Raw genomic sequence first — 115,343 nt, 5'->3', positions numbered from 1 at the left:
ATGAAAGAAGCATCATCTGAAGCTAAGAACGAAACTGTTTTTGCAATTTCAGCAGATTGGCCAAAACGTTTTAATAAAATCTTTTCTCCTAAAACAGTTCCAAAACCTTCTACCTCTTCTTTTTGCAAACCTAATTTCCCATACAACGGAGTTTCAACTGGTCCAGGAGAAACAGCATTTACTCTAATTTTTCTTGGAGCTAATTCGGTTGCAAATACTTTGTTTAATGATAAAACTGCCACTTTACTTGCTGCGTAAACACTTGAATTTGGCATTCCAACGTGAGCATTTATAGAAGTATTAAAGATAATCGAACCACCATCATTTAAAATCGGTAATACTTTTTGAACGGTAAAATAAACTCCTTTTACGTTCACATTCATAATACTGTCATAATGTTCCTCTGAAGCTGAGTCAACTGGAGCGAAAGCGGCAATTCCAGCATTCAAAAATAGAATATCTACTTTTCCGAATTTTGCTTTTACTTCTTCAACTAAATTATCAATTGATTTTAAGTCTGATTGATCTGCCACAATTCCAGTAACGTTCAATTCTGTTTCTGCTTTTGCTAAAGCTTCTTTGTTTCTACCTGTCACGATTACTTTAGCGCCTTTTGCTACTAAATCTGCTGCAGCTGCATATCCAATTCCACTGTTTCCACCTGTTACGATTGCAACTTTGTTTTCTAAATTTTTCATTTTATTTACTATTTAAGTTATTGATTATTCAATTATTATGGTACAAAGATATAATAACGGAACGATCGTTCCGTTATTATTAATGTTAATTTTTAGTTAAAATAAAAAACTCCATCTCGAAAGCCCTTAATTATAAGGAAAACAACTATTTAACCATAGAGGAAAGAAATCGAAAAATGTCGTACATTCTTAATTTATCCTTAATTTTGCATTAAAAAATAACTCAGATGGATATTCAATTTTTTAAAGAAAGTCCTTTTACCACTATAATTTCATTTCAAAAGCTAATCGAATCCTTCGAAGAAATTGCTTTGTCTGATGTTGATTACAGATCAGATTATGCAAAAGCGATTTTGAAGCAGATTGATTTGATTCCTGAATTAAGAACAGGAATTACTGATTATTCTCTTATAAAAGAAAATGAGCCTTTAATCAAAAACATATTAGCCGATTTATTCCCGACTGCATTAACACAAAACGAAATAAAAGCGGTTACCATTCCATTTCAAAACATCTCCTTTAATTATACAGAACGTTTTAAAAAGATTCTGAAAAATGCAGGAGACGAGTTTTATATGGAAATTCGTGATTTTAGTGAACATCAATTCTATATCAATAATTGTTGTTTGATTTTAAGTTATTATTACAATCAACATATCGATTTTAATCAGCCTTTTTTCTATGATATTCCAGATGAAAATGGTGTAGAAAGACATTATCGTATTTTATACAATGCTGATTTCATGGAAATTATTCCAACAGAAAACGTTGTTCCTTTAACTCAAGAAGACATTGACCAACTTATTGACAACTACAATGATATTGATTTGTGGAAATCTAAATTTCCAAAAGGAAGTTGGATTTTAAAAGGTTTTGGAATTGTTTCTTTGTTTGATGCAACAACAGAAAGTGCTATTTCTACCTTAAAAAGTAATTTACTAAAGCCTGGAGCAACAACTGCGACGTCTGGCGAAGAAATTTCTAATATTTTTCAATCTATTTTTAATCTTGCGGATTTAAAGGTCGGTTTTATTATCTATAATCCAGAAGAAGAAAAATTTCTCAGACCTGAAAAATACGATACACAACTTAGAAGTTTTTTACTTTCTACCGAACAGGAAGTAGATTGTAAAAATGCTTTCTTTGGTTGCTCTTTTGAAAATTTATTGGACAAGAACGAACCTTTTGTAATTTCTAATGTCAAAAAATTCACAGAAGAATCAACAAATAAAAGATTGGGCGAGCATTTGTTAAAGCAAAATATTCAAAGTTGCATTTTTGCTCCAGTCATCAAAGACGATCATTTATTAGGAGTTGTAGAATTAGTTTCTGAAAATCCGAGAGATTTAAATAGTGTAAATGCTACAAAACTTGATTTGGTTCTGCCGTATTTAACCGATACAATTGATCGTTATAATACCGACATGCAGCATCAAGTTGAAGCGATTATTCAGCGAGAATACACTACAATTCACCCGAGCGTATATTGGAAGTTTAAAAAGGAATCACAGAATTATTTTCAAAATCTGAATCATACCAAAGATTATATTTTTAAAGAAATTGTTTTTAAAAATGTATTTCCATTGTATGGACAAATTGATATTAAAAGTTCATCAGAACATAGAAATGAAACGGTAAAAATTGATTTAAAAAGTCAATTGACAGCGCTTTTGGAAATCTTTGACAATCAGAAACCAAACTCTAATCTCGTTCTTTTGGAACAAAGAAAATTTGAATTGGAATCGTTAAGAGATGAATTGGATTTTCCTTTAAAAGCAGATACTGAACAGCACATTCAACGTTATATTGAAGAAGAAATCCATCCAATATTAAAGAATACAAAAGGAAATGCAAAAGATGAAAAATTAGCAGAATTGTATTTCGAAAAATTGGATGAGAAAACAGGAATGTTTTATCACGAAAGAAAGAAATTCGACAATGCGATGTCCATTATCAATAAAAGACTCGCAACTGTTTTAGATAAAAAACAAATTGAAGCGCAGCAGATTTATCCGCATTATTACGAGCGTTTTAAAACCGATGGTGTAGAACACAATTTGTATATCGGAGCTTCAATTTCACCAACTAAACCGTTCGACATTATGTACTTGCATAATCTTCGTTTGTGGCAATTGCAGACTTTATGCGAAATGGAATTGGAACATCATGAACTTAAAGAATCACTTCCTTATGAATTGGATGTTACTTCTTTAATTTTAGTTTTCAGTTCTCCGCTTTCTATTCGTTTTAGAATGGATGAAAAACGTTTTGATGTTGATGGAACTTACAATGCAAGATACGAAGTCGTTAAGAAACGAATTGACAAATCGAACATTAAAGGAACAAACGAAAGAATTACCGAAAAAGAGAAAATTACAATTGTATATTCTCAAAATAGTGAAGAAGCAGAATATTTAAAATACATTAAATATCTTCAACACAAGAAAATCTTGGAACCTGCCATAGAACAATTTGAAGTAGAAGATCTTCAAGGTGTTTCTGGTCTGCGAGCGATTCGAGTTAAAGTAATTAATAATACTTCAAATTCGGGTACAAAAAAAATAACCTATCAAGATTTATTAGACGAGCTCAACTAAAAGTTGAGCTTTTTTTTGCGCAATTTTTTTAACACATAGAAACATAGATTAAAAAAACTATAAAAGGCACTTCATTTTTTTTGAAAAAACATAGCTTTGTCTCACTTATACAATTGCAAAAAGCTTTGTCGAAGTTTAAAACTTCGACAAAGCTTTTAGATTTTGAGCTATGTGTGAGAAACTAGTTTCTTTCTTTATTCTTTTACGAAATGCAAAATTCTATGTTTCTATGTGTTAAGAAATTAAATTGATTTAAAAGCAATTATAAATGAAATTACGGTGATTATCAATCCGAACATGAAAAAGTTGTACGCAATTCTCAGTAAATTATATTTTCGTTGCAAAACCAATCCCAGATAATACAAATCTTTAATCATTGTTGAATACAGATAATCTCTGTCTTTCATCATTTCGTTCATTGCCCAATCGTAATCTTCAAGAGGCATTTTATAGAAATTTCCGAAAAACATCAAATTGACCTTTTTGGCTTCGACATCATCTCGTGTAAAAAATCCAGAAGTTACTTTTGGTCTAGTCGAAAGAATTGCAAAAATAATTGTAATTACGCTCGACATCAGCATGATAAATGTCGGAACAACCAAGTGAGCATTTTTCGGACTATCCAATTTTGGAATAATAGACGATAAAGCAATCGAAATAATAATTGCGTTTACAGACAATAAAATATTGGCTTTACTATCAGCAATACCACTTAAACGAGTATGATTTCCAAGTGTTACACGAAACAAAGTATCAATTCCACGATCTGGTTTTTCTGCTTTGTCTTTCTTTTTATTTTCTTCTTCAAGTGCAGCTGCAGCTTTCAATTCTTGTTTATTGATTTTTTTCTGAATTAATAGTAGATTTTTTTCTTTCAAAGGTTGCCATTTTCTCAAAGCGTAATCGGTGTAGAATCTATGTTTGTTCATTAAAAAATTCAAGTTTTCTCTCGTCCATTCCGAATTAGAGAAACTTACAATTCCGGTATTTTTTAGTTCCAAACGTAATAATTCACAAGTTGTTGCATATTCTTCACCCATTAAATGTGCATAATCTGCATCTCTAATAATTTTTTCTAAATGCGTTCTTGGTACATATTCTTTAACTGTTGCCAGAATTAAGCTCGAAACAAGAGCAATAAAATCTTCCGATTTTCCTTTTTCTCTTAAAAAATCAGCTGCAATTTTTGTACTTGCTTTTTCATGGTTTTCATATCCTTCAACATATCCTGTATCATGAAACCATGCTGCAACCAGAAGTGCCTCTTTATCATAACCTTCTACATCTTCTTTTTTACAGAGTTCTTTTACCGCTGTAACTACTGTGAAAGTATGGTTAAAATTATGATAAGAATATAGATTAGAAAGTTTATCTTTGAGTAAATTACCGACAAAATCCTCGGATTGTTCTATTAGATTCATAAAGAATATTTTTATACCACTAAATTATGAAATTGTTTTTGGATAATCATTTTATTGCAAAAATTAAAACGGGAACTATTGCTTTAGCTATACTTTTTCTTGTTTATTCTTGTGCAACACACAAGCCCCAATACGGAAAAAATGTAAGTTCGATTGAGAATGAAAACGCAACTGACTCTATAAAAGTTGATCACACTTTTTATCTGGTCGGAGATGCTGGAAATGCTGACGAAACTCAAGCACAACAAACTCTAGAACTTTTACATCAAAGACTAAAAAAAGCCAGTAAAAAATCTACGTTACTTTTCTTAGGAGATAATATTTATCCTAAAGGTTTTCCTGCTGATAAAAATGCTGAAGATAGAGGACTAGCGGATACAAAACTGAAAAATCAATTAAAACTGGCAGACGGCTATAAAGGAAAAACGATTTTTATTCCTGGAAATCACGATTGGTACAGCGGCATTAAAGGTCTTGAGCGTCAGGCCGATTTTGTAACCAAACATTTAAATGATAAAAAAGCTTTTTTACCAAGAAAATCTTGTCCAATAGAAGATGTCAAAATTGATAGTATCACAACGTTAATCACGGTTGATAGTGAATGGTTTCTTGAAAATTGGGACGATCACCCAACAATCAACGATAATTGTGAGATTAAAAGCAGGGAAGCTTTCTTTGAAGAACTGGAAGGACTTTTAAACAAAAATCAGGAAAAAACAGTTATTCTGGCAATTCATCATCCTTTATTAAGCAATGGAACTCACGGCGGACAATTTTCGTTAGAGAAACAATTATTTCCGTTAGAAAAGAAAATTCCTCTTCCGATAATTGGTTCTTTTATCAATTTATTGAGAAAAACATCTGGTGTAAGTCCGCAGGATATTCAGAATAAACAATACACTATTTATGCTAAGCGAATTAAAACGCTTTTGCAAAAGCAGAAAAATGTCATTGTCGTTTCTGGACATGATCATAATCTACAGTACATCAGCAATGAGAATATTCAGCAGATTATCAGTGGCGCAGGCTCTAAATCTGAAGCAGCAAGAGCTGTAAACGAAAATGACTTTTCATACGGAGGAAATGGTTATGCGACTTTAACTTTATTTAAAAGCGGTGATGCTAAAGTTTCATTCTATGTAAATGAAAACAATAAAGAGAAACTTCTTTTTGAACGTGAAATTATAAAAGCCAAAGAAATTAACTGGGCATCTGATATTCCGAATAAATTTCCATCAAAAATTACAACTTCTATCTATTCACCAAAAATGACAGATAAAAGCTGGCTTCATAGTTTTTTATTCGGTAAACATTACCGAAAATATTACAGCATGCCAATTGAAGCTACTGTAGCTACTATTGACACTTTAAAAGGTGGTTTAACTCCAATTCGCGGAGGTGGCGGACATCAATCTGTTTCTTTAAGAATGTCTGATCCAAAAGGTCGCGAATTTGTAATGCGTGGTATGAAAAAAAGTGCAACTGTCTTTTTACAATCTGTTGCATTTAAAGATCAATATGTTGTGAATGATTTTGAAGATACGTATGCTGAAAGTTTCTTGTTTGACTTTTATACTACTTCTCACCCATATGCACCGTATGCAATCGACGGTATGTCTAACAAAATTGGATTGTTGCATACCAATCCGATTTTATATTACATTCCGAAACAAAATGGTTTAGGCGAATTTAATGCGGGATTTGGAGATCAATTGTATATGATTGAGGAAAGACCTGCTGACAATCATTTAGATGGAAAAAACTTTGGTAATCCAAGTAATATTATTGGTACAGACGATGTGATGCTTAATCTTCATAAAGACGAAAAATACTCGATTGACGAAAAAGAATATATAAAAGCCCGTTTGTTTGATATCTTAATTGGAGATTGGGACAGACATAGTGATCAATGGCGCTGGGCCGAATTTAAAAAGGACGGAAAAGTAATTTACAAACCTATTCCGCGCGACAGAGATCAGGCTTTTGTAAAATACGATGGTGCTTTGCTTTCTATTTTAATGAATATTCCAGCATTGCGCCACATGAGAACTTTTAAAGATAAAATTAGCAATGTAAAATGGCTGAGCAGAGAACCTTATCCGCAAGATTTGGCTTTCTTAAAAACAGCAGATCAAAAAGACTGGATTGAGCAAGCAAAATATATTCAGGACAATTTATCGGACAGTGATATTGAAAAGTCTTTTAAGAACATGCCAAAAGAAGTTCAAGATGAAACGGTTGATGAAATTATTCGAAAATTAAAAAACCGAAAAAAAGAACTTCAAAAGTATGCTGCTATTTATGCTGACGTTTTAAGCCGAACGGTAATGATTGCTGGAACAGACAAAAAAGACAAATTTGTTCTGAATCATAATGCGAAAAAGAGCATTGAAATTCAGGTTTTCAGAGCAAAAAAAGAAGGTGACGAATTACAATATACCAAAACGGTTACCGATGCAAAAACCAAAAATTTATGGATTTATGGTTTAGATGATGATGATATTTTTGAAGTAAAAGGGAATCAGAAATCTAGAATTAAAGTTCGTTTAATTGGTGGTCAGAATAACGATACTTACAATATCGAAAATGGCAAAAAAGTTATTGTTTACGATTTTAAATCAAAACAAAATACTTATAATTTAGATTCTAAAACCCAGACGCAGTTAACAGATGATTACGATGTTAACACGTATAATTATGAAAGACCTAAGTACAATGTTATTTCTGGTCTTCCTAACATTGGTTTTAATCCTGACGACGGTGTAAAATTAGGAATCAATTTAAATTACACAGTAAATAATTTTAAGCAAAATCCATATACACAGAGACATATTTTTAATGCTTTCTACTATTTTGCTACAGGAGGTTTAGAATTTAATTATGCTGCTCATTTCCCAGGTTTACTTGGAAGATGGGTTATTGATGTTGAATCACTTTATACGACTCCTAACTTCGCCATGAATTATTTTGGTTATGGAAATGAATCAAAATATGAAAATGATGATGATTTAGATTATAATCGTGTTCGTATTAGAAAATTCAATGCTTCGGGCGCCATTAGACACGTTGGAAGATATGGAAGTGAATTTAGCATTCAGCCAATTTTCCAGAGAATGAATGTCGAAAATACTGAAAATAGATATATTAATATTCCTGGAGTTGTAAATCCAGATATATTTGATGCCGAAAATTTTGGAAGCTTAAAAGTAAAATATGTTTTCAAAAATTCAGATTTTGCTGCAAAACCAACTTTAGGGATGTATTTTATGCTTGCTGGAACTTGGACAGCAAATTTGGATGAAACCAGTAAAAACTTCCCAACTCTTGAAAGTATTTTAGGCTTTACGCATCGAATTGATAAAGAAGGGAAATTGGTTTTGGCAACTTATCTTAAAGGAAAAACAATTCTAAACAATAATTATGCATTCTACCAAGGTGCTTCTTTGGGAGGTGATACTGATTTGCGTGGTTTTAGAAACGAAAGATTTTTAGGAAATTCGTATTTCTCTCAAAGTTCTGATTTACGTCTAAGTCTTGGCAGAATTAGAAAAACAATTGCTCCGTTTACTTATGGAATTCTTGGTGGTTTCGACTATGGAAGAATATGGCTTGATGGCGAAAATTCAAGAAAATGGCACCACGATTATGGTGGCGGACTTTGGCTAAATGCTGTAAATGTTCTAACTGCCAGAATCTCCTATTTTAAATCTCCTGAAGAAATTGGAAGGGTGATTTTTGGAGCGGCATATAGTTTTTAAAAAGATGCTAAGTTGCTAAGCTACTAAGATGCTAAGTTTTTTAGCCACGAATTCACGAATTTTAAATTAAATAATTCGTGAATTCGTGGCTAACTTTTTTAATTGCACAAATAAAGAATTCGTGGAAATTTGTGTAATTCGTGGCTATCTTTTCTGCTTAGAAACTTAGTAGCTTAGCATCTTAGAATCTCCAACTAAAGCTTAAATTCATAAACCTTTCCTCCTATTTTATTTGTTTTTTCGTCGGCGATCAGTAAAGTGTTGTTGTCTTTAAAAACAATCGCTTCTTTTTGAGAAAAGTGATTTAAGTTTATTTCGGTTTGAGTGCCTTTGTGGAATAAGTCTCCTTTAAAATCTTTAAATAGCAGCACTTTATCATGACTTAATAAAGCTACTTTTTTTCCATCAGGACTTATTGAAGCGCTCGTCAGGACGCAATGATTGTAATTGTTACATGTTTTGAATTCTCCAATTTTTAATGCTTTTTGAGTTCCGGCAGCATTTTTTATTTTGTAGATAAAAACAGTTCCATCAAAACCTTTGCTTCTGTTTTTTGTAAAAAGATAAAAGTAACCGTTCATTTCGAAGAAACTTTCAACATCAAAAAACATTTCTTTTTTCTTTGGAGGAAATTCTTTTTGTTCTGGATAAGAAAATGAGATTTTATATTCGGCTTTAGCCAAATCATTATTCAGTTGATTTTTGGCCACTTTATAAATACATAAATCTCTTCTCTCGTTATCATTGTTTCCAAAATCACCAATGTAAATATTCCCTGTTTTATCTTTCGTGATGTCTTCCCAATCTACATTTGTCGCATTCGACAGCGTAATTGTTTTGGCCAGCTTCCCTTTTGAATCAATGGCATAAATTGCATTTTTGTTTCCGCTGTCTTCTAAAGTGTAAAGCAAATTGTTTTCAGGAAAATAGGTTATTCCTGAAACTTCTTTTAATTTCTTCGGAAGTGAATAAAGCTCCTTTAAATCAGAACCCGATTGTTTCTGGCAAGCTAATAAAACTATAGAAACGGCAACTAAGAAAATTTTGTTCATAGATTGTTTTTTTTTAAACCATATAAGTCATGTAAGTAAATTTAAAAAGTTTTCCTTAAATAATCTTATATGCCTTATATGGTGAAAGCGTTTTTTAAACTAGGTTTGTGTTTTTAAAATTACGGGTAATAAACTCAAATGCCGCGTGCATAATATGTCCCATTGATTTAGCATTTTTAAACTTCATATCATTTGTGTATCGATACAATTCCATTTTCAGTTGATTTAGATGTTCTTCTGTTGAAATGGTATCATGACACATGATATTCAAAAGTTTTTTAATTCTGTTTTCAGCCGAATGGATACGTTTGGCCAGAATTGCCCTTTCTTCATCTTTATACTGAATAATAGAACGTTCTTCCAGTTTTTCTTTTATGAGTTTAATCATCGGGAAATTTTCCTTAAAAAACTGCGGACGATACACTTTAAAATTGCCTTCGTAACATTGCTGGTCAAAATCGATTGGGCGGATTTTATACACTACTTGATCAAAATCGTGAATTGGGACAATTACATAATTATAAGCTCTCATATCTCCTAAAAGACGAATCATACAACGTTCGTTGAATTTCACAAACTCTTTCGCAATCTGCGCTTTTTCCATTTCAGAACAACTTTCTAACAAAGTATCCATAAAAACATCGCCCGGAATTCCGATAATATGTTCTTCGATCAAAGTATCATTATAAACCAAAAAATTGATTTTATCTGGAGATAAAATATCTTCCAGTTCTAATCCGTAAATTCGGGATGCATCGGCTTTTTTGATATAAAAGTGAACGTAATTATCATTCAGAATATTTCGAACTTTGATTCTGAACGGTTTTGAATTTCCAAAAGTACAATAATCAATGGCATCAATATTTAGAAATTGGATAATCTCGCTGTTACCATCAGAATGCAAAAGAGAATAAATTCTTTTTAGATTTAAATCGATTTCATTTCTTTCAAATTCGCTGTAATAAACCCGAATCCAAAGAGTATCATTATCATGTTTATCGTAAACATTTATAGATCCAGAAAAACGAAGCAAGTCATCATAAAACACGGAAACTTTAGAAATACGTTCGTATCGTTCCAAATAACTTAAAAGTGGTTGTGTTAAAGGATAAGAAGGTTTTTTTAAAACCATTAAAGGCTCGCTCATTTTAAATATCTTTATTACAAATTTACGCCAATACGATTTAATGTTAGAAATTAAAGTAACAAAAATCAAATTGATTCGTCATACTTAAAACTAAAACCAGAAAAATTTGGAAACCATATTAACCATTGAGAATCTAAACAAAAGATACGGCCGGATTCAGGCTTTAAAAAATGTATCTTTCAGTATACAAAAAGGTCGAGTTTATGGCATTCTTGGCCCAAACGGCAGCGGAAAATCGACAACATTAGGAATTGTACTAAATGTTGTAAACAAATCCTCTGGTAATTATCGCTGGTTTGATGGCAAATTAGAAACACATGAAGCTTTAAAAAAAGTTGGTGCTATTATAGAAAGACCAAATTTTTACCCTTATATGACAGCTGAGCAAAACCTGAAACTGGTTTGTAAAATTAAAAACATAAATTACGCTAAGGTCAGTGAAAAGTTAGAATTGGTAGGTTTAAGCGAAAGAAAAGACAGCAAATTCAGTACTTTTTCTTTAGGAATGAAACAACGTCTCGCTATTGCATCTGCACTTTTGAATGATCCTGAAATCTTAATTTTAGACGAACCTACCAACGGATTAGATCCGCAGGGAATTCATCAGATTAGAGATATTATTAAAAAAATTGCTTCGCAGGGAACTACAATTTTGCTGGCTTCTCATTTACTGGATGAAGTTGAAAAAGTATGTTCTGAGGTCATTGTTTTAAGAAAAGGAGAAGTTTTATATTCTGGTTCTGTAAACGGAATGTCTGCAAATGAAGGTTTCTTTGAAATTTCTTCGAATGATAACAACGCTCTAAAATCAGTTTTAAGTATTCATGATGCTGTTGAAGAAATTAAAGAAGAAGATGGAAAGATTTTGGTTTATTTAAAATCAGACTTATCAGCATCAGATTTAAACCAATTTTTATTTTCTAAAAATATTGTTTTAGATCATTTGGTAAAACGTAAAAATAGTCTGGAAGCTCAATTTTTAGAATTAACCCAAAACACCAATCCAAAAAACAACTAAGCCATGAAAAGACTTATCTCTATAGAATTGCAAAAAATCTGGATGAATAAAGCCAGTCGTATTTTAACTTTAACCTATTTTATTTTACTGTCTTTTATTGCGCTTATTGCCTCCATTAAATTTGATATTGGTCCTTTCAAACTTCATTTTGCCGAAATGGGAATATTTAACTTTCCTTTTATTTGGCATTTCAACACTTATGTTGCTGCTATACTTAAATTTTTCCTTGCCATTGTAATTGTTTCTATGATGGCTAATGAATATAGTTATGGAACTTTAAAACAAAATTTGATAGACGGTTTAAGTAAAAAAGAATTTATTCTATCTAAGTTTTTGACAGTTGTATTGTTTGCACTTCTATCAACGGTTTTTGTATTTGTAATGAGTCTTATCTTAGGATTATTCTTTTCTTCATACACTGAAATTGGCATTATATGTACTGACTTGGATTATCTTTTAGCTTTTTTTGTAAAACTAACAGGCTTCTTTTCATTATGCTTGTTTTTAGGAATTTTTGTAAAAAGATCGGCATTTGCTTTAGGTTTTCTTTTAGTTTGGACTATCATTGAAAGCTTTATAAGAGGCTATCTAGCATTTGAAATTTTCCCTGATAGCGACACAGACGAAAAAATCACACAGTTTTTACCTTTGGAATCTATGTCGAATCTGATTGTTAATCCTGCTCCCAGATTGTCTGTAATTAAAAACATTGGTTCTCAAATTGGAATCCAAACAGACATAGATTACAGCGTTAGTTACACTGCGATTTTAATTGTTTTAACGTGGACATTCCTGTTTGTTTATTTTTCTTACAAACTATTAAAAAATAGAGATTTATAGTATATTTGTTATACTATGATTTATTTTAAAAGGCTTTTCATTCTATTATCTGTAAGTTACGCATCAATAAGCGTTAATGCACAAGTTATTACAATTAACGATCAAAGAACACCACAGGAGCTTATTGAAGATGTTCTAATTAGTACTTCGTGTGCTGTGGGTTCAAACGCAACTGGAAAAGGTGACAATTTTAGACCTGGAAAACAGAGCTTTGCCTATTTTAACAGAAATGGAAGCAATTTTCCTTTTGAAGAAGGAATAGTATTGGCAACATCAACAGCGCAAAGTGCTGTTGGGCCTTTTGTAAGTGAATTAACTAGTAGTGACAGTCCAAATTGGCTAGGAGACAGCGACCTTGATCAGGCTGTAGGAACCCAATCTGTTAATGCAACTGTTCTGGAATTTGATTTTATTGCTTCGGCAAATTCATTAAGTTTTAATTATCTTTTTGCTTCAAATGAGTATCAATATGGTTATCCTTGTTTATATTCTGATGGTTTTGCTTTTTTGATCAAAGAAGCAGGAACTTCGGATCCTTATACAAATTTGGCAGTCATCCCTAATACTACTACAGCTGTTTCATCTGTAAATATCCATCCTCAAATTCAAGCTGGTACAGTGCCTGGAGGTCTTCCTTACACAGGTTGTAATGCTTCCAATCCTGCTTATTTCTATGGTTATAACACTAACAACAGCCCTGTAAATTATGCGGGACAAACTGTTGTTATGACCGCTCAGTCTAATGTAATTGCTGGAAGAAAATACCACGTAAAATTGGTAATTGCTGATGATCAAAATAGAAACCTGGAATCGGCTATATTTCTTGAGGCAGGTAGTTTTGCTTCAAAAATTATATTGGGCGAAGATCGTACAATTGCCGCAAACAATCCAGCTTGTTTTGGAGAAGAAATCCAGTTAAACAGTAATTTATCTTCTTCTGAATATACTTTCAGATGGTTTAAAAAAGATAATCCTACTGTAATCTTAAGTACCAATTCGACTTATACTGTTGTAGATGCTGGAACATATATTGTAGAAGCTACTGTTATCGGCGGCACTTGTCAATCATCTGGCGAAATAAAAATTGATTATGCTTCTGAAATTCTTTCTTCAAATACTTCTCTTTTACAATGTGATGATAATAATGACGGAATTTCCATTTTTAATTTGACAAAAGCTGATAATATTGTAAAAAACAATGCTGCAAATATTACTACTGAAGGTTATTATCTAACTTTAGGAAATGCTAAAACCAAAACCAATAAAATAACTACACCTGACCATTATATCAATACTGCAAATAATCAAATTGTATATGCTCGTTTAGAAAATCAATTTGGTTGTTTTACAACTGCTGAAGTAACTTTGCAAATTGCAACAACTTCTATTACCGATACTACTCCAACAACTACTTGTGATGGAGATGAAAATCAAGATGGTTTATATCAATTTAATCTGAATGATGAAGTTACACCCAAAATTACTACTGGTCTTCCTAATGGATTAACTGTTCATTATTTTTTAACAGCAAATGACGCTCTGACAGAAACAAATGTATTACCTACTATATTTCAAAATACAATTCCATACAACCAAACTATTTATGCAAGAGTTGTAAACGGTCCGGATTGTTATGATGTTGTACCAGTTCCTCTAGTTGTAAACACTTTTGATCCGCCAAACTTTGAAGACGAATCAGAATATCTATGTAAAAACAGCACTATAACTTTATCGGTCGCAACTGGATTTAGCAGTTATTTATGGAGCACTGGAGAAATGACAAATTCTATTGTTATTACTGCATCGGGAGATTATTCAGTAACCGTACAAGATGCAAATGGATGTAAAAAAACCAAAAACTTTAAAGTAATTTCATCTGAACCTGCGGTACTTACAAATGCTGTTGTTAAAGATTTTTCTGGAAACGACAATTCTATTTTGCTAGAATATACAGGAACAGGAAATTATGAATTTTCATTAGATGGAGTTGTTTTTCAGGATAATCCTTTATTTACAAATGTCACTAGCGGAACATACAATGCTGTCGCAAGAGATAAAAATGGCTGCGGCTTATCTAATGTTTTCTTAGTTTATGTTTTAGATTATCCGAGATTTTTTACTCCAAATGGTGATGGATACAATGATTTATGGGTTATTAAAAATTCTGACTTACTTCCAGATTACACCATAAGTATTTTTGACCGTTATGGAAAGCTGCTAAAACAAATGACCCAAAATAGTATGGGTTGGACTGGAACTTTCAACGGTCAGCAATTACCTTCAGATGATTATTGGTTTACTTTAATTTTTACAGATGGAAGAAAAGTAAGAGGTCACTTTAGTTTAAAACGATAATATCTTTCTACAATATTTCGATTGAAGTTTAAATAGGCAAAACTTGAAAAAATTTCTAACACTTCAAATATTTAAGAAGAAAAGAAAATTAAACTTAAAAGTAAAGTAAAATAATCCTATTTTTGGTTTTAGACGATTCTTATCTGTAACAGCCGTTTAAAAAGCCAATGAAAAAAATAGTACTCTTTCTTTTTTTTCTATTTTGTGCTCTAAATTGTTTCTCACAATTTAGCAAAACGCATTATATACCTCCACTTATCTCTGTAGCAGGATTTGCAGAAGACCAATATTTATATATTTCGACCCCTAGCCTCACGGACGTAAATTTTAAAATTATAGCCAATGGAGGGAATGTCGTAAATGGGACTGTAAACAACAATAATCCTTATCGTTTTTACATTGCAACAGGTCTTGACACACAATTGTTCACACCACTTTCTAAAACTGGAATTGTATCGAATCGCGGATATATTATTGAAGCGGAAGACTTAATTTATGTAAGCGCACGAGTTAATGCAGGAAAAAATGATAAAGTATTCAATCAGGGAGGAGGATTAGTATCTAAAGGAAACAGTGCTCTTGGTACCATTTTTAGATTAGGTGCAATGTTAAATCCTCTTTACGATGAAACTTTGTTAAATTTTGCCTCCATAATGGCTACAGAAAATGGAACAAAAATTACGATCTCGAATATTCAAAATGACGCGAAACTTTTAGACGGAACACTTGTTTCGGGACCAATAACAGTTACTCTAAATAAAAATGAATCTTACGTACTGGCTTTAAAAAACTATAATGATGGCCAGCCAGTTTCAAATAGCTCTAAAATGATTGGGGCATTAGTCACCTCAGACAAATCAGTTGTAGTTAATTCAGGATCATTTGGAGGAAGCAACAGTACTCTAACACAACCTATGCGAAATGGAGTTTCTCCAGTAGGAAGGGATGTTGGTTTTGACCAAATTGTTTCTTTAGAAAAAACAGGAAAAGAATACATTTTCATACAAGGTCTTGGCACAGATGAACTAGAACGTGTTTTATTGGTCGCACATTACGACAATACAGAAGTTTTTCTTAATGGTTCCTCAGTTTCATACAAAACACTGAATAGCGGAGAATACATAGCACTTGATGGAAGTAATTTTAGTAATGGAAGTTTATATGTAAAGACATCAGCAAATGTTTTTGCCTATCAGAGTATTGGAGGAACAACAAATCCTGCCAATCAAAATTTGTTTTTTGTTCCTCCAATAAATTGTGCAACACCAAATACAGTCGACAACATTCCTCAGATTCAATCTATTGGAAATAGTACTTTTAACGGATTTCTGAATATTGTAACGGAGAAAGGAGCTTCAGTTTTATTAAATAATACGCCTGTCGAAATTGCCCCTTTAGAAATTCAGGGAACAACTGAGTTTGTACGTTATACAATACCTGATTTATCTGGAAATATAGCCGTTAAATCTACTAAACAAATATACGTTTCTTACTTTGGAACCAATGGTTACGCCACATACGGAGGATATTATTCTGGTTTTGATTTAAAACCAGAAATTGTTAGCAGTAAAATTACACTTGAAAATTCTTCCTGTATTCCGAATGTATCTTTAAAAATAAATACGCTTTCTTCTTATGATACTTTTCAGTGGTACAAAGATGATGTTCTTATTCTAGGAGAAACTAGAAACAATTATAGTCCTTCACAACCTGGTTTTTATCAGGTAAGAGGTAGTATTTCTGGTTGCGTTACCAATATTTTCTCAGACAAAATTCCGGTGAGCGAATGTCCAATTAATCTTGATAACGATCTGGTCAACGACAATATAGACATTGATTATGATAACGACGGAATAACAAACTGTGCTGAATCTTATGGAGATCAGGTTGTAAATCTTTCAAATGTAAATTCAGGTTTAGTCAAAGTTGGAACTTACAATAATTCTTTTTCTGCAAGGATTAGCAATTCTGCACTTTCTGCTCCCACTCCATTTTTAGGAAAAGCAGATGGCAGTTTTGTGACCGAAGTTATACCTGGAAAAACTTCTTCTGTGAGTTATAACGTAAACTTTGCAAAACCAATAAATCTTCGTTTAGAATATAATGCTGCCGCTAATACAGATGAATTATTAAATCCAGATTCTGAGTACATTATTAATTCTGATGTCAATAAAACTTTTACAGTTCTAAATCCTGACAATCAGTTATTAATCGACACCAATTATGACGGAATATATGAAAGTGGGGTTACCGAATTCTCTTCTTTCGAAATCCGTTTTCGACTAAATGGAAATGTTCCTTTAGCCGCTGGATCTGGTACTTTCAAATTTCAGTCTTATCAAACACAATCTTTTAAAATTACTCATAAAAATCTTTCTGATACTGCTGGAAACAAATCAAGCTTTAAACTTGTTGCCACTTGTGTTCCAAAAGATACAGATGGCGATGGAATTCCGGATCAGTTAGACTTAGATTCAGATAATGATGGAATTCCGGATTTAATTGAAGCACAATTAAAACCAAACCCCTTATCGAATATTGATGCTAATTTAGACGGTTTGGATGATATGTTTGTTTTAGGAGCCACTCCTTTAGACACTGATAATGATGGCGTTCCAAATTATCTTGATTTAGATAGTGATAATGACGGAATATACGATTTGACCGAATCTGGAAGTAATGCTTCCGACATTAATCAAGATGGAATAATTGACTCATCAGATTTCGGAATCAACGGCTTATCAGATTCTTTAGAAACAAGTCCTGATAGTGGTGTTTTAAAATATACGGTTTTAGATTCGGATAATGATGACATAAAAAACTACACTGAAATTGACAGTGATGATGATGGTTGTAATGATGTTATTGAAGCCGGATTTACTGATCCGAATTTTGATGGTCAATTGGGAGATATTCCAATCATTGTAAATTCTTTCGGAGTTGTAACCAGCAGAACTGATGGTTATACTACTCCAAATGGCAATTATATTATTGCAACCCCAATTTTCATTACCAAACAACCCGAAAATCAAACTGTTTGTGAATTGGAAAAAGCAACTTTCGTAGTTGAATCGAATGCTGAAAGTTTTCAATGGCAATTCTCTAGCGATGGTGGAACTATTTGGAATGCATTGCCAGAAAATGCTGTTTATTCCGGAACTAAGACTACAGCTTTAACTATTCAAAAAACAAGCAATAGCATGAATGGCAACCAATATCGTGTATTATTAAACAGAAACAATAATGCTTGTGGATTAACTTCTGCCAATTCTGTAAGTTTAACTATTTTTACTCTGCCTGTTTTAAATTCACCAGTTACAATCGTTCAATGTGATGACGATACTGATGGTATTTCTTATTTTAATCTTACCGAAAAAAACAATTTTGTTTCGACGAATTCAACAAACGAGACTTTCTCTTACTACACAACTTTAAATGGCGCCAACACAAAAGATGCTGCTACATTAATTTCAAATCCACTTGCTTTTTTCAGTGGAAATAAAAGTATTTGGACTAGAGTTGAAAATGCAAACGGATGTTTTTCAGTTGCGCAATTAAATCTGATTGTTTCAACAACACAAATTGATCCTTCTTTTAAACGAAATTTTGCTGTTTGCGATGATTTTATAGAAAATATAAGCAGTGACACAGACGGAATTGCTGCCTTTGACTTTAGCAGAATTTCTACCGAAATTGAAACAATGCTTCCTTTATCAGGTTCAAATTATTCTATAAAATATTATACTAATGAAGCAGATGCTTTATCAGAAACGAATGCAATTACAAATCCATCCAATTACAGAAATACAACTCCAACGCAACAAAATATTTGGGTGCGAGTAGACAGCAATCTGGACAATGCATGCTTTGGGCTTGGACCATTTATTAGTCTAAAAGTAAATCCAAGACCCGATATTGATATTAACAGTGATAAAAGCGCTGACGAATTAGTTTGCTCAAATCTACCTTCATTTTTTGTTAAACTGGATGCCGGAATTGGAAACATCCCTGCGAATACCTACACCTATATCTGGTCAAAAGATGGAAATATAATTCCGGGAGAAATTAGTGAAGCATTAGAAGTTAATGAAGAAGGGAAATATACAGTAGAAGTTTTTAGTAAAGAAGAGAACAGTTGTAGCAGAACCAGAACTATTACTGTAACTGCTTCAGATATTGCCCATCTTAATTCTGTTTCTATCTCAGACTTATCAGATTTCAACACTGTCGAAGTAAATGTTTCTGGAACTGGAGATTATGAATATAGTATTGATGATTCAAATGGTCCCTTTCAAGACTCAAATCTTCTTGAAAATATTCGTCCCGGAATACATGAACTTTATGTGAATGATAAAAATAACTGTGGGAAAATTTCAAAAACAATTGCTGTACTTGGAATTCCTAAATTTTTCACTCCAAATAATGATGGTCACAATGATTATTGGAATATTCAGGGAGCAAATGAAACTTTAAATTCTGGTGCAAAAATTCTTATTTTTGATCGATTTGGTAAATTAATCAAGCAAATTACCGCTACAAGTAATGGTTGGGACGGAACTTATACGGGAAGTCCAATGCCAGCAGATGATTATTGGTACACTATAAAATTGGAAGACGGACGAGAAGTAAAAGGTCATTTTAGTTTGAAAAGATAAGCTTTAAAAAATTCCAATTTTTAAATTCCAAATTCCAATCTCTGAAAAACATAATTTCATTTTAATAAAAAAAGAATCCCAAACTCCTTAATTGGAATTTGGGATTTTTTATATTGAAAGTTAAAACTAATTAGATTTTATATCTTTTTCTATCAGTTTCACTTAAGTAAATCTTTCTTAAACGAAGAGATTTTGGAGTAACTTCAACATACTCATCTTTTTGGATGTACTCTAAAGCTTCCTCTAATGAGAATTTGATAGCTGGAATAATTCTAGCTTTATCATCAGCTCCAGAAGAACGTACGTTAGAAAGTTTTTTCGTTTTAGTAACGTTAACAGTCATATCGTCGCTACGAGTGTTTTCTCCAATAACCTGACCTTCATAGATATCCTCGTTAGGATCAACGAAGAATTTACCACGATCTTGTAATTTATCGATAGAGTAAGGAATTGCTTTTCCGTTTTCCATAGAGATTAATGAACCGTTGTTACGTCCAGGAATTTCTCCTTTGTATGGTTCGTATCCGATGAAACGGTGCGCCATAATAGCTTCACCAGCAGTAGCAGTAAGCAATTGATTTCTTAAACCGATAATTCCACGAGATGGAATGTTGAATTTAATAATCATACGCTCCCCTTTACCTTCCATAGAAAGCATTTCACCTTTACGGATAGTTACGAACTCAACCGCTCTACCTGAAAGGTTTTCTGGTAAGTCGATAGTTAATTCCTCAATTGGCTCACATTTCACACCATCAACTTCTTTGATGATAACTTGTGGCTGACCAATTTGAAGCTCATACCCTTCTCTTCTCATTGTTTCAATAAGAACAGATAAGTGAAGTACACCACGACCAAAAACCATGAATTTATCAGCAGAATCAGTTTCTCCAACTTTCATCGCTAAGTTTTTCTCCAACTCTTTCGTTAATCTTTCACGGATGTGTCTAGAAGTAACGAATTTACCTTCTTTACCAAAGAAAGGTGAATCGTTAATTGTAAACAACATACTCATTGTTGGCTCATCGATAGCGATAGTTTGTAAAGCTTCTGGGTTTTCGAAGTCAGCGATAGTATCACCAATTTCAAAACCTTCAATACCTACAACAGCACAAATATCTCCAGCAACAACTTCTTCAACTTTTCTACGGCCTAAACCTTCGAAAGTATGTAATTCTTTAATTCTTGATTTGATTACTTTTCCATCTCTTTTTACCAAAGAAATTGGCATTCCTTCTTTTAAAGTACCTCTTTCAAGACGTCCGATAGCGATACGACCTGTAAAAGAAGAGAAATCTAAAGATGTAATCAACATTTGAGGAGTACCTTCAGAAACTTTAGGAGCAGGAACATTAGCAATAACCATATCTAATAATGGTTCAATGTTTTCTGTTTGGTTTTTCCAGTCGTCAGACATCCAGTTATTTTTTGCAGAACCGTAAACAGCTGGGAAATCCAATTGCTCTTCAGTAGCACCTAATTCAAACATTAAGTCGAAAACTTTTTCGTGTACTTCTTCAGGAGTACAGTTTTCTTTATCTACTTTATTGATAACCACGCAAGGCTTTAATCCTAAATCGATCGCTTTTTGCAAAACGAAACGAGTTTGAGGCATTGGTCCCTCGAAAGCATCAACTAGCAAACATACACCATCGGCCATGTTTAATACACGTTCTACTTCACCTCCAAAATCCGCGTGGCCAGGAGTGTCAATAATATTGATTTTTGTTCCTTTGTATTGAACAGAAACGTTTTTAGAAGTAATAGTAATACCTCTCTCACGCTCTAAATCATTATTATCTAGGATTAAATCACCTGTGTTCTCGTTTTCACGAAATAACTGACAGTGATACATAATTTTATCAACCAAAGTGGTTTTACCGTGATCGACGTGGGCAATAATTGCAATGTTTCTAATAGATTCCATCTGTGATTTTTAATGGGCGCAAAGGTACACTTTATTTTCTAAAAAAAAATGTTTCTGTCATAGTTTGCGTATATACAATCAATTAGTTAATATAAAACAGCAAAATATAGGGCTCAAAATGATCTTAACATACGTTTAGTTATAGTTAAATTAACTATATTTGAAGTGATGAAAAGTAAAACTCTCCAAATTACTCTTATTTATACAATCATCTCGATAATTATGGCGGTCTTATGTCATAAGTTATTCACAACCTACTTTTCTCCTTCAGAATATCCAAATTTGTCATTAATTAAAGACATTATATTCATTCTGACTACGGTTTTGGTTTTCAGTTTTATACTTTCAAAAAACGAAAAAAGAAGCATTACAATTTTTGAAAAGTTAAACAAAATCAACGAAGAAATAAAAGAATCTAACGAGAAATACGACATAGTGGCAAAAGCTACCAGCGATACTATCTGGGATTGGAAAATACAAGAGGACAGTATTAACTGGAACAAAGGTATTGAAGGTGTTTTTGGTTACAACCGTGAAGAAGTTGGAAAAACTTCTAAATGGTGGTTTGACAAGATTCACCCGGAAGACAGTATCCGAATGTCAATAAAATTATACTCTTTTATTGAACAAAAAACAGAAAAATGGCAGGATCAATACCGATTTAGATGTGCAAACGGAACCTACAAATATGTTTTGGATAGAGGCTTTTTATTAAAAGATGAAAACGGAAGAGCCATAAGAATGATTGGTGCAATTCAAGATATCACAAAACAAAAAGAAGAAGAACAGCGATTAAAACTTTTAGAAACTGTAATTACGCAGTCAAAAGATTCGATTTTAATTACAGAAGCCAATGCTGCTGACGGAAAAATTCCAAAAATAGTTTACGTAAATCCAGCATTTTCTCAAATGTCAGGTTATGAATCCAATGAAATAATAGGAAAATCACCTAACATATTCAAAGGTCCAAAATCGGATTCTGAAGAACTAAAAAAACTTCTGAGAGCCATAAAAAATGAAGAAGAATGCTTAATAGAAACCATAACATATACTAAAAATCAAGAAGAATATTGGGTTCGTTTTTCGATGATTCCGATTTTTAGTAATGAAGGAGTAATTTCACATTGGATCTCCATACAAAGAGACATCACAGACGAGAAAAAATTAGAAACAGAAAAAGAACATTTAATTCGAGAGCTCACGCAAAACAACAAAGATTTAAAGCAATTCTCATACATTACATCGCACAATCTTAGAGCTCCATTATCTAATTTAATTGGTCTTTTAAACTTAATGGAAGATATTTCATTAGAAAACGAAGAACTAGAGGAAATTCTGGCAGGCTTCACCAAGTCAACACATTTACTAAACGAAACCATCAACGATTTAGTAAAAGTTATTATTATCAAAGACAACCCTTCTATGCAAAAAGAAGAGGTTTCCTTAAAAGAAGTTTTTGAAAATGTCTTCAGCCAACTTTCTTTTCAAATAGAGTTGCACAAACCTATAATTAAACTCAAATTTGACAAAGTTCCAGAGCTTATCACAAATAAAGCTTATCTGGAAAGCATTTTACTGAACTTATTAACCAATTCAATTAAATACAAATCAGAAAACAGAAAACTAAAAATATCCATAACAGCGGAAAAAATAGAAAACAAAACGATATTAACTTTCAAAGACAACGGAATTGGAATTGATTTAGAAAGAAACAGAGATAAAGTATTTGGATTATATCAAAGATTCCATAATTATCCAGACAGCAAGGGACTAGGTCTTTATCTAGTAAAATCGCAAGTAGAAACAATGGGAGGAATAATTTCTATAGAAAGCGAAGTCAACAAAGGAACTACATTTACAATAACATTTAAAAATTAATTATTATGCTCGAGCAGATTTTATGCATTGACGATGACCCCATCACATTGATGTTATGCAAGAAAGTAATCTCTAAATCTTCATTTTCTCATGAAGTAATTACAGCTCAAAACGGTGAAGAAGCACTCCATCATTTCAACACCTTAAAATACACAAATGACAAAAACAAAAGAAAACCAGAACTCATTTTTTTAGACCTAAATATGCCAATAATGGGAGGCTGGGAATTTTTAGATCATTTTACTTCTTCAGATTACAATGAATTTAATTCTGCCCCAGTAATTGTTTTATCTTCCACAATAGATCCAGATGATCTGGCTAAGGCGAAAAAATATCCGATTATCATCGATTTTTTATCAAAACCCATTACATTACCAATGTTGGAGTATCTTAAAAAAAAGATAGAACAACAGATCTAAGTACCATATTTCAGAATCTCTATATAGACTGAAAAAGAAAAATCCAAATTCTAACAACTATCAAAGTTTTAGAATTTGGATTTTTTTTGATTTTTTTTCAAAATATTTAAAACAAAAAAAAAAGTCCTCAAACGAGGACTTTTATATTTTTAGCGAATTGTTTTTTAATTACAATTTAGCAACGTGTTTAGTTAATTTAGACTTCAAGTTAGAAGCTTTATTATCATGAATGATATTCTTTTTAGCTAATTTATCAATCATAGAGATTACAGTTGATAATTTTGCAGTCGCATCAGATTTATCAGTAGCTAATCTTAATGCTTTAATAGCATTACGAGTAGTTTTATGCTGATATCTGTTAAGAACTCTTCTTTTTTCGTTACTTCTGATTCTTTTTAATGCTGACTTATGATTTGCCATTTTCTTTAATTTTAGATGTAATAATTATTATAAATACTAGTTAAAAAAGAAAAACCTCCCACAATTATATAAAAACAATCACTTTGGTTTTAACTAATAAAACAAAAACCGAGACACCAATTTTTGTTTTATAAAACTTATTTACAACTAATTTTCGTAGTCTGTAAGGGAATCGAACCCCTGTTACCAGGACGAAAGCCTGGAGTCCTAACCCCTAGACGAACAGACCAGTTTCTTCTAAGTTTTCTTCAATTTAAAAATTGAATTTTGTAGTCCGTGGGGGAATCGAACCCCCCTTACCAGGATGAAAACCTGGCGTCCTAACCGATAGACGAACGGACCAACTTTCCTAATTGGAAATTTTCAATATGTAATATAACTTGTAGTCCGTGGGGGAATCGAACCCCCCTTACCAGGATGAAAACCTGGCGTCCTAACCGATAGACGAACGGACCGCGCTTCTGTATTGCGGATGCAAAGATACATCTATTTTTTAGTTGCGCAACACCTAATGCAAAAAAATATATTTTTTTTTAATACGCCTTAGCAAAAAGCACTCTTTTAGAAGAAGGATTCCCAGTAAACACACAGCTTCCCGCCTCTTCAACAGCATCCAAAGGAATGCAACGAATAGTCGCTTTTGTTAGATCTTTTATTTTTTCTTCAGTAGCAGCAGTTCCATCCCAATGAGCTGAAATAAAACCTCCTTTTCCTTCCAAAACCTCTTTAAACTCCTCAAAACTATTCACTTCTGTAATGTGAGTATTACGATAATCCAATGCTTTCGTAAATAAATCATTTTGAATCTGCTCCAATAAATCATTAACATAATCCACGATTTTTTCTGCAGCAACAACCTCTTTTGACAAATTATCTCGTCTTGCTACTTCAAAAGTTCCATTTTCTAAATCTTTTGGACCAACAGCAATTCTAACAGGCACACCTTTTAATTCCCATTCGGCAAATTTAAATCCAGGCTTTTGTGTCGTTCTGTCATCATATTTTACTGAGATTTTCAATTTTCTCAATTTAGCTGTCAATTCATTAACCGCAGCCGTAATTTGAGCCAATTGTTCATCTGTTTTATGAATTGGAACAATAACTACTTGTATCGGCGCCAAGTTTGGAGGCAAAACTAATCCTTGATCATCAGAATGTGTCATAATAAGAGCTCCCATCAAACGAGTCGAAACTCCCCATGAAGTACCCCAAACATGTTCCTGTTTTCCTTCAGCATTTGCGAACTTAACATCAAAAGCTTTTGCAAAGTTCTGACCTAAGAAATGCGATGTTCCAGCCTGCAAAGCTTTTCCATCCTGCATTAATGCTTCAATACAATATGTTTCATCAGCGCCAGCAAAACGTTCTGTCTCTGTTTTGATTCCTTTCACTACTGGAATTGCCATAAAATTTTCAGCAAAATCAGCGTAAACATTCATCATTTTTTCAGATTCTTCAATAGCTTCTATTTTTGTAGCATGAGCAGTATGCCCTTCCTGCCATAAAAATTCAGCGGTTCTTAAAAACAAACGTGTACGCATTTCCCAACGCACTACATTTGCCCATTGATTAATCAATAACGGCAAATCTCTATAAGACTGCACCCATCCTTTATATGTAGACCAAATAATCGCTTCACTAGTTGGACGAACGATAAGCTCTTCTTCTAGTTTAGCATTTGGATCAACCATTAACTTCCCTGGTCTTTCTTCGTCATTCTTTAATCTGTAATGTGTCACAACAGCACATTCTTTTGCAAATCCTTCAGCATTTGTTTCTTCCGCCTCAAACATGCTCTTCGGCACGAATAATGGAAAATACGCATTTTGATGTCCAGTTTCTTTGAACATACGATCTAACTCAGCTTGCATTTTTTCCCAAATAGCATACCCGTATGGTTTGATCACCATACAGCCTCTAACTCCTGAATTTTCAGCTAGATCCGCCTTAACAACCAGCTCGTTATACCATTTCGAATAATCTTCTGATCTTGTAGTGAGGTTCTTACTCATATTATATAGTTTGGCACAAATTTTGTTTTAAATAATTTTAACTAAATAGTTTGACAAAACTAACTATTTTTGTAATGTGCAACAATAAAAAACACCACAGATATGAAAACTAACATTTCTCTTCGCCGAAACTCTAATCATTTTTACATAATTGGATTATTGAGTTTATTATTAGCGTCGTGTGGTTCTTACCAAAATTCATCTTATTATGAGAATGACGGGGTGTATGGTAATTCATCATCAAACCGCTATGTACAGCAGTCCAATGGCACAAGTAATCAATACACAGATTATTTTAGATCTTTGCAAGATGACAATCAGCCAACTGAAATTTTTACCGACGTTGACAATTATACCAATTACTCAGAAAACGACAGCATCCAAGCCAACTCTGTAGGCTATCCTGCATGGGGAAGCAGCAATTCTGATGTTTCTGTAAATGTTTATACAAATCCTACGTGGTCATTAGGTTTTGGAATGGGCTACCCTTATTACGGATGGGGCTACGGCGGCTACTATGGCTGGGGCTATCCAGGTTACTGGGGTGGCGGATGGGGCTATCCAGGCTACTACTGGGGTGGCGGCTGGGGTTATCCAGGATATTGGGGTGGCGGCTACTACAGCTACAACAACTACAACTATTCTTACGGAAGAAGAGGTTCTGCAGCGTATTATGGAAACAGAAATTATACCAGCAACAGAAACTACACTACAAATAGAAGTTTCACAAACAACAGAAACTACACTACCAACAGAAGTAACGGTTACACCACAAACAGAAATTATACTACAAATAGATCATCTTCTAATGGGTATACCGATTTTAGAAGAAGTTCAAATTCTACCTATAATAGAGGAACAAGCAGCCCAACTTTTACAAATAGAAGAGCCAACACTAATAGTGTAGATTACAGCAACTCTAACAACAGAAGATCGTACAACTATAACAACAGTGGAAACACTAACAGAAGCTATACTCCTAGCAACTCAAACAGAAGTTACACTCCTAGTAGTAACAGTAACTCAAACAGAAGCTACACTCCTAGCAGCCCATCACGTTCTATGAACAATAGTGGTGGAGGCGGAAGCATGAGATCTGGTGGCGGTGGAGGCGGCGGAGGAATGAGATCTGGCGGTGGCGGAGGAAGAAGATAATTTTTCTCTCGGCAAACTAATTCAAACTAAAACTTATCCAAATGAAAAAAATATTTTTCCTACTTATAACAGGACTAACTGTCAGCGCGTCATATTCTCAAGAAGTTTCTGACGGCTTACGTTACGCACAAGACAATTTAACTGGTACCGCCCGATTTAGAGCTATGAGTGGTGCTTTCGGAGCTGTCGGAGGAGATTTATCAGCCTTAAGCGTAAACCCTGCAGGTTCAGCCATTTTCAACTCGAATCAGGTTGGAGTATCCTTCACCAATCAAAACATAAAGAATGACGCTAAATACTTTGAAGGTCAAAATTCTGAGAAAAAAAATTCTTTCACTTTAAATCAAGCAGGCGGAGTTTTTGTTTTCAAAGATCGAAATCCAAACAATGGATGGAACAAAATTGCAATTGGTGCAACTTATGAAAACACAAACAACTTCAACAACAATTATGGAGTATTTGGTACAAACCCAACTCATTCTATAGATGGATATTTCCTCGAATATGCAAACGGAATACCTTTGCAAAATATAGACGGATTAGATTACAGAGATTTACCTTACACTGAACAACAAGCTTATATGGGATACTGGGGACATATTATTGACCCCGTTGCAAACACACCAGGAAACACTCAATACATAAGCAATGTGCCAGACGGAGCTACACCTGGACAAGGAAATTATTACCAGGAAAACGAAGTTTACACAAGAGGCTACAACAGTAAAGTTGGTTTCAACATTGCAACTTCTTACAAAGACAGACTTTATTTGGGAGCTAATTTAAATGTTCATATAACAGACTTTAGACGAACTTCAAGCTTTTATGAAGACAACAATAATCCATTGCAACCTTACGAAACGATTTCAAATTTACGCTTCAACAATGAATTATACACTTACGGAAATGGTTTTTCTTTCCAATTAGGAGCAATTGGCAAAGTAACAGAAGCCTTTAGACTAGGTATTGCTTACGAATCTAATACATGGTATGAACTTTATGATGAAACTTCACAAAGCCTTAGCACTACTAGACAGGAAGCTGGCGGCCAGCCTATAAATGCAAATGTAAATCCAAACGTGGTAAACGTATACGAATCATACACTTTACAAACACCAGCCAAATGGACATTTAGTGCTGCTTATGTTTTTGGAAAATCAGGTTTATTAAGTATTGACTATGCCATAAAAGATTATGGAAATACAAAATTTAAACCTACAAGTGATGCTGGCTTTAGAGATCTTAATAGCGACATCAAGAACACCTTAACCAATACTGGAGAACTTCGTATTGGAGGTGAATATAAAATCAAACAATTAAGCTTAAGAGGTGGATATCGTTTTGAAGGAAGTCCTTACAAAAACGGAAATACTATTGGCGATTTAACTAGTTACTCAGGAGGTTTAGGTTATAATTTTGGAGCCACTAAAGTAGACCTAGCTTACTCTTATGCAGAAAGAAAATCAAATCAAGGATTTTTTGCTAGAGGACTTACAGATCCAGCTAATATTTCTTCAAAGTTAAACAACGTTACCCTTACCCTATTATTTGAATTGTAATTAAGAATAAATAGATGAATGAGAATTTCCGTTTAGTTTTTTACTAAACGGATTTTTTTTTACACGAGAAACAGCATTTTTTCTCTCGAAAACCTTCATAAAAATCATTTAAATAAAACGAAACAAGCGGTGTTTGAATAAAAAAAGTGTAATTTTGCACTCCAATTTATAAAAGTATGAGAACCAAGTCTTTAAAAAAGAACAAAATTAACGTAATCACTCTTGGGTGTTCAAAAAATGTTTATGACAGTGAAGTCCTTATGGGACAGCTGCGTGCAAATGGAAAAGAAGTTGAACATGAAGCTCCTGCAGAAAAAGAAGGAAACATTATTGTAATTAATACTTGTGGTTTTATTGATAATGCAAAAGCAGAATCAGTAAACATGATTTTGGAATATGCCGATAAAAAAGACAGAGGAATTGTCGATAAAGTTTTTGTGACAGGATGTTTATCTGAACGTTACAGACCAGATTTAGAAAAAGAAATCCCTAATGTTGATCAATATTTTGGAACTACCGAACTACCTCAACTATTAAAAGCACTAGGCGCAGATTATAAACATGAATTACTTGGAGAGCGTTTAACTACAACTCCAAAAAATTATGCTTATTTAAAAATTGCCGAAGGTTGCGACAGGCCTTGCAGTTTTTGTGCAATCCCTTTAATGAGAGGTTCTCACGTTTCTCAACCAATTGAAAAATTAGTTAAAGAAGCTCAAGGCTTAGCCAAAAATGGAGTAAAAGAACTAATCTTAATTGCTCAAGATTTAACTTATTACGGACTTGATCTTTATAAAAAAAGAAATCTTGCAGAACTTCTAGAAGAATTAGCAAAAGTAGAAGGAATCGAATGGATTCGTTTGCATTATGCTTACCCAACAGGTTTCCCTATGGATGTTTTGGAATTAATGAAACGTGAACCTAAAATCTGTAATTATATTGACATTCCGTTACAACATATTTCAGATTCTATTTTGAAATCAATGCGTCGTGGTACAACTCAGGCAAAAACCACTCAGTTATTAAAAGATTTCCGTGCTGCAGTACCAGGAATGGCAATTAGAACTACTTTAATTGTTGGTTATCCAGGTGAAACGCAGGAAGATTTTGAAATTTTGAAAGATTTTGTTCAGGAAATGAAATTTGACAGAATGGGATGTTTTGCTTATTCTCATGAGGAAAATACCCATGCTTATTTACTGGAAGACAATGTTCCAGATGATGTAAAACAAGCCAGAGCTAATGAAATTATGGAATTACAATCACAAATTTCATGGGATTTAAATCAGGAAAAAGTTGGCAAAGTCTTTAGATGTATTATTGACAGAAAAGAAGGAGCACATTTTGTTGGACGTACTGAATTTGACAGTCCTGATGTTGATAATGAAGTTTTAATTGATGCTTCTAAACATTATGTAAAAACTGGTGAATTTGTTAATATCAAAATAATAGAAGCAACAGAATTTGATTTATACGGAGAACCTGCTTAAATTTACGCTGAACAATTGTTAATCACAGATAAAAACACTTTTATGAAACCTTTTCAAACTTTATTTATTTTAGTTTTTGGCTTATTCAGCTTTACTGTTTCTGCTCAATATGGCGGATACAATAATGGCTACGGATACGGTAATGGTTATGGCAATGGCTACGGTAGAGGTGGCGGAATGGGAATGGACAGAAGCATGATGGCTGGACAAGGACAAGGCTCACAAAGCAAACCTAAAGAAATTCCTGTCGAAGAAACTGCCAATAAAATTGTCGAACAGATGAGACCAGATGTTAAACTTGATGATTTACAAGCAATTGCTATCACAAACGTTTTGGCAGACAGTTTAAGAGAACAAGGTATTTTATTGAAAAATGAAAGCAGTAATCAAGAACAGAAAATTGAACAAATAAAAGCCCTAAGAGAGAGTACTGATAAAAAAATTGCTGCTTTTCTAAATCCTGATCAGGTTGAGAAATACAAAACCTTCATGGAGAAATTAAAAGAAGGAAAAACAGGAAAAACAAAAAAGAAGAAAAACAAAGATTCTAAAGAGGAATCTAAAGACTTAAAAGAAAATACAGATACGAAAATTGAAGAATAATCGTTTAAACTAATAAACAACGAATTATGACAAAAAAGATTTTTTGTTATCTTATTTTAGCTATTGCTATCAGTGCTTGTTCTACAAATCCTTATAAGCATACTGAAAAAGCATATGATCAACAGCTTAAAACTTTAGAAACTCAGATTACCAGCAAAGAAACACAGACAATTCCAGCTACTAATGTTGTTATTGACACTTCTTACGCACAGCAGTTGAAGATTGTAAAAGATACTTTATCTAAAACAAACTCGACCTATCTGCAAAATGGAATCAATACGGAATGGATTGGAACTGTCAACTTTAATTTAAGAAAACCTAGTTTCGTTATTATTCATCATACCGCTCAGGATTCATTACAACAAACTATAAATACTTTTACCAAAACCAAAACACAGGTTAGCGCTCATTATGTAATTTCTGAGAACGGAAAAGTAGTTCAAATGTTAAATGATTACCTTAGAGCTTGGCATGCTGGAAATTCTACATGGGGAAAAACGACAGATTTAAACTCCTGCTCTATTGGAATTGAATTAGACAATAATGGCTTCAAACCATTTACAGAAGCACAAATTAGCAGTTTAGTCGCTTTGTTGACAAAATTGAAAAAAGATTATAATATTCCAACTCAAAACTTTTTGGGACATGCCGATATTGCACCAGGAAGAAAACAAGATCCAAGTGCTTTATTCCCTTGGAAGACACTTGCTGAAAAAGGTTTTGGAATCTGGCCGGACGAAGTTTTAGAACCTGCTCCATTTGATTTTAAAATTGAGCCTGCGCTTAGAATTATAGGGTATAACACCAAAAATCTAACAGCAGCAATTCAGGCCTTTAAATTACATTACATTCAGACTGATGCAACTTCGGTTCTAGATAGAAAAACAATCGATACTATTTATTCGATTTACAAAAAACAGGTTCAATAGAACCTTATCATTTAAAAAATTAAAAAGCGTTTCTGTATCCAGAAACGCTTTTTTTGCTTTTAAAACAATCAATTTTAAAACCTTTCGATTATTAACTTTCTATTACACACACAACAAATCAACTCATTAAATCAGACGTTCCTACGAACGCATAATTGCAATCAAATTTAACTTTCTACCGACCAAACATTCCTACCGAATGAAAAGCCCTTCTAAGCAAAAACACCTGATAGTTTATCTCATCTAAATCATTTTCAATTTAAAATCTTAAACCCGAAATTCCAACCTGGAACCTCAAACTTGAAACTTGAAACTTCTTAAAAATAAAAAAGCTGCCAAAACATTAGTATGTTTCGACAGCTCCAAAAAAAAAAAAAAAATATCAATCTTTATCTCTAGAAAGAGTATGTTGTAGCAATTAAAGCATAGAAGCTTCCTTTTGTTGGTAATGCATCTTTATCTAAGAATATCTCTTCAGAAGCTGAATCGTATCTTAACTCAGGAATAATTGTAAGTTTTCCAACTTTATAGTTTAAAGAAACTGTATTAGCAAATACACTTGCTCCACTTAATGTCGTTAAACTTGGTGCTGCATCTTTAGCATCAAAATATTCCATTCTGTAAGCCAAAAGCAATGATGGGCTAAATGAATAGTTAGCGTATCCTACTACAGAAAACCACTCACCATCTAAAGTACTATCAAAATCATTTGTAGTTTTAGCATAAGTTGCATTTAAACCAAGTGAAAAACTGTCGCTAATTGTTTTAGAAGCAGTCAAATCAAACTGAGTTTTGTTTTCGTCTGAAACTGGAATTATACTTCCTGGGATTGGATTTGTACTTCCTGTTGTAAAATTCAGGTAAGCACTTCCTGTATCACCAATGTAACCTACTTGTCCAATGAACGTTTTTTGATAAGAACCAGCATCCATAGCTGATTTAAAATCTGTTGGATTGGTTAATCCCAACATCGCAGTGAATTTACCCGAAGTATACTGCGCTTTAACCCCTGTATTAAAGAATGGTCCGTAAGAGAACGCATAAGACATACTGTAGTTTTTATTATCTACAGCATCCAATACTTCATATCCAATATGAGTCCCAAAGCTACCCGCCACTACCTTAAACTCATCAGTCAAATTGTATGTGAAATACAATTGTTTAAGTAAAAATTTTGCACTCGCATCTTTATCAGGCGTTTCATTATATGAAAATTCTGCTGCTCTTTTTCCGAAACCCAAGTCCACAAAGACAGATGCTTTTCCAAAAGTATGACTAGCTTCTATCGATGCCATTCCTAATTCGAATGAATTTTGAGAGTTGGTGAAGCTCGTTAATCCATTCATTTGTTTAGAAAAATCATATTTATAGTACGCATCTGCAGAACCTCCCCATGTTGTTGCTGGAGCGGCTGCCTCTTCTTCTTGGGCAAAGGCAAAAGAACTTGTTAACATCGCGGCTAAAATGTGAAATGCTTTTTTCATGTTTTAAATTGGTTTTTAGTTATTAATTGATTCTGGTTAGTTAATCTTTTATATATCTATGTAATAGTATAAGTCATTTCTAAAACCTCTTATGCGCCTTCAAATCATCATCATTTTCATTAGCGAATTTATTAACTTTTGTATCATCAGAATAATCCAAAACTACTTTTTTGACGTTTTAGACGAAGAATTACGGATTACAAAAATTAAAGTTCCAATAATCATTATTTCATATTTATCTATAATTGTTTTTGAAAATTCAACAACAACAATTCAATACAAAAACACAAAAACACATAGGTGGAAGTAAAAAATACTACAAAAATCTAACAAAAAATATCTAAAACATACTCCAAAACAAAAACTACCCCTTAAAAATTAGGGGTACAAATAAAAATAAAATAAAAACCCAAAAATAGAACCTTTAAAAAAAACAGAACAAACCCTAATCTACAAAAGAAAAAATTCCTACAAAAAAAATCATTCTAAAACAATCTAGACATTCAAAAAACTTAAAACCATTTAAAGCCAAAACGAAATATTTACAACAAAAAAAAAAGCCCGTTCACTATCTGAACGGGCTCTACAAATAAAACGACCTAACTAACCTAACTTACTCTTTATTATACTTTCGAAGATACTCACGAACTTTAATCCCAGATTCTTTTAAATCTTCATCTTTCCATTTTCCTTCCGAATTAGCCGTTTTCTTTAAAATCGAGCAGGTTTCATCTTTATCAGAAACAGACCAAGTAATCCAGCTTATCTTTTTAGCTTCCATCCAATCGATATATTCTTGCCATGCTTTATAATCTAATGGTCCGTCTCCAGAAGCTTCCATTCCAGCGGATTCTGAAACAAAAACCGGCAAACCACTTTTTATTGCAGCATCCGTTCTGTCTCTTAATTCTTTACCATGTGTCGCTGCGTAAAAATGCATTGTGTACATTAGATTACTATAACCCGTTATAGGATCTTCAGCAGGAAGATCAATATCTTGATCCCAATGCGGACATCCGACTAGAATAATATTATTAGGATCGTTTTCTCGAATCACTCTAATTATTTCTTCAGAATAATTTTTCACTTCCCACCAAGTCTCATGATCCGGCTCATTAAACACTTCATATATAATATTAGGATACTTAGCATACTTTTTTGACATCTCTGAAAAAAACTGCTTTGCTTCTTTTAGATTTACATTATGACTGTGCCAATCTATAATGACATATATATCTGATTTTATAGCGCCATTTACAACAGCTTCTACTTTCTCCTTAGCAAATTGCGGATTATTTATATAAGATAGATCACCAAGTTCTACTCCCATTGCAGCACGAACTATATTACAATTAAAATCTTTCTTTAACCAGCTTACTGCTTTTTCATTATAAAATCTTGGCCATAAGCTGTGCCAACCAAAACTTAAACCACGGAGCACAATTGGGTTATTATACTTATCTACAAGTTGAGTTCCCTGTACACTTAACTGTCCATGCTTTTTTACAAATTGTGCTTTTGTAACATTCGTAAATAGCATTAAAGAAAAAATAATATAACAAAGCTTCAATTTCATAATTATCGTTTTTAAGGAATTAATTTTAGAGTAACAACATCGTGTGAAGCAATTGTTGCACTAAACGATTTCTTAGTATTCCCTGCTTCTTTATTTTTCCAAAGATCTTTTATTTTGAATGTTGTTTTAGCGAAATCTGCTTCATATCCAAAATCCGAATCTTTGAAATTATTTTTACTCCAGTCAAAATTGATTTTTTTTGATGTTTCTGTTCTGTTTACAAAACTTACCGCCCAAGCTCCTTCTGAAAGTGGTTTTACCCAAACTTCTACTCCATCTAAAATACTGTATTTGAATCCTTGAATTCCGAGCTTATCCTGATTTACAGATAACAGCTCTTTGTTTGTCAAAATTGCCAGAGTTTCTTTAGACATTTTTCTATAGTCATTTCCAGTAAACAAAGGCGAAGACAACATACACCACATCGCAAAATGTGTTTTATCTTCTGTATTATTCATCTCGTTCCCTACTTCCATCATATCAAAATCATTCCAATGATCTGGACCAGAATATTTACGAATATCTTTTCGCATATCGGCAATTTTCATAAATCCCCATGAAGACCAGTTTTCTGGATGCTTGAACTCGCAGTCAAAACAAGGATAAATATCCCCTGAAATCCTCCAAAGATTTCCAACTGGTTTTCCCCACTCCCATGGTTGATTATCTCCCCATTCGCAAAGACTAAAAACAATCGGCCTTCCTGCAATTTTTAGCGCATTACTCATAGTTGTATAAGCTTCTTTAGCTGTAATTCCTTCAGTATTGCACCAGTCATATTTTAGAAAATCTATTCCTAATTTAGCATAAAATCTAGCATCCTGATATTCATATCCTCGTGTCCCAGGATAACCCGCACAAGTTTTTGTTCCTGCACAATTATACAATCCGAATTTCAAACCTTTACTATGTACATAATCGATTAGTGCTTTCATGCCGTTTGGAAACTTCTGAGGATCAGGAACCAGATCACCATTTTGATCACGTTCATGTGTCATCCATCCATCATCTAACACGATATAATTATATCCTGCAGCCGCTAAACCAGAAGAAACCATTATATCAGCCGTTTCTTTTACTAATTTTTCATCAATATTGGTTGCAAAAGTATTCCACGAGTTCCAGCCCATTGGCGGTGTCATGGCTAGACCATCAAATTTCCCAGCTTGTTGTTGATGCGTATTTCCCTGACTGAAACATATGACAGAAAAACTAAAGGCGAATAGTAAGGCTATTTTTTTCATTTTTAAGTATTTAATAGTATTACGTAAGTACTTTATGATTGTACTTACTAAAGTAAAAAACTCCATATCGAATCCCGAAAATGGAGTTTTTTTTGAATATTTTAATTTACAATAAGGTTTTTAGATCGCACTGTTCCATTTGGATACATGACCTGAACAATATAAACACCTGGTACTAAAGATGCTCCGACGGAACTTCTAAGCGCGTAAGACGTTGAAGTACTTGTTGTAGACAAAGGAAATGTAGTATTTAAAGTCCCACTGGTATTATAAATCCTGCATATTGTCTGACTTCCAAAAGAAGTAACTATTGGCGAAACAATAGTTAAATACCCATTTGAGTATGGATTTGGAGCTACTGTAAAATCATAATTTGTTGCTGGTGTAGAATTATTGGCACAATTCGTCAAATTCAAACTAACAGAATTACTGTAAGATGTAACTGATACTGAATTTGACAAACAACCTGCTTCCGAAACCGTACAGGTAACATCATATAAGAAATAAGGCTGACCATTTAAAGGAAGTTTCAATTCAAATACATTCTTAGACGTTTGCGTAATTATGATACTCGCATCTGCTACTCTAGGCGAAATATAAAAATTAGCATTAGGACTTGGGTTTGGTGTTGGAGCAACATTCAATGTTATGATATGATATTGTGGGGTACAATAATCACTTGTTTTCGTTACTACATAAGAAGGTAATGATGGGGCGGGCGCTGTAATAAAATTAAATATTCCAGTTTCCGCAACCTGTGTTCCACCCAAATAAAATTTTGCCGAAATATTACTTGGAGCATTAATTATATTTCCTGACTTAATAACTACTTTAGAAAGAGTTAACGGATCTGGATTGCCCGAAAAAGTAATCCCAGGATCATTAGAAAGCCATTCTACTGAATCATAAGTTCCCGGCGCAGGCGGATTAATAATCGTGTAATTTGGACCACTAGCAATACAATAAGGATTATTCCCTACAATGGTTTGTGCATTTCCAAAAATACTCACTAGCATAAAAAAAATGCTCATTAAAACTAAATCTCTTTTAATCGTAATCATAGTTGAAAGTTTGTTGTTTTTCATAATAATTATTTTTTTTTGAGGTTAAAAATTTTGCATTATTTTAAAGAAGAGCCCCATAACTATCGAAATGGAGCTCTTCTAAAACTAACTAATATCAAAGCATTCTAATTATTCTTTTAAAGTCAGACCAATATTATCAACATAGAATGTATTTTCTTTACCTTCTCCTTCTGCAGTTGTAGTTCTATTTTGAAATGTAATATTCTGCACACGATCTGTACCTAACAATACTGACCAAGGAAGATAAAACGTTTTCCATTCTGTAGTTACATCAAGTATTGGCGGATTAGTGGTCCAATTTCCATTAAAAATAAAACCAAGTTTTCCTGGTGCTTTAGCCTTAATAGACACACGTATACCCGAGAAAGGAGTTAGTTGATCATACCATCCCCAACTTCCCTCAAGAGATCCCCATGGATCTGTCTTTTTAGCTACGTAAGTTGTACCCTGTTCTGCAGTAGCATCGGTTTCGTAAGTAAAACTACCAGCAGGAGGAAAACCTAATCCGTAGTACGAAACATCATCAAATATTCCGCTTCCAATTACATATGACGATTTTGTTTCTCCTGATATATTAGCCACAGTAAGATATCTTAAATCTGCATTGGCAGGAACTTTTACAACAATTTGTTCTAAGGTAGAAGAAACCACAGTTACTGGAACCGCATCTTTGGTAGCAGTTTTAGCAAGTGTAACAATAGGGTCCAGGAAATACTTTCCTTTAATTGTTATCTCCTGACCTTCTGTTGCATTCACTGGATTAAAACCAGACACAGTAGGTACTGGTGGAGCAATAACAACATCTAGAACCGCTGTCCCGCTTTGTGTAATAACTTTTAATTGATTTGAACCATTAGCATAAGGTGTATTTTCATCTATCTGGATCACAATATCTGTATCTGTAACAAATGTTGGACGGAAATAGCTTTCATAATCGTTAAACGTAATCTTAGTTGCTGTCGAAAAACCTTTACCATGAATTACATAATACATTTTTGGATACACAATTGTAACCGGATTAAATGGTTTAACACTCCCATCTGCTTCGTAACCAGAAGGCGATATAGATTCAATAACAGGAGCACCTCCAACAGACGATGCACTATCATCATTGGAGCATGAACCCAAAAAGATTAAAGATAGCACCAGAGTGAAACATGCTACTATCGAAACAATTTTTATATTTTTCATGTCTTTGTTTTTAAAAATTATTTAAAAGTATACGGTACTACTTCTTTTAGTTTTGGATTCTTAATCAAATCGTCTGCAGGATAAGGTAACAGAAGGTTAGTTGCCGAGATTGAAATATGTTTTTCTTGCTCTCTATTTCCTCTGTTTTGCGCTTCTAATATTGCTTTAGCTTTAGCAAAAGGCAAACGTCCTAAATCAAAATAATAATCTCCTTCACAAGCCAATTCCGCACGTCTTTCTTTAAAAATATCATCAAAAGAAATAACTGTTTTTTCTGGAACACCCGCTCTTCTGCGAACTGCGTTAAAAGAAGCAAGAGCTCTCGGATCTGAAGTACTTCCAGTTTGCGATCCTAAAATAGCCTCTGCATGAATCAAAAGTAATTCTGCATAACGCATCATATAACTATTCATACTGCTTTCTCCATTATACTGTGGATTAAACGGACCTGTAATTGGTAAATTTTCTTTTCCGATTACATATTTTTTTAATCCAGCTCCAGATTTTTGAGCTTCGTATTTAAGTTCAAATGTATAACCCAGAATCAGTTTAGCATTTACTTCAAGTGTCTCAGCATAAGTCAGATTTGGATAATAATCTCCAGGCAACATAAAAGTCTCTATTCTTCTTTTATCATTTTGCTCGTAAACATTTTTGATTAAATCCTGAGATGGCGCTATTTGACCAGAATAAGTAGTTTCTACCAATCTGTTTTCAGGAGCAAATAAGGTATTAGAAAAATTTCCATCAAAATAAGTTCCGTTACCATTCCATTGCCATGAAAAAATAGACTCCTCATTATTATTATTTTTTTGCAACCATAAATCAGCAAAAGATTTTGTTGGTAAAGCTTCTCCTCCTAAAAGCTTAAACTCACCACTATCAATAACTTCCTGAGCCAAAGCTCTTGCCAAATCATATTTTTTCTCATATAAATATACTTTAGCCAAAAATGCTTTTGCAGATCCGCTTGATATATGTGCATTTGACGCATAATCTGAACCTCTATTTTTGGTTCTACAATTCGCGATTGCAAACTTCAAATCGTTTTCAATGAATTTGTAAACATCTTCAACAGGATTACTTGGAATCACAAAATTTAAAGAATAGTCACTATTATTCTCAATAATTGGCACATTACCGTATAATCTAACCAAGAAAAAATAAGAGAAAGCTCTAATGAAATGAGATTCTCCCAAAGCATTATTCAACGCCTCTTTGCTCACATTAGGACCAACATTTATAGGTAAATCATTAATATAAGCATTCGAATTTGCTATAGCACCATAACATGATCTCCAAGCATCTGAAACAAAATTCTGCGAATTGGTAAAACTTAAATCTGTAAATTTTCCAAAATCGTTATAAACATCTGCATACATATTTCCTGAAATTACATCGGTAATTCCGTAAAACGCAGATTTATTCATATTAAACCAAACCAGATGATATAAACCATTCGTTGCATTATCAAGCTTTACATCTGAGTCATAATAATTTCCCATAGTAGGTGTTGCTTCAGCAGGAACATCTAAGAAATCCTGTGAACAAGAAGACGAAAGCAACAACAACATTGTCAAACCAAACGCACTGCTTCTTTTTATTATATTTTTCATATTAATTCGTATTAAAATTCAACATTAAAACCAAAAGTGATTTGTCTCGGAACCGGATAACGACCATTATCTACACCAGACAATAAAGCATCCTGGTTGTAAGAACCTACCTCAGGATCATATCCTGTGTATTTTGTCCAGGTAAATAAATTTTGTCCTGAAGCGTAAATTCTCAATCTTGATAATTTTAATTTAGAAATCATATCAGATGGCAATGAATATCCTAACGTTACATTCTGTACTCTTAAATAAGAACCGTCTTCAATGAAACGTGATGACACAGCATTATTGATGTTATCATAACTTGAAGGTCTAGGCAAACTTCCTCCAGGATTTGAAGCTGAATAAAAATCAGCAGCTTCTGTTAAATAATTCGTTCCTAGAAAACTATTCATTGTACCAGACATACGAGTCAGGTTCATCAATTTGTTTCCTGCAGTTCCTTGAACAAAAATGGATAAGTCAACATTTTTATATTTAAAGTTATTGGTAAATCCGTAAGTGAATTTTGGATTTGGATTTCCAATTACTTTTAAGTCATTCTGATCGATTACACCATCATTATTTACATCTTTATAAATCACATCTCCTTTTTCAAAATTTGGCATCAATGAGTTTGTTCCGTTTTTCAGAACCACTTTATTACCATTGGCATCAGTGTGACCATAATTAGTTAAGTCTTCATCTGTTCTGTAAATACCTACTGCTTCATAACCTACAAACGAACCAATTGGCAAACCTTCCATAGTTCTGGAAACCGTTACTGTATTGTAAGCAAGAGTATTCATTGTTTTCACAATGTTTAATCCAAGCATATTGGTAACTTTATTTTCGTACTTAGTGAAATTCAAACTTGAATTCCATGTGAAGTTATCTGAGAATTTTTCTGTGTAACCAAGTGTAATCTCGATACCTTTATTTTTCATACTTCCAATATTAAAGTACGGAGGATTTAAGCCACCCTCATAATCACCACCTCCAGAAAGGAAATTTGGCAAAGGAACCTGATACAAGAAATTTTTAGAAACTTTTTGATACAAATCTACAGATGCAGTCAGTTTAGAATTAAACATTGTAAAGTCTAAACCTAAGTTAGTCTGATCCTGAGTTTCCCATTTCAATTTTTCATTTTTAGTATTTGATGGTAAATAAGAATTCCCCATTGAACTATTAACTACATGCAAATTAGACTCATACAAGTTATTACCGATCTGATTGTTACCTGTTTGTCCCCATCCTGCTCTTATTTTAATATTATCAACATATTTCTTTGTACTTTCCATAAAAGATTCATTAGAAAGTTTCCATGAACCACTTACAGAGCTAAATACACCCCATTTATTTCCGGTATAAAATTTTGAAGATCCATCTGTTCTGATCGAACCAGCAATTCCATATTTGTCTGCATAATCATAAACAGCTCTACCTAAATAAGAAGCCAAAGTTTGAGTTCCAGCATAAACACCACTAGTTACCGCTTTTGACAAGTCAGATCCAGAAAGCGTTTTGTTGTTATTATCCGTATAACCTTCTGCAGTAATAGAATATCCTTCCCAGTGTGCTCTGTTTGACTCTTGAACAGCCAAAAGTGTAAAATTATGTTTACCGATTGTGTTACGATAAGTAAGCATATTTTTTAAGTTCCAAGAATTTCCAGAAGATGGATTGTAAAATAAATTAGCAAAATTTTTGACCGCATTTCCTAAAGAATACATCGGATCGAATCTTTGTCCTAAGTTATCGTAGATATATCCACCAGCTTCAAAACGATATTCTAAGCCTTTTACGATATCAATATTAGTATAGAAGTTTCCAGAATAATTTTTTCTCACTAAAGTATTAGAACCTAATAATGAAGTTGCAACTGGATTTACAAATGAAGTATTACCTCCTGAAGGTGGCCCTGAAAAAGCTCCCGACAATTCACGCACAGCAACATCTGGAGTTGCCAATAAAGATGTAGCCACAACTCCATTAAATTGACCATTTAGTGTTAATTTTTCATCCGTAATTGCACCACTTACGTTTACTCCTACTTTTATAAATTTATTTACTCTCGCATCAATATTCGATCTAAAGTTGTATCTCTTAAATCCTGATTCAATTACAATACCTTCCTGATTTAAAACACCTCCTGAAATATAATAACTAATTCCTTCTTTCCCACCTGAAAAAGACAACTGATTATTAGTCATTATTCCTGTTTCATAAATAGCATCCTGCCAATCTGTACCTTTTCCTAAAACTTCCGGATGAGCAAATTCTGGACGTTTTGATAACGGATCATAAACATCAGCCAAAGCATTTTGATGTCTTGCATATTCCTGCAAATTCATAGAATGCAATTTCTTAGGCAGATTACTTATAGTATACGAGTTTTCAAAAGAAAGTTTTCCTGTTCCTTTTTTTCCAGATTTTGTCGTAACAATTACAACACCATTTGCACCACGAGAACCATAAATAGCAGTAGCAGAAGCATCTTTTAAAATATCAATAGATTCGATATCATTTGGATTAATAAGTGCCAACGGACTTTGAGTGATATTTCCGTTATTAGAGAAGTTACTATTTCCTTGTGCATTTCTTCCAGATGTTGAAGAGTTTCTCGCATCACCAGAAATTGGCACACCGTCAATTACATACAAAGGTTCGTTAGTTCCTGTTAAAGAAGAAACTCCACGAATCCTAACAGACACGTTACTTCCTGGTTCGCCTGAGTTACTATTTACGACTACCCCCGCGGCTTTTCCTTGCATCATCTGATCAAAAGAAGCCATTTTTAAATTCTCCATATCCTTTGCAGAGATACTTGAAATGGCACTGTTTACGTCTTTTCGTTTTTGAGTACCGTATCCAATTACAACAACATCTTTTAAATCTTCAGCATTTGACTTTAAAATTACATTAATTGTTTTCCTACCGTCTACAGCTACCTTCTGTGTTGTAAACCCAATAAAAGAGAATGATAATGTTGAATTTGAAGGAACATCGATAGAATATTTTCCGTCAAAATCAGTAGAAACCGTTGCTTTAGAACCTGCAACCGACACGTTTGCGCCAGGGATAGACAATCCCTTCTCATCAGATACAGTTCCTGAAACCTTTACCTGAGCCATCATAAAATTACTGGTCAGTAATAAAAATAATATCAAAGGAACAGCTCTGTGGTCAGCCTTCCAATGAATGAGGTTAGTCATTAGTTTTTTCATAATAAATGTTTGGTTAGTTTAAATTCGTTTATTGCTCAACGTAAAAGTAAAAAGGCCTGGTAAATTTTACTTCTAAATTATTTAACAAATCTATAACAGAGAGAATTATCAAATCGATAATATTATATCATTTAATGATAATATTTTTACTATAACCGATTAAAAAAACATATATAAAAATAAAACAATGCAAAAATTGAATTATTCGCAATAACAATCCTCTAAAAGAACCCAAAACATACATAAAAAACAACAAAAACCTTAAATGCAAACGTTTTCGTTAAAAATAATATTTATTCGTGATAAAAAAGTATCACTACAAAATACGTTTCAATCCCGAAAAATCTTCACGATACTGACTAGGTGTACAGTTTTTTGTAGCTTTAAAACTGCGGTTGAAGTTCGCAATATTATTAAAGCCAGATTTAAAAGCAACTTCAGAAACACTCATATCTTTTTCTACCAACCAGCGAGCCGCATAACCAATTCTGATATCATTGATATAATTCACAAACGTCTTTCCAGTTCGTTTTTTAATAAATCGATTGAACGAAATAATCGACATACTGGCAACATTAGCCACATCTTCCAAAGTAATTTTTTCAGCAAAATGTTTCTGAACATATTCGTAAACCAATTTCATTTTATCATAATCATCAAACGTATCATAATCTACAGTATAAGTTGAAAGCAAACGCTGATTTCTAGAATTTGCCAGATCATATAATAAAGAAGTAATTTCCAAAAAATAGTCCATACCATCTAATTTAGAAAGCCTTACAAGCCTTGGAGTCAATTCCTCGGCAGTTTTTTTTGAAAAAAGAATACCATGAATAGATCTGTTAAACATATCTCGAATTGGGTTCATAATACGTCTTGACAACAAAGATTCATGAAACAAATCATTATGAAACTGAATGGTTATTTCGTGAATTTTTTTGCTGGTACATTTATTCAGTTCCCATCCATGATATAAATTGGGACCGATTAAAACCAATTCAACACTATCAATTTCTTCAATATTATCTCCAACAACTCTCTTTACTCCTTTTCCATTCAGAATAAAATTAATTTCAAATTCCGGATGATAATGAACCGGAAAATCAAAGCTGTCTTTTACTCGGTCAAAAACCAAAAAACTATCACTTGCAGCAAGGGGCGCAATTTCTCTATAAAAATTTTTCGTAGTACTCATATTAAAATATTGTATCAGAAAAGGAATGGTTCACTTTTTTGACTGCAATAATATGATATATAATTGATAAAATAATATTAATTAAACGATATTCATACAATTATCTTTGAAAAAATTAATTATCAATTCCTTAAAAAGAGCTTTAATAATAAACATTAATCATTTTTAATTAAATATCTTTTTATAGTTTTAATAATTTTCAATGCGAATCGTTAAAGAATTTTCGAACAGAATTATCAATAGATTTAAAAATCATAAATCATTGTATCTTTAGCATTTAGCAACATTAACAACCAATAATCCAACAATGAAAAAACATTTCATCATACTTTTGACAGCTGTTTTATCTGGTATTTCATGTGAATCACAGAAAAAGACCAGTAATACAAATTTGTCACTTTCAGATCAAAAAGCAACTTTAGAAACAAAAACACTTTATAAAAATCTGAACACTTTATCGCATAAAGGTTTTCTATTTGGACATCAGGATGATTTGGCTTATGGTGTAAAATGGAAATATGAAAACGGGAGAAGTGATATAAAAGACGTTGTTGGCGATTATCCAGCAATCTACGGATGGGATATTGCAGGTTTAGAAAATGATAGTCCAAATAATATTGATGGAGTTCCTTTTGCAAAAATGAAACAATATATTATGGAAGCCAATTCAAGAGGTGGAATTTCGACCATAAGCTGGCATTTTGATAATCCGGCAACAGGAAAAAATGCTTGGGACAATACTCCGAATTCGTTAAAAACTATTCTTCCTGGAGCAGAAAACCACAAGAAATTTACTTCATGGTTAGATAAAGCTGCTGTTTTTTTCTTGTCTTTAAAAGATAAAAACGGAAAAAACATTCCGATTCTATTCAGACCCTTTCATGAACTTACTGGAGGATGGTTTTGGTGGGGAAAAGGCAATTGCACACCAGAAGAATTTAAAACAGCTTGGAAATTCACTTTTGATTATCTTCAGAAAAAAGGAGTTCACAACTTAATATATGTTTACAATACAGGCAGTTTTACAAATGAAGCAGATTACTTAGCCAATTATCCAGGCGATAATTATGCAGATATGTTAAGTTTTGACAGTTATCAAAACAATAATGATCCCGATGGACAAAAATTTATTGGTGAAGTCCAGAATCAGTTTAAAATATTAAATGAAATCAGTGCTAAAAAACACAAATTAATGGCATTGGCAGAAGCAGGTTACGAGGCTGTTCCAGATCCAAAATGGTGGACAGGAACTTTATTAAAAGCAATTGGAGATTACAAAATTTCTTATGTCTTATTATGGAGAAATCATGGCTGGCAGGAAAAAGAACAGAAAATGCATTATTACGTTCCGTTTTCTGGACAGGCAAGCGAAAAAGATTTTATCGATTTTTATAATCTGAATCAGACTATATTTGAAAAAGACATTAAAAAAGCTTTAAAATAACTAAAACTAAAAACTAAAACCTCAAAAAAAATAACCAATGCACGACAAAATTAGCTTAAAAGAAAAAATCGGTTACGGACTTGGAGATGCTGCTTCCTCTATGTTCTGGAAAATTTTCAGTATGTATTTATTGTTTTTTTACACCGATGTTTTCGGATTGGCACCTGCTATAGTTGGAACCATGTTTTTAATTACCCGAATCTGGGATTCCTGTTTTGATCCAATTGTTGGAATTCTGGCTGACAGAACCAAAAGCAAATGGGGAAAATTCAGACCATATTTACTTTGGGTAGCTATACCTTTTGCCATAATCGGAGTTTTAACCTTTTACACACCTGATTTTGACGAAAAAGGAAAAATCATTTATGCTTATGTGACTTACTCATTAATGATGATGATTTATTCTTTAATCAATGTTCCTTATGCGTCTCTTTTAGGCGTAATGTCTTCTGATAGAAAAGAAAGAAACACACTTTCATCTTATCGAATGGTTTTTGCTTTCGGAGGAAGTCTTTTAGCACTTTGGTTGATTGAACCTTTGGTAAATTATTTTGGAGGAAACCTTAATTCTAAAACGGGCTGGCTGGCAACAATCGCCGTTTTCGGATTTATTACCACCATCTTTTTCTGGGCTTGTTTCTTTTTTACCAAAGAAAGAATCAAACCTATCGCAGACGAACAAAACAATTTAAAAGAAGACTTAAAAGATCTTCTAAAAAATAAACCTTGGTGGATTTTACTTGGAGCCGGAATTGGAGCTTTGGTTTTTAACTCTATTCGCGACGGTGCTGCAGTTTATTATTTCAAATATTATGTAAGCAGTGCAATCAAATTTGATTTTTCACTTTTCGGAAGTGATTTTCATATGACACCAACATCAATCTATTTGGTTTTAGGACAAGCAGCCAATATCATCGGAGTTATTATTGCAACACCAATTGCTAATAAAATTGGTAAAAAGAAAACTTTCTTTGGAGCTATGGCTTTAGCGGCAATTTTAAGTCTCATTTTCTATTTGTTTGGGAAAGAAGATATTTACTTAATTCTGATTTTTCAGGTTCTAATCAGTATTTGTGCAGGTTGTATCTTCCCATTGATCTGGTCCATGTATGCCGATAGTGCCGATTATTCTGAATGGAAACAAGGACGTCGTGCTACAGGATTGGTTTTCTCAGCTTCTTCAATGTCACAAAAATTTGGATGGACCATTGGTGGCGCCGGAGCTGGATGGCTTTTAGGTTATTACGGTTTTCAGGCTAATGTTGAACAGACTGCAACAGCTCAAAACGGAATTCAATTAATGTTAAGCATATTGCCTGCAATTGCAGCAGCAATCTCAGTAGCTTTTATAGCATTTTATCCATTATCAGAAGAAAAATTACAAATTATAGAACAGGATTTAAACGAAAAGAGAGATCAAAATCATTAAAAATTACAGATACAGAAATCAATTGATATGACAACAATAACATCTTCGCTGACTTTTCAGGAAAGAAAAACAGCATTAGAAAACGAACATAAAACACTGCTTGAACGTAAAAACAAACCTAAACAAACAGTTGGAAACGGGATTTACGAACGATATGAAAACCCTGTTGTAACAGCAGAACATGCTCCCTTAAACTGGCGTTTTGATTTTAACGAAACAACGAATCCTTTTCTACAAGAAAGAATTGGAATCAATGCCGCTTTTAATGCTGGCGCTATGAAATGGAATGGAAAATATTTACTTGCCGTTCGTGTAGAAGGAATTGACCGAAAATCTTTTTTTGCAATTGCCGAAAGTCCAAACGGAATTGACAATTTCAAATTCTGGGACACACCTTGTGTAATTCCACAAACTGACGAACCAGACACAAATGTGTACGATATGCGTTTAATTCATCACGAAGATGGTTATGTTTATGGCATTTTCTGTACAGAAAGAAAAGATCCAAAAGCACCAAAAGGCGACACGAGTTCAGCAGTTGCCAATGCTGGAATTGTACGTTCTAAAGATTTAATAAACTGGGAAAGACTTCCAGATTTAATTTCAAACACCGGACAACAGCGAAATGTAGTTTTACATCCCGAATTTGTAAACGGAAAATATGCTTTATACACGCGTCCGCAAGATGGTTTTATTGATGTAGGATCTGGTGGCGGAATTGGTTTAGGTTATGTTGAAGACATGAAAAATCCAATTGTAAAAGAAGAAAAAATCATTTTCGGAAAACAATATCATACTATTTATGAGTTAAAAAACGGCCTTGGTCCTGCTCCAATTAAAACCTCAAAAGGTTGGCTGCATCTGGCACATGGAGTTCGTAATACTGCTGCAGGATTGCGTTATACTTTGTATATGTTTATGACTGATTTAAATGATATTGCAAAAGTAACCCACGTTCCAGCAGGTCATTTTATGGGCCCGGAAGGAATTGAAAGAGTTGGTGACGTTTCGAATGTTTTATTTTCTAATGGATGGATTGAAGATGAAGACGGAACAGTTTACGTTTATTACGCTTCATCAGATACACGTATGCACGTTGCAGTTTCATCTGTAGACCAATTGGTCGATTATGTTACCAACACTCCAGCTGATACTTTTGTTTCTGCAGGTTCTGTTCAAACCATTATTAATCAAATCGAAAGAAATAACGCAATTTAAAATATCGTGTCATTACAATTAAAGCTTTTAAAATCGGAATTAACCGCAGAACTTGATTCTATCCTAAAATATTGGTCAGAACGTACTATTGATGATCAAAATGGCGGTTTTGTAGGACAAATCGATTTTAATGATCATCTGATTTCAAATGCAGAAAAAGGTTCGGTTTTAAATGCCCGAATTCTTTGGACGTTCTCTGCCAGTTACACAACCACGAAAAACGAAAACCACAAAATACTGGCAGAAAGAGCATTTGAATTTCTAGCAGCTTCTTTTTATGACACACAATTTGGAGGTCTTTTTTGGAGTATTAATGAGGATAAAACTCCAAAAGACACCAAAAATCAGATTTATGCATTGGCTTTCGCCATTTATGGATTATCTGAATATTATGCAATTTCGCACAACGAAAGAGCATTAGAAATAGCTAAAAATCTATATTCTAAAATTCAAGAACATAGTTACGATACGGTTAATAAAGGTTATTTTGAAGCTTTTACCAGAGATTGGCAGCCAATAGACGATTTGCGTTTAAGTGCAAAAGATGCCAACGAAAAGAAAACGATGAACACTCATCTTCATATTATTGAAGGTTATGTGAATTTATATAAAGTATGGAAAGACGAAAAACTCCTAAAAGACATTCTAGAATTATTAAAAACAATCGAACAGCATTTTATTAATACCGAAACGGGACATTTACGTTTATTTTTTGATGAAAATTGGAAAGAAAAACCAGATGTTATTTCATACGGACATGATATAGAAGCGGCCTGGCTTTTACAACAATGTGCCGAAATTTCAGAAGATCAGACTTTGATTGCCAATTATAAAAAATATGCCATTCAGATTGCCGAAGCCACAAAAGAAGGCTTAGATGCTGATGGTGGTTTGTGGTATGAATTTGATCCAGAAAAAAACGAATTAATTACCGAAAAACATTGGTGGCCACAAGCCGAAGCTTTAATTGGCTTTTACAACGCTTACCAATTAACAGGAAAAGAAGAATATCTGGATATTGTTTTTAAAATCTGGAAATTCACAAAAAAATATATGATAGACCAGCAAAATGGCGAATGGTATTGGGGAGTTTACCAAGACTATTCTATAATGAAAAAAGACAAAGCCGGATTCTGGAAATGCCCCTATCACAATGGAAGAGCTTGTATTGAATTGATACAGCGAATTCAAGATTAATTTTATTCATTTCTAACTCTAATTTTAAAGTCACTATGAAACTTTTTATTCTTTTTAGTTTATTCCTGACATCCATAATTACAGATGCTCAAACCAATCTTATAAAAAATGGAGGTTTTGAATATGACTTAACCAATTGGAACGGACAGGAAAATGGTGCGCTTTCTCCTTATGATAAAAAATCTGGAAAAAACAGCGCTTTGATTAATCAGTATACGGGTGCAGAATGGAGAGCTTTTGATCAAACCGTTTCGCTAGCCAAAAATACGTATGCAGTAGAATGCAGTGCTTGGATGAAAGCAGAAGGAATCGAAAATCAGAAAGAAGAGTATAAAGCTGCTGCCGTAATCATCGAATTTACAAACAGTGCAGATAAACAAGTGGGTACAGAAACAATTGCAAGAGCAAAAGGAACAACTGATTGGGTGAATTACAAAAAAGCAGTAAAAGTTCCTGATGATGCAAAGAAAATAAGAGTAATGCTCGCTTTGGCACAAACGAATGGTACTGTATTTTTTGATGATATAAAAATGACAACATTGTCTGAAGAAGAGTTTTCAAAATTGAATTCTGAAACTAAATAAACCAAAATGAAAAAATCCATTTTTAAAATCGTTTTGTTGAATTTCTGCATTTTAGTTTTAGCAAGTTGTTCTTCAGATAAAGATTCAACCGACGAAGTAATAGTAGATCCGCCGACGCAAAGCGATCCGTTGACCACTCAAAATGTTTTGACTTATATGGTCGATGCCAACGCTACAAAAGAAACTCAGGCTCTTTTTTATAATTTAAAAAGACTTGGTGAAACCAAAACCGCTATTGGACAGCAAGATGCTTTTAACAGTTTTTACCAAGACGCTGGAGGCGACTCTGACATTAAAAAAAATACAGGTTTTGATCCTGCCGTTTTAGGTTCGGATTTCATGTTTATAACCGACAAAAATAACAACGAACAATCGAACAATTGGTTTTATCAACAAGAACTAAAAATTGTCTCGGATGTTAAAGCCGCTTACGCGAAAGGAATAATCAATACTTTCAGCTGGCATTTGAGAGAACCTTACAAAGAAGATTCTTTCTATACAGCCGATATGACTGCAGATCAAAAATCGACTGCTTTTAAAAGTATCCTACCAGGCGGAGCAAACAACGAATGGTACAAAAAGAAACTTGACAAAGTCGCTAGTGTAATTTCGAATTTAAAAGGTTCGAATGGAGAATTGATTCCGATAATCTTTAGACCTTTTCATGAATTTGACGGAAACTGGTTTTGGTGGGGAGCTGATTACTGTACTGCAGACGAATATAAAAAAGCATATCAATTCACAGTCAATTATCTAAAAAACACGAAAGGCGTTCACAACATTTTGTATGCTTTTTCTCCTGATAATTCATACTCAACAATTGAAAATTATTTAACTCGATATCCAGGTGATAAATATGTTGACGTTTTAGGAATGGATAATTATGGTGATTTAAACAGTGGAAATGATGGATATAATAGAGCAAACGCAAAACTAAAAATGTTATCTATTGCTGCCAGAACTAGAGTAAAAATCGCAGCTTTGACTGAGACAGGATATCAGGTTACAGCAACCACACCTCCAATAAACAATTGGTTTTCTACCAATTTATATAATGTTTTACACGACAACAGAGTATTTGATCTTGAATTTAACTGCATAAGTTATGTTTTGTTTTGGAATAATACCAAAGACGGCTATTATGTCCCAAATGGTTCTGTATCAAATGCAAGTGATTTTAAAACATTTGCTTCTAAACCAAAATCGGCATTGTTGAATTCATTGCCGAAAATGTACGAGATGCCGAAATAGATTTTTCGTTTCAGCTTTAAAGTTTCAAGTTGAAATCAAAACCTCTTAAATAACGTAAAGCCCTAGCCCTGATAGAAGTGAAAATCCTTTTGTGCCGGGGTTCGGCACAAAAGATTGTAACGGATAGCAGGATTAAGCTCCTTAAAATACAAATTATGAAAAACAGATTTTTTAAAACTCTTTCGTTAGCCTTAATCTTGACCGCAATTGCATGTAATGCTCAAGAAAAAATTACGGTAAAAGGAAACCAATTTTACAAAGGCGATAAACCTTATTCGTACATCGGAACGAATTATTGGTACGGAAGTATGTTAGCTTCTAAAAAAATAGGAGATCGAAAAAGGCTTTTACGCGAATTGGATGTAATGAAGAAAAACGGAATTGATAATCTTCGTGTTTTGGTTGGTGCAGACGGTGGAAAATATGATTTCACGGTTCGTCCTGCTTTGCAATATGAACAAGGAAAATACGATGAAGATTTGTTGGATGGATTGGATTTCTTGATCAACGAAATGAGCAAACGTAAAATGTATGCTGTTTTATATTTAACCAATAACTGGGAATGGTCTGGCGGTATGTCTCAATATTTGGAATGGAATGGAAAAGGTACGGTTCCGGTTCCTGCTATTCCACCAAATACTTGGCCTCAGTTTATGGCTTATACAGAGCAATTTCACAGCTGTGAACCTTGTATGGAAGCGTTGAATAATCATGTGAAATTTATTGTTGGAAGAACAAACGCATATTCTAAAAAGAAATACAAAGAAGACAACACGATTATGGCTTGGCAGGTTGGAAATGAACCTCGAACTTTTACAACAGAAAACGAAGTTAAATTCACCAAATGGCTCAATAACATTGTGGATTTAATTGATAGTTTAGACAAAAATCATTTAGTTTCTACGGGTTCTGAAGGAAAAAACAGTTCTAACGACAGCATGGAAATCTTTGAAAGAACGCATCAAAATCCGAATATTGATTATTTGACGATGCACATCTGGCCAAAAAACTGGAATTGGTTCAAAGCCGATAATGCCGAAGCTACAATGCCAGCAACAATTGAAAATGCAGGAAAATATATTGACGATCATATTAAAGTAGCCAACAACTTAAAAAGACCGATTATTATTGAAGAATTCGGACTTCCGAGAGAACATGAAAATTTAAATGCAGGAGCGCCTTCTGTTTATCGCGATCAATTTTATAGTTACATTTTCGGGAGAGTGGTTGAAAGCAGCAAAAATGGAGGTCCGCTACAAGCAGCGAATTTCTGGGGTTATGGTGGCGAAGGAAAAGCAATTCACCCTGACGGGAAATGGAATCCCGGAGAGCCTTTAACAACAGATCCTCCACAAGAACCTCAAGGTTTGAATTCGGTTTTTAATGGAGATAAATCGACTTTGGAAATTGTAAAAAAATACAATTTAGAATTGAAGAAAAAATAATTTTTACCCTATAAGTGATATAAGTTCATTTTAGTCAAATTTAATCTGTGCACATCTGCATTAATCTCTTTAAATCTGCGTGAAATTTTTTTTGCGCATAGATTTTTCCACGCAGATTTAAAAAGATTAATGCAGATTAAATTAGATTTTTTATTGAATAAACTTATATCACTTATATGGTTTCAAAAAAAACAGCATGAAAAATACATTTATTCTTTTTTGTTTTCTATTCCTAAATCTTTCTTTTTCACAGAAGAAACAGGATTTCACAGTAACTTCTCCCGATGGAAAAATTGAAGTAAAAATTAATGTGGATGATAAAATTTCTTGGTCGATTTCACATGAAAAAGATTTAATTCTAGCACCTTCAGAAATGTCTTTGACTTTGGATGAAAATCAGATTTTAGGAAAAAATCCAGTTGTCATTAATTCAAAAAAAGAAACGATAAATACTTCATTTGAAACTCCACTTTACAAAAAGAAATCGGTTCAAAATCATTACAATCAACTGACTTTAAATTTTAAGAACGATTTCAGTATTGAATTTCTTGTTTTTGATGATGGCGCAGCGTATCGATTTATCACCAAAAAGAAAAAAGACATTACTGTTAAACGGGAAGAAGTCGTTTTAAATTTTGATAAAGATTACAACACTTTGATGCCGTATGTGAGAGATTTAAGAAATCCGAAAGATCAATTTATTTCTTCTTTTGAGTCTCATTATGAAAACAAAAAAATAAGTGAATTTTCAAAAGACACTTTAGCATTTCTGCCATTTTTAATTGATTATAAAAATCATAAAAAAGCTGTTTTTCTAGAAGCCAACTTAGAAGATTATCCGGGATTATTTGTAACGAATAATAAAGAAAAAACAGGATTTGAATCTCGTTTTTCTAAATATCCTGTACAAGAAACCAACGGCGGATTTAACTACCTCAACAAACTGATTACTGAAAGAGCCGATTATTTGGTGAAAACAAAAGGAACGAGAACTTTCCCGTGGAGAGCGATTGTGATTTCTGAAAATGATGCTGCTTTAGCCAACAATGATATGGTTCAGAAACTAGCAGAACCTTCCCGTATAAAAGATATTTCCTGGATAAAACCTGGAAAAGTAGCTTGGGATTGGTGGAACGATTGGAATATTTACAATGTCGATTTTAAAGCTGGAATTAATACGCAGACCTATAAATATTACATTGATTTTGCTTCTAAAAACAAAGTTGAATATGTCGTTTTGGATGAAGGCTGGAGCGTAGAAACCGATATTATGAAACACAATCCAAATGTTGATTTGGAAGCTTTAATCGCCTACGCGAAAGAAAGAAACGTTGGTATTATTTTGTGGGCGTCTTGGATGGCGCTGACTAAAAATACGGAAGCCGTTTTCGACAATTATTCCAAATTAGGCGTAAAAGGTTTTAAAGTTGACTTCTTAGATCGTGATGATGCTAAAATGGTAAATTCTGTTTATGACATTTCGCAAAAAGCAGCCAATCATAAATTGATTATCGATTTTCATGGCATGTATAAACCAACCGGAATTCAAAGAACTTTTCCAAATATTTTGAATTTTGAAGGGGTAAAAGGTTTAGAAAATAACAAATGGACACCTAACGATGATGTTCCATTATACGACACCACAATTCCGTTTATCCGAATGATGGCTGGTCCGATGGATTATACTCCGGGCGCAATGCGAAATGCCACAAAAAGCGAATTCAAACCAAGTCATTCCACTCCAATGAGTCAGGGAACAAGATGCCATCAATTGGCACTTTACACGATTTTTGAAGCTCCTTTACAAATGATGGCAGATAGTCCAACCGCTTTTATGGCAGCGCAAGAAAGCACAGACTTTATCGCTAAAGTTCCAACAGTTTTTGATGAAACTATTGCTCTTGACGGAGAAGTTGGAAAATTCGTTTCTATTGCCCGAAAAAAAGACAATAGCTGGTATTTAGGAGCCATCACAAATTGGGATTCAAGAGATATTACAATTGATTTTTCTTTCCTTGAAAAAGGCAAAAAATTCCATGCCGAGATTTTCTCTGATGGTTTAAATGCAGATAAAGCCGCAATTGATTATAAAAAGGAAATTGTTACGGTTGATTCTACAACGAAATTGAAATATAGATTAGCAAGCGGTGGAGGTTTGGCTATGATTATCAAATAAAAAAAGGGACTAATATTGTCCCTTTTTTTTATCATTTTACTTTTTACAAATTACATTTTACCAGTATTACGCTAAAATCTTCTCAATCGCATTCAATTCATCATGAGAAAACGCTGTGTTCTGTAAGCAATCAATATTGTTACATAATTGTTTTACAGAACTTGCACCAATCAAAACAGAAGTAATTCGTTTATCTTTTTGCAACCAAGCCAAAGCCATTTGTGCCAAAGATTGATTTCTATTTTTAGCAATTTCATTCAATTGAATTAATTTCTGAATGCGTTCCTGTGTTACCTCATCTTCTCTCAAGTGTCCATTCGGATTGTGTGCTCTTGAGTTTTCTGGAATTCCGTTTAAATATTTGTCTGTTAAAAGTCCTTGCGCCAAAGGCGAAAATGCAATACAGCCAACTCCTTTTTCTTCCAAAACATCTAACAAACCATCTTCAACCCAACGTTGTAACATCGAATATTTCGCTTGATGAATCAAACAAGGCGTTCCTAATTGTTTCAAAACATCAACCGCAACTCTAGTTTGTTCCGCAGAATAATTACTGATTCCAACATACAACGCTTTTCCGCTTCTAACAGCGTGATCTAAAGCCATCATGGTTTCATCAATTGGAGTTTCCGGATCTGGACGATGCGAATAAAAAATATCAACATAATCAATATTCATTCGCTTTAAACTTTGGTCTAAGCTTGACAATAAATATTTTCGAGATCCCCAATCGCCGTAAGGTCCATCCCACATAGTGTAACCAGCTTTGGTAGAAATTACAATTTCATCACGCAGATTTCCCTGAAAATTATGCCATAATATTTTTCCGAAATTCTCCTCTGCAGAACCTGGAACTGGTCCGTAATTATTGGCTAAATCAAAGTGTGTGATTCCTTTATCAAAAGCTTCAATGGCAATACTTTCGGCATTTTCAAAATTATCTACTGAACCGAAGTTGTGCCATAATCCTAAGGAAATTTCTGGAAGTAATAAACCGCTTCTTCCGCATCTATTGTATTTCATTATTTTGATTTAAATGGTTGGAGTTTAAATAGATTTTAAAAATACAAAATTTTGCCACGAAGGCACAAAGTCACTAAGATTTTTATATTAAAAAGAAGTCGCCACGAATTCACGAATTTTAAAACAATTAATTCGTGAATTCGTGGCGAAAAAAGACTTTGCGTCTTAGCGCCTTCGTGGCAAATAAAACTGCATATCTTAATTCATATTTAATTTTGTAAATTTGTTTCAAATACAAAGAATATGGAAAATAACTGGCAAAATTTAATTTCAATAGATCCTGATATCAGATTTGGAAAACCTGTTATTACAGGGACGCGTATTTGTATTTCTGATATTCTTTCTTGGTTATCTACAGGAATGTCTTTCGAAGAAATTATCGAAGATTTTCCAGAATTAAAAAGAGAACATATTCTGGCGGCTTTGTCATTTGCCGCAAATAGAGAAAATATTACCAAAATAATTGCAGCATAATGAAGTTGCTTTTGGATGCTAATGTTTCGTGGAGAATTACAAAACTAGTTGATAATGATTTTCCGAATTGTTTTCACTCAAAGGCGTTCCACCAAAAGTCATAATCCTAAAAACTTTTAATAAAAACACAAAGCAATTAGCTGAATTACTCATTTCAAAAAAAGAAATTATAGAATCATTTATTTCTAATGATCAACTAATGATTTTAGAAATTTATTAATGCTGTTTTTTTAAATCTCGCAAAGTCGCAGAGTCGCAAAGTTTAATTTATTAAGATTCAATTGCGTCCAGCTTTAGCTGGATGTAAAAATGATAAGCGAAAAAAAAGGCTTTAGCCGAACTAGAAACAGTTTGGCTAAAGCCTTTTCAGACTTAAAATATTTTTCCCCTAGCTAAAGCTAGGGGCTATTCAAAAAACTTTGAACCTTTGTTGCTTTGTTACTTTGAACCTTTAAAGAATATCAAAACCACTTTGCAAACCTTTATCGGAGCTTCCTCCGACCATGATTTTAAAGGTTCCTGGTTCTACTAAATATTTACCATCATTATCATAAAAACCAAGTTCTTTATCTGTCAAAGTAAAGTTTATTGTTTTCGTTTCTCCTTTTTTAAGATTTATCAATTCAAAACCTTTTAATTCTTTAATTGGTCGAATAATACTAGCAAATTCATCATGAATGTATAATTGAACAACCTCTTTTCCATCATAATTTCCAGAGTTTGTCACCTCAACACTTACCTGAACTTTCTCACCTTTTGAGAAAGACGTTTTATTCAATTTCAAGTTTTTATAATCAAAAGTTGTGTAGCTCAATCCAAAACCAAATGGAAATTGAGGTGTTTTCTCCACATCCATATAATGCGACCAGAAAACATTTTTATCGCTGTCAATTGGTCTTCCTGTGCTATATTTATTGTAATAAATTGGCACTTGACCAACATTTCTAGGAAACGACATTGGTAATTTTCCACTTGGATTATAGTCTCCGTACAAAACCTGCGCAATTGCATTTCCAGCTTGAGTTCCCAAATGCCAAGCCTCCACAATTGCTGGAACATTTTCTGCAGCCCACGGAATACTCAACGGACGGCCGTTATTCAAAACCAAAACCACATTAGGATTTACTTTGTAGATTTCTTCTAATAATTCTTGTTGTAATCCTGGCAAGTTCAAATCTGTACGACTTCTTCCCTCACCACTTTGAAATCCGTGTTCTCCTAAAACCATTACCACAACATCAGCATTTTTTGCTGCTTTTTTTGCTGCTTCAAAACCGCTTTTATCTGTTGTATTGAAAAGAGTTTCGGTCAAAAAAGTTGCTTTTTGTTTTAATAAATCAGCTCCTTTTTCAAAAGTCAACTGATTGTCTTTGTATTGTTGCATTCCTTCTAAAACAGAAACAGCAGTGTCATCAGAAGCCGCAATTCTCCAGCTTCCCAACGGACTATTTTTATCATTTGCCAAAGCACCGATCAAAGCGATTTTTTGTCCCGATTTCTTTAGTGGCAACAAATTCTTTTCGTTCTTCAATAAAACGATAGATTTCTTTGCCATATCCAAAACGCCGTCATTATTGGCTTTACTTCCAACAACTTCTTTTTCACGTTTTTCATCACAATATCGGTACGGATCATCAAATAATCCCAATTCAAATTTCACACGAAGAATTCTGCGAACGGCATCATCAACCAAAGCTTCTTTTACTTTTCCAGATTTTACCAAATCGACCAATTTTGCCACATATAAATATGATTCCATATCCATATCAGAACCTGCAATTACTGCTTTTGCTGTTGCATCTGCTTCATCTTTTGCATATCCATGTGCGATCATTTCACGGATAGAAGCATAATCCGAAATTACAAATCCGTCAAACTTCCATTTTCCTTTTAAAATATCTCTTTGCAAAAAGGCATTTCCAGTTGCCGGAACTCCATTCAAAGTATTAAATGAATTCATAAACGTACGAACTCCAGCCTCAACCGTCGCTTCAAAAGGAGGTAAAACAGAATTGTACAATTTCGAATTACTGATATCCACAATATTGTATTCCAATCCCGCTTCAACATAACCATACGCAGCAAAATGTTTTGCACAAGCAGCAATCGTATTTACTTTTTGAAGATCAGCAATTGTTTCTCCTTGAAAACCTTTCACACGTGCATAGCCCACTTTACTTCCCAAATAAGGATCTTCTCCAGAACCTTCCATCACACGTCCCCAACGTGCATCGTTGGCAACGTCAACATTTGGTCCAAAAGTCCAGTTAATTCCAGATGCCGAAGCTTCATCTGCCGCAATTGCCGCCGACTTTTTAATCGCTTCTAAATCCCAACTCGCCGCTTCTGCCAACGGAATCGGGCTTAACGTTTTATAACCATGAATTACGTCAAAACCAATAATCAATGGAATACCCAAACGAGTTTCTTCAACTGCAATTTTCTGCACAGCACGAACTTCTTTCACACCACGAACCGTCAACATCGAGCCGACTAATCCTTTTCTTAAATGTTCGTATTTTAATTCGGCTGTTCCACCTTTTGGTGCTGGTCCTGTAACATCCCAGAAACCATTATATTGATTCATTTGCCCTACTTTTTCTTCCAGCGTCATTAACGGTAAAAGCAAATCGATTCGCTGCTCAACAGTTTTATTCTTATCCAGATACGGCTTTTTTTGTGCATTCATATTTCCAACAGTAAACAGGGACAAAACCCCGATAATAATTATTTTTCGATTCTTCATGATGGTTTAGTTAGTTTCTTTTTTTAAAGGTGCTAAGGTTCTAAGATACTGATATACTAAGCTTTAAAAACTTTGCGTCTTTGCGTCTCTGCGAGATTCAAATTATGTATTGCGGGCTTCGACTTCGCTCAGCCTAACAAATTGGTTAAAATCTAAAATCTACACTCTAAAATCTAAAATCTCAATTCTCAGAAACAAAACAAGAAGCAGGTAGATTCGCTTTATTAAACAAATCCGACTGCGTTGTATTTCCCCACGCAAACCTCACTTTTGCTGGATTTACAACTTTTTTACTTGTCAGAATCACTTCATTATTTTTAATCGAAGCTTCTGCAGGATAGAAAGTTCCATCCAATCCTGCAACTTCAAATTGATTCGATTTTTTGTCTTTAAAATAAAGTCCGTCAGCATAATCGAAAGAAACTATTACTTTGTTTTTTTCAATTTTAACGTCTTTAAAAAGAGGACCATTTACCAAATTTGAATTGGTTTTATACGTTTCAGCCAAAGCCAAATTAGCCAAACGAATTCCAACTGATTTTTTATTTTTTGGATGAATATCAATCGTATCCGAAATATCACTAATGACAACCATTCCTGTTTTGGAAACTTCTTTCAATAATTTTCGCTGTGAATTTCTAACTGTCACGTTTGAGAAATTATTGGAACCCGTTTTAAATGGTGCGATCTGAACATAGTAAAACGGAAAATTGTCAATCCATTCTTTTCTCCAAGAAGTAATTAAAGCACCTAAAGTTTTATCATAAACCAAAGAACCAACATTCGATTCTCCTTGATACCAAAGCGTTCCAGCAATTTTAAATCCAACAATTGGATAAATCATGGCGTTGTAAGCGCGCCCAGGTTGCCTTGGCCCATATTCTTGTTCGTTGAGTTTTTTGGCATTTTCTAATAAAAGCGGATCATTATTTACTACTTCTTCCGGCATCCAGATTTCTGCAGGAGTTCCTCCCCAATTCGAAGAAATCAATCCGATTGGAACATTTTTCAAATCTTCGCGAAGGCGTTTGGCAAAAAAGTAACCAATCGCACTAAAATATTTCATCGTTTCTGGAGTCGATTCTGTCCAGTTTCCAAGCAAATTATTCTGCGGACTTGTAGCAGTTAATTTCGGAACCGTAAAAAAACGAATGTTCGGATTTGTTGCGTTTTTCATTTCTTCTTCCCCGTCGTCAATTCCCCAACTTACCGACATTTCCATATTTGATTGTCCTGAACAAAGCCAGACTTCACCAATTAGAATATTTTTTAAAATCACTTCATTATAACCTTTTATAGAAATTGTAAAAGGTCCGCCAGCTTCTGGAGTTTTAATCGTTAATTCCCATTTTGCTTGATTGTTTGCAACGGTTTTGTACTCTTGATTGTTCCAACTCAAAACCAGTTTTATTTCTTCTTTTGGATTTGCCCAACCCCAAATTTTCACTTCAGAGTTGCGTTGTAAAACCATATTATCACTAAAAATATTCGGAAGGGAAACGTTTGCCATCATAGTACTGGAAATCAATAAAAAGAAAACAAACTTATAGATATTATTTCTCATTTAGTAACTTCTTTAAAAATGGAGCATATTCATCTGCCAAAACTTTATGATCTGCCACATCAGGATGCCCTAAACAACCTTTTGGAGTCATTGGTTTGAATTTGAAAATCCTAATTGGTTTGTGTATTTTATCATTTGCGAAAGCGTTTTTAACTTTATTCAGACAATCTTCAAAAACAACTCCTTTTTCGCCTCCAACCATTGGACTATTGGTTATCACAATTTGAACATTCGGATTATGTTCGTACAACATTTTTATAAAATGGATGTAATTCGAAACATACTTTTCAGGATTAAAAGGAAAGCGTTCTTTCTTACCATCTCCATCAGAGAAATCATTGGTTCCTAAAGCAATACTAATAATATCAGGTTGAAAAGCAAAATCATATTTAGGTTTTGAATTATCTTTTGTCAAATACAAATTGGGATAAGCATCTGGCATTATTACTTCCTCTTTATTTTCGTCATTCCAATTGCGATACATTCCGATTCCAGAAACACAGCTCATTAAATAATCAACTCCAATTGCTCTGGAAAGTGTTGGTCCATAAGCGTAATAACTATTGTGATGGTCATAATATTCTCCTTTATCGCAAGGAATATCAGAACCGTCGCTCGCAGCTCCACACGTAATCGAATCTCCGATAAATTCTATTTTCTTTTTCTTTTTAAATGAAATTGAAGTCAGTTTAGCCGTTGTTCCAGCAAAAAGAACTCCGCCAGTATGTGCTTCTGTATTTTTATAAATTTCAAGTCTGTGTTCTTTTTGATTTGAAGTCACCTTTATGGGAAAAGATTGAACTGCTCCTTTTTCAATTCTAATTTTTCCAATGTATTTTCCATCTAAAACTATAGAAACATAATTATGATGTTCGTAAGCATCTACACTTTGAAGTGAAATTGAACATTCTTTTCCTGTAAAATTGAAAGAAACCGAAGAGGCACTTCCAATTAAAATGACATTATCATTTTGTAAATTTTCTACTCTGCCTTGATACAGAAAAGTTTTATTTGAATTTAGAGTTTGAGAAGTCGAAATAATCGAAATCAGCAAAAACGAAATTAAAAATGCTATTTTTTTGGGAAACATAATTTATTTGTTAAAATATAAATACGATTCACAAATATATTAGAAAGGAAATATCTAAAAAGATACTAAAATGTCAAAATGCAATAAAAAAACACCACATAAACACATCATTTGGAGACTAAAAATACATATTCGTACTTTTTAGGGTGTTTTTGTTCTTTTTAAAATAAAATAACACTTTATATTTAGCGTTTCAATTTACTTAAGATTAAAAAAATGAGATTACGCCTATTGTTATTTTTACTGCCTGTTATTTTACTTTCTTCCTTTAATTTAAAAAAGAAAGAGCCTCAAATAGTTGTTCAAAATACTAAACCTCAAACAGAAATCAGTCGTGATTCTATTATTGCTTTTGCAAAAAAACATCTGGGAATTCCGTATGTATATGCCAGTAGTAATCCACAAAAAGGTTTTGATTGCTCGGGTTTTGTGAGTTATGTTTTTAATCATTTTGGAAAGACATTGCCTCGAAGTTCAGGCGGATATAAAAACATAGGCAAGACATTAAAACCAGAAGATTTTAAAGTGGGGGATGTATTGGTTTTCTACGGATATAAAAATAAAAACATTATAGGCCATGTTGGTATTATCTGTGAAGCCAACGGAATGCAGTCGAAATTTATTCATGCGTCATCAGGAAAAGCACAGCAAGTAACTATAACAGCACTTGATACAGAACATTATACCAAACGCTTTTATAAATGTATTGATGTTTTATCTGAATAATATTTTCACGCAGATTTAAAAAAGATTTAAGCTGATGAACGCAGATTTATTTTATAAAAAAATCTTTTTAAATCTGCTGAAATCTGCCAAATCTGCGTGAAAAATCATAGTAAACTTTTACTCCTCAGTCAGTAATTTGATTAAACTTTCGTCTCTTCCGTAAATATCTTTATAGAAGTTTAGATTTCCTTCGCGGTCTACCCAAGCGGTAAAATAACCGATATAAACAGGAACTTTTTTCTTAAGCGTGTACCAACTTTCTTTTCCGGCATGCATTGCTTTGTCAATTCTTGCTGGATTCCATTGCGGATCAACTTTTAGTAATTCAATTGCTAATTCTCTTGGTTTTGCTACTCGTACACAACCGTGACTGAACGCTCGACTTTCTCTTTCGAACAAACTTTTTGAAGGTGTATCGTGCAGGTAAATATTACTTGAATTCGGAAATAAAAACTTCACTAAACCTAAAGAATTATTTTTTCCAGGAAGCTGGCGAACAGAACCGTTATTCCAATCCAGATTTTTCTTTTGTAAGTAGTTTTTATCTCTCGCCATTCCAGGTTTTATCTCCGATTTTATAATACTCGGTGGGACATTCCAATACGGACTGAAAACAATATTACTCATCATACCGCTGAAAATTACGGTTTTGGTCATGGCTTTTCCTACCACAACTGCAGATGTGAAAGCAATTTTTCCGTCTTCTATGATATACAATTTAAACTCTGGAATATTTACTTCAATGTATTTTTGTCCTTTTTCCAATTCTGGATCAATCCAACGGCAACGTTCCATATTCGCGATAATCGTTTTTATTCGATCTGAAACTGGAATATTTAAATCATTAATATGTTCTAGCAAAATTGTGCTTTTTGGAGTATAACCATGACGAACTTCATAGTTCTTCATTGCTTTTATTAAAGTCGTATCGCAAACCGCACTTTTAGTATCTTCTTTAAGATCTTTGGTTACAAAAAGCCTTTCTCTAATCTGCGCAACAACATCTGATGAATCGCCAACTTTCAGAGATTTATAACCTTCTCCAGCTTCAATAGTTTTCCATCCTCCATTTTTTTCAATTTCTCTATATTCCTTTAAAGCATCACGAAGTTTGTAATACTGACTGAACATCTTTTTTTTCTTATCATCCAAAATGGTTGATTTTTTAAAGATAGAATCAGAAAGCACTTGATAATTGAACTTTTTTCGAGGCAAAAGCCATTCTAACGAAATACTTGTTTTTTCATCAAAACCCGCATAAACTTTTTCTGCATAATAGTAATACAAATTGGAAAGGAGTAAATCGGTATCTTCTTTGGATAATTTCTTGGCTGGATTATTTTCAAAAACAGAATTCAGTTCTTCTTTATAAGGATAGTTTGCTTTTAATCCTTCTTGATCTAAATTTTTATATTGATTGAATAAGGTATTTCCAAACTCAACAACTCCTTTATTGTCTTGCCACAATTGAGTCGATTTGTTTTTTAGATATAGAGAAGTAACATCTGTTTTAAATTTTGCCAGTTTGGGATAAGTTTCATAAAACTTTGCGATACGAACCGTATCAATTGTAAGTTTTAATTCTGGAATTTTTTCAACTTTTTTTACTGTATTTTCATCTTTCTTATCTGCTTTCGAATTACACGAAAAAACAGCAAAAAAAACAACTGCAATTAAGGGCGTATACCAAATTTTCATAAGTAGGAATTTTTATTAAAAGTAAAAAAAATTCTATTAAATAAAAATCCCATTTCTAGAAACAAAAAAAGCTCCAAACAATTTTCATGTCTGGAGCTTTCGCCATATAACCAACCTATTAAAAATCTTAAATAACCGTACCTTTTAAAGTAAGGATTTTTGGTGTTGTTTCTGCACTTGTCGTTACAGTCACCGTTTTTGTAAAAGCACCTTTGTTGGCAGCGTTGTAAGTTGCAGTAACTTTTGCAGATTTACCTGGCTGAACTGGTTCTTTTGTGTAATCTGTAGCTGTACATCCGCAAGATCCTTGAACGTTTGTAATCACTACAGCAGTTTTTCCAGTGTTTTTAAATTCGTAAACAATTGCTTTTGGAGTTCCTTGTGGAATTTGTCCAACATCAATTGTTTCTGCTTTCCAAACAATTGTAGAAGCTGTAGTTACTGAAATTGCAGTTTCTGAAACTAAAGATTTTACTGGAGCAATTGCCGAAAAAGACATTAGCCCTAAAGCCAAAGCTAACATCGAAATTTTGATCATTTTCATAACGGATATATTTAAAATGGTTTATAGTTCATTTTGATATTACAAAGGTAATTCAGACAAATTCAAATCGCTGTTAACTGGTTTCAAACGTTTGTTAATGACTTGTTAATCGCCTGTTTTCAGGCTAAAATTGATTAATATTACACTTTTAAAATTCTTTATTCTTGAAAATCAATAAACTCAACAGTATCATTCTCTTAGGATTGATAGCCATCATTAGTATTCTGGTGGCGCAATTGCTATGGACAAAAGAGGCTTTTACAATTGAACAAAAAAAACTGAGTCAAAAAGCACATATTGCTTTACTGGAAGTGGCTAAAAAATTATACGAAGGAACCAATCACGAACTTCCTGCGCAAAATCCTGTACAGAAAATTGCCAATGATTATTACATTGTAAATGTCGATAATGAATTTGAACCCGATATTTTAGAATTTTATCTAAAAACGGAATTCAAAAAAATGAACATTACAACAGATTTTGAATATGCAATGTATAATTGCCAGAGTGACGAAATGGTTTATGGCGATTATATTTCACTTTCGAAGAAAAAAGCGGAATGCAAAAAAACGGTTTACTTTCCGAAACATAAATCACTGGTTTATTATTTCGCCGTTCGCTTTCCAAATGAAACTACTTATTTGTTTAGTTCCATGCGCTTTTGGTTTATTCTTTCTACAGCTTTAATCCTGATTTTGTTGATTTATGTTTATTCTATTTTTAAACTTTTACAACAGAAAAAATATTCAGAATTACAACGTGATTTCATCAATAATATGACGCATGAGTTTAAAACGCCATTAGCTTCGATTCTAATTGCGTCGAAATATTTGATAGAACAAAAACCTATCAAAGAAGATAAAAAACTCTTTACTTACACTGATATTATCATCAATCAAGGGAATAAACTTAATGGACATATCGAAAAAATATTAAACATAGCAAAATCAGATTATACACCTTTAGAACTTAAAAAAGAAAGCATTCTAATTATTCCGATAATTGAAGAAGCTATAGAAAATATTAAACTTAAATATCCTGAAGCTTCTATCTCTATTGATGCCATATCCTGCGAATATTTATTAGAAACAGATTCTTTCCATTTTGGTAATTTAGTATATAATTTATTGGATAATGCGGTAAAATACTGCAACGAAAAACCTGAAATTCAAATTAAAATTACAGAAGAAAGCAACTGTTTAAAACTTGAATTTATTGATAACGGAATTGGAATTACTCCTAAAAAAATATCCTTTATCTTTGATAAGTTTTATCGTGTTCAAAATGAGAAAAGCAACGAAGTAAACGGATTTGGACTTGGTTTGTATTATGTAAAAGAAATCTGCAGTCTGCAAAACTGGAAAATAAAAGCCGAAAATAATCAAGAAAAAGGTGTCACAATAACTTTATCTATTCCTTATAAAAAATGAGAAATTTCAAAATACTTTATGCTGAAGATGATGAAACTCTTGCGTTTCTAACTAAAGATAATCTGGAACAAAACAATTACGAAGTAATTCATTGTTCTGACGGAAAATCAGCGCTTAAAATTTTTGAAGAAGAGGAATTCGATATTTGCGTTTTTGATATTATGATGCCCAAAATGGATGGTTTTGATTTGGCGGCTGCAGTTAGAAAAATTGATGTTGATGTTCCAATTATATTTCTTTCTGCTAAAACTTTAAAAGAAGACCGTATTAAAGGTCTTCGTTTGGGTGCCGATGATTATTTGGTAAAACCTTTTAGTATTGAAGAATTATTGTTGAAAATTGAAATCTTTTTAAAACGTTCACAGAAAAACATTCCACCACCAAAAACGATTTATGAAGTAGGAAAATATCAGTTTGATACCAAAAACTTTATTCTTTTTAATGACGAGGAAAAAGTCGGATTGACACAACGTGAAGCTGAATTATTAAAGCTTTTCCTGGATCATAAAAATTCTGTTTTAAAACGTGAACAAATCCTAACTTCTTTATGGGGAACCGACGACTATTTTATGGGAAGAAGTTTAGACGTTTTTATTTCACGTCTTCGTAAAATCTTAGCCAATGAAGAAGGCATTTCGATTGAAAACTTACACGGCATTGGGTTTAGGTTTTCTATTGGGTAAATCACAACTTTTTACTGTTTAAACATAACGTAACCATAAAGTTTGTCATTCCGACGGAGGAGGAATCTCCACGATGTTATTCCGTGCAGTTTTTCACCAATCTTTGACGAGCTACTTACGGAGATTCCTCCTCCGTCGGAATGACATATTGTGTGGATAATCAATATCTTAAAAAAAATCTCAAAACCTTGTCTTTTCTGACAATCTTAAATCACAAACAGTAACCACAAAGCTTGTCATTCCTCCTTCGTCGGAATGACAAACTAGACGTTGATTGTAAGACGTCAAAAACTTTGTCTTTAATATTCCAAAAACTCCAAATCTGGGTTCATAGTTTTAATTAAAGTTATTTTCTTTTCTCGCCTCCAACCCTTTAATTCTTTTTCTCTTGCAATTGCTTCCTGAATCCAAGTAAACTTTTCATAATAAACTAAAAATTCGACATTGTACTTTGAAGCAAAAGTATTTTTATCTAATAAAATATTTTCCTTATGTTCTAATAATCTTTTTTTGAGATTATTTGTAACACCTATGTAAAAAACAGATTTCGCTTTATTCGTAAGAATATAGATAAAATAAGTATGATAACCTTCTTGTAAATACATAAATTCAATACTATCAATTCTGTTAAAAATAAAGAAAAATGTGTAAGCACTTTTTCGAAAAACTTCGTATTTTTAATATCTAATTTTACTGGATATGAAATTACATCATTTGCGAAATGCCACTTTGGTAATTGAAACAGAAAAGCATGTCATTTTAGTTGACCCAATGTTAGGTAAAAGAAAAACGATTCCGCCTTTTACTATTTTCAGATACAAACCTAAAAGAAATCCGTTGGTGGCATTGCCCAAAAACAGTCGTGACATATTAAGCAGAGTCACACATTGTTTGATTACACATTTACATCCGGATCATATTGATAAAGCTGGTGAAGTTTTTTTAAGAAGAAAAAGCATTCCTGTAATTTGTAATTCTAAAGATGAAAAAGCACTTGTTCAGAGAGGACTCAGCGTAATCCAGACTTTAGAATATTGGGAACCTCAAAAATTTCTAGATGGAAAAATCACCGGAATTCCAGCAAGACACGGTTACGGTTTTGTGGCTAAATTAATGGGAAATGTAATGGGATTTCTTATTGAATTGGCAGATCAAAAATCAATTTACGTTAGTTCTGATACCATTTTTACAGAAGATGTCGAAAAAGTGTTAACACAATTAAAACCAGACATTTCGGTTGTCGCCTGCGGAACAGCTCGATTAGATTTTGGACAACCTCTATTAATGCGAATGGATGATATACTGAAATTCGTAACACTAGCACCAGGAAAGGTTTTAGCCAATCATCTTGAAGCTTTAAACCATTGTCCAACAACAAGATTACAATTAAAAACTGCACTTTCAGATCATGGGCTTTTAAATAAAACTGCTATTCCAAAAGATGGCGAATGTCTTGAATATTAAAGTACCAACAAACCGAATTCACGTAAAGTATTGATTGGTTTAGAATACCAAAACAATTCGAAATCTTCTAATTCAGTTTCAAAATCATTTTTGACTTCCTGAAAAGTATAACTTTTAGAACCTGAAACGGCTATTTTAGATAAAATTGAAACTAACCATTCTCCTTCTTCTCTGTTGGTTTGAATATCGAAACTTTCTTTTTTATCATGAAAAGTTAATGCCATCATTTCCCAGCTTCTTCCTTTTTTTGATTTGGTAAAAATTTCTGCAGAAGGTTTTCCACCAAGCCAAACGACCTTTGCATTTGGTTTTGTATTGAAATCATTCTGTTCTTCTAAAGCATTAAAGATAAAATCGGGATGAATTTTTGTTCTCGGAATTTTAAAGTCGAACCAATCTTGTAATTCGTAATCAAAACAAATTCCGTGCATGAAATTAAAAAGTGATTTCTTTAAACCGAAACTAAATTTGTCATGATTAATTCCTGTTGAATCACTGTATTCAATATCATTGTTGGCAAAAGTTCCAATAGTTTCTGTTTTCTTAGTACCGCCAAATTTCTCTGGATACAATCCAACCGGACTATGAGCCGTAAGTGCAAATTGATGCCAGAATCCAGATTGCAAAACTCCAGCTTCAAACAATTGGCGAACCATTTCTAAACTATCAACCGTTTCTTGAATGGTTTGTGTTGGATATCCGTACATTAGATACGCATGCACCATAATTCCAGCTTCGGTAAAATTTCGGGTTACTTTTGCAACCTGCTCTACTGTAACGCCTTTGTCAATCAATTTCAACAATCGGTCTGAAGCAACTTCTAAACCACCAGAAACAGCTATACAGCCAGAAGCTTTTAGTAACAGACATAAATCTTTTGAAAAACTCTTTTCAAATCGAATGTTCGTCCACCAAGTTACAGCTAGTTTTCTTTTTAAAATTTCAAGCGCCAAAGCACGCATTAAAGCGGGTGGCGCGGCTTCATCCACAAAATGAAATCCGTTTTGACCTGTTTTTTCGATTAATTCTTCAATTCGGTCGCAAAGCAAACTTGCTGCAACAGGTTCGTAGACTTTTATATAATCTAAAGAAATATCACAAAAAGTACATTTTCCCCAATAACAACCATGCGCCATGGTGAGTTTATTCCAACGGCCGTCACTCCACATTCTGTGCATCGGATTTACGATTTCAATCACTGAAATATATTTATCCAAAGGCAAATCAGAATAATCGGGCGTTCCTACGTAAGCTTGTTTATAATCGTGTTTCAAGGAATTATTTTTGTAAACCACTTCTCCATTTTCTAATAAAAATGTTCTTTTAAAAGAATCAGAATCTGGGTTTTCTAAATGAAAAATTAATTCTTCAATTGGAACTTCTCCATCATCTAAGGTAATAAAATCAAAAAACTCAAAAACACGTTTATCAGAAAGTGAACGTAATTCTGTATTTGGGAAACCACCTCCCATCGAAATTTTAATTTCAGGATGATTTTGTTTTACCCATTGTGCACATCTGAAAGCGCTATATAAATTCCCTGGAAAGGGAACAGAAATCAAAAATAAAGTTGGTTTTACAGTTTCAATTTTAGCTTTTAAAAGCGAAATTAAAATCGAATCAATATAAGTTGGTTCTTGTTGCAAAGCGTTATATAATTCATCAAAAGAATTAGCACTTCTTCCTAACCGTTCTGCATATCGGCTGAAACCAAAATTCTCATCGACACACTCTACAATAAAATCCGAAATATCTTCAAGATATAACGTTGCCAAATGTTTGGCTTTATCTTGAGTTCCCATTGTTCCAAAAGCCCAATCGAGTTCTTCTAACTGTGCAAAACGAGAAGCCTCGGGAAGAAAATCTTCCTGACAAATCTGCAAAGCCAAAGTTGGGTTTTTCCCCTGCAAAAACTGAATTACAGAATCAATCGTTTTGATGTATTCATCCTGTAAAGCAAAAATTCTTTTGCAGTTGTCGGTTGTGGGTTGTGGGTTGTTGGATTGAAACAAATCAATCAATCCTTTTTTCGAAAACAATTCTAAAATCACATCAATACCCAAATCAGCTTGAACCGATTCGATACTTTTGGTATTTAGAAAACCTTTTATATACGCCGTTGCCGGATACGGTGTATTCAGTTGCGTAAAAGGTGGCGTAATTACAAAAAGTTTTGTTTTCAAAAGGGAATTATTTTTTTGCAAAAATACAGGTTATTGTGGACTTTTTAGTGAAAAGATTTTATTCGTCAGGCTTCTGTTTTTTTGATTTTGTTTTGTAGATATTTAATTACATTTGTTTTAACCAAAACCAACCAATTTTGAAAGAATCAAAAAAATTACGCTTCATTTTATTATTATTTTTTATCTCATTGGTTCCATTTCCTATTGTTGCTCAAAACTTTAAATGGGTTGGACAAATAAAAGGCATTCGTGACGATTATAACGATTTTGCAAATAAAATGGAACTTGATTCGGACGGAAACTCTTATATTTTTGGAGAAACAGAATCTTTTTTATTTGATTTAGATCCAACTAAAAATGGAGTTGAAATTATAAACAATTCTAATATTCAAAATTTTCGTGGACTTTATCTAGTAAAAATGGATAAAAACGGAAATTATGTTTGGGGTAAAACCTTTGGCAATTACAAGAGAGGTGGAGAATATACTTATGGAATAAAATTAGATAAAGATGGAAATGTAAATCTTTTTGCTACTACTTCTAACTTAGATACTACTAAAAATATAGTGGATAGTAACATTAGTATAATAAAACTTAAACCAAATGGAGATCTTATTTCGACAATAAATATACCTCGAAATTTTTCTAATGGAGCCACTTTAAATCCAAATTCGTTTGACATAGACAATCAAAATAATATTTATATAACAGGATATTTTATTGGCACTGTTTCTCTAAGCCCAGCTAACCCACCATTAAATTTAACATCAACAGGAGTAGACAATTATATTCTTAAAATTAATAGTTCTGGAAATATCGAGTGGATAAAAACATTTGACAATGAAAATGGAGACATTGCAAATTCTAAAGTTATTGTTGGTAAAGATGGAAATCTAAATTTACTTAATGGGAAAAGTCTATATAAAATTAATCCAACTGATAATTCAATTATCTGGGAAAGAAAATTTACAAACCAAAGCGCAGATGTTTTTCATATCACTGAAAAAAATATAATTTTAATAAGCCATAAAAATATTTACAATGGTACAATTGACGTAGACCCTTCTCCCTCTTCAACCGTAAACGTATTTGCAAATAATTTTATAATTTATTTAAATCTAGATGGAGATTTTGTAGATGTAAAAGAATTTGAAAAACCTTTTAACGGTTATGTCGATTTTTATTCTGTGGCAGAAGATTACAATGGCAATTTAGTATTTGTTGGAAGCTTTAAAGGCACAGTTGATTTTGATCCTTCCTCATCTGCTTTTAACTTGACTTCTATTAGTGATTATGGAGAGGGCTTCTATTTAAAACTTGATGCTAATAGAAATTTTGTAAATGGTTTTAAAATTGGACATGAAACTCCTCAATTGAGCCCTTACAACAATTGCTCTTTGTTTCAAATAAAAAACATAAAACTTCTGAACAACGAGACCTATTTATCTGGAGATTTTATGTGGACATGTGATTTCGATCCTTCACTAACACAACAACATACATTACGAACTATAAATATCGTGACAATAAATCGAGATGGTTATATTCTAAAACTAGCACAATGTGAAACTGGTAAACCAAACGGTGATCCCGATCAGTCTTTTTGCTCTGTAGATAGTAAAATTTCTGATTTAAATCCTAAGTCAAATGACATTAAGTGGTATGACTCTCCAACTTCAACGATTCCGCTTTTAAAAACGACTACTCTTGTTGATGGAAAAATCTATTTTGCTTCTCAACAAAATGAAAATTGTGCGGAGAGCACCGAAAGATTAGCTGTTACCGCTCATTTAAATGTTATTCCGAATGCTCCATCTGTAATAAACTCTGTGTTTTGTAAAAGTGATAATGCATCATTAGGAAACATAGAAATGTCAGGAAAAAATATAAAATGGTACGACACCAGTTTTTCTGCCTCTCCTTTATCAAATGCAACTTTATTAGAAAACAACAGAACTTATTATGCTTCACAAACAATCAATTGCGAAAGTGACAGAATTCCTGTTTTAATTAAAATTTATGACACGCCTGCACCAACTGGAAGTAATGAACAACAATTCTGCAGCAATAAACTTTCAACTATCGAAGATCTAAACATAACAGGAACTTCTCTTAAATGGTACGATGCTCCAACAAACGGAAATACTTTAGCAGAAACCACCTTGCTACAAAATAGTACCTACTACGTTACACAAACTCTGAACAATTGCGAAAGTGAACGATTTGCTATTAAAGTCAAAATCAATGAAATTCAGATTCCAATTGCCAATTCTCCACAACAATTTTGTATTCAAAAAAACACCAAAATCAGTGATATTGATATTATTGGACAAAACATAAAATGGTATGAGAGTTCTTCTTCTACAAATCATTTATCAGAATCTACTTCCCTTGAAAACGGAATTACTTATTATGCCTCTCAGACCATCACCAATTGTGAAAGTGACAGAATTCCTGTAACCATACACATTCTAGAAGCAACAGTAGGCAATTGTATTAATTTAGTCGATGAACTTCCTTATCCAAAATTCTTTACTCCAAATGGAGATGGTTTTAATGACACTTGGTCAATAGATCCTGATTATTTAGCAGCAAATTCTTCTATTAGGATATTTAACCGCTACGGAAAATTATTAAAAGAATTTAGTATTAATGCTTTCTGGGACGGAACTTACATTGGTCAACTTCAACCCGCTTCAGATTATTGGTTTACGGCCATTAAATTTGATGGTAAAGAATTTAGAGGGCATTTTTCTTTAAAAAGATAATGAGCATCAATAAAAAAGGTTCGTATTGCATTCAATACGAACCTTTTTTACTAAAACTTTATAATGTAATGCATTACCAATTCTACGAGAACAATTATTACTTTTATCATAATTAATCGATTTTATAAACTTCCTTTCTTTTTTAAGCTTCTATATTTTAAATAAGAATATGCTATTGGCACAATTGCTATACTAAAGACAATTGTCAAAAATACTTTAGAGAAAACATCACTTTCAAAAATTAAACTTCCTAAAATAATAACCAACCCTGCGATAAACCAAAGCTTTCCTGCAAATAAGTGTGTTGTTTTCCAAACTTCTTGGCTTTCTAGGGTCCATGGTGTTTTTATACCGATGAAATAATTCGGTCGAATCACTTTAAAATAGTTGCCTAAAATCATAAACAAAGCACCTGCTAACGCGAAGACAAAACTTGGACTAGAAATAGATTGACTTTTAGTGCTATACACAATAAACAAAGCCAGAAGTGACATAAAAAGAACCAAAACAAATTTAAGCTGATACAGCTTTCCTCCCATCAAAGACATTCTTTTTTTAGGATCAATCTTTGTAATTGCAGACAAAATAACATAAGTCAAAACGGGAAGCATTAAAAGCATTACTATCAAAGTAAATTTATTTCCCCACCCATCTATTTCTCCTTTAGAATTCCAATGTACAGGAACTATTTCAGGAAGAGTATTCCAAACTGTTGCTAAATAAATAAAAGGAATCAAAATAATTCCGATTATAGGAAGTTCTTTTTTAAATTCTAGGCTCATTTTTATTATTGTTTAAAGGTTAGTATCCATTGCAAAACATCTTCCATAATGGTTGTATTTATAGAATAAATGATGAATTGCCCGTTTTTTTCAGATGTAATTAAATCGGCTCTTTTTAGAATATCCAAATGATGCGAAATACTCGGCTTAGAAATATTGAAAGCATCGGCAATCTCTCCTGCAGATAAATCTTTCTCTTTTAATAGATCCAGAATCTCTCTTCTAGTAGCATCATTTAATGCTTTAAAAATTTCATTCATAACATTTAAATATTTAGACAAATATCTAAATACTTTTTAAACAAACAAAAAAAAGCAGTAATTTTTTACATTACTGCTTTTTGAACTATCAAAATTAGTGGTCTAAAATTTATGTTCGTCTTTGCTAATAACCAAAAACGAAGCTAAAGATATCAGTGCGGCGGCAATTAAATAAAAACCTACATAGCTCACACTGTATGTTGAAGCCAACCAAATTGCAATCATTGGTGCAAAAGCAGCTCCCAGAATTCCTGCCATATTAAAAGTTAAAGAGGCTCCAGAATAACGAACATTTGTTGGAAACAACTCTGATAAGAACGTTCCTAAAGGTCCATAAGTAAAGCCCATTAAAGACATTCCAATACAAGCAAAAATGGTAACTAAAACAATATTCCCTGAACTTAAAAAGTAAGAAAAGAAAAATCCAAAAAGCGCAATCGCGCCTGTAGCTAAAATAAGCATTTTACGACGTCCTATTTTATCCGCCACAACAGCAGAAACTGGAATAAACAAGGCAAAAAACAATACCGAAAATAATTGTATTAGTAATCCGTCTCTCTTAACAATTCCTAAATCTGAAGTTGCCCAGCTTAATGTAAATACAGTCATTAAGTAAAAAACCAAAAATGTTGTAATAGCTGCAAATGTTCCAAAAATCAATTGGTTTTTATATGATTTTACAAGTTCTAAAAAAGGAACTTTTACTTCTTCTTCATGTTTTTTAGCATTTTCAAACGAAGGTGTTTCAGTAATTTTAGTTCTAATGTAAAATCCTATTATTACCAAAAACGCACTGGCAATAAAAGGAATTCTCCAGCCGTAACTCATAAAATCTTCATTACTCATCGAATCTGTTAACAAAAGAAAAGTTCCTCCAGAAAGCAACAAACCAATTGGAGCACCTAATTGCGGAAACATTCCATACCAAGCACGTTTATTAGGTGGTGCATTTTCAATTGCTAATAAAACCGCTCCTCCCCATTCTCCACCCAAACCAACACCTTGTCCGAAACGGCAAAGCATTAATAACAAAGGAGCAGCAACACCAATACTGGCATAACTTGGCAAAAATCCAATAGTTACTGTTGAAATTCCCATAGTTAGTAAAGCTGCAACCAGTGTAAATTTACGACCGATTTTATCACCATAATGTCCAAAAAATGCAGAACCCAAAGGACGCGATAAAAAGGCAATCGAAAAGGTAGCTAAAGATTCCAGAGTCGCCATTGTCGAATCTTCACCAGGAAAAAATAATTGAGGAAAAACCAATACCGCTGCATTGGCATAAATATAAAAATCAAAAAATTCGATTGTGGTACCAATAAGGCTTCCAAAAAGAACATGTTTTAAAGAGTTCTTTTTATTTGGGTCATTTTTCATGTAAAATAGATATAACTTTTTTTTTGATTACAAAAATATGGTTTCATTGTCAATAATTCATCTTTAGAAGAATTAGTTTTAAAACACTTTCTTATTTTTAACAAAATACCTGCATTTTACGCTTTTAAAAACTATTCTTTTAGAGTTTACAAAAACCTGATTATGGGAACTTTAAAATAAAAATGAAAACATCAATTCTTAAGCAATTGTTAATAGCGTTTTTAACTGTATATTTTCATTAAATTTACAGCTGTCAAAAATAAATTTAAAATTATGCCTACCGACTGTATCAGCTTTCAATCTTCTGGATATTTTTCTAAACTAATGCAAGATTATTTAGACCAGAAAACCGAATTAAAATCGCTGTACAATAATTTTCCAACCTTAGAAAATTTCGAAAAACAAATTGCTGAAAAGTCAGCTAATTTTGATCATAACAACAGAGAATCATTAGTGACGACTTTGCAAAAGCAATATCAAAATATTGAAATTTCAGAGTCAACACAACATAATATTTCACTTTTAAAACTCGAAAATACATTTACGATTACAACTGGCCACCAGCTAAACTTATTTAGCGGTCCTTTGTATTTCTTGTATAAAATTATTTCGACAATTAATTTAACTAAGGAATTAAAATCTAAATATCCTTCTCAAAATTTCGTTCCCGTTTACTGGATGGCGACAGAAGATCATGATTTTGAAGAAATTAATTATTTTAATTTTAAAGGAAAAAAAATCCGTTGGAATGCAGAAAGTACTGGGCCTGTTGGAAGACTTTCAACAGAAGGTTTAGAAGATTTATTTGAAGTTTATTCTAAAGAATTAGGTTCAAGTTCTAATGCCAATGCTCTTAAAAAGCTTTTTGAGGACACTTATTTAAAACACCAAAATCTAGCAGATGCTACTCGTTTTTTAGCAAATTCTCTTTTTTCAAGTTATGGTTTGGTAATTATAGATGCGGATGATGCTGATTTAAAACGTGCTTTTATTCCGTTTGTAAAAAACGAATTAGAAAACCAAACTTCGTTTAAAGAAGTTCAAAAATCAATTGAATCACTTTCAGATTACAACGTTCAGGTTAATCCTCGTGAGATTAATTTATTTTATATTGAAGACAAACTACGTGAAAGAATCATCTTTGAAAATGACAAATACATCGTTAACAACACCAAAATTTCATTTTCTAAAGAAGAAATTTTAAAACTGTTAGAAAATAATCCAGAAAAATTTAGTCCAAATGTCATAATGCGTCCTTTGTATCAGGAAATTATTTTACCTAATCTTTGTTATATTGGCGGAGGCGGAGAAATTGCTTATTGGCTAGAATTAAAAGGTTTCTTTGAAGCTGTAAACATTACATTCCCAATTTTATTAGTTCGTAATTCCGTTCTTTTAGCAACCGAAAAACAAGCTAAAAAAGCAGATAATTTAAACTTATCATGGAAAGATTTATTCAGCAAATCAGAGAATTTGATAAATGAAATTACGCATAAACTCTCTCCATTTCCAATTGATTTAACAGCACAAAAAGAAGCTCTTGAAAAACAATTTGAATATCTTTTTGAATTAGCTGAAAAGACCGACAAATCTTTTTCTGGCGCTGTAAAAGCACAAGAAGTAAAACAAAAGAAAGGTTTAGAAAATCTTGAAAAACGCTTGTTAAAAGCACAAAAAAGAAAACTTCAAGATCAACTGCAAAGAGTGACAGATTTACAATGCGAATTGTTCCCCAATTATAGTCTTCAAGAACGCCAGACTAATTTTTCTGAATTTTATTTAGAAAAAGGCGAACAGTTGATTCCTCTTTTAATTCAAAAATTAAAACCTTTAGAACACAATTTTGATATCATAATAATCTAAAATAATTATCTTTAGAAATTCAAAGCGATAATTCAGGAACAAATAACCAGCACATCTCCGAGATTATTGCTTCTCTCAAACCAAATAGAATTATATATTTTATAACCTATTAACGAACTAACCAAATGGTAAGAGAACGCCTAATTTCGCTTGATGTCTTTCGCGGACTAACTATTCTATTGATGACAATTGTAAACAATCCAGGAGACTGGGGCAATGTTTATCCACCACTTTTACACGCACATTGGAATGGCTGCACACCAACTGACCTTGTATTTCCCTTTTTTGTTTTTATAATGGGAGTTGCAGTTCCATTGGCAATGCCCGAAAAAACATACGATGATACAACATTCAATAAAATAGTAGTTCGTTCTTTAAGAATGTTCTGTTTGGGGATTTTCTTCAACTTTTTTGGGAAGATTCAGCTTTTTGGATTAGACGGAATTCCGCTTCTTATTGTTCGTTTAGCCATTACAATTGCCGTTGGTTATGCTCTAATGGGTAATTTCAGAAATCGTTTAAAAAACATCTTTGCGGTTGGAATATTAGTATTGTATATAATTTTAGCTTACGGAGGTTTTGAAAATTATCAAGATGTAAGGCTTCCTGGAGTTTTACAGCGTATTGCAATTGTTTATTTTGTTGTGGCCCTTTTGTATTTAAAAACATCTTTAAAAACACAAATTATTACGGGAGCCGTTTTACTTTTAGGCTATTGGGCTATTATGACTTTAATCCCTGTTCCAGGAATTGGAGAAGCAAATTTAGAAAGAGGAACTAATTTAGCTGCTTGGGTCGACAGCATTCTTTTAAAAGGACATAATTACCACGAAACAAAAACTTGGGATCCTGAAGGAATTTTAAGCACTTTGCCATCAATTGTAAACGGCATTATCGGTTTATTTATCGGACAAATTTTACTACTTAGTGTTACCAAAATCCAAAAAGCCCAAAAAATGGGAATGATTGGTACTTCACTTATCTTTTTCGGACTAATCTGGGCTTTGGTTTTCCCAATCAACAAATCAATTTGGACCAGCAGTTACGTTTTGTTCACCACAGGATTAGCTACAATCTGTTTAACCGTTTTGTATTTTATAATCGACATTAAAGAACTCAAAAAAGGCTTCAAAATTTTTATTATTTGGGGAGTCAACCCGATGATTGTTTTCTTTGCTTCGCAGATTATCCCGCAAGCATTAACCATGATTCGATTCCAAAACCCGAACAATCCAGCAGAACAAACCAATCTTTTAAGCTATTTATACTACTCTGGAATTGCACCAATTTTCAGTAATCCAATGACCGCTTCTCTAGCCGGAGCGCTAACATATGTAGCGATTTGGACATTTATTCTTTGGATATTCTACAGAAACAAATTAATTTTTAAAGTATAAATTTTTCACCATATAAGTCATATAAGTTCATTTAACTATGCAATAAAGAAATACTTTGCGCTTTTTTAAATGAACTTATATGACTTATATGGTTTAAAAATATTCTTTATTGCTCAAAACACCATTCTCAAACGTTTTAATTAAGAATTTATTAAAAACAATTCACGAAAAAAGTATACTTTTGCACAAAATTTAATAAATATAAAAATGGCAACAAATAGAACTTTTACAATGATTAAACCAGATGCTGTTGCAAACGGACACATCGGGAATATCTTAGCAATGATTACAAATGGTGGTTTTAAAATCGTTTCATTAAAATTAACTCAATTAACTGTAGCTGATGCAAAAGCATTTTACGCAGTTCACGCAGAAAGACCTTTCTACGGAGAATTAGTTGAATTTATGTCTCGTGGACCAATTGTTGCTGCAATTTTAGAAAAAGACAACGCAGTAGAAGATTTCAGAACTTTAATTGGAGCTACAAATCCAGCTGAAGCTGCTGAAGGAACTATTCGTAAAGCATACGCAACTTCTATCGGAGAAAATGCAGTTCACGGATCTGACAGCGACGAAAACGCTGCTATCGAAGGTGCATTCCACTTTGCTGGAAGAGAGCAATTTTAATTAGTTTTCAGTCTCAGTCACAGTTTTCAGTGATTGTATTCATAAAAAAAAATCCTGTTTGTTATACAAACAGGATTTTTTTATGAAACCGAAAACTGTGACTGTGACTGGTGACTGTGACTGCAATTGAGAACCTATCTCAAAACAACATCTGTTACAACATTACGTCCCAGTTCTTCATTAATCATTTTAACGATTTTTGATTTTCCATGGCTTAATTCTTCACGCAAAACTGCAGAACCCAACTCTACATACAAAGTACCGCCTTTAAGAACAACATTTTTTGTATAAGTATTTACACCACTTCCCATAAGATTTTTCCAAGCATCACGAACATCAATCTGATCCATACCTGGCTGTAGTTTATTCACCTGAATAATCTGTTGCAAAACAGCACTAATAGTGCTTTCGTTATTTAGTCTTTTCGCCATCGTTCAAGAGATTAATTGGTGCTGCTTTTTTATAATGATATTCTATTTTCTGTGGGTTCTTAACCACTAATTGTTCGTCAGAAAGCGAGATAATTTCTTCACTCCATTTTGCATAATCGGTTTTATAATCCAAAAAAACCTGTTCTCCTGCAAACCGAACATTAACTTTTTCAAAAGTGTCAGTCGTTAAAAATGTACCATCAAACTGAGGCATAACTTTCGTGCGAACACCTTTATTATTTTTAATTTGAAAAAAATCAAAAGTCTCATTCATTTTATAATCCTTTTGTTCTCCTTTTTCAAAAACTACTTTTTCAATTTCCCAATAACCATTTAATTTAGCAATATCTGCAGGTTTTATTTCTTGCTTGCAACTCACAAACAAAAGAGACAAAACCAAAATCATAAAAGTGTTTCTCATATTTTTTATCGTATTAATAAGAAGCTGAAACCTGCTGTCCGCTGTATCTTTTGCTTTTTAAAGCAAAAAAAACAAAAGGATGCCGCTCCCATCAGGGCTAGGGTTTCAGTTTTCAAAAGAAATTTTTGCCGGACTACAAAGGTAGTTTTATAATCATCAAAAGAAACAGTTTATTCATTAATTATTTCATCAAAATAGAAACATTTTTCCACAAGACAGAAACAAGCAAGTGGTCTTATTTTAATAGCATTAAAACTTATAGGTACTAAAATCGTCTAAAACTTTAAAGACCTTTACCTCAAATTTCTTTTGTAAAGATTAAACTCAAAGTTCAAACTTCTATTTCTGAATTAAAAATGAAAAATATATTGATCATACTTTTTAGTACTGTCCTCCTATTTTTAAAATGCGGCAGACCAACAGAGCCTAAAAACAAGCATCATCATTCAGAATTTACAAAACCAACCCCTCTTATATTAACAAGTTCAGAATCAATCGATAGCCTGACAATGCAAAAAAAAATATTACAAATTTCACCAATAAAAATAACAAAGGCAACATTACTAAAAAACAGTTACTCAGATCACAAAGACATTCAAATAACGTTTAAAAATCTAGGAAAGAAAAACATAAAAGCAATCAGGTTTGAATGGTTTTGCACAAACTCATTTGACGAACCAGCAAATGGAAGATACTTTTATGGAGAAGGGAGATTTACGGAGAATTCTATCCATTTATTAAAACCAAATCAATCAAAAACCGAATTCTGGGAAGATTTCTCTACAGATGCAGATAAAATTATTGAAATAAGACCGTACTACATCGTTTTTACCGACGGAACAAAATGGGAACTTAATGAAGAGTTTAATCATGTATTATTAAAGAATTTAGAGAAAAATAATTTTAGGAGAAATTAAACTATTTAGCATATTTTTGGTCATACCCAAAACCAAAAAACATGACCAAAACTTTTTATGCAATAGTAACTGCTCTATTATTTATGAGCTGCACTAAAGACTCTACTGAACCTGATAAAACGCCATCAGAAAGCATGTATTTCCCTCCTATAACGGGAACAACCTGGGAAACAAAATCCATAACTGATCTAAAGTGGGATCAAAGCGCTGTTCAGCCTCTTTTAGATTATCTCGAACTCAAAAATTCTAAATCCTTTATTATTTTAGTAAACGGACGTATTGTTCTGGAAAACTACTTCAACAACCATACCTCCACTACAAACTGGTATTGGGCCAGCGCAGGAAAAACACTAACCTCGACCGTTACAGGAATCGCGCAACAAGAAGGATTACTAAATATAAACAATAAAGTTTCTCAATATTTAGGAACAGGATGGACAAGTGAGACGTTAGCCCAAGAAAACCTAATAACCTGCAAACATCTTTTAACTATGACATCCGGCCTTGATGACACTACTGACGATGTAGATCCAGAAGATTTAATATACAAAGCAGACGCCGGAACACGTTGGGCATATCACAATGTATACGTAAAGCTGCAAGATGTAGTCGAAAAAGCAAGTGGACAAAGCTGGCAAAATTATTTCAATACCAAATTAAGAGACAAAATCGGCATGAATGGCACTTGGGTGCAACTTGGCGTAAATAGCGTTTACACAAGTACAACAAGGAGCATGGCTCGCTTTGGACTACTAATGCTACATAAAGGCAAATGGGAAAACGATGTAATTCTAAATGAAAACTATTTTAACGAAGCAACTACAACTTCACAAAATATTAATTTAGGATATGGCTATTTATGGTGGTTAAACGGAAAAGCAAACTATCATCTACCACAATCACAGTTAACTTTTCAAGGAAGTGTAATTCCTACTGCCCCAAGTGACATGTTTATGGCATTAGGAAAAAACGATCAGAAAATCTATGTAGTTCCAAGTAAAAAAATGGTTGTAATCAGAATGGGAGATGCAGCCGATAACGTTAATTTGGCTCTATCCGATTTCGATAAAGTTTTATGGGAGAAAATCAATGCTTTGTATCAACAATAAAAAAATAGGCAATTAAATTAATTGCCATCCCTTACTTTTCAAGAAGCTTTTGCAATCCTTGCAGAAGCTTTTTTCTTGATCGAGAGGATTTCCACCTTCAGCATCACGCATTAAACAAGTTTTTATTTTACAATGAGGCAATCCTTCTGTATGTCCCAATTCATGCAAAACCAACTTATAAAATTGTTCATTTTTATTTTTTCTGGATAATCTAAAATCAGAAACAACACAAGCTTTTCCAGGTCTGTAACCTAATCCCATTATTCCCCAGTCTTTAATTCCGTTTTTGGTTGTACTAATATCAGAATGTGACAATCCAACAATTACAGAATCTTTACCGATGTTATTTTTTAGATTTTTAATAATACTGTCAGCACGAAATCTATTTCTGGGCTTATAAAAAGTCCCTTCGGGAAACTCAATATTTTCCAACAAAACAACTTTCGGGTTAATCGCTTTAATTTCAACAAAAACCTTTTGAGCTTGCTTCTGCTGAAAATCGCCTAAAGGCTGAATCACAATAACTTTTTGAGCTTTTATTGCAGTTTCACTACTTCTATTTACACAGGAAAATAGACTAAACAGCAAAAACAAAAGACAATATTTCATAAATGTCAAACTCAAAAAATTACTTTTCTAAAGACTATTGATTTTTTTTTATCCTTTTAAGAACTCCCAGAAAGAATAAAATCACTCCAGCCACCATCAAAATATAATAAATTGAAAGACTGTCCCTTTTCAATACATTTGCCAAGACCAAACATATAATACTCGCAAAATACAAAGCAACCGACGAGATATTTTTTAAAGATTCAAAACTCATGGTATTTTATTTAAAGAAGCTGTCAACGAATTCATATTTATTGAAAACTTGCAAATCTTCAATTCCTTCACCTACACCAATATATTTTACAGGAATTTGAAATTGATCTGAAATACCAATTACAACCCCACCTTTTGCAGTTCCGTCCAATTTAGTTACTGCTAGCGAAGTTACTTCTGTTGCTGCTGTAAATTGTTTGGCTTGTTCAAAAGCATTTTGACCTGTAGAACCATCCAAAACCAAAAGCACGTCATGTGGTGCATCTTCAACAACTTTCTGCATGACACGTTTTACTTTTGAAAGCTCATTCATCAAATTGATTTTATTATGAAGACGTCCAGCAGTATCGATAATAACAACATCTGCATTTTGAGCAACCGCCGATTGTAAAGTATCAAAAGCTACAGAAGCCGGATCACTTCCCATATTTTGTCTCACAATTGACACTCCAACTCGATCTGCCCAAACTTGCAATTGATCAATTGCTGCCGCGCGAAAAGTATCTGCCGCACCTAAAACCACGTTATGACCTGCTTTTTTAAATTGGTAAGCTAATTTTCCAATGGTAGTTGTTTTTCCAACTCCATTTACTCCCACAACCATTAAAACATAAGGTTTTTTATCTTTTGGAACTTCAAATTCAGTTGCTTCACCAGTGTTTGTTTCAGATAACAAAGCTCCAATTTCATCACGAAGAATCTGATTTAACTCATCTGTTCCTAAATATTTATCTTCGGCAACACGTTTTTCAATTCTCTCAATGATTTTCAATGTCGTATTTACTCCAACATCTGAACCTACAAGAACTTCTTCCAGATTATCTAAAACATCGTCATCAACTTTAGATTTTCCAGCAACGGCTTTGCTTAACTTCGAGAAAAAAGTAGTTTTTGTTTTTTCAAGACCTTTGTCTAAAGTCTCTTTTTTTTCGGTAGAGAATAATTTTTTAAAAAAACTCATTTTTTGTAGATTATTAGATTTACTAGATTTCCTGATCTTCAGTCAGGAAATCCAAATCTTTAAAGAAAGTGCAATTGTTTTTCAAAAAACAGCCAATTGTTACGATTCTTTAAATTTTTAGACAAATATAGGTAATAAAAAAGCTACTTCCGAAATGAAAGTAGCTTTTCTATATAATGTAATTGTAATTATTTCTTTTTCAAGAATTCATCAACTTCTTCAGGAGCCATAATAGATTCTACGAATGTATATGCACCAGTTTTAGGAGATTTTACCATTTTGATGGCTTTTGACAATCTCTTAGAAGCTGTTTGTAACGATGCTACGGTTTTCTTTGCCATGATTCAAATGTTATTGAACTTTTCATAAAACTCGAATGGCCACACCATTTGAGATTTATAAAAATCCCTAATTATTACTTAATTTCTTTGTGAACAGTTACTCTTTTCAAGATTGGATTAAATTTTTTAATCTCTAATCTGTCTGGAGTATTTTTTTTGTTCTTAGTTGTAATATATCTAGAAGTTCCTGGAACACCAGAAGTCTTGTGCTCAGTACATTCTAAAATTACTTGGATTCTATTACCTTTCTTTGCCATCTTGCTATATATTTATTTAGGAAAAGATTATTTGATAAATCCTTCTGACTGCGCTTTTTTCAAAACTGCAGTGATTCCATTTTTATTAATTGTTTTTATCGTAGATGCTGCTACTCTAAGAGTAATCCATCTATCTTCTTCTGGAAGATAAAAACGCTTTTTAACTAAGTTTACAGAAAACTTTCTCTTAGTTTTGTTCATAGCGTGAGAAACGTTATTTCCTACCATCGCTCTTTTACCTGTAAGGTCACAAACTCTTGACATTATACTTATCTTTTATCGTTATTCAAAATCAGGGTGCAAAGAAAAGAAAAATAAACCATTGGTGCAAAAAATTATTGCACAATTTTTAAAATTTCTTTCTGTAATATTTCCAAACTCTTAACTGATGCCCTATCTATCACTTTTTCACGCGGTTGTCCGAAGTTAAATTCTTCTACAATTACTTCGTTTGGTGTTGCCAAAGCGATAAAAACAGTACCAATTTCAGCATCAGAATCACCTTTTGAAGGCCCCGCATTCCCTGTCGTAGCAAGTGCATAGTCCGTTTTCATTAAATCTTTAACACTCAAAGCCATAGCCGATGCGACCTCAGCACTTACAACAGAAAATTCGTCAACTACACTTTGCGGAATTCCAAGAACATTTACTTTGGCTTCTGTTGCATAAGAAACAACACTTCCTTTAAAATAATTTGACGAACCTGGAACAGCAGACAAAAGCGAAGCAATTCTTCCTCCTGTACAACTTTCTGCTGTTGAGATTGTTTTATTTTCTTTAGTAAGCAATTTACCTATTACCGTTTCAATGGTTTCGTTTTCTTCATAACCCACAATTATATCATGAATTATCACGTCTAGCGACTGAACATTTTCTTCAATTGCTTTTTCTAACTCTTCTTTATCTGTTCCGCGGGCAGTCATACGCAAACGAACTCGTCCTGGATTTGGCAGATAAGCTAATTTTATGAATTCTGGAAGATTATTTTCCCAATGTTCTATTCGCTCTGCAACCAAACTTTCGCCTTGACCATAAGTTAAAATTGTTTTATGGATGATATAAGGACGTTTGTATTCGCGAACTATTTTTGGAATTATTTCTTCTTCTACCAAATATTTCATTTCGTAAGGAACTCCTGGAAGCGAAATAAAAACGGTATTTTCTTTTTTCATCCACATTCCTGGCGCCGTACCCACTTTATTATGCAAAACAGTGCAAGTTGACGGAACCAGAGCTTGATCTTTATTTAGTTGAGAAATTGGTCTTTTGTAAAAACCTTCGATCAATTCTGTTACGTGTGCTAAAACTTTTTGATCTACAACCAACTCGTCATCAAAGTATTCGCAGAATGTTTTCTTGGTAACATCATCTTTTGTCGGACCTAATCCTCCTGTTACAATTACAACATCTACTTTATTTTGCAATTGCAAAAAAGTATCTATAATATGTTTTTTATCATCGCTTATCGATAGCATTTCTGCCACCTCAACACCGATTCTATCAAGTGATTTAGCAATAAAAGCCGAATTTGTATCAACGATTTGTCCAATTAAGATCTCATCTCCAATTGTAATAATTGCTGCTTTCATATCTGTAAAATATTTGTTTTTCTCACTTTACAAAGTAAGACGGTAATTTTTAAGTAGAAATTTAAATTTTGTCTTAGAGGAAGGTATTAACAGTTTTTACAAACTATAAACTGCTTACAAAATTTAAAAAATGATTTTGACTTATTCCTTGATTCAAGCAAATAGGAATAAGTCAAATTTTATCATTAAAGATCAAAATCTTTTTTAATTTCTTTAATCGCTTCTTTTACTTGTATTCTGATACTTTTAAAAGTTTCGATAATATCTTTTTTCTTGCCTTCTGCTTTTGTCCAAGCTTCCACTTGAAGAATTTCTTCAAATGCTACATTTAAGCCCATTAAATCTAATGTCGGCTTTATCTTGTGTGCATAGGAATAAGCATATTTATGATCCTTTTTCTTAATTCCTTCTTTGATTTGTTTTAAATCTTCTGGAACTTCTGTAACAAATAAGGTTAAAATTTGATTTACAAATTCAGGATCGTTATCTGAAAGCGCATACACTTTCGAAAGGTTGTATTTTAAAGCCATTATTTTACTTGTATTCTGAATAATTTTTTATCTTCTAAAAAGCCTTCTAAAACATCATTTGGTTTTACAGCTGCAACACCGGCAGGCGTTCCTGTAAAAATAATATCTCCAATTTTTAATGTAAAAAACTGAGAAACATGAGAAATCAATTCATCAATTTTCCAAAGCATCATGCTTGAATTTCCTTTTTGAACCGTTTCAGAATTGCTTCTTAATTCAAAATTAAGGTTTTCCATAGAAACAAAATCAGTTTTTGGCAAAAAATCTCCAATAACTGCCGAGCCGTCAAATGCTTTTGCTTTTTCCCACGGAAGTCCTTTTTCTTTCAATTTACTCTGTAAATCACGCGCCGTAAAATCGATACCAACACTTATCTCATCGTAATATTTATGAGCAAATTTTGATTCAATATACTTCCCAACTTTATTGATTTTCACAATAATTTCAACTTCATGATGAACATCTTCAGAAAACTCTGGAATTACAAACGGATGCTGTTTCAACAAAACCGCAGAATCCGGTTTCATAAAAACAACAGGTTCACTTGGACGCTCGTTTTTTAATTCTTCTATATGATTGGCATAATTCCTGCCGACACAAATAATTTTCATTTCTTTTTAGTTTCTAAGACACTAAGATGCTAAGTTACTAAGAAACTAAAAACTTAGAATCTCAGAAACTTAGCATCTTAGAAACTTATTTCGTGTTTAATTTTCTTAATTTAATTGCTGTCAAAACCTTTTTGGTATACAAAGGAAAATCTGCATTTTGAATCCAGCTGAAATAACCAGGTTCTGTTTCTAGAACTTTTTCCACTTTTGCACCTTTGTGCTTTCCAAATGTAAAAATTTCTTCGTCATCCTTATCAAAAGCAATCATTCCGGCAAAATCAGCAATCTTTTTACGTGTTGTAAATTCAGACAAAGATTTCATATCATTTTCTAACTCCGGATAACGATCTAATTGCGCTTTTAAAATCTCGTAAGTTGCCATTGTATCGGCTTCTGCTGAATGGGCATTTTCAAGACTTTTTCCACAATAAAATTTCAAAGCCGCACTTAAGGTACGTTCTTCCATTTTATGAAAAATCGTCTGAACATCTACAGAAACCTTATTTTTCATATCAAAATCAACTCCTGCACGAAGCAATTCTTCTGCCAATAGCGGGATATCGAAACGATCTGAATTAAATCCGCCAAGATCACTGTCTTTAATCATATTATGAATATGTGAAGCTAGTTCTGCAAAAGTTGGTTCGTTGGCCACTTTTTCGTCTGTGATACCGTGAACTGCAGTTGTCTGCGGAGGAATTGGAATTGTTGGATTAACCAGCCAGGTTTTACTTTCTTTGTTTCCGTTAGGAAAAACTTTGAATATTGAAATTTCTACGATTCTATCTTTACCGATATCAATTCCCGTTGTTTCGAGATCAAAAAAGCAAATTGGCTTGTTAAGTTTTAATTCCATTTCTAATTTTTATAAGTTTACAAATGTAATTTTTAAAGCCGAATATCCTCCTTTATTCTGATTTTTTTTGTCGAAAAATGCTTTCAATTACTCAATTTTAACTTTTAAAAAATAACCTCTTAATAAGTCCGAACCTCATCATTTAATTCTTTTCCTACAAAATAAAAAATCCGATAAGTTTTTACACCTATCGGATTTGAATTTATTTTTATAATCGATTTTTTAGAAATCTCTATCTACATCAAAAGCTTCTAAATATTCTGCTACTCTTTTTACGAAACTTCCACCAAGCGCACCATCAACTACTCTATGATCGTAAGAGTGTGACAAGAACATTTTCTGACGGATTCCGATAAAATCTCCTTCTGGCGTTTCGATAACCGCAGGCACCTTACGAATCGCACCCAATGCCAGAATTCCAACTTGCGGCTGGTTGATAATTGGCGTTCCGAAAACACTTCCAAAAGTACCAACATTTGTTACTGTATAAGTTCCGCCTTGTGTATCGTCTGGTTTTAGTTTTCCAGCTTTAGCACGGTTTCCTAAATCGTTAACCGCTTTTGCCATTCCAACTAGATTCAACTGATCTGCATTTTTAATTACAGGAACAATTAAATTTCCATTTGGCAAAGCCGCTGCCATTCCTAAATTGATATTTTTCTTTTTAATGATATAATCTCCATCAACAGAAATATTCATTCCTGGGAAATCTTTCAAGGCTTTTGCAACTGCTTCCATCATAATTGGAGTAAAAGTCAATTTCTCGCCTTCTCTTTTTTCGAAAGCTGTTTTTACTTTATCTCTCCATTTTACAATATTAGTTACATCAACTTCAATGAAAGACTGTACATGAGCAGAAGTTTGAACCGAAGCCGTCATATAACCCGAAATCAACTTACGCATTCTGTCCATTTCAACAATTTCGTCAGCACCATTTATAGAAACTGGAACTGCTTGCTGGCTTTTTTGCGCAACTGGCTCAACAGTTTTTGGAGCTTCTACTTTTGCAGTTTCAACAACTTGAGAAGTTACTTCAACTATTTGAGGCGCCTGAACAGAACCTGATTTACGATCTTCTACATATTTTAGAACATCTTCTTTTGTTACACGTCCGTCTTTTCCAGAACCCGCAATATTTTCAAGTTCGTTTAAAGAAATACCTTCTTCTTTTGCAATATTTTTCACTAAAGGAGAAAAGAATTTTTCTGAACCTGAGAAATCCTGAGAAGTTGTTACCGTTTCTTTAACCGCTTCGATTGTTTTTTCAATTTCTACAGCTTCTGCTGGAGCATCAACTTCTTCAACTTTATCTATTGCAGTAGTTGTTGCATCGCCCCCTTCAGTTTCAATAATCGCGATAGTCTGTCCTACTTGTACTAAATCATCTTTACCAAACAATTGCTCAACCAAAATCCCTGATACTTCACTAGGCACTTCGCTATCAACTTTATCTGTTGCGATTTCGAGTACAGCTTCATCAGCTTCAATTTTGTCTCCAACTTCTTTCAACCAATTGGTGATGGTTGCTTCAGCGACACTTTCTCCCATTTTCGGAAGCTTTAATTCAAATCTTGCCATATTGTTAATCTAAAAGATGTTTTTGATTTTCAGATTGCGAAATTACTGAATATTTTAAATATAAATTACATTTAATATAATTTTTTACTCAATTTTTACGATTTGACCTCTATCATTTCGAGAATCGCTTCCAATAATAAAATTGGCTTTTTTGGGTAAAATTTTAAAAGTAATACTCTTATCTTTAAGAGTTTCTATGATTTTGATACATTTTTTGAATGAAACATACTGATTATCCAAAATTATCTCCACCTTTTTTCCCTTAAAAACAAGGCACGAATTTACCATTTTTTCCTCGGGGATTTCTAAAAAGCTGACTTTATTTTTTAAAGTTAAGGCTAATTTTTCAGACAAATCTTCATTTAAAGAATAAAAAACATACGATTCTGGACTTGGTTTAATTTTGACTTTTCCCTGAAACATTTTCACAAAAGAAAAAAACCAAGTTCCCATTTGAATGAAAAAAGTAAAAAACAATGATTTCTTAAAATGCTTCTGATAGAAAAAATTCATTGCTTCCTGAAATCGCTTCATGTACTTTTCATCTTTTACTGTACTTTCTCCCTTATAATGTAGAACTGTAGTTTCGTGAAAGTAATAATTTGACTTTTGTTTTTGCAAGGCACGATAAGACAAATCAATATCATCGGCATACATAAAACAATCTTCATCAAAACCTTTTAAATCTTCGTATAATTCTTTTTCTAAAAACATAAAAGCACCAACCAAAATAGCCACTTTTCCTGTTTCATTTTCATTTAAATGCTGTACATAATATTGATTAAAAAGTTTGGTTTGGGGAAAGATTTTATACAATCCGAAAATTTTGGTGAAGGCGACCCAAGGCGTTGGAATGCCTCGTTTGCTTTCTGGAAGAAATGCTCCTGTTCCATCAATTAGTTTGCAACCAATAATTCCGAGATTATTTTGCCTTTCGGCGAAAGCCAAAATCTTTGCAAAAGTATCTTCTGCAACAACGGTATCGGGATTTAAAATACAAATGTAATTTCCTTTCGCTTGACGAACACCAATATTATTTCCCTTTGGAAAACCGAAATTTTCTTTGTTTTCAATCAGTTTTACATCAGGGAATTTTTGCTTCATCATTAAAACACTTTCATCTGATGAATTATTATCCACTACAATAATTTCAGCATCGATTGTCGCGATGGCTTCCTGAACACTTAAAACACATTGTTCGAGAAAGTAACGTACATTATAATTCAGAATAATAACCGATAATTGCATGTAAAATTGATCTTGTAGATTTTGCCCGAAAGTTAAAAATTTTCCGATAACCCCAAACGAAGCGACCAATCGTTTTTACTAATTCCGTAATCTAAAGCCAAATTACTTCCATTTCGTTTATTCCATTTAATTCGAATTCCTGTTCCAACGGCTGGATTCCATTTTTTAAATTGATATGTTTCTAATTTTGAAACCGACGAAATATTGGTGAAAAATACTGCTCCAAAAAAACCATTTCGACTAATATCTGTTCGATATTCGGTTTCAAAATAAATAAGAGCATTACTTCTATATCTGTTTTTAGTAAAACCTCGTCCTGTTTTTCCTTCGCGATCCCAGCCAATACTTGGTAAATCTAAATAATGTGGTTTTCCTCCAAATGTAGACCAGTAAAAAGCTCTGGAAGCCCAAACTCTATGTTTTGTTTTACTAAAAGAATGATATTTTCTTGCATCAATATATAAAGACTGCCATTTGTCACCTTCTACTCCACTTGTATTAATTCTCAAATCGGCTTCAATATATAAACCCTGTTCGGGATTTATAATATTTTCCCGAGAATCGTAAAGTCCTTGAAACGCAAATCCGAACGAAGTTTCATTTGAAAAATCACCATTCATGTATTGATAATAATCGGTTTCTTCGTCTATATAAGATTCTTCAGAAATATTTTTATAATTATCTAAAAGAAAACCAACTCCAAAACGATAATTTCCCACAATCTGTCTCGTAATAAACTGATAAAACCGCCATTGCTGATAATCTAGTGTTGACATTTCTTCTTTTGAATCGTGTTCGCCCAAGCCATATGTAAATTGAGGATAAATCATATAACGATAATCTCCTGTAAAATTCCATTTGTTTTCGTTTGTATAAATATAGGACTGAACAGGAAAAACATATTGTTTGGTAAAACTGAAATAAGGCGAAAAAGTCACCTGCGACATTCGTGTTTTTTGATGGTTTTCACCTAAATAAAAAGTAGTTAAAAAAGAAACCACTAAACCTGTACTGGAATTAACATCTACTGGAACTGGCAGCAAGGAGAATGCTACCTTTTTTTGATGGTCTTTTTTAATAGAATCATTTTTATCAAAAATCCTGTGAATAACATCTAACATATCTCGATTCCCCATAGTCAAGCTGTCGTTCTGAGCATAACAAAACGAAGCCATTAAACAAAACAAGAAAATATATGTAATTTTTAAACCACTCACTTACAACATCTTAAAAACCATTACTTACAAATTTAGAATTTTATTTTGTAAGATTTTTAAAAAAGTTTTCAGTCGCAGTATTCAGTCTCAGTCGCAGTTTGGATATCTATAATTTTTCAGTCGCAGTCGCAAATTTGAAAACTGAGACTGAAAACTGAGACTGAAAACTGAGACTGAAAACTGAGACTGCAACTCAAAGATGAAGTTGAATTTTATACCTATTCAAGATTTTCATTACAAAAAGCATAATGGTCGAAAATATCAAAGACCATATAATTCCTGGAACTCCGACTCTAAAATACCCCGGAATAATATGGAAGTTTATAAGTTTACAGAAATAATAAATAACACCAGGCAAAATATAAATCAGCAAAGGGTTTGCGGCCGCGGGCATGAAGAATTCACTCCATTTGGTTTGTTTTTTAACTTCCATCAACCAATACAAAAAGTAAAATAGAATGGTACAAATTCCTGCCGATATCATAGTCCATGATGGAGTTCCTTGTATTTTGGAGATTCCGAAAAAGGGTCTTAGAAAAAATCCGATTGTAAAAAAGAAAACGATAAAACCAATTACCGTCCAATTGATTTTATTCTCTATTTTTCGATCAAAGAACAACAAGGAAATCACAATTCCTGCAGATGCCAAAGCAGCATGCGTGAGATGACCTGCAATAAAACTGAGCCAAGAAGTATTTTGAACAAATGAATTATCAGTTAGATTTAAAGAATTCATCACAACGCAAAAAACTAAAAATCCGATCATTGCCCATAAATTACCTGAAACCAGCCAGTAATAAATCACTGTAAAAAGATACGCCCAACCAATTAAACCCAGAATTCCCCACCATTTTGGAGTCATTCCTCTTTCTCCAGTATCCTGAATATACAAAAAGTAAAGTACAACCAATACCGTTATAGCCCCATACTGAAGTACATTTTTTAACCAAACCGGAAAATTCTTAGGATATTTATTCCAAATCGGAATTGGCATTATATAAGCTAAAAGCGCCCAAAGAACTGGAGAAATTATCATTTTGGCGGCATCATAGCCATATTCGGCATTTACCATGAAAACACCAATAATTATAAGCGCCAAAGCTCTTTTTAAAGCATGTGTCCAAATTGTTTTTGCACTGTCGCCTTTTATCAATCTGGCATTAAAAGCAAATGGAACAGACATTCCGACAATAAATAAAAAAGCAGGAAAAACTAAATCAACAAAAGTCATGGCATCTGCATCAGCAGGCATGTGTCTCATCCATTGTGGAACCTGTTGAATACTTGCCAATTCATTTACAAAAATCATTACAAAAATGGTAATTCCGCGCAAAGCATCGATAGAAACAATTCTTTGATTGAATAAATTCGCTTTTATTTTCATAATTTTTTACTTTTTTACTAAAAATCAAATATAACATAATTCTAAAATGCCTTATTAGAAATTCTACAGTAATTTTGCATTCTATTAATTTGAGTTACACACTTTTGCCCCATGTTTACATTTTTCAAGTCAAAACCTATTTTAAAAGAACTGCTTAATGGTGATTTTGTAGATATACATTCTCACATTTTGCCTGGTATTGATGATGGCGCTAAAAATCTGGAAAAATCTGTAGAACTTACCCGTTCTTTTCAGGAATTGGGAATCGCTCAAATCATTACAACACCGCACATCAGTCATTTTGTTTGGAACAATTCACCAGAAACAATTCAATCAAAGCTTGACGAGACTAAAAATGAATTAATAAAAAATAATATCGAGATCCCTTTTCAGGCATCGGCAGAATATTTTATAGACTATTGGTTTGAAAATCATTTTAAAGAAGAAAAACTACTTACTTTAAAAGACAATTATGTCTTGGTCGAAATATCATATTTAAGTGCTCCAATAAACTTATACAAAACCATTTTTGAGATACAGGTTGCTGGTTATATTCCAGTTTTGGCACATCCGGAACGTTATGTTTTTTATCATGATCATTTTAATGAATACGAAAAACTAAAAAATGCGGGATGTCTTTTTCAGTTGAACCTGTTGTCGACTGTAGAATATTATGGTTCGAAAATAGGCCAAATAGCCGATGAACTTCTAAAAAAAGGAATGTATGATTTCTGCGGAACCGATGTACATCACAGAAAACATATTGCTTCTTTTGACGAAAAAATAAAAATCGGAAATCTTGAAAATCTGAAGGAAGTCATAAGTAACAATCAGTTTTTTAAATTTTAAAACAAGTCTTCTTCCTTCTTCAAAAGACATTTATTACAGTCGTTTTTCACAATTATTCTTAACTTGTACAAAAACAACATTGCAATTATGATAAAAATTTTTTTCTTCTTCCTTGCAATCACAACAGTCGGTTATTCACAAGTTTCGGGATGCACAGATCCTCAGGCCGAAAATTACAACCCGAAAGCTTTACAAAATGACGGAAGTTGCAGTTATAAAACTTTAAAATTAAAACCTGAAAATTCTGTACAATTAAGTGATTCATTACATGAAACTTCAGGATTAATTACTTTCAAAAATCTATTATGGACACATAACGACGATCATGATAAAACTATTTACGGTTTAGATTCTTTAGGAAAAATCAAAAGAAAAATCGTGTTTAATGACGTTGTTAATCATGATTGGGAAGAAATTGCACAAGACGATTTATACCTATATATAGGTGATTTCGGAAATAATTATTCTGGAAACCGAAAAGATCTTCAAATCCTAAAAATAGAAAAACAATCATTTTTGGATGAAAAACCAAAAATTGAAACCCTATCATTTACCTATTCTGACCAAACCAACTTTTCTGCTTCAAAACCAAACAAAACCGATTTTGACTGCGAAGCTTTTATTGTTTCTAAAGACAGTATTTATTTGTTTACCAAACAATGGAATTCATCTAAAACGAATATTTATTCGTTACCAAATCAAGCTGGAAATCATGTTGCAAAATTCAAATCGACTCTAGACACAAAAGGTTTAGTAACAGGAGCAACCCATCTTGAAGATAAAAACCTCATTGTTTTGTGCGGTTACACCAAAATCGGAAAACCTTTTTTATACCTGCTTTACGATTTCAAAAATCAGGATTTTACATCTGGAAATAAAAGACGAATCAATTTAAAACTTCCTTTTCATCAAATTGAAGGAATTGCGACTAAAAACGGTCTTCATTATTTTTTGACCAATGAAGCTCTTGTTCGTAAACCAGTGATAAATGTGCCACAGCAAATTCATTATTACGATTTGAGCTCTGTTCTCGGTTTGTATCTCCATAAATAATTCGCAAATCGTAAGATAATAGTTTACTTTTGCAAAAAATTTTATTCTTGTGAATTATTTATCAGTCGAAAATATATCAAAGTCATTTGGAGAAAGAGTCCTTTTTGACAACATTTCTTTTGGAATCAACAAAGATCAAAAAATCGCTTTTATTGCTAAAAATGGTTCTGGGAAAACAACCATTATGAGCATTATTAACGGTTTGGACGAACCAGATACTGGACAAGTTGTTTTAAGAAAAGGCATCAGAATGGCATTTTTGTCTCAGGACAATAATCTGCAAGATGAACTTACCATTGAAGAAAGTATTTTCGCTTCGGACAATGAAACTCTTAAAATTATTGAAGCCTACGAAAAAGCATTAGAAAACCCTTCAGACGAAGAAGCCTACCAAAAAGCTTTTGACGCAATGGATCAGCATAACGCTTGGGATTTTGAAACGCAATACAAACAGATTTTATTCAAATTAAAACTGGAAGATTTTAAACTTAAAGTAAAAAATCTTTCTGGGGGACAAAAAAAGCGTCTTTCGTTAGCTATAATTCTAATCAACCGTCCAGATTTATTGATTTTGGATGAGCCAACCAACCACTTGGATTTGGAAATGATCGAATGGCTTGAAAGTTACTTCGCTAAAGAAAACATTACCTTGTTTATGGTAACGCACGACCGTTTCTTTTTGGAGCGCGTTTGTAATGAAATTATCGAATTAGACAACGGAAAATTATATCAATACAAAGGGAACTACTCTTACTATTTACAGAAAAAAGAAGAAAGAATCACTTCTGAAAATTCGAGTATTGACAAAGCTAAAAACCTTTTTGTAAAAGAATTAGAGTGGATGCGTCGTCAGCCAAAAGCGAGAACAACCAAGTCTAAATCTCGTCAGGACGATTTTTACATTATTAAAGAAAAAGCACAAAGCCGACGCAAAGAAAACAAAGTTGAGCTTGAAATCAATATGGAAAGAATGGGAAGCAAAATTATCGAGCTTCACAAACTTTCTAAAAAATTCAAAGACAAAGTTATTCTGGATAATTTCAGCTTTGATTTTCAACGTGGCGAAAGAATCGGAATTATTGGTAAAAACGGAACCGGAAAATCGACTTTCTTAAATCTACTGACAGGAACAATTCCACCAGACAGCGGACGTGTGGTAAAAGGCGATACGATAAAAGTGGGTTATTACACACAATCAGGAATCAATCCGAAACCAGGTCAACGTGTAATTGACATTATTAAGGAATACGGAGAATATATTCCACTTGCAAAAGGAAAAATTATTTCAGCTTCGCAATTATTGGAGCGTTTTCTTTTTGATGCTAAAAAACAATATGATTATGTAGAAAAATTAAGTGGTGGTGAATTAAAACGTTTGTATTTATGTACCGTTTTAATTCAGAATCCGAACTTCTTGATTCTTGATGAGCCAACAAACGATTTGGATATTGTGACTTTGAACGTTTTGGAAAGCTTTTTATTAGATTATCCTGGATGTTTATTAGTAGTTTCTCACGATCGCTATTTTATGGATAAGATTGTAGATCATTTATTTGTTTTCAGAGGACAAGGTGAAATTGAAAATTTCCCAGGAAACTATTCTGATTTCAGAGCTTATGAAGATAGTGCCGATGTTGCTCAAAAAGAAGAAAACAAAGCAGAAAAGAAAGATTGGAAACAAAATAATCCGACTGGAAATCTGACTTTTAACGAACAAAAAGAATATCAAAAAATCGAAAGAGAAATCAAAGATTTAGAAATCGAAAAAACTAAAATCGAACAATTATTCTCTGACGGAAAAGTGGCTGATGCCGACATTGAGAAAAAAGCAAACGAACTTCAAAACATAATTAACAAAATTGATGCAAAGGAAGAACGTTGGTTTGAGCTTTCTGCTAAAATTGAAGGGTAAATTATAGGTTTTCGGTCTCAGTCTCAGTTTCAGTCTCAGTCTTAGTCTCAGTCTCAGTCTTAGTCTTAGTTTCGGTCTCAGTCTTAGTCTTAGTCTCAGTTTTCAAGCATTTTTATGTATTAACTCGTATTTTTATTTTTTAAAAAGTAATCTTTTTCTTTATTTTTTTTATTCTTGTAAAAAAATAAAAAATGGATTTTAAAGAATTATTAGCATACAGAAAGTCTTTTGAACTTGCAATGGAAATATTTGAATTATCTAAGACATTTCCAAAAGAAGAGCAATTTTCTTTAACAGATCAAATCCGTAGATCATCAAGAAGTGTTTGTGCAAATATTGCAGAATCTTATCGAAAAAGAAGATATGTAAATCATTTCATAAGCAAATTAACTGATAGTGATGCCGAAAACTCAGAAACAAATACTTGGCTAGAATTTTCATTAAAATGTAATTATATTACTAAAGAAAAATTTGAACATCTAAACATAAAAAGTATAGAGATTGGAAAACTAATTAATTTTATGATCAATAACCCAAACAAATTTGGATGCAACTGATAAGCAAACTGAAGACTGAGACCGCGACTAAAAACTAATTTCCTTATATTTACAAACTTAAAAAAACAAATACCACATGAAAAAATTATTAGTAGCATTTTCGATCCTGACATTTTTTATTTCTTGTTCAAACGATTCAGGATTACAAAGAATTCCGGAAAAACTAGATTACACTGTTGAAAACGAAAAAGAAATCACTGAATATCTAGCTAAAAATAATCTAACAGCTGTAAAAACAAGTACTGGTTTACATTATATTATTACGGAAGAAGGAACAGGCAAACAGCCTACTTTACAATCAAACGTAACAGTTACTTACAAAGGTTCTCTTACTAATGGAACTGTTTTTGATCAAAGCAAGACAAATGTAACTTTCCCTCTAAACAAGTTAATTTTAGGATGGCAAGAAGCATTACCACTTTTTAAAGAAGGTGGAAGTGGAATTTTGTTTATACCTGCACATTTAGGCTACGGAGCTGATAAAGTTCAAAACATTCCAGCTGGTTCTGTTTTAATTTTTGAAATTAAATTAATTACAGTAAACTAATTCGTTTAAAAAAAGACGAAATAATTAATACGAATGCTGTTTCAAATTAAAGCTTATCTAAAATTTCTTTGGGATTCTAAGAATGAACATGCAGTTCACTCACCTTTTGTTTTTAGTTTACTAACAAAATGTTTTTACGACAAGAAAACAAAACCAGAATATGCAATTCTAAAAAACTATAGAAAAGCTCTTTTAAAAAACAAAAACTTCATTGAAGTAACTGATTTTGGTGCTGGTTCAAAAGTATTCAAATCAAACAAAAGACAGATTTCTAAAATTGCGCAAACGGCGGGAATTTCCCCAAAAAGAGCAGAATTATTATTTCGTGTATCGAATTATTTTCAACCTCAAAATATTCTTGAAATAGGAACATCTTTAGGTTTGGCAACTTCAGCTTTAGCTTTGGGAAATCCAAAAGCAAAAGTAATTACAATTGAAGGTTGTCCTAATACCGCTGGTATTGCAAAAAATCAACTAAATGAATTCGATTGTAAAAATGTTGAAAATGTCATTTCAGAATTTGAATCTTTTTTAATTTCTGAAAACCTGCAAGCTTCAAATTACAATCTAATTTATTTTGACGGAAATCATTCCAAAAGAGCAACTCTTGCCTATTTTGATCTTTTACTGCCAACGATTGATAACGATTCTGTCTGGATTTTTGATGATATTCATTGGTCAGAAGAAATGGAAGAAGCTTGGGAAAGCATAAAAAATCATCCAAAAGTAAAAGTAACAATCGATACTTTTCAATGGGGTTTTGTTTTCTTTAGGCGAGAACAGCCGAAAGAACATTTTATAATACGAGCATAAAAAAAGACAATCAGAAATGATTGTCTTTTTTTATCTAATTCAAAATATTTAAAGCTTATTTTTTAGCTTCTTTGTTTTCTTCTGCTTTCGCTCCCATTCTGTTTACAGTATACATAGGTGCAAATTTAATTTTCAGACCAGCAATTTTTCTATTATCAGAAGCTGTTAAACCTTCTTTTTCAACAGTGTTTTTTCTGCTGTCCAATGCTTCGTATAGCACTTTAATTTCATCCCAGTCTTCACGAGAGTACTTATCTTTATTATTCTCAACTGTATGAACAAACTGTTGGTAAACACTATGAATATTTTGAGCATTTACCCAGGCAAAACTCATATCGTCTCCAATTTTTCCTTCACCAAACAAGGCATTTCTCAATTGTTGTTTAGGACTTGGAGCCGGAGGGGCTAAAAGGGTGGTCATTTCATTTTTGAAACTCTCGTATTTTGCCTTACTTGTATTTATTTTTTCTGTTTGAGCCGCATTGTCTTTGATATCTGCCAAAGCTGCATCAGCTTCTGCTGCTCTTCTATCGTATTCTGATTCTACAGCATTCCAATTTTCTTTCAAATCATCAGCTTTTACATTTTTAACCGAATCGACGTAGGTTACATACGAATCAATTGTACGCTGTGCTTTTTCTTGTTTTTCATCTTTACATGAAGTAAAGCTTAATGCTAATAATGCAATTCCTGTAGCTATTTTAATATTTTTCATAATCTTGATTGTTTAATTAATACACTAACAAATTTACTTAAAACAAAGACGTTCAAAATTACATTATTACCACATTTTTAAGAATCAAAACCTATTAAATATACAAAAACAACAAAATAATGACAATTATACAATATTTCTTCAAAACCATATAACAACTTCAAACTATACTTTTATATCACTTTGATAAAAATTAGAAATTAAATCTGATTTGTAACAAAAGTCATTTCTCAACTACTAATGGTTTTTATTGAAAAGTGTTTTGTACTTTTAAATCCAAAATTATAAACCAAAATGGCTGAACCATTAATTAAAATAACTGACATCAAACGTAATTTTGTTTTAGGAAACGAAATTGTATATGTTTTAAAAGGAATAAATCTGGAAATAAAAAAAGGGGAATATGTTGCTCTAATGGGACCTTCGGGATCTGGAAAGTCTACCTTAATGAACTTATTAGGATGTTTAGACACTCCAACTTCTGGACATTATGTTTTAAACGGAAAAGATGTCAGCCAAATGAAAGATGATGAATTGGCCGAAATTAGGAACAAAGAAATTGGTTTTGTTTTTCAGACTTTTAATTTATTGCCTAGAACAACTGCACTTGATAATGTTGCGCTTCCAATGATTTATGCTGGTTATGGAAAATCGGATAGAATTGCACGAGCCAAAGAAGTGCTGACGCAAGTGAATCTTGCAGACCGAATGGATCACCAGCCGAATCAGCTTTCTGGAGGACAACGTCAACGTGTTGCTGTTGCTCGAGCTTTGGTTAACAAACCTTCTATCATTTTAGCAGATGAACCAACAGGAAACTTAGACAGTAAAACTTCTGTAGAAATCATGAAGCTTTTTGGTGATATTCATGCACAAGGAAATACAGTCATTCTAGTAACCCACGAAGAAGATATCGCAGCATACGCACATCGCGTAATACGCTTAAGAGACGGCTTAATTGAAAGTGATAATCGTAAAGAAGTTTAACCGTTTATTTGGTTAATCGTTTAATCGCACAGGAAAAAAACTTAGCATCTTAGTATCTCAGAACCTTAGCATCTTAAAAAAAATGAAAGTATATACCAAAACAGGCGACAAAGGTACAACAGCTCTTTTTGGAGGAACTCGCGTACCCAAAGACCATATTAGAATTGACAGCTACGGAACTGTTGACGAACTAAATTCTTATATCGGATTAATCCGTGATCAGGAAATTGACGAACATTACAAAACCATTTTAATCGAAATTCAGGATAGACTTTTTACTGTTGGTGCCATTTTGGCAACTCCACAGGAAAAAGAAGTTTTAAAAAATGGAAAACTTCGATTAGAAAATCTCGGAATAATTGATTCGGATATTGAATTGCTCGAAAACGAAATAGATAAAATGGAGGAAAGCCTTCCACAAATGACTCATTTTGTTTTGCCAGGCGGTCATCCTACCGTGTCACATTGTCATATTGCACGTTGTATTTGCCGTCGCGCGGAGCGTTTAGCGGTACATTTAAGCCACAATGAACACGTTCCAGAAATAGCAATTATGTACTTAAACCGACTTTCTGACTACCTTTTTGTCTTGGCACGGAAGTTGTCGTTTGACTTAAAAGCGGAGGAAGTGAAATGGATTCCGAGAAAATAAATTTTCTTAAAATTCAAATTTCTAAATCCCAAATTCCAAGAAAAACTAAAAATTCTTCGAATTTATTTTTTTTTCATAAAAGCTTTAAAAATGGAGGTTTTAAGCTCCTTTTTTGGAATTTGAAATTTAAAAATTGGAATTTAACAAGAGACGTTCTTAAATTTTATTAAAATAAATCAAAATTTACTTGTCTTTTTCAGTAAAAAATTTATTTTTGCACAAACTAAACAGATAACAGATGTATTGGACATTAGAATTAGCATCTTATTTAAGTGATGCGCCATGGCCTGCTAACAAAGACGAACTTATTGACTACGCTATTAGAGCTGGTGCTCCATTAGAAGTAGTAGAAAACCTTCAGTCAATCGAGGATGAAGGCGAGATATATGAATCAATGGAAGAAATTTGGCCTGATTATCCAACAGACGAAGATTATCTTTGGAATGAGGATGAATATTAAAAAAATAAACCAAAGGAAAAAGTCTCATCACAGAGGCTTTTTTTTTGGTTCAAATACATATTAAATAATAAAGAAATACAATAAATCATGAGTTTCATAAATAGTATTATTAAAGTCTTTGTGGGTGATAAGTCTCAAAAAGATGTCAAAGCTTTACAACCTTACTTAAACAAAATCAAAACATTCGAAACTCCCTTAATGAGTCTATCTAACGACGAATTAAGAGGAAGAACCGTTTATTTTAAAGACAGAATTAAAGAAGCTAGAGCTGACAAAGATGCTAAAATTGCTTCGCTTAAAGCGGAAGTAGAAAACATCGAAGACATCGACAAAAGAGAAGATCTTTATGACGCTATTGATGCTCTTGAAAAAGAAGCTTACGAAATCTCTGAAAAAACTTTATTAGAATTACTTCCAGAAGCATTTTCTGTAGTAAAAGAAACGGCTCGTCGTTTTAAAGAAAACTCACATATTGAAGTTACGGCAACTCCAAAAGACCGTGAATTTTCTGCTACAAAACCTTATATTACAATTGATGGTGAAAAATCTATCTGGGCAAACAAATGGAATGCTGCAGGAAAAGATATCACTTGGGACATGATTCACTACGATGTTCAGTTAATTGGTGGTATGGTATTACACGAAGGTAAAGTTGCCGAAATGCAAACCGGAGAAGGTAAAACTTTGGTGGCTACCCTTCCACTTTACTTAAACGCTTTGACAGGAAACGGAGTTCACTTAGTAACAGTGAATGACTACTTAGCAAAACGTGATAGTACTTGGAAAGCACCTTTATTCGAATTCCACGGTTTATCTGTAGATTGTATCGATAATCACCAACCAAGTACAGAACAAAGAAAAAAAGCTTACGATGCTGATATCACTTACGGAACAAACAATGAGTTTGGTTTCGATTATTTAAGAGATAACATGGCACATTCGCCAAGCGATCTTGTTCAAAGAAAACACAATTTTGCTATTGTCGACGAGGTTGACTCGGTATTAATTGATGACGCTAGAACTCCACTTATCATTTCTGGACCAGTTCCTCAAGGAGATCGTCATGAATTCAACGAATTGAAACCAAAAATCGAAAACTTAGTTGCACAACAACGTCAGTTAGCGAATGGTTTCTTAGCTGAAGCTAAAAAATTAATCAAAGAAGGAAATACTAAAGATGGAGGTTTCTTATTATTAAGAGCTTACAGAAGTTTACCTAAAAATAAAGCATTAATTAAATTTTTAAGTGAAGAAGGAATTAAACAATTGCTTCAAAAAACTGAAAATCAATACATGCAAGATAACAATCGTGAAATGCACAAAGTTGACGAAGCTTTGTATTTTGTGATTGAAGAGAAAAACAATCAAGTAGAATTGACAGACAACGGTATCAAATACCTTTCTGGAGATACTGATGCAGATTTCTTCGTTTTACCAGACATTGGAACAGAAATCGCTGCGATTGAAAAACAAAAATTAGACAAAGACGCTGAAGCTGAAGCTAAAGAAAGATTATTCCAAGATTTTGGTGTAAAAAGCGAGCGTATCCATACTTTAACTCAACTTTTAAAAGCGTATGCTTTATTCGAAAAAGATGTTGAGTACGTGATCATGGACAACAAAATTATGATTGTCGATGAGCAAACAGGTCGTATCATGGATGGTCGTCGTTACTCTGATGGTCTTCACCAAGCGATCGAAGCTAAAGAAAACGTAAAAATCGAAGCTGCAACGCAAACTTTTGCAACTGTAACATTACAGAACTACTTCAGAATGTACAGCAAATTAGCAGGTATGACTGGTACAGCGGTTACAGAAGCTGGCGAGTTATGGCAGATTTATAAATTGGACGTTGTTGAAATTCCAACAAACCGTGGAATTGCAAGAATTGACAAAGAAGACTACATCTACAAAACAACTCGTGAGAAATTCAACGCCGTAATCGAAGACGTTACTGAATTATCACAAGCTGGAAGACCAGTATTGATTGGAACAACTTCTGTTGAGATTTCAGAATTATTAAGCCGTATGCTTAAAATGAGAGGAATCACACACAACGTATTGAATGCTAAAATGCACAAGCAAGAGGCACAAATCGTTGAAGAAGCTGGTAAAGCTGGAGTTGTAACTATTGCAACAAATATGGCTGGTCGTGGTACCGATATTAAATTATCTCCAGAAGTTAAGGCTGCAGGAGGTTTAGCAATTGTGGGTACGGAGCGTCACGATTCTCGTCGTGTAGACAGACAGTTACGTGGTCGTTCTGGTCGTCAAGGAGATCCAGGAAGTTCTCAATTCTATGTTTCTCTTGAAGATAACTTAATGCGTTTATTCGGTTCTGAAAGAGTTGCGAAAGTAATGGACAGAATGGGATTAAAAGAAGGTGAAGTGATTCAGCATTCTATGATGACTAAATCTATCGAACGTGCTCAGAAAAAAGTAGAAGAAAACAACTTTGGTGTTCGTAAACGTTTATTAGAATATGATGACGTTATGAACTCGCAGCGTGAAGTAGTTTACAAACGTCGTCGTCACGCATTGTTCGGAGAGCGTTTGAAACTAGATATCGCGAATATGCTTTATGATACTTGCGAATTAATCGTAAGCAACAACAAAGTAGCTAATAATTTTAAAGGATATGAATTTGATTTAATTCGTTATTTCGGAATCACCTCTCCAATTTCTGAAGCAGATTTCTTAAAATTATCTGACATTGAAGTTACTGGAAAAGTATACAAAGAAGCTTTAGCGTTCTACACTGAGAAAACAGAAAGAAGCGCAAGAGAAGCTTTCCCAATTATCAAAGGAGTTTTTGAAGAGCCAAATAATCATTTCGAAAGAATTGTAGTTCCATTTACAGACGGAATCAAAACTTTAAATGTTGTTACTGACTTACAAAAAGCTTACGACACTGAAGGCGCTCAATTAATTGCTGATTTTGAGAAAAACATCACACTTTCTATTGTGGATGAAGCTTGGAAAAAACACTTACGTAAAATGGACGAATTGAAACAATCTGTTCAATTAGCTGTTCACGAGCAAAAAGATCCATTGCTTATTTACAAATTAGAAGCTTTCAACTTGTTTAGATCGATGTTGGACAATGTTAACAAAGAAGTTATTTCATTCTTATTCAAAGGTGATTTACCAGCTCAAAACACTCCTGAAATCCACGAAGCAAGAGAAGTAGTTCGTCCAAAAGAAAATTTACAGTTAAGCAAAGACGAAATTCCAAACAGCGAAAGCATGAACCGTGAAGCTGGAGAAACACAACAGCGTCAGGTTACTGAAACTATCGTTAGAGATATGCCAAAAATCAACAGAAACGATACTGTTGTAGTTCAAGAAGTTGCTACTGGTAAAACAGAAACAATGAAATACAAAAAAGCTGAAGCTTTAATAGCTGCTGGAACTTGGGTTTTGATTAACTAATTTTTTAAATATTCAGTCTCGGTATTCAGTCACAGTTTACCAACTATTTTAAATCCATAAAAAAGACCGATAGTTTAAACTATCGGTCTTTTCATTTTAAATTCTGTTTATAATCCCAAGACTGAGACAGTAAACTGCGACTTAATTACCTCGGATTATCTTGATAATAACGCGCTTCTATTCGTTTTATATCTTTAATAGAATTTTTAGCCCAATCTAAACGTTTAACTAAAATTTCCTCTTCAGTCAATTTCCATTCAATATCAGATCTGCGAAGTCTATTTGTTAGATTTTGGATAATAATTGCGGCTGAAACAGAAATATTCAAACTTTCTGTAAATCCAACCATTGGAATTTTTAAGAAACCATCGGCGTTGTCCATAATTTCTTGAGATAATCCTTCTTTTTCTGTTCCGAAGAATAAAGCACTTGGCTTTGTAATATCGAAATCTTCCAGCATACAATCTTTTTCATGCGGAGTTGTGGCGATAATTTGATATCCTTTATTTTTTAAATCAGATAGACATCCTGAAACCGAATCAAATCGGTTAATATCAACCCATTTTTGTGCACCTAAAGCAATTTCTTTATCAATACGTTTTCCAAAACGCTGTTCAATAACATTCAATTCCTGAATTCCGAAAACTTCACAGCTACGCATTACAGCACTTGTATTGTGCATTTGATACACATCTTCGACAGCAACTGTAAAATGCTTGGTTCTGCTTTCTAAAACTTTTAAAAAATTAGCTTTTCTATTATCTGTTAATATATTTTCTAAGAATTCGAGGTAATCTAAATCAATCATTTTATTTATGTTTGGCGCAAAAATAATAAATAAAAGAGAAAGAAGCCTTCTCCTTATTTTCAGCCAGCTAAATCTTCAATAAAATTGGCATTCAATTTTTCGTGTAAAACGTTGAGCTGAGATAAATTCGCAGACAAAACATCATCTTTATAAGAATCTCCATTAAAAACTGAACTTTCATTTTTAGAATGTTTTTTAAGACGTTCTAGCATGGCGTTTATTTCGTTTTCAGAATAATTGATGTTAATAAAAGTTATAAATCTTTCTATAACATTTTTCATTCCGCTATTATAATTAAGCATCATTACATTTTGGTCTCTTTCATAAAAATCCAAAAAAGCTTGAAAATATTTTTCTAAAACCAGAGCTTGATATTGCCTATAACCTACTTCTTCAATTTCTTTGGATGTAATTCCGAAAACACTCGGTGGAATTAAACTCGGAACCATGTGCATTCCCGACATCTTTTGGTGTGACCTTAAAACATCTGCTGGATTTCGATACAATAATGCAAAAGGAATTTCAGGAAAAATCAATCTTAAATAAGACGCCTCAAAAATACTCCAAGCATCCAATTTTATAATCAAATGTTTTTGCCCTGGGAATCTTTTTTGTCCCAAGAATTTCAAAACCGATTTCAGCAAAACCGTTTTAACATCCTCTGCAAAGGTCTCACTTCTTAAAATCTGATCAATTATAGGAGCTTCAGAAACCATTATATTTTCAGATGAAGTAGCAAGAGATTGACTCAACATGGTAGATCCGCATCTTGAAACATGAAAAACCAATCCTTTTAAGTCAACAAAATCCATTTCTTTAGACCAATCAATAATATTTTCTGCAGTACTTACCAATTTAAAACGTTTTGAATTATAACTGTGGCTTTTGCATTTTGCAATAGTTTCATCAAAGAAAGGATCTGCTAATGGTATCTCAGCAAAATATAACCATTCGAAATAAACTTCATTATCTTTTTCAACCAATTTTACAGGAATCCAATTTGAAATAAGGTCTTTTACATTTTCCATTTTATAAGTTCATTTGTGATTGAAGCTCGGCAATAATCTTCACATTCGTTTCCGATAGATTTCTAGAAAGCTCTGCAATAATTTGTCTTTTCACCTCGTCTGAATGTTCATTTTTTCTCACATACTTTGTATCAAAGCACATTTTAGAAAACAATTTATCAGACCATTCATTCCTAATGCAGTCTAATGTTAAGTGAATTCTAGGTTCCGAACTTTTGTTATGGACGCTGTGCGGCAACTGAAAATTAGCATACCAGCATTCTCCCATTTTCATTGGAACCAGCTGATTATTTACATAAAAATAAACTTCCGAATTGGTAATAATAGGAACATGAATCCTGAAAAAACCCTCTTCATACGAAGTATCATTATCAACATGTTCTTTAATTTCACTATTTGCTCCGAGTCTTAATAATCTCACTGCTTCTTTCTCGCACTCAAACCAATCCATTATTTCTTTAAAATAAGAACAGTTATCAAGCAAAGGCGTATTTTTATATTCTTTATCTGGAAAAGAAAAAATATCATTCTCTAAACCCGATTGTGATCGTAAAGCGACACTTGTCCAATTTCCTTCATATCTATAAGTATTAAAATGTGGTGTCCATAAATTAGCTTCACAAGTCGCTAAATCATTTTGCAATTTTTCTATCGAAAAAGAAATTGGAAGCTGGCAAGAAGAAGGATTCATAGTCTTAAAAATTTAAATTGCTAATAATAAAATTATACAGTTTATGGGTAGAAACCGAAACCGTTTCTGAATCGGTTTTTAATATTAAATCTGCTTTTTTTGGAATTTCATAAACATCTGTTATTCCTGTGAAACTTCTAATTTTGTTTTGATCGTCATCTGGCAACAAAGCTCTTTTGTACAATCCTTTCGGATCTCTTTTGATCAAATTAGAAATGGCACAATCCAGAAACACCGTTTTCACGAATTCAAAAGACCTCAATTCATTTCTTAGATTTTCATAAGGATTGATAACCGACATGAGAACTATTTTCTTCTCTTCAATCAAATTTCGTCCGACATTAAAAAGACGTCTAACATTTTCGCAGCGGTCTTCTTTAGAAAAACCTAAATCTTTACAAATCGTTTGCCGGTAAACATCTCCATCGACTATTTCAACTTCATAATTATCCTGAATCAAAAGATGTCTGACACTTTCTGCCAGAGTCGTTTTTCCCGAACCAGATAAACCTGTAAATTGAATTAAAATCATTTTAATATCACCTTTTTCAAACGCAACATTAAAAATAAATAATTCAGAATGAGAGACAAAGAGTATAAATACCCATTCTTTTTTATAAAAAGCCATTGTTAATCCTTACTGTTCATCAAACATTTAAGCCAAGAAATCACTATTTTTATCTTTTAATACAACTCAAAATGAAAAAGAAACTCGTAGTCTTAACAGGAGCTGGAATAAGTGCTGAAAGCGGTATCAAAACTTTTCGTGACAGTGATGGTTTATGGGAAGGTCATGATGTAATGGAAGTTGCAACTCCTGAAGGATGGCATAAAAACCAAGAATTAGTTTTAGACTTTTACAACAAACGTCGTCAACAGTTAAAAGAAGTAAATACAAATTTAGGGCATACCATTTTGGCAGAACTAGAAAAAGATTTTGACGTTTATGTTATCACTCAAAACGTTGATGATTTGCACGAACGTGCTGGAAGCTCCAACGTTTTGCATTTACATGGAGAATTACTCAAAGTTAGAAGCACACAAAATAAAAATCTAATTTTAGATTGGACAGAAGATTTATTTACGGGAGATTTTGACGCAAACGGACACCAATTGCGCCCGCATATTGTTTGGTTCGGCGAGGAAGTTCCTGCATTGGAAGAAGCAATTGACATTACTGAAACCGCAGATTATTTTGCTGTTATTGGAACTTCACTACAAGTTTATCCTGCAGCTGGTTTGATTGCTTATGTTCCAAGTACAACTCCAGTTTTTTATATTGATCCAAAACCAATTGCAATTCCGAACATTAGGAATAAGGTAGAAACGATCGCCAAATTTGCATCTGAAGGAGTTGCCGATTTAAGAGAAAAATTATTGAACTTAGAAAAAACAACATGATTTTTGAAAGTTGGCTACAGCAACTAATACAATTTAATATCTTCTCGCTCTTTGTTTTCTTTTTAATAGAAAATACAGTGTTAGTTGGTTTGTCTGTTTTAATTGGAAAAATACTGGAGCCAGAGAATACTTTTTTAAAGAATAAAGATCGAAAATGGATATTTTCAACACTAATATGCAATACATTTATAACTTTAATAGGTTTTGAATTGTATCGTTATGGAATTCTAAAAATAGATTTTTCAGGATCATTACAACTTATCATTTTAGATACGCTTATATTGATTCTCTTGATGGATCTTTTTATGTTTATTTTCCATTTTTTGGTCCATTATTTAAAATGGATGTACCCCATTCATAAACTACATCATACCCATATCGAAACTAATGTTTACAGTCTGTATATTTTACATCCGATAGAAACTCTAGGTTTTGGCCTTATATGGCTATTTTTAATTACGATTTTGAAATTTAATTATCTAAGCATTATTATTTATCTTATTCTAAATCTGTCTTACGGAATATTTGGTCATTTAAAACGAGATATATTTCCTGCTTTTTGGTACAAAAATTATTTCACAAAATGGATTTCTACTACCAAATTCCATAACGATCATCATAAAAATGAATCTCGCAACTATGGCTTTTACTTCACAATCTGGGATAAAATTTTTAAAACCATAATTTAAGCATCAATATAGCTTTCAGAAGTTTTAACAATAGCTTATATTTGCACCTTTCGAAAAAACAACATAACAATGACTACTCTAAACGAATTGAATGCTATATCGCCGATTGATGGAAGATATAGAAATAAAACTCAAAATTTAGCCCCTTTTTTCTCTGAAGAAGCTTTAATAAAATACCGTGTTTTGGTTGAAGTGGAATACTTCATTGCTTTATGCCAAATTCCATTACCACAATTACAAGGTATTGATGCTACTTTATTTGAAAGTTTAAGAAACATCTACAAAAACTTCTCAACTGAAGATGCACTTTGGATTAAAGAAACGGAGAAAGTAACCAACCACGACGTAAAAGCGGTTGAATACTTTATTAAAGATGCTTTTGAAAAATTAGGATTATCCCAATACAAAGAGTTCATTCACTTCGGATTAACATCTCAAGATATCAACAATACTGCGATTCCGCTTTCTACAAAAGAAGCGTTTGAGCAAGTTTATATACCAACTTTAATTTCAGTAATTTCAAAATTAAAAGAATTAAGCGTTGAATGGAAAGATATTCCGATGTTGGCGCGTACGCACGGACAACCAGCCTCTCCTACTCGTTTAGGAAAAGAGATTTTGGTATTTGTTGAGCGTTTAGAAGAGCAAATGCGTTTGTTGTTCAATATTCCGTTTGCTGCTAAATTTGGTGGCGCAACTGGAAACTTCAATGCACATCACGTAGCATATCCACAAATTGACTGGAAACAATTCGGAAATAAATTTGTTGAAACTGATCTTGGTTTACAACATTCTTTTCCAACAACTCAAATTGAGCATTACGATCATTTTGCTGCTTTCTTTGATGCTTTAAAAAGAATCAACACCATTATTATCGATTTAGATCGTGATATCTGGACGTATGTTTCAATGGATTATTTCAAACAAAAAATCAAAGCTGGAGAAATTGGTTCTTCTGCAATGCCACATAAAGTAAATCCGATTGATTTTGAAAACTCAGAAGGAAACTTAGGAATTGCAAACGCTATTTTAGAACATTTAGCAGCTAAATTGCCTATTTCAAGATTACAACGTGATTTAACTGACAGTACTGTTTTACGTAACGTTGGTGTTCCTTTCGGACATACAATTATTGCTTTTGAAGCTACTTTGAAAGGTTTAAACAAATTACTTTTAAACGAAAGTAAATTTGCCGAAGATTTAGAGAAAAACTGGGCAGTTGTTGCAGAAGCAATCCAAACTATTTTACGTCGTGAAGCATATCCAAATCCGTATGAAGCTTTAAAAGGTTTGACTAGAACTAATGAAGCTATTGACAAAAATGCGATTCACAACTTCATTGCAACTTTAGAAGTTTCTGATTCAGTTAGAGCAGAATTAATGGCTATAACTCCTAGTAATTACACAGGAATTTAAGAAAAACACCAAATATTTTCCCAAAAAAAGCTATCTTTATCGAGATAGCTTTTTTTATTTAATTCGGAGCCAAACCAGTATTACCTAGTCATTTATAATTATAAAAATGCAGTGAATTTCATGAAAATGAAAACTGGATCAGCTCCTTTAAAAAAATACCACGTTTTTATATGATTGCATTAAATGCCGCTGCTGAAAGTACACACCACTTACAACCTTTAATTAGTGATCTGGGATTAATCCTGATGACTGCCGGAATTGCCGTTCTATTATTTAAAAGAATGAAACAGCCTTTGGTTTTAGGTTACCTGATTGCAGGATTTTTAGCTGGAAACCATTTTGATTTTTTCCCTTCAATTACAGACATGAAAAGTGTGGAAGTTTGGGCAGAAATCGGGGTTATATTTTTACTTTTTAGTTTAGGACTCGAATTCAGTTTTAAGAAACTAATGAAAGTTGGAGGAACCTCGTCTGTCACCGCCATAACCCAAATCATGTTCATGACATTTATTGGTTTTTGCGTCGGACAGTGGATGGGCTGGGGAAAAATGGACAGTATTTTTCTTGGCGCCACGCTTTCCATTTCCTCCACAACCATTATTATTAGAGCTTTCGATGAATTGGGAGTGAAAGGAAAAAAGTTCGTCGGGATCGTATTTGGAGCCTTAATTGTTGAAGATATTGTTGCGATTTTAATGCTTGTTTTACTTTCAACAATTGCTGTTAGTGATCAAGTTTCAGGAAGTGAATTATTACAATCTGTTTTAAAATTAGTTTTCTTTTTAATTATTTGGTTTTTAGGAGGAATCTTTATTATTCCAACCATTTTGAAAAAAGCCAAACATCTTTTAACAGATGAAATGCTCCTTATTATTTCATTAGCTTTATGTTTGATGATGGTAATTTTTGCAGCAAATGTTGGTTTTTCGCCAGCACTTGGAGCTTTTATCATGGGTTCTATTATCGCTGAAACTACAATGGCAGAAAAGATCGAACATTTGATTCAGCCCGTAAAAGATTTATTTGGCGCTGTCTTCTTTGTATCGGTGGGAATGTTAATCAATCCGAATACTTTATTGACTTATGCGCTACCTGTTGCTATAATAACACTTATCACAATTTTCGGAAAAGCATTTAGTTCTTCGATTGGAGCTTTAATTTCTGGCCAGCCTTTAAAACAATCCGTTCAAACGGGAATGAGTTTAGCACAAATTGGGGAGTTCTCTTTTATTATTGCAACTTTAGGAATGACTCTGAAAGTTACTAGTGACTTTCTATATCCAATAATTGTAGCCGTATCAGCAATTACCACTTTTACAACTCCGTTTTTAATCAAATATTCTGAAAGATTTGCTTTCTTTTTAGAATCAAAAATGCCGAAACGATGGGTTAAAAATATCAACCGCTATAGTGTCAATGCACAGGCAATTAAATCGGTAAGTACTTGGCAAATTGTACTTCGTTCATCGGTTACACAGATTATTCTTCATACCATTATTATTACTGCGATAATTTTATTGTCTTCCAAATTTGTTGCGCCTTTAGTAGCCGATACACGATTTGGAAATACTTTGGCTGCTTTATTGACTTTGGTAATTATTGCTCCTTTTTTATGGGCTTTATCGCTTCGTCGTGTAAAAGTCGAAGAAGTCGAAATTTTATGGGAAGAACGTAAATATCGAGGCGCATTATTAATGCTTATTTTAATTAGAATGAGCCTTGGATTATTCTTCGTTGGATTTTTATTGAACATCTTCTTCTCTCCTTTGGTTGCTTTTATAGCGCTTATTATTGCTATTGGAGCGTATCAGATTTTCCCGAAAAAACTAAATGAACAATATCATAAAATTGAAAATCACTTTTTGAAAAACCTCAACGATCGTGAAAACAAAAAAATAGACAGAAGATATGCCAATCTAATGCCTTGGGACGGTCACATGTCTTTTTTTGATATTAAAAAAGAATCTAATCTAGTTGGACAGACATTGCAGGAACTAAAAATTCGTGAGCAGTTAGGAATCAATATCGCGTACATTAAAAGAGGCGATGTTACAATTCCAATTCCGACTAAAAATGAGCGTTTGTTTCCAGGAGATGAAATCTGCGTAATTGGAACCGATGCCCAAATCGCTGAATTCACAAAATTCTTAACCCAAAATGAAACAGAACCACCAGTAAAAGTAGAAGAAACCGATATTGTTTTACGCCAACTGGAAGTTTCACAAGATGAGTTTATTCAGAAAAGCATTGGCCAATTCAGAGCTAAAACAGACGGAATGGTTGTTGGAATTGAACGAAACGGAAATCGTATACTAAATCCAGAATCGAGCTTAATCTTAGAGAAAAATGATATTCTCTGGGTTGTAGGAGACAAAAAAAGAATGACGGCTTTGTTGGCGGTTAAGTAAGGTTCTAAGTTGCTGAGATGCTGAGATGCTGAGATAAAAAAAGCTTTGAGATTTTCATGAAAATCTCAAAGCTTTTTTTAAAATTTATTTATATTCTAAGAAAACAAACGTTTTACACTCCAACAAAAAACTTAGAAGCTTAGTATCTCAGCAACTTAGAAACTTAAAATCACTTATTCGGTTGTGGAGTCAAACGCAAATAAGGTTTTATTGGAATATGTCCTTTTGGGAATTTTACTGGAATATCGCTATCTGGAATTGCTGGTGCAATAACTACATCTTCTCCATCTTTCCAGTTTGCCGGAGTTGCCACGCTGTAATTGGCAGTCAATTGTAAACTATCAATAACACGAAGTAATTCGTCAAAATTTCTTCCTGTTGAAGCTGGATAAGTCAGCGTTAATTTAATTTTTTTATCTGGTCCGATCACAAAAACAGAACGCACTGTAAATTTGTCACTTGCATTTGGATGTAGCATATCATAAAGATTCGCCACTTTTTTATCCTCATCTGCAATAATTGGGAAATTTACTTCTGTATTTTGAGTTTCATTGATATCTTTAATCCACTCTTTATGAGAGTCTAAACCATCTACGCTTAAAGCAATAACTTTTGTATTTCTTTTATTAAATTCTGGAACATAGTTGGCTACAGTTCCTAATTCAGTTGTACAA

94 protein-coding genes and 3 tRNA genes (2 of these 97 cut by a window edge) are annotated in these 115,343 nt (G+C 33.0%); 47 read left to right on the top strand and 50 right to left on the bottom strand.

Features of this window, described 5'->3' with window-relative positions; translation table 11 throughout:
* Positions 1-698, bottom strand: the 5' portion of a protein-coding gene (locus tag NQQ59_RS15765; protein WP_144218481.1) for a glucose 1-dehydrogenase. Its footprint begins 55 nt before the window's first position; 698 of the gene's 753 nt are visible here — the first part of the coding sequence; the start codon lies at positions 696-698; its stop codon lies off the left edge, out of view.
* A gap of 227 nt (positions 699-925) precedes the next feature.
* On the opposite strand from NQQ59_RS15765, the gene NQQ59_RS15760 reads away from it, so the two are divergent.
* On the top strand, positions 926-3,295 hold the full coding sequence (locus NQQ59_RS15760; RefSeq protein ID WP_144218479.1) for a GAF domain-containing protein: 2,370 nt from the start codon (positions 926-928) through the stop codon (positions 3,293-3,295).
* A gap of 242 nt (positions 3,296-3,537) precedes the next feature.
* On the opposite strand, the gene NQQ59_RS15755 is transcribed toward NQQ59_RS15760, so the two are convergent.
* A complete protein-coding gene (locus NQQ59_RS15755; RefSeq protein ID WP_144218477.1) occupies positions 3,538-4,716 on the bottom strand; it encodes a Pycsar system effector family protein in 1,179 nt (392 codons plus the stop codon).
* Between the two features lie 26 nt (positions 4,717-4,742).
* Between NQQ59_RS15755 and NQQ59_RS15750 the strand changes: the two genes are divergently transcribed.
* Complete coding sequence (locus tag NQQ59_RS15750; RefSeq protein WP_144218475.1) at positions 4,743-8,474, top strand: metallophosphoesterase; 3,732 nt, start codon at positions 4,743-4,745, stop codon at positions 8,472-8,474.
* A gap of 194 nt (positions 8,475-8,668) precedes the next feature.
* On the opposite strand, the gene NQQ59_RS15745 is transcribed toward NQQ59_RS15750, so the two are convergent.
* Both NQQ59_RS15745 and NQQ59_RS15740 read right to left on the bottom strand, forming a co-directional pair.
* Positions 8,669-9,526 carry an SdiA-regulated domain-containing protein gene (locus NQQ59_RS15745; RefSeq protein WP_144218473.1) on the bottom strand — a complete coding sequence of 286 codons (858 nt, stop codon included), beginning with the start codon at positions 9,524-9,526 and terminating at the stop codon, positions 8,669-8,671.
* A 94-nt stretch (positions 9,527-9,620) separates the two neighbouring features.
* Positions 9,621-10,673, bottom strand: coding sequence for a hypothetical protein (locus NQQ59_RS15740; RefSeq protein ID WP_144218471.1), 1,053 nt, complete (start codon positions 10,671-10,673; stop codon positions 9,621-9,623).
* A gap of 106 nt (positions 10,674-10,779) precedes the next feature.
* Between NQQ59_RS15740 and NQQ59_RS15735 the strand changes: the two genes are divergently transcribed.
* From NQQ59_RS15735 to NQQ59_RS15720, 4 genes are all read left to right on the top strand, one after another.
* On the top strand, positions 10,780-11,691 hold the full coding sequence (locus NQQ59_RS15735; protein WP_144218469.1) for an ABC transporter ATP-binding protein: 912 nt from the start codon (positions 10,780-10,782) through the stop codon (positions 11,689-11,691).
* Between the two features lie 3 nt (positions 11,692-11,694).
* Complete coding sequence (locus NQQ59_RS15730) at positions 11,695-12,531, top strand: ABC transporter permease (protein WP_144218467.1); 837 nt, start codon at positions 11,695-11,697, stop codon at positions 12,529-12,531.
* Between the two features lie 15 nt (positions 12,532-12,546).
* Positions 12,547-14,886 (top strand): T9SS type B sorting domain-containing protein, encoded by a 2,340-nt coding sequence (locus tag NQQ59_RS15725; protein WP_144218465.1) that lies wholly within the window; start codon positions 12,547-12,549, stop codon positions 14,884-14,886.
* A gap of 167 nt (positions 14,887-15,053) precedes the next feature.
* Positions 15,054-19,541: a T9SS type B sorting domain-containing protein gene (locus tag NQQ59_RS15720; RefSeq protein WP_144218463.1), complete on the top strand. Its 4,488-nt coding sequence runs from the start codon at positions 15,054-15,056 to the stop codon at positions 19,539-19,541.
* 130 nt (positions 19,542-19,671) lie between these two features.
* On the opposite strand, the gene typA is transcribed toward NQQ59_RS15720, so the two are convergent.
* Complete coding sequence (gene typA / locus NQQ59_RS15715) at positions 19,672-21,468, bottom strand: translational GTPase TypA (RefSeq protein ID WP_012026900.1); 1,797 nt, start codon at positions 21,466-21,468, stop codon at positions 19,672-19,674.
* 168 nt (positions 21,469-21,636) lie between these two features.
* Between typA and NQQ59_RS15710 the strand changes: the two genes are divergently transcribed.
* Entirely contained in the window at positions 21,637-23,346 is a 1,710-nt protein-coding gene (locus NQQ59_RS15710; RefSeq protein WP_144218461.1) for a PAS domain-containing sensor histidine kinase, read from the top strand.
* Between the two features lie 5 nt (positions 23,347-23,351).
* Entirely contained in the window at positions 23,352-23,765 is a 414-nt protein-coding gene (locus NQQ59_RS15705) for a response regulator (protein ID WP_144218459.1), read from the top strand.
* Positions 23,766-23,933: 168 nt separating this feature from the next.
* On the opposite strand, the gene rpsT is transcribed toward NQQ59_RS15705, so the two are convergent.
* The 5 genes from rpsT to proS all read right to left on the bottom strand — a co-directional run bounded on the left by rpsT (position 23,934) and on the right by proS (position 26,197).
* Positions 23,934-24,185 carry a 30S ribosomal protein S20 gene (rpsT, locus tag NQQ59_RS15700; protein WP_089052957.1) on the bottom strand — a complete coding sequence of 84 codons (252 nt, stop codon included), beginning with the start codon at positions 24,183-24,185 and terminating at the stop codon, positions 23,934-23,936.
* 157 nt (positions 24,186-24,342) lie between these two features.
* Positions 24,343-24,414: transfer RNA gene (locus NQQ59_RS15695), tRNA-Glu, on the bottom strand.
* A gap of 41 nt (positions 24,415-24,455) precedes the next feature.
* A tRNA-Glu gene (locus NQQ59_RS15690) sits at positions 24,456-24,527 on the bottom strand.
* Positions 24,528-24,568: 41 nt separating this feature from the next.
* Positions 24,569-24,640, bottom strand: a tRNA-Glu gene (locus tag NQQ59_RS15685).
* 78 nt (positions 24,641-24,718) lie between these two features.
* Positions 24,719-26,197 (bottom strand): proline--tRNA ligase, encoded by a 1,479-nt coding sequence (gene proS / locus NQQ59_RS15680; RefSeq protein ID WP_144218457.1) that lies wholly within the window; start codon positions 26,195-26,197, stop codon positions 24,719-24,721.
* 102 nt (positions 26,198-26,299) lie between these two features.
* Between proS and NQQ59_RS15675 the strand changes: the two genes are divergently transcribed.
* From NQQ59_RS15675 to NQQ59_RS15655, 5 genes are all read left to right on the top strand, one after another.
* Positions 26,300-27,352: a hypothetical protein gene (locus NQQ59_RS15675; protein WP_186296629.1), complete on the top strand. Its 1,053-nt coding sequence runs from the start codon at positions 26,300-26,302 to the stop codon at positions 27,350-27,352.
* A gap of 41 nt (positions 27,353-27,393) precedes the next feature.
* Positions 27,394-28,911: an OmpP1/FadL family transporter gene (locus NQQ59_RS15670; protein ID WP_144218455.1), complete on the top strand. Its 1,518-nt coding sequence runs from the start codon at positions 27,394-27,396 to the stop codon at positions 28,909-28,911.
* Between the two features lie 176 nt (positions 28,912-29,087).
* Positions 29,088-30,401, top strand: a complete 1,314-nt coding sequence (gene rimO / locus NQQ59_RS15665) for a 30S ribosomal protein S12 methylthiotransferase RimO (protein WP_144218453.1) — start codon at positions 29,088-29,090, stop codon at positions 30,399-30,401.
* Between the two features lie 42 nt (positions 30,402-30,443).
* Entirely contained in the window at positions 30,444-31,004 is a 561-nt protein-coding gene (locus NQQ59_RS15660) for a hypothetical protein (protein WP_144218451.1), read from the top strand.
* Between the two features lie 26 nt (positions 31,005-31,030).
* Positions 31,031-31,933: an N-acetylmuramoyl-L-alanine amidase gene (locus tag NQQ59_RS15655; protein WP_144218449.1), complete on the top strand. Its 903-nt coding sequence runs from the start codon at positions 31,031-31,033 to the stop codon at positions 31,931-31,933.
* A gap of 395 nt (positions 31,934-32,328) precedes the next feature.
* On the opposite strand, the gene NQQ59_RS15650 is transcribed toward NQQ59_RS15655, so the two are convergent.
* The 8 genes from NQQ59_RS15650 to NQQ59_RS15615 all read right to left on the bottom strand — a co-directional run bounded on the left by NQQ59_RS15650 (position 32,329) and on the right by NQQ59_RS15615 (position 44,533).
* On the bottom strand, positions 32,329-33,417 hold the full coding sequence (locus NQQ59_RS15650) for an outer membrane beta-barrel protein (protein WP_144218447.1): 1,089 nt from the start codon (positions 33,415-33,417) through the stop codon (positions 32,329-32,331).
* Positions 33,418-34,030: 613 nt separating this feature from the next.
* Positions 34,031-34,993, bottom strand: coding sequence for a glycoside hydrolase family 5 protein (locus tag NQQ59_RS15645; RefSeq protein WP_144218445.1), 963 nt, complete (start codon positions 34,991-34,993; stop codon positions 34,031-34,033).
* 11 nt (positions 34,994-35,004) lie between these two features.
* Positions 35,005-36,237 (bottom strand): glycoside hydrolase family 27 protein, encoded by a 1,233-nt coding sequence (locus NQQ59_RS15640; RefSeq protein WP_144218443.1) that lies wholly within the window; start codon positions 36,235-36,237, stop codon positions 35,005-35,007.
* A gap of 101 nt (positions 36,238-36,338) precedes the next feature.
* A complete protein-coding gene (locus tag NQQ59_RS15635; RefSeq protein WP_144218441.1) occupies positions 36,339-37,322 on the bottom strand; it encodes a T9SS type A sorting domain-containing protein in 984 nt (327 codons plus the stop codon).
* Positions 37,323-37,430: 108 nt separating this feature from the next.
* A complete protein-coding gene (locus NQQ59_RS15630) occupies positions 37,431-38,513 on the bottom strand; it encodes a hypothetical protein (protein ID WP_144218439.1) in 1,083 nt (360 codons plus the stop codon).
* A 17-nt stretch (positions 38,514-38,530) separates the two neighbouring features.
* Entirely contained in the window at positions 38,531-40,129 is a 1,599-nt protein-coding gene (locus tag NQQ59_RS15625; RefSeq protein WP_144218437.1) for a RagB/SusD family nutrient uptake outer membrane protein, read from the bottom strand.
* 11 nt (positions 40,130-40,140) lie between these two features.
* Positions 40,141-43,338: a SusC/RagA family TonB-linked outer membrane protein gene (locus NQQ59_RS15620; protein WP_144218435.1), complete on the bottom strand. Its 3,198-nt coding sequence runs from the start codon at positions 43,336-43,338 to the stop codon at positions 40,141-40,143.
* Between the two features lie 316 nt (positions 43,339-43,654).
* Positions 43,655-44,533 carry an AraC family transcriptional regulator gene (locus tag NQQ59_RS15615; protein WP_144218433.1) on the bottom strand — a complete coding sequence of 293 codons (879 nt, stop codon included), beginning with the start codon at positions 44,531-44,533 and terminating at the stop codon, positions 43,655-43,657.
* Between the two features lie 307 nt (positions 44,534-44,840).
* Between NQQ59_RS15615 and NQQ59_RS15610 the strand changes: the two genes are divergently transcribed.
* The 8 genes from NQQ59_RS15610 (at position 44,841) to NQQ59_RS15575 (ending at position 55,277) form a co-directional block, all read left to right on the top strand.
* Entirely contained in the window at positions 44,841-45,977 is a 1,137-nt protein-coding gene (locus NQQ59_RS15610) for a glycoside hydrolase family 26 protein (RefSeq protein WP_144218431.1), read from the top strand.
* Between the two features lie 37 nt (positions 45,978-46,014).
* The gene (locus NQQ59_RS15605; RefSeq protein ID WP_144218429.1) at positions 46,015-47,406 is read left to right on the top strand and encodes an MFS transporter; all 1,392 of its coding nucleotides are present in this window, start codon (positions 46,015-46,017) and stop codon (positions 47,404-47,406) included.
* Between the two features lie 27 nt (positions 47,407-47,433).
* On the top strand, positions 47,434-48,624 hold the full coding sequence (locus NQQ59_RS15600; protein WP_144218427.1) for a glycoside hydrolase family 130 protein: 1,191 nt from the start codon (positions 47,434-47,436) through the stop codon (positions 48,622-48,624).
* A gap of 6 nt (positions 48,625-48,630) precedes the next feature.
* Positions 48,631-49,821, top strand: coding sequence for an AGE family epimerase/isomerase (locus NQQ59_RS15595; protein ID WP_144218425.1), 1,191 nt, complete (start codon positions 48,631-48,633; stop codon positions 49,819-49,821).
* 35 nt (positions 49,822-49,856) lie between these two features.
* Positions 49,857-50,405 carry a carbohydrate binding domain-containing protein gene (locus tag NQQ59_RS15590; protein WP_144218423.1) on the top strand — a complete coding sequence of 183 codons (549 nt, stop codon included), beginning with the start codon at positions 49,857-49,859 and terminating at the stop codon, positions 50,403-50,405.
* Positions 50,406-50,411: 6 nt separating this feature from the next.
* A complete protein-coding gene (locus tag NQQ59_RS15585) occupies positions 50,412-51,656 on the top strand; it encodes a glycoside hydrolase family 26 protein (RefSeq protein WP_144218421.1) in 1,245 nt (414 codons plus the stop codon).
* 155 nt (positions 51,657-51,811) lie between these two features.
* On the top strand, positions 51,812-53,101 hold the full coding sequence (locus tag NQQ59_RS15580; protein WP_144218419.1) for a glycoside hydrolase 5 family protein: 1,290 nt from the start codon (positions 51,812-51,814) through the stop codon (positions 53,099-53,101).
* Positions 53,102-53,297: 196 nt separating this feature from the next.
* Positions 53,298-55,277, top strand: coding sequence for a glycoside hydrolase family 97 protein (locus NQQ59_RS15575; RefSeq protein ID WP_144221572.1), 1,980 nt, complete (start codon positions 53,298-53,300; stop codon positions 55,275-55,277).
* A 66-nt stretch (positions 55,278-55,343) separates the two neighbouring features.
* Here NQQ59_RS15575 and NQQ59_RS15570 read toward each other — a convergent pair whose 3' ends face one another.
* Entirely contained in the window at positions 55,344-56,300 is a 957-nt protein-coding gene (locus NQQ59_RS15570; RefSeq protein ID WP_144218417.1) for an aldo/keto reductase, read from the bottom strand.
* A 243-nt stretch (positions 56,301-56,543) separates the two neighbouring features.
* Between NQQ59_RS15570 and NQQ59_RS15565 the strand changes: the two genes are divergently transcribed.
* Together NQQ59_RS15565 and NQQ59_RS25350 are read left to right on the top strand one after the other, a co-directional pair.
* Positions 56,544-56,774: a DUF433 domain-containing protein gene (locus tag NQQ59_RS15565; RefSeq protein WP_144218415.1), complete on the top strand. Its 231-nt coding sequence runs from the start codon at positions 56,544-56,546 to the stop codon at positions 56,772-56,774.
* A 67-nt stretch (positions 56,775-56,841) separates the two neighbouring features.
* Entirely contained in the window at positions 56,842-56,994 is a 153-nt protein-coding gene (locus tag NQQ59_RS25350; RefSeq protein WP_353955827.1) for a DUF5615 family PIN-like protein, read from the top strand.
* A gap of 231 nt (positions 56,995-57,225) precedes the next feature.
* Here the strand turns inward: NQQ59_RS25350 and bglX are convergent, their stop codons facing one another.
* The 3 genes from bglX to NQQ59_RS15550 all read right to left on the bottom strand — a co-directional run bounded on the left by bglX (position 57,226) and on the right by NQQ59_RS15550 (position 62,174).
* The gene (bglX, locus tag NQQ59_RS15560) at positions 57,226-59,520 is read right to left on the bottom strand and encodes a beta-glucosidase BglX (protein WP_144218413.1); all 2,295 of its coding nucleotides are present in this window, start codon (positions 59,518-59,520) and stop codon (positions 57,226-57,228) included.
* Positions 59,521-59,701: 181 nt separating this feature from the next.
* Complete coding sequence (locus NQQ59_RS15555) at positions 59,702-61,084, bottom strand: sialate O-acetylesterase (RefSeq protein ID WP_144221570.1); 1,383 nt, start codon at positions 61,082-61,084, stop codon at positions 59,702-59,704.
* A complete protein-coding gene (locus tag NQQ59_RS15550) occupies positions 61,074-62,174 on the bottom strand; it encodes an SGNH/GDSL hydrolase family protein (protein ID WP_144218409.1) in 1,101 nt (366 codons plus the stop codon). The genes NQQ59_RS15555 and NQQ59_RS15550 overlap by 11 nt, the downstream gene beginning before the upstream one ends.
* Positions 62,175-62,390: 216 nt before the next feature.
* Here NQQ59_RS15550 and NQQ59_RS15545 point away from each other — a divergent pair, with 216 nt between their 5' ends.
* The gene (locus NQQ59_RS15545) at positions 62,391-62,900 is read left to right on the top strand and encodes a C40 family peptidase (RefSeq protein WP_144218407.1); all 510 of its coding nucleotides are present in this window, start codon (positions 62,391-62,393) and stop codon (positions 62,898-62,900) included.
* Positions 62,901-63,017: 117 nt separating this feature from the next.
* On the opposite strand, the gene NQQ59_RS15540 is transcribed toward NQQ59_RS15545, so the two are convergent.
* Both NQQ59_RS15540 and NQQ59_RS15535 read right to left on the bottom strand, forming a co-directional pair.
* Entirely contained in the window at positions 63,018-64,598 is a 1,581-nt protein-coding gene (locus NQQ59_RS15540) for a L,D-transpeptidase family protein (protein WP_144218405.1), read from the bottom strand.
* A gap of 127 nt (positions 64,599-64,725) precedes the next feature.
* Positions 64,726-65,142: a DUF1573 domain-containing protein gene (locus NQQ59_RS15535; RefSeq protein WP_144218403.1), complete on the bottom strand. Its 417-nt coding sequence runs from the start codon at positions 65,140-65,142 to the stop codon at positions 64,726-64,728.
* Positions 65,143-65,306: 164 nt separating this feature from the next.
* Here NQQ59_RS15535 and NQQ59_RS15530 point away from each other — a divergent pair, with 164 nt between their 5' ends.
* Complete coding sequence (locus NQQ59_RS15530) at positions 65,307-66,572, top strand: sensor histidine kinase (RefSeq protein WP_144218401.1); 1,266 nt, start codon at positions 65,307-65,309, stop codon at positions 66,570-66,572.
* Positions 66,569-67,255 carry a response regulator transcription factor gene (locus NQQ59_RS15525; RefSeq protein ID WP_144218399.1) on the top strand — a complete coding sequence of 229 codons (687 nt, stop codon included), beginning with the start codon at positions 66,569-66,571 and terminating at the stop codon, positions 67,253-67,255. Before NQQ59_RS15530 ends, NQQ59_RS15525 begins: the two co-directional genes overlap by 4 nt.
* A gap of 299 nt (positions 67,256-67,554) precedes the next feature.
* Here NQQ59_RS15525 and NQQ59_RS15520 read toward each other — a convergent pair whose 3' ends face one another.
* Positions 67,555-67,860: a GIY-YIG nuclease family protein gene (locus tag NQQ59_RS15520; protein ID WP_144218397.1), complete on the bottom strand. Its 306-nt coding sequence runs from the start codon at positions 67,858-67,860 to the stop codon at positions 67,555-67,557.
* Positions 67,861-67,954: 94 nt separating this feature from the next.
* Between NQQ59_RS15520 and NQQ59_RS15515 the strand changes: the two genes are divergently transcribed.
* Entirely contained in the window at positions 67,955-68,719 is a 765-nt protein-coding gene (locus tag NQQ59_RS15515) for an MBL fold metallo-hydrolase (RefSeq protein WP_144218394.1), read from the top strand.
* On the opposite strand, the gene NQQ59_RS15510 is transcribed toward NQQ59_RS15515, so the two are convergent.
* Complete coding sequence (locus tag NQQ59_RS15510; RefSeq protein ID WP_257698379.1) at positions 68,716-70,902, bottom strand: B12-binding domain-containing radical SAM protein; 2,187 nt, start codon at positions 70,900-70,902, stop codon at positions 68,716-68,718. The two genes, NQQ59_RS15515 and NQQ59_RS15510, sit on opposite strands and share 4 nt — an antisense overlap.
* Before the next feature lie 137 nt (positions 70,903-71,039).
* Here NQQ59_RS15510 and NQQ59_RS15505 point away from each other — a divergent pair, with 137 nt between their 5' ends.
* The gene (locus NQQ59_RS15505; protein WP_144218390.1) at positions 71,040-73,670 is read left to right on the top strand and encodes a T9SS type B sorting domain-containing protein; all 2,631 of its coding nucleotides are present in this window, start codon (positions 71,040-71,042) and stop codon (positions 73,668-73,670) included.
* Positions 73,671-73,792: 122 nt separating this feature from the next.
* On the opposite strand, the gene NQQ59_RS15500 is transcribed toward NQQ59_RS15505, so the two are convergent.
* The 3 genes from NQQ59_RS15500 to NQQ59_RS15490 all read right to left on the bottom strand — a co-directional run bounded on the left by NQQ59_RS15500 (position 73,793) and on the right by NQQ59_RS15490 (position 76,092).
* The gene (locus NQQ59_RS15500) at positions 73,793-74,452 is read right to left on the bottom strand and encodes an SdpI family protein (RefSeq protein WP_144218388.1); all 660 of its coding nucleotides are present in this window, start codon (positions 74,450-74,452) and stop codon (positions 73,793-73,795) included.
* A gap of 5 nt (positions 74,453-74,457) precedes the next feature.
* Positions 74,458-74,712: an autorepressor SdpR family transcription factor gene (locus NQQ59_RS15495; protein ID WP_144218385.1), complete on the bottom strand. Its 255-nt coding sequence runs from the start codon at positions 74,710-74,712 to the stop codon at positions 74,458-74,460.
* A gap of 102 nt (positions 74,713-74,814) precedes the next feature.
* Positions 74,815-76,092: an MFS transporter gene (locus NQQ59_RS15490; RefSeq protein ID WP_144218383.1), complete on the bottom strand. Its 1,278-nt coding sequence runs from the start codon at positions 76,090-76,092 to the stop codon at positions 74,815-74,817.
* Between the two features lie 273 nt (positions 76,093-76,365).
* On the opposite strand from NQQ59_RS15490, the gene bshC reads away from it, so the two are divergent.
* The 3 genes from bshC (at position 76,366) to NQQ59_RS15475 (ending at position 79,979) form a co-directional block, all read left to right on the top strand.
* Positions 76,366-77,955 carry a bacillithiol biosynthesis cysteine-adding enzyme BshC gene (gene bshC / locus NQQ59_RS15485; protein ID WP_144218381.1) on the top strand — a complete coding sequence of 530 codons (1,590 nt, stop codon included), beginning with the start codon at positions 76,366-76,368 and terminating at the stop codon, positions 77,953-77,955.
* A gap of 125 nt (positions 77,956-78,080) precedes the next feature.
* Complete coding sequence (locus tag NQQ59_RS15480) at positions 78,081-79,352, top strand: acyltransferase family protein (protein ID WP_144218379.1); 1,272 nt, start codon at positions 78,081-78,083, stop codon at positions 79,350-79,352.
* Between the two features lie 207 nt (positions 79,353-79,559).
* Complete coding sequence (locus NQQ59_RS15475; protein ID WP_031456090.1) at positions 79,560-79,979, top strand: nucleoside-diphosphate kinase; 420 nt, start codon at positions 79,560-79,562, stop codon at positions 79,977-79,979.
* A 134-nt stretch (positions 79,980-80,113) separates the two neighbouring features.
* Here NQQ59_RS15475 and NQQ59_RS15470 read toward each other — a convergent pair whose 3' ends face one another.
* Complete coding sequence (locus NQQ59_RS15470) at positions 80,114-80,410, bottom strand: DUF721 domain-containing protein (protein WP_144218377.1); 297 nt, start codon at positions 80,408-80,410, stop codon at positions 80,114-80,116.
* Entirely contained in the window at positions 80,391-80,831 is a 441-nt protein-coding gene (locus NQQ59_RS15465; protein ID WP_144218375.1) for a lipocalin family protein, read from the bottom strand. Before NQQ59_RS15465 ends, NQQ59_RS15470 begins: the two co-directional genes overlap by 20 nt.
* Positions 80,832-81,187: 356 nt before the next feature.
* Between NQQ59_RS15465 and NQQ59_RS15460 the strand changes: the two genes are divergently transcribed.
* On the top strand, positions 81,188-81,748 hold the full coding sequence (locus NQQ59_RS15460; protein WP_144221568.1) for a hypothetical protein: 561 nt from the start codon (positions 81,188-81,190) through the stop codon (positions 81,746-81,748).
* A 41-nt stretch (positions 81,749-81,789) separates the two neighbouring features.
* The gene (locus NQQ59_RS15455; protein ID WP_144218373.1) at positions 81,790-82,857 is read left to right on the top strand and encodes a serine hydrolase domain-containing protein; all 1,068 of its coding nucleotides are present in this window, start codon (positions 81,790-81,792) and stop codon (positions 82,855-82,857) included.
* Between the two features lie 12 nt (positions 82,858-82,869).
* Here NQQ59_RS15455 and NQQ59_RS15450 read toward each other — a convergent pair whose 3' ends face one another.
* The 13 genes from NQQ59_RS15450 to NQQ59_RS15390 all read right to left on the bottom strand — a co-directional run bounded on the left by NQQ59_RS15450 (position 82,870) and on the right by NQQ59_RS15390 (position 94,251).
* Positions 82,870-83,466, bottom strand: coding sequence for a Zn-dependent protease (locus NQQ59_RS15450; protein WP_144218371.1), 597 nt, complete (start codon positions 83,464-83,466; stop codon positions 82,870-82,872).
* A 220-nt stretch (positions 83,467-83,686) separates the two neighbouring features.
* Positions 83,687-84,640 carry a signal recognition particle-docking protein FtsY gene (ftsY, locus tag NQQ59_RS15445; RefSeq protein WP_144218367.1) on the bottom strand — a complete coding sequence of 318 codons (954 nt, stop codon included), beginning with the start codon at positions 84,638-84,640 and terminating at the stop codon, positions 83,687-83,689.
* 188 nt (positions 84,641-84,828) lie between these two features.
* The gene (locus NQQ59_RS15440) at positions 84,829-84,981 is read right to left on the bottom strand and encodes a DUF4295 domain-containing protein (RefSeq protein ID WP_070261881.1); all 153 of its coding nucleotides are present in this window, start codon (positions 84,979-84,981) and stop codon (positions 84,829-84,831) included.
* A gap of 74 nt (positions 84,982-85,055) precedes the next feature.
* Positions 85,056-85,238 (bottom strand): 50S ribosomal protein L33, encoded by a 183-nt coding sequence (gene rpmG / locus NQQ59_RS15435; RefSeq protein ID WP_008253902.1) that lies wholly within the window; start codon positions 85,236-85,238, stop codon positions 85,056-85,058.
* 27 nt (positions 85,239-85,265) lie between these two features.
* Positions 85,266-85,502 (bottom strand): 50S ribosomal protein L28, encoded by a 237-nt coding sequence (rpmB, locus tag NQQ59_RS15430; RefSeq protein ID WP_008468080.1) that lies wholly within the window; start codon positions 85,500-85,502, stop codon positions 85,266-85,268.
* A gap of 71 nt (positions 85,503-85,573) precedes the next feature.
* Positions 85,574-86,827: a CinA family nicotinamide mononucleotide deamidase-related protein gene (locus NQQ59_RS15425; protein WP_144218365.1), complete on the bottom strand. Its 1,254-nt coding sequence runs from the start codon at positions 86,825-86,827 to the stop codon at positions 85,574-85,576.
* Between the two features lie 185 nt (positions 86,828-87,012).
* Complete coding sequence (locus NQQ59_RS15420; RefSeq protein WP_144218363.1) at positions 87,013-87,357, bottom strand: Hpt domain-containing protein; 345 nt, start codon at positions 87,355-87,357, stop codon at positions 87,013-87,015.
* Positions 87,357-87,968, bottom strand: a complete 612-nt coding sequence (locus tag NQQ59_RS15415; protein WP_144218361.1) for a fumarylacetoacetate hydrolase family protein — start codon at positions 87,966-87,968, stop codon at positions 87,357-87,359. The genes NQQ59_RS15420 and NQQ59_RS15415 overlap by 1 nt, the downstream gene beginning before the upstream one ends.
* Positions 87,969-88,053: 85 nt before the next feature.
* Positions 88,054-88,824, bottom strand: a complete 771-nt coding sequence (locus NQQ59_RS15410) for a 3'-5' exonuclease (RefSeq protein ID WP_144218359.1) — start codon at positions 88,822-88,824, stop codon at positions 88,054-88,056.
* Positions 88,825-89,046: 222 nt separating this feature from the next.
* On the bottom strand, positions 89,047-90,402 hold the full coding sequence (locus NQQ59_RS15405) for a dihydrolipoamide acetyltransferase family protein (protein ID WP_144218357.1): 1,356 nt from the start codon (positions 90,400-90,402) through the stop codon (positions 89,047-89,049).
* Positions 90,403-90,486: 84 nt separating this feature from the next.
* A complete protein-coding gene (locus NQQ59_RS15400) occupies positions 90,487-91,650 on the bottom strand; it encodes a glycosyltransferase family 2 protein (protein ID WP_144218355.1) in 1,164 nt (387 codons plus the stop codon).
* A 32-nt stretch (positions 91,651-91,682) separates the two neighbouring features.
* A complete protein-coding gene (locus NQQ59_RS15395) occupies positions 91,683-92,867 on the bottom strand; it encodes a BamA/TamA family outer membrane protein (protein WP_257698371.1) in 1,185 nt (394 codons plus the stop codon).
* A gap of 193 nt (positions 92,868-93,060) precedes the next feature.
* On the bottom strand, positions 93,061-94,251 hold the full coding sequence (locus tag NQQ59_RS15390; RefSeq protein ID WP_144218351.1) for a DUF5009 domain-containing protein: 1,191 nt from the start codon (positions 94,249-94,251) through the stop codon (positions 93,061-93,063).
* A 111-nt stretch (positions 94,252-94,362) separates the two neighbouring features.
* On the opposite strand from NQQ59_RS15390, the gene NQQ59_RS15385 reads away from it, so the two are divergent.
* The 6 genes from NQQ59_RS15385 (at position 94,363) to NQQ59_RS15360 (ending at position 99,982) form a co-directional block, all read left to right on the top strand.
* Positions 94,363-95,100 carry a tyrosine-protein phosphatase gene (locus NQQ59_RS15385; RefSeq protein ID WP_144218349.1) on the top strand — a complete coding sequence of 246 codons (738 nt, stop codon included), beginning with the start codon at positions 94,363-94,365 and terminating at the stop codon, positions 95,098-95,100.
* An 87-nt stretch (positions 95,101-95,187) separates the two neighbouring features.
* A complete protein-coding gene (locus tag NQQ59_RS15380) occupies positions 95,188-96,153 on the top strand; it encodes a T9SS C-terminal target domain-containing protein (protein ID WP_144218347.1) in 966 nt (321 codons plus the stop codon).
* A gap of 49 nt (positions 96,154-96,202) precedes the next feature.
* The gene (locus tag NQQ59_RS15375) at positions 96,203-98,065 is read left to right on the top strand and encodes an ABC-F family ATP-binding cassette domain-containing protein (RefSeq protein ID WP_144218345.1); all 1,863 of its coding nucleotides are present in this window, start codon (positions 96,203-96,205) and stop codon (positions 98,063-98,065) included.
* Between the two features lie 191 nt (positions 98,066-98,256).
* A complete protein-coding gene (locus NQQ59_RS15370; RefSeq protein ID WP_144218343.1) occupies positions 98,257-98,622 on the top strand; it encodes a four helix bundle protein in 366 nt (121 codons plus the stop codon).
* 76 nt (positions 98,623-98,698) lie between these two features.
* Positions 98,699-99,169 carry an FKBP-type peptidyl-prolyl cis-trans isomerase gene (locus tag NQQ59_RS15365; RefSeq protein ID WP_144218341.1) on the top strand — a complete coding sequence of 157 codons (471 nt, stop codon included), beginning with the start codon at positions 98,699-98,701 and terminating at the stop codon, positions 99,167-99,169.
* Between the two features lie 33 nt (positions 99,170-99,202).
* Positions 99,203-99,982, top strand: coding sequence for an O-methyltransferase (locus tag NQQ59_RS15360; RefSeq protein ID WP_144218339.1), 780 nt, complete (start codon positions 99,203-99,205; stop codon positions 99,980-99,982).
* 55 nt (positions 99,983-100,037) lie between these two features.
* Here NQQ59_RS15360 and NQQ59_RS15355 read toward each other — a convergent pair whose 3' ends face one another.
* Complete coding sequence (locus NQQ59_RS15355) at positions 100,038-100,697, bottom strand: DUF6565 domain-containing protein (protein WP_144218337.1); 660 nt, start codon at positions 100,695-100,697, stop codon at positions 100,038-100,040.
* Positions 100,698-100,991: 294 nt separating this feature from the next.
* Between NQQ59_RS15355 and NQQ59_RS15350 the strand changes: the two genes are divergently transcribed.
* From NQQ59_RS15350 to secA, 4 genes are all read left to right on the top strand, one after another.
* On the top strand, positions 100,992-101,684 hold the full coding sequence (locus tag NQQ59_RS15350; RefSeq protein ID WP_144218335.1) for an ABC transporter ATP-binding protein: 693 nt from the start codon (positions 100,992-100,994) through the stop codon (positions 101,682-101,684).
* 82 nt (positions 101,685-101,766) lie between these two features.
* Positions 101,767-102,336 (top strand): cob(I)yrinic acid a,c-diamide adenosyltransferase, encoded by a 570-nt coding sequence (locus NQQ59_RS15345; protein ID WP_144218333.1) that lies wholly within the window; start codon positions 101,767-101,769, stop codon positions 102,334-102,336.
* A 238-nt stretch (positions 102,337-102,574) separates the two neighbouring features.
* Positions 102,575-102,796: a DUF2795 domain-containing protein gene (locus tag NQQ59_RS15340; RefSeq protein WP_007138072.1), complete on the top strand. Its 222-nt coding sequence runs from the start codon at positions 102,575-102,577 to the stop codon at positions 102,794-102,796.
* Between the two features lie 87 nt (positions 102,797-102,883).
* Complete coding sequence (gene secA, locus NQQ59_RS15335; RefSeq protein WP_144218331.1) at positions 102,884-106,228, top strand: preprotein translocase subunit SecA; 3,345 nt, start codon at positions 102,884-102,886, stop codon at positions 106,226-106,228.
* A 145-nt stretch (positions 106,229-106,373) separates the two neighbouring features.
* On the opposite strand, the gene NQQ59_RS15330 is transcribed toward secA, so the two are convergent.
* From NQQ59_RS15330 to cysC, 4 genes are read right to left on the bottom strand one after another with little or no spacing between them, the layout of a single operon-like run.
* Positions 106,374-107,036 carry a TrmH family RNA methyltransferase gene (locus tag NQQ59_RS15330; protein WP_144218329.1) on the bottom strand — a complete coding sequence of 221 codons (663 nt, stop codon included), beginning with the start codon at positions 107,034-107,036 and terminating at the stop codon, positions 106,374-106,376.
* 59 nt (positions 107,037-107,095) lie between these two features.
* Complete coding sequence (locus NQQ59_RS15325) at positions 107,096-108,064, bottom strand: sulfotransferase family protein (RefSeq protein ID WP_144218327.1); 969 nt, start codon at positions 108,062-108,064, stop codon at positions 107,096-107,098.
* Position 108,065: 1 nt separating this feature from the next.
* Positions 108,066-108,755 carry an aspartyl/asparaginyl beta-hydroxylase domain-containing protein gene (locus tag NQQ59_RS15320; RefSeq protein ID WP_144218325.1) on the bottom strand — a complete coding sequence of 230 codons (690 nt, stop codon included), beginning with the start codon at positions 108,753-108,755 and terminating at the stop codon, positions 108,066-108,068.
* 4 nt (positions 108,756-108,759) lie between these two features.
* Positions 108,760-109,383 (bottom strand): adenylyl-sulfate kinase, encoded by a 624-nt coding sequence (gene cysC / locus NQQ59_RS15315; RefSeq protein WP_257698370.1) that lies wholly within the window; start codon positions 109,381-109,383, stop codon positions 108,760-108,762.
* Positions 109,384-109,454: 71 nt separating this feature from the next.
* On the opposite strand from cysC, the gene NQQ59_RS15310 reads away from it, so the two are divergent.
* The 4 genes from NQQ59_RS15310 (at position 109,455) to NQQ59_RS15295 (ending at position 114,669) form a co-directional block, all read left to right on the top strand.
* Positions 109,455-110,156 (top strand): SIR2 family NAD-dependent protein deacylase, encoded by a 702-nt coding sequence (locus NQQ59_RS15310; RefSeq protein WP_144218323.1) that lies wholly within the window; start codon positions 109,455-109,457, stop codon positions 110,154-110,156.
* Positions 110,153-110,845 (top strand): sterol desaturase family protein, encoded by a 693-nt coding sequence (locus NQQ59_RS15305; RefSeq protein WP_144218321.1) that lies wholly within the window; start codon positions 110,153-110,155, stop codon positions 110,843-110,845. Before NQQ59_RS15310 ends, NQQ59_RS15305 begins: the two co-directional genes overlap by 4 nt.
* 69 nt (positions 110,846-110,914) lie before the next feature.
* On the top strand, positions 110,915-112,261 hold the full coding sequence (purB, locus tag NQQ59_RS15300) for an adenylosuccinate lyase (RefSeq protein WP_144218319.1): 1,347 nt from the start codon (positions 110,915-110,917) through the stop codon (positions 112,259-112,261).
* A gap of 170 nt (positions 112,262-112,431) precedes the next feature.
* Positions 112,432-114,669 (top strand): cation:proton antiporter domain-containing protein, encoded by a 2,238-nt coding sequence (locus tag NQQ59_RS15295; protein ID WP_144218317.1) that lies wholly within the window; start codon positions 112,432-112,434, stop codon positions 114,667-114,669.
* A gap of 169 nt (positions 114,670-114,838) precedes the next feature.
* On the opposite strand, the gene NQQ59_RS15290 is transcribed toward NQQ59_RS15295, so the two are convergent.
* Positions 114,839-115,343, bottom strand: the 3' portion of a protein-coding gene (locus tag NQQ59_RS15290; protein WP_144218315.1) for a peroxiredoxin. 134 nt of this gene lie beyond the right edge of the window; the window shows 505 of its 639 coding nt (coding positions 135-639); the start codon falls outside the window, past its right edge — the gene reads right to left on this strand; its stop codon occupies positions 114,839-114,841.

It is taken from the genome of Flavobacterium panacis (assembly GCF_024649945.1).
GTDB lineage: Bacteria > Bacteroidota > Bacteroidia > Flavobacteriales > Flavobacteriaceae > Flavobacterium > Flavobacterium panacis.
Note: the sequence above shows the minus strand (reverse complement) of the source record. Positions and strands in the feature narration are given on the sequence as shown.

What these genes read in the sequence shown, in the direction of transcription:
- NQQ59_RS15405 (WP_144218357.1), bottom strand. Translation starts at nt 90,402, where the DNA reads ATGGCAAGATTTGAATTAAAGCTTCCGAAAATGGGAGAAAGTGTCGCT.
- bglX (WP_144218413.1), bottom strand. Translation starts at nt 59,520, where the DNA reads ATGAAGAATCGAAAAATAATTATTATCGGGGTTTTGTCCCTGTTTACT.
- NQQ59_RS15725 (WP_144218465.1), top strand. Translation starts at nt 12,547, where the DNA reads ATGATTTATTTTAAAAGGCTTTTCATTCTATTATCTGTAAGTTACGCA.
- NQQ59_RS15425 (WP_144218365.1), bottom strand. Translation starts at nt 86,827, where the DNA reads ATGAAAGCAGCAATTATTACAATTGGAGATGAGATCTTAATTGGACAA.
- cysC (WP_257698370.1), bottom strand. Translation starts at nt 109,383, where the DNA reads ATGGCTTTTTATAAAAAAGAATGGGTATTTATACTCTTTGTCTCTCAT.
- rpmG (WP_008253902.1), bottom strand. Translation starts at nt 85,238, where the DNA reads ATGGCAAAGAAAGGTAATAGAATCCAAGTAATTTTAGAATGTACTGAG.
- NQQ59_RS15610 (WP_144218431.1), top strand. Translation starts at nt 44,841, where the DNA reads ATGAAAAAACATTTCATCATACTTTTGACAGCTGTTTTATCTGGTATT.
- NQQ59_RS15350 (WP_144218335.1), top strand. Translation starts at nt 100,992, where the DNA reads ATGGCTGAACCATTAATTAAAATAACTGACATCAAACGTAATTTTGTT.
- NQQ59_RS15535 (WP_144218403.1), bottom strand. Translation starts at nt 65,142, where the DNA reads ATGAAAATGATCAAAATTTCGATGTTAGCTTTGGCTTTAGGGCTAATG.
- NQQ59_RS15615 (WP_144218433.1), bottom strand. Translation starts at nt 44,533, where the DNA reads ATGAGTACTACGAAAAATTTTTATAGAGAAATTGCGCCCCTTGCTGCA.
- NQQ59_RS15340 (WP_007138072.1), top strand. Translation starts at nt 102,575, where the DNA reads ATGTATTGGACATTAGAATTAGCATCTTATTTAAGTGATGCGCCATGG.
- NQQ59_RS15635 (WP_144218441.1), bottom strand. Translation starts at nt 37,322, where the DNA reads ATGAAAAACAACAAACTTTCAACTATGATTACGATTAAAAGAGATTTA.
- NQQ59_RS15630 (WP_144218439.1), bottom strand. Translation starts at nt 38,513, where the DNA reads ATGAAAAATATAAAAATTGTTTCGATAGTAGCATGTTTCACTCTGGTG.
- NQQ59_RS15585 (WP_144218421.1), top strand. Translation starts at nt 50,412, where the DNA reads ATGAAAAAATCCATTTTTAAAATCGTTTTGTTGAATTTCTGCATTTTA.
- typA (WP_012026900.1), bottom strand. Translation starts at nt 21,468, where the DNA reads ATGGAATCTATTAGAAACATTGCAATTATTGCCCACGTCGATCACGGT.
- ftsY (WP_144218367.1), bottom strand. Translation starts at nt 84,640, where the DNA reads ATGAGTTTTTTTAAAAAATTATTCTCTACCGAAAAAAAAGAGACTTTA.
- NQQ59_RS15655 (WP_144218449.1), top strand. Translation starts at nt 31,031, where the DNA reads ATGACAAAAAAGATTTTTTGTTATCTTATTTTAGCTATTGCTATCAGT.
- NQQ59_RS15495 (WP_144218385.1), bottom strand. Translation starts at nt 74,712, where the DNA reads ATGAATGAAATTTTTAAAGCATTAAATGATGCTACTAGAAGAGAGATT.
- NQQ59_RS15295 (WP_144218317.1), top strand. Translation starts at nt 112,432, where the DNA reads ATGATTGCATTAAATGCCGCTGCTGAAAGTACACACCACTTACAACCT.
- NQQ59_RS15440 (WP_070261881.1), bottom strand. Translation starts at nt 84,981, where the DNA reads ATGGCAAAGAAAACCGTAGCATCGTTACAAACAGCTTCTAAGAGATTG.
- NQQ59_RS15710 (WP_144218461.1), top strand. Translation starts at nt 21,637, where the DNA reads ATGAAAAGTAAAACTCTCCAAATTACTCTTATTTATACAATCATCTCG.
- NQQ59_RS15525 (WP_144218399.1), top strand. Translation starts at nt 66,569, where the DNA reads ATGAGAAATTTCAAAATACTTTATGCTGAAGATGATGAAACTCTTGCG.
- NQQ59_RS15730 (WP_144218467.1), top strand. Translation starts at nt 11,695, where the DNA reads ATGAAAAGACTTATCTCTATAGAATTGCAAAAAATCTGGATGAATAAA.
- NQQ59_RS15515 (WP_144218394.1), top strand. Translation starts at nt 67,955, where the DNA reads ATGAAATTACATCATTTGCGAAATGCCACTTTGGTAATTGAAACAGAA.
- NQQ59_RS15705 (WP_144218459.1), top strand. Translation starts at nt 23,352, where the DNA reads ATGCTCGAGCAGATTTTATGCATTGACGATGACCCCATCACATTGATG.
- NQQ59_RS15565 (WP_144218415.1), top strand. Translation starts at nt 56,544, where the DNA reads ATGGAAAATAACTGGCAAAATTTAATTTCAATAGATCCTGATATCAGA.
- NQQ59_RS15390 (WP_144218351.1), bottom strand. Translation starts at nt 94,251, where the DNA reads ATGAAAATAAAAGCGAATTTATTCAATCAAAGAATTGTTTCTATCGAT.
- rpmB (WP_008468080.1), bottom strand. Translation starts at nt 85,502, where the DNA reads ATGTCAAGAGTTTGTGACCTTACAGGTAAAAGAGCGATGGTAGGAAAT.
- NQQ59_RS15320 (WP_144218325.1), bottom strand. Translation starts at nt 108,755, where the DNA reads ATGAATCCTTCTTCTTGCCAGCTTCCAATTTCTTTTTCGATAGAAAAA.
- rimO (WP_144218453.1), top strand. Translation starts at nt 29,088, where the DNA reads ATGAGAACCAAGTCTTTAAAAAAGAACAAAATTAACGTAATCACTCTT.
- NQQ59_RS15450 (WP_144218371.1), bottom strand. Translation starts at nt 83,466, where the DNA reads ATGAAATATTGTCTTTTGTTTTTGCTGTTTAGTCTATTTTCCTGTGTA.
- NQQ59_RS15310 (WP_144218323.1), top strand. Translation starts at nt 109,455, where the DNA reads ATGAAAAAGAAACTCGTAGTCTTAACAGGAGCTGGAATAAGTGCTGAA.
- NQQ59_RS15720 (WP_144218463.1), top strand. Translation starts at nt 15,054, where the DNA reads ATGAAAAAAATAGTACTCTTTCTTTTTTTTCTATTTTGTGCTCTAAAT.
- NQQ59_RS15470 (WP_144218377.1), bottom strand. Translation starts at nt 80,410, where the DNA reads ATGGCGAAAAGACTAAATAACGAAAGCACTATTAGTGCTGTTTTGCAA.
- NQQ59_RS15415 (WP_144218361.1), bottom strand. Translation starts at nt 87,968, where the DNA reads ATGAAAATTATTTGTGTCGGCAGGAATTATGCCAATCATATAGAAGAA.
- NQQ59_RS15500 (WP_144218388.1), bottom strand. Translation starts at nt 74,452, where the DNA reads ATGAGCCTAGAATTTAAAAAAGAACTTCCTATAATCGGAATTATTTTG.
- NQQ59_RS15490 (WP_144218383.1), bottom strand. Translation starts at nt 76,092, where the DNA reads ATGAAAAATGACCCAAATAAAAAGAACTCTTTAAAACATGTTCTTTTT.
- NQQ59_RS15345 (WP_144218333.1), top strand. Translation starts at nt 101,767, where the DNA reads ATGAAAGTATATACCAAAACAGGCGACAAAGGTACAACAGCTCTTTTT.
- NQQ59_RS15370 (WP_144218343.1), top strand. Translation starts at nt 98,257, where the DNA reads ATGGATTTTAAAGAATTATTAGCATACAGAAAGTCTTTTGAACTTGCA.
- NQQ59_RS15755 (WP_144218477.1), bottom strand. Translation starts at nt 4,716, where the DNA reads ATGAATCTAATAGAACAATCCGAGGATTTTGTCGGTAATTTACTCAAA.
- NQQ59_RS15670 (WP_144218455.1), top strand. Translation starts at nt 27,394, where the DNA reads ATGAAAAAAATATTTTTCCTACTTATAACAGGACTAACTGTCAGCGCG.
- NQQ59_RS15410 (WP_144218359.1), bottom strand. Translation starts at nt 88,824, where the DNA reads ATGGAATTAAAACTTAACAAGCCAATTTGCTTTTTTGATCTCGAAACA.
- NQQ59_RS15465 (WP_144218375.1), bottom strand. Translation starts at nt 80,831, where the DNA reads ATGAGAAACACTTTTATGATTTTGGTTTTGTCTCTTTTGTTTGTGAGT.
- NQQ59_RS15355 (WP_144218337.1), bottom strand. Translation starts at nt 100,697, where the DNA reads ATGAAAAATATTAAAATAGCTACAGGAATTGCATTATTAGCATTAAGC.
- NQQ59_RS15480 (WP_144218379.1), top strand. Translation starts at nt 78,081, where the DNA reads ATGGTAAGAGAACGCCTAATTTCGCTTGATGTCTTTCGCGGACTAACT.
- NQQ59_RS15760 (WP_144218479.1), top strand. Translation starts at nt 926, where the DNA reads ATGGATATTCAATTTTTTAAAGAAAGTCCTTTTACCACTATAATTTCA.
- NQQ59_RS15740 (WP_144218471.1), bottom strand. Translation starts at nt 10,673, where the DNA reads ATGAGCGAGCCTTTAATGGTTTTAAAAAAACCTTCTTATCCTTTAACA.
- NQQ59_RS15550 (WP_144218409.1), bottom strand. Translation starts at nt 62,174, where the DNA reads ATGTTTCCCAAAAAAATAGCATTTTTAATTTCGTTTTTGCTGATTTCG.
- secA (WP_144218331.1), top strand. Translation starts at nt 102,884, where the DNA reads ATGAGTTTCATAAATAGTATTATTAAAGTCTTTGTGGGTGATAAGTCT.
- rpsT (WP_089052957.1), bottom strand. Translation starts at nt 24,185, where the DNA reads ATGGCAAATCATAAGTCAGCATTAAAAAGAATCAGAAGTAACGAAAAA.
- NQQ59_RS15660 (WP_144218451.1), top strand. Translation starts at nt 30,444, where the DNA reads ATGAAACCTTTTCAAACTTTATTTATTTTAGTTTTTGGCTTATTCAGC.
- NQQ59_RS15640 (WP_144218443.1), bottom strand. Translation starts at nt 36,237, where the DNA reads ATGAAAAAAATAGCCTTACTATTCGCCTTTAGTTTTTCTGTCATATGT.
- NQQ59_RS15360 (WP_144218339.1), top strand. Translation starts at nt 99,203, where the DNA reads ATGCTGTTTCAAATTAAAGCTTATCTAAAATTTCTTTGGGATTCTAAG.
- NQQ59_RS15620 (WP_144218435.1), bottom strand. Translation starts at nt 43,338, where the DNA reads ATGAAAAAACTAATGACTAACCTCATTCATTGGAAGGCTGACCACAGA.
- NQQ59_RS15305 (WP_144218321.1), top strand. Translation starts at nt 110,153, where the DNA reads ATGATTTTTGAAAGTTGGCTACAGCAACTAATACAATTTAATATCTTC.
- NQQ59_RS15745 (WP_144218473.1), bottom strand. Translation starts at nt 9,526, where the DNA reads ATGAACAAAATTTTCTTAGTTGCCGTTTCTATAGTTTTATTAGCTTGC.
- NQQ59_RS15575 (WP_144221572.1), top strand. Translation starts at nt 53,298, where the DNA reads ATGAAAAATACATTTATTCTTTTTTGTTTTCTATTCCTAAATCTTTCT.
- NQQ59_RS15420 (WP_144218363.1), bottom strand. Translation starts at nt 87,357, where the DNA reads ATGGCTTTAAAATACAACCTTTCGAAAGTGTATGCGCTTTCAGATAAC.
- NQQ59_RS15545 (WP_144218407.1), top strand. Translation starts at nt 62,391, where the DNA reads ATGAGATTACGCCTATTGTTATTTTTACTGCCTGTTATTTTACTTTCT.
- NQQ59_RS15625 (WP_144218437.1), bottom strand. Translation starts at nt 40,129, where the DNA reads ATGAAAAATATAATAAAAAGAAGCAGTGCGTTTGGTTTGACAATGTTG.
- NQQ59_RS15675 (WP_186296629.1), top strand. Translation starts at nt 26,300, where the DNA reads ATGAAAACTAACATTTCTCTTCGCCGAAACTCTAATCATTTTTACATA.
- NQQ59_RS15460 (WP_144221568.1), top strand. Translation starts at nt 81,188, where the DNA reads ATGAAAAATATATTGATCATACTTTTTAGTACTGTCCTCCTATTTTTA.
- NQQ59_RS15605 (WP_144218429.1), top strand. Translation starts at nt 46,015, where the DNA reads ATGCACGACAAAATTAGCTTAAAAGAAAAAATCGGTTACGGACTTGGA.
- NQQ59_RS15365 (WP_144218341.1), top strand. Translation starts at nt 98,699, where the DNA reads ATGAAAAAATTATTAGTAGCATTTTCGATCCTGACATTTTTTATTTCT.
- NQQ59_RS15650 (WP_144218447.1), bottom strand. Translation starts at nt 33,417, where the DNA reads ATGAAAAAAGCATTTCACATTTTAGCCGCGATGTTAACAAGTTCTTTT.
- NQQ59_RS15475 (WP_031456090.1), top strand. Translation starts at nt 79,560, where the DNA reads ATGGCAACAAATAGAACTTTTACAATGATTAAACCAGATGCTGTTGCA.
- NQQ59_RS15400 (WP_144218355.1), bottom strand. Translation starts at nt 91,650, where the DNA reads ATGCAATTATCGGTTATTATTCTGAATTATAATGTACGTTACTTTCTC.
- NQQ59_RS15325 (WP_144218327.1), bottom strand. Translation starts at nt 108,064, where the DNA reads ATGGAAAATGTAAAAGACCTTATTTCAAATTGGATTCCTGTAAAATTG.
- NQQ59_RS15590 (WP_144218423.1), top strand. Translation starts at nt 49,857, where the DNA reads ATGAAACTTTTTATTCTTTTTAGTTTATTCCTGACATCCATAATTACA.
- NQQ59_RS15570 (WP_144218417.1), bottom strand. Translation starts at nt 56,300, where the DNA reads ATGAAATACAATAGATGCGGAAGAAGCGGTTTATTACTTCCAGAAATT.
- proS (WP_144218457.1), bottom strand. Translation starts at nt 26,197, where the DNA reads ATGAGTAAGAACCTCACTACAAGATCAGAAGATTATTCGAAATGGTAT.
- NQQ59_RS15645 (WP_144218445.1), bottom strand. Translation starts at nt 34,993, where the DNA reads ATGAAATTGAAGCTTTGTTATATTATTTTTTCTTTAATGCTATTTACG.
- purB (WP_144218319.1), top strand. Translation starts at nt 110,915, where the DNA reads ATGACTACTCTAAACGAATTGAATGCTATATCGCCGATTGATGGAAGA.
- bshC (WP_144218381.1), top strand. Translation starts at nt 76,366, where the DNA reads ATGCCTACCGACTGTATCAGCTTTCAATCTTCTGGATATTTTTCTAAA.
- NQQ59_RS15540 (WP_144218405.1), bottom strand. Translation starts at nt 64,598, where the DNA reads ATGAAAATTTGGTATACGCCCTTAATTGCAGTTGTTTTTTTTGCTGTT.
- NQQ59_RS15580 (WP_144218419.1), top strand. Translation starts at nt 51,812, where the DNA reads ATGAAAAACAGATTTTTTAAAACTCTTTCGTTAGCCTTAATCTTGACC.
- NQQ59_RS15750 (WP_144218475.1), top strand. Translation starts at nt 4,743, where the DNA reads ATGAAATTGTTTTTGGATAATCATTTTATTGCAAAAATTAAAACGGGA.
- NQQ59_RS15380 (WP_144218347.1), top strand. Translation starts at nt 95,188, where the DNA reads ATGATAAAAATTTTTTTCTTCTTCCTTGCAATCACAACAGTCGGTTAT.
- NQQ59_RS15555 (WP_144221570.1), bottom strand. Translation starts at nt 61,084, where the DNA reads ATGAGAAATAATATCTATAAGTTTGTTTTCTTTTTATTGATTTCCAGT.
- NQQ59_RS15330 (WP_144218329.1), bottom strand. Translation starts at nt 107,036, where the DNA reads ATGATTGATTTAGATTACCTCGAATTCTTAGAAAATATATTAACAGAT.
- NQQ59_RS15600 (WP_144218427.1), top strand. Translation starts at nt 47,434, where the DNA reads ATGACAACAATAACATCTTCGCTGACTTTTCAGGAAAGAAAAACAGCA.
- NQQ59_RS15455 (WP_144218373.1), top strand. Translation starts at nt 81,790, where the DNA reads ATGACCAAAACTTTTTATGCAATAGTAACTGCTCTATTATTTATGAGC.
- NQQ59_RS15385 (WP_144218349.1), top strand. Translation starts at nt 94,363, where the DNA reads ATGTTTACATTTTTCAAGTCAAAACCTATTTTAAAAGAACTGCTTAAT.
- NQQ59_RS15520 (WP_144218397.1), bottom strand. Translation starts at nt 67,860, where the DNA reads ATGTATTTACAAGAAGGTTATCATACTTATTTTATCTATATTCTTACG.